Here is a 115,343-nt window from a genome sequence, read left to right on the forward strand (position 1 = left end):
AGGCGGCGTTGGCGCCGAAGGGTTATCTGACCGGAGCCGAGTGGGACTGGGCGACGCCGTACCAGCAACTCGTGTCGGGTGCGCTGGCCGGCACGGCGCAGCCGAATCTGCTGCGCGGTGGCCTGAAAGAAGGCTACGTGAAGATGTCGCCGTACGGTTCAAAGGTGACGCCGGCCGCGAAGCAGAACGCAGACTCGATCAAAAGCAACATGGTGGCCGGCAAGTTCGTGATCTTTAAAGGCCCGATGAAGGACAACAAGGGCGGCACGGCGATCGCGGCGGGCACCAGCTATCCGCAAACCGACTACACGCTGGAAAGCATGAATTATCTGGTGGCCGGAGTGGTCGGTCAGATCTGACCGGCGCGTATCGCGCCAGCCGAAGTGCCGAAGTGCCGAAGTGCCTGAGTCCGTCCACACCAAGGAGCCGTGATGCGTCCCAATGCCCTTGCCGCGAGAGCGATGCTGTCGCTGTTGCCCGCGCTGCCGACCGTGCTGGCCGTGCTCGGCACCTTGCTGTTGTTCTCGCTGTTCCTGCTCGTGCAGGGACAGCCGGCGCTCGATGCGATCGGGCTTATTTTCGAAGGCGCGTTCGGCTCCTCGTTCGCGTGGCAAAGCACGTTGCTGCGCGCGTCGCCGCTCATGTTCACCGCGTTGTGCGTGGCGTTGCCCGCGCAGGTCGGCCTGATCGTGATCGGCGGCGAGGGCGCGCTCGCGTTGGGCGGCATGTGCGCGGCCATCGTTCCGCAGATGCTGCCCGCCGGCACGCCGTGGCTGATTGGCTCGCCGTTGATGGCGATTGCCGGCATGCTCGCCGGCGGCGTGTGGATCGGCGCGGTGGGCGCGTTGCGGCAGTGGCGCGGCGTCAACGAGACGATCAGCAGTCTGCTGATGTCGTATATCGCCATCGCGCTGTTCAAGTTTCTGGTGGAAGGCCCGCTGCGCGATCCGGCCAGTCTGAACAAACCGTCGACCTATCCGGTGCCCGACGCGTTATCGATTGGCTCGATTCCCGGTCTCGAGACGCATTGGGGACTGGTATGGGGCGTACTCGCCTGCATCGCGGCGTGGGTGTTCGTGAAGTTCAGCACCAAGGGGTTTGCGATGCGCGTGGTCGGCGGCAGCAATCGCGCGGCGCGGCTGGTCGGTCTGCCGGTCAACCGGCTCGCGCTGATTGCCTGCGTGCTCGGCGGCGCGGCGGCGGGTCTTGCCGGCATGTTCGAAGTCGCGGCGGTGCAGGGCAGCGCGAATGCGTCGCTGCTGGCGGGCTACGGTTATGCGGGCATTCTGGTGGCGTTCGCCGCGCGCCAGAATCCGCTCGCGATCATCGCATGCGCGTTGATGATCGGCGGCATCGAGGCGAGCGGCAGTCTGCTGCAACGCCGGCTCGATCTGCCCGACGCCACCACGCTGGTGCTGCAAGGACTGCTGTTCGCCAATCTGCTCGCGTGGGAAGCGCTCGGCGGCCGTATCGCCGCATGGCGCGTGAAACTGCAGGCCGCCGCGCAGACCGGTCTTCCCGTGCAACTGGAGCAAACCCATGCCTGACATGCACTCACCCGTGGTGATTCTGCTGCTGTCGCTGTTCGCCGGTGCGATCCGCGTGAGCACGCCTTATCTGTTCGTGAGTCTCGGCGAGTGTCTGACCGAGAAGGGCGGGCGCGTGAATCTCGGACTCGAAGGCATTCTCGTGTCCGGCGCGATGAGCGGTTATGCCGGCGCGTATCTGACCGGCTCGCCGTGGGCCGGCGTGCTCGCGGCCGGTCTGGTGGGACTGTTGCTCGGCTGTCTGCATGGGCTGGTGTGTTCGCTGCCCCGCGTGTCCGACATCGCGTTCGGCATTGCGTTGATGCTGCTCGGCACCGGTCTCGCCTTCTATCTCGGCAAGCCGTTCATCGAACCGCAAGCGCCGATGTTGCCCGGCATCGATCTCGGCGCATGGAGTTCGTCGCCGCAATTGCATAACGCGCTGCGGATCAATCTGCTGTTCGTGATCGGCGTGGTGCTCGCCTTCGTATTGCAATGGGCGCTGCGCAATACGCGCTGGGGCATGATCTTGCGGCTGGTCGGCGATCATGCGGAGACGGCGCGCGCGATGGGTTATCCGCTCACGCGCGTGCGGATTGCGGCGACCGCGGTGGGCGGCGTGTTCGCGGGCGTGGGCGGGGCGTATCTGTCGCTCGTCTATCCGGGCAGCTGGAACGAAGGGCTGTCGAGCGGACAGGGCCTGATGGCCGTGGCGCTGGTGATCTTCGCGCGCTGGCAGCCGTTGCGCTGCTTATGGGCGGCGCTGCTGTTCGGCGCAGCGGGCGCGTTGGGGCCGGCATTGCAGGCGATCGGCGTGACGAGCGGCTACTACCTGTACAACGCCGCGCCCTATGTGTTGACGCTGGCGATCATGATCGTCAATTGCCGGCCGGATCGCACGCTCGCGGGGGCGCCCGGCGAGTTGAGCTTGACGCGGTGATCATGCGTTGCCTCCTTCACAATCGCATTCGACGAACCTAACCAGGATCTCTCCACCATGAACCGTTTTATCGAAGCCCGTCCGTACCCGTGGCCCTACGACGGCGACCTGCGTCCCGCCAACACCGCGCTCGTGATCATCGACATGCAGACGGATTTCTGCGGCCACGGCGGTTACGTCGACAAGATGGGCTACGACCTGTCCCTCACACGTGCACCGATCGAGCCGATCAGAAGCGTGCTTACGCCGATGCGCGAGCAGGGGTTCACGATCATCCACACGCGCGAGGGGCATCGTCCCGATCTGTCCGACCTGCCGGCCAACAAACGCTGGCGCAGCCGCCGCGCGGGCACGAACGGCGTCGGTATCGGCGACGACGGCCCCTGCGGCAAGATTCTCGTGCGCGGCGAGCCGGGCTGGGAAATCATCGACGAACTGGCGCCGCTGCCGGGCGAGATCGTCATCGACAAGCCGGGCAAAGGCTCGTTCTGCGCGACCGATCTCGAACTGATCCTGCGCACGCGCGGCATCGTCAATCTGATTCTGACCGGCATCACCACCGACGTCTGCGTGCACACGACCATGCGCGAAGCCAACGATCGCGGCTTCGAATGCACGGTGCTGGCCGACTGCTGCGGCGCGACCGATCCCGGCAATCACGATGCGGCGCTGCATATGATCACGATGCAAGGCGGCGTGTTCGGTGCGGTCTCCGATTCCGCCGCGTTGCTGCACGTGCTGGGCGGCTGACATCATGACCGCCCCCGCGCAAGCTCTCGGTGTGGAAGTGCTGAACGCGAGCAAGTCGTTCGGCGCGTTTCGCGCATTGGATGGCGTTTCCCTCAAGGTGCAGGCGGGTACGATACACGCGCTGCTGGGCGAGAACGGCGCGGGCAAGAGCACGCTCGTGAAGGGGCTGGTCGGTTACGGCGTGCTCGACGGCGGGCAGATCGTCGCCGATGGCCGGGAAGTCGGCATCGCCTCGCCGCGCGATGCACAGGCGCTCGGCATCGGCATGGTGTATCAGCACTTCACGCTGGCGTCGGGACTCTCGGTGGAAGAGAACCTGTTGCTCGCACGCGGGCGAATGCCGTGGAAAATCGACTGGAAAGCGGAGCGCGCCGCGCTGGCCGCGTTCATGCAGCGCATGCCGTTCCGCTTGCCGCTCGACGCCCCGGTCGCATCGCTCGCGGCCGGCGAGAAGCAGAAGCTCGAAATTCTCAAGCAACTGTATTTGCAGCAACGCTTTCTGATTCTGGACGAACCCACCTCGGTGCTGACACCGCAGGAAGCGGACGAAGTGCTCGGTCTGATGCGCGCGCTGACCACCCGGGGCGAACTGACCGTGCTGATGATCACGCACAAGTTTCGCGAGGTGATGGCCTATGCCGACGATGTGACCGTGTTGCGCAAGGGTCGTCAAGTGGGGTCGACGGCAGTATCGGCGACTAACCGCGACGAACTCGCCGCGTGGATGATGGGCACGGCGACGTCGGGCGGTTCGAAAGAAGTGGTGGCGGAGGACGTCGCGGCCGCTCCCGTGCTCGCCGCCGTGATGGTGCAGCGTCTCGCGCGCACACCGGTCGGCGAAGCGGCCCAGGTGCGGCTCGCGCTGCACGATCTCTCGGTCGAAGACGACCGCGGTCATACGGCCGTGAAGCATGTGACGCTCGCGGTACGTGCAGGCGAAATCCTCGGATTGGCGGGCGTTTCGGGCAACGGGCAGAAAGAACTCGTGGAAGCGCTGGTCGGCCAGCGTCGCGTGAAGGCGGGCACGATGCAGGTCGCGGGCGCGCCCTATCAGGCAACTCGCGAGCAGATGACGCAACGCCGCCTGTTCGCCATTCCCGAAGAGCCGTTGAAAAATGCCTGCGTCGCCGGCATGAGCGTCGCGCAGAATCTCGCGCTGCGCGACTTCGATCGTGCGCCGTTGCGGCGCGGCGGCTGGTGGCTCGACCGTGGCGCGATGCGGGCGCGCGCCGCGCAACTGATCGGCGAATTCAACGTGCGGCCGCCCGTACCCGAGCGCGCCATCGGCACGCTCTCGGGCGGTAACGTTCAGCGCGCGGTGCTGGCGCGCGAGCTGGGGCAACCGGTCGATGTGCTGATCGTCGCGAATCCGGTGTTCGGTCTGGACTTCGCGTCGGTGGCCGACATACATGCGCGTTTGATGGCCGCGCGCGAAGCCGGCGCCGCCGTGCTGCTGGTTAGCGAAGATCTGGACGAACTGCTGGAGCTCGCAGACCGTATCATGGTGATCGCAGAGGGTGAGCTGGTGTTCGAAACGCCCGCGGCGCAAGCGGACCGCACGGTGCTCGGCCAGCATATGGCCGGTCATGGCGACACCCACGCCGAGCCCGCCGCCCCTGTCGAGAAAATCAAGGAAGCTATCGGATGACCTCCCCGAAGACAACGAGCACGACCAGCACGACCAGCACGACGACCACGCTCACTGTCGATGCCCAGCCCGGCCCGTTCACCTACGAGCCTGCCCGCACCGCGCTGGTGGTGATCGACATGCAGCGCGATTTCATCGAACCAGGTGGTTTCGGCGAATCGCTCGGCAACGATGTGTCGCTGCTCGCGGAGATCGTGCCGACCGTAGCCGCGCTGCTTGCCTTCGCGCGCGAACAGGGCTGGCTGGTCGTGCATACGCGCGAATCGCATGCCGCCGATCTGAGCGACTGCCCGCCCGCCAAACGTCTGCGCGGCGCGCCGAATGCGCGGATCGGCGAACCCGGCCCGATGGGGCGCATTCTCGTGCGCGGCGAACCGGGCAACGAGATCATCGAGCCGCTTTTGCCGCTGGCCGGCGAGATCGTCATCGACAAACCAGGCAAGGGTGCGTTCTACGCGACGCGTCTGGGCGAAGAACTCGCGATGCGCGGTATTACGCGGCTGGTGTTCGCGGGCGTCACCACCGAGGTGTGCGTGCAGACCTCGATGCGTGAGGCCAACGACCGGGGCTACGACAGCCTGCTGATCGAAGATGCCACCGCGAGTTATTTTCCGGCGTTCAAACAGGCGACACTGGAGATGGTGCGCTCGCAAGGCGGCATCGTCGGGTGGACCGCGCCGCTTGCCGCGTTGACTGCTGCGCTGACCGCCACACAGACCGACTGACAACTTTTCACTTCATCCTTCATCGACGAGAGCAAGACCGTATGGAAGTCAATCAACCGGAAGTGGTCGCCGAGGTTCGAGCGGCGTTCGTCGAATATGAGCGGGCGCTGGTGGACAACGATATCGACGCCATGAACGCGCTGTTCTGGCACACGCCAGAAACGGTGCGCTACGGAATCGCGGAAATCCAGCACGGCGGCGAAGCAATCCGCGCGTGGCGCGCCAGTTGCGAGCCCGTACCGAAGTCGCGCACGCTGCATCGGACCGTGGTGACCACGTTCGGTGGCGACTACGCGACCGTCAGCACCGAATTCACCAGCGACGCCACCGCCTTGCTGGGTCGCCAGATGCAAACATGGGCGAAGCTCGACGGTGGCTGGAAAATCGTTGCGGCCCACGTGAGTCTGATCGCCACCCCGTGAAGCGCCGATAATAAGAAAAATTGGGATCAGGCAATATGAACGACGACCCGGCCAAGGTACTGGATAGCTCCGGCGATGATCCGGGCGATGCATCGAGCGATGCTGCCGGCGCCGCTGCCGGCAATACGCGCAGCGAGCCCGCACCCAGCGTGCCGGCCGCGGCCAATCCGCTCGCCGAGCAGGTGTATCAGCAACTCAAGAGCGACATTTTCAGCTTCCGTCTGTTTCCCGGCGACCGCTTCTCCGAAAACGGCATCGCGCAGCATTACGGCGTGTCGCGCACGCCGATGCGCGACGGGCTCTTCCGTCTGCAACGCGAGGGTTATCTGGAAGTGGGCTTCCGGCGCGGCTGGAAAGTCGCGCTCATCGACTTCGACCAGCTGGACCAGCTTTACGATTTGCGCATCGTGCTGGAAGCGGCGGCGATCGAGCGGATCGGCGCGGGGGGCGACACGGCGCAAGCCGCGCTCGATGCGTTGAAAGCCATCTGGTGCGTGGCGCCCGAGTTACGCGAGAGCGATCCGGTGAAAATGTTCGGCATGGACGAAGACTTTCACCGGCGACTCGTGGCCGCGACCGCCAACATGGAAATGCTGCGCGTGCATAACGAAGTGACCGAGCGCATCCGCATCGTGCGGCGGCTGGATTTTCTGAAGCCGCATCGCACCAGCGCGACCTACGACGAGCATTCGACCATGCTCAACCTGATCGAACGTCAGCGGCTCACCGAAGCGGGTATCCTGCTGCGCGCGCATATCACGCAGAGCAAGCTGGAGGTACGCAAGATCACGCTCTCCATGCTGTCCGCCGCGCGCGACAGCAAGCTGCCGTTCGTCTCGTAAAACCCGCGGTGTTGCGACGTTCTTACTCGTAAGAGAAGAACGAGCCGCCGAACTTGTCCATCTTGTCGAGCGCCATGCCGGAGCCGCGTACCACGCAGGTGAGCGGTCCTTCCGCGACGAACACCGGCAGCCCCGTTTCTTCCGCGAGCAGGCGGTCGAGATCGCGCAGCAGGGCGCCGCCGCCCGCCAGCATGATGCCGCGCTCGGCGATGTCCGCGCCGAGTTCCGGCGGCGTTTGCTCCAGCGCGATCTTCACGGCGGAGACGATCTGGTTCAGCGGATCGGTGAGCGCCTCGAGAATTTCGTTGCTCGACACCGTGAAGCTGCGCGGAATGCCTTCCGACATGTTGCGGCCTTTCACTTCCATCTCCTTGACTTCGGAGCCGGGGAAAGCGGAGCCGATCTGCTTCTTGATGGCCTCGGCCGTCTGTTCGCCGATCAGCATGCCGTAGTTGCGGCGAATGTAGTTGACGATGGCGTCGTCGAACTTGTCGCCGCCCACGCGCACCGAACCTTTGTAGACGATGCCGCCGAGCGAGATCACGCCCACTTCGGTCGTGCCGCCGCCGATGTCCACCACCATCGAACCGGTCGCGTCCGAAACCGGCAGGCCCGCGCCGGTGGCCGCGGCCATCGGCTCTTCGATCAGATAGACCTGCGAGGCGCCGGCGCTATGCGCGGCTTCCTTGATGGCGCGCCGCTCCACCTGGGTGGAACCGCACGGCACGCAGATGATGATGCGCGGCGACGGCGCGAACAGTCGCGACTCGTGCGCCATCTGGATGAAGCGCTTGATCATCTGCTGGGTGATGTTGAAATCGGCGATCACGCCGTCTTTCATCGGGCGGATCGCCTCGATATTGCCCGGCACCTTGCCGAGCATCTGTTTCGCTTCCTTACCGACGGCGAGGATGATTTTCTTGCCGTTGGGACCGCCTTCCTGGCGAATCGAAACCACCGACGGTTCATCCAGCACGATGCCTTTGCCGCGCATGTAAATCAGGGTGTTCGACGTGCCGAGGTCGATGGCGAGGTCGTTGGAAAAATAGCCGCGCAGAAAACCGAACATGCAAATTCCTGTCTCTCGGATGCCGGGCGCGTGAGCGCGCCGCTTGGGAACGCCGCACGAGGGCGGCGTAGGCGACCACGTGGCGGTCGAAGAGAGGCAAGGATAACAGTTTCGCGCTGCGGCTTACTTCGGCGGGTGCGGGCGCAGCGAATTCGACGACTGCCATTTGGCGCGTTCGCAGTTGGTCTTGACGCGGGCGGCGTAGTCGCCGGGCGAGGACAGACGCAGCGCGCGCATCTGGATGATGTCGTCGTTGCTGTGGTCCCAGCCGCCTTGCCAGTTGGCGTCGAAGGCGCTCGCGTCGGTCAGTACGTGGCGCAGTTGTTCCTTGTATTGGGCGGTCTGCTGGGCGGTGTTCCCACAGAACGCCTGCGCGAAATGCGCCTCCTGACCGGCGGCGAGGGCGGTGGCGTCGGCGCTGTCTGCGTCGGCGATGGCGAGCCGGGGCAATGCCGACAGGGCGAGAGAGAGTGCAAGCAGAATGGCGAACAGCGGCGATGCAGTGGTCTTTTTTCGATTTTTGTACACGATGGGCTCCAGGCGGTCCGTGACCTCGTCGCCTTCTGTTGCAGGAGTCGTGCCTGAAATCGTTCGCTCACCAGCTATACCGTGCGCCGAGCAGTCCGGCGATGCTCCGGTAACCGCCATTGCCGTATTGCAAGCCGACGTTGCCCCAGATTCGCCAGTGTTTCGCCACGTCCGCCTGCAAGCCGGCTTTCAGTTCCGCGCGGTCTTTCGGGCCGTCCTGTGAGACCACCCTCTGGTTGAAGGCGATGCTGTTGCCGCTCGTGTCATGCCACCAGTTGAGTTCGACGAAGGGCAGCCAGCCGGGCGTCGAGAGCGGCGTGGGCGCGCGCATCAGGCGCACGCCCAGGCGCGTGGCGAGGCCGTCGTTGTCTTCGCTATGGATGAGCGTGCCGTTGCTCTCGGTGTGGTCGTCGGCCTGGTAGCTCGAGTAGATCAGTTGCAATTGCGGTTCGAGCAGCCACGCGCCTTTCGTCGTCTGTGCCAGCGTGAAAGCCCAGCCGCCTTCCAGCGAGCCGGACCAGACCTGGCTCGTATAGCTTTCGCCGCTCAGGTCCTGGCCTTTGAGCGTGTTGTCGAAGTGCGCGTATTGCAGCCACGCGTCGACGTACGGTCCATCCGCGCCGCTCGCGTTGCCGTGCCACGTTGCATAGACGCCCGCGCCGACGCCGTTGATGCTGCCGCGTGCGCTCGCCGGATTGTCCCGGGCGCTGGCTTCCGTGGTCGCGGTGCCGTAGCCGGCCATCACGCCGACCTGCCAGAGCTGGTTGCCTGTTTTGTGCCGGTACACGTCGATGCCCGCTTGCACCAGCGCGGAATCGACCGACTGGTCGAGCCGGCCGCCGGCTGCGGCGCCGTCCGTGTGGCCACCCGCGGCGCGCGCCCAGACGGTCGGCGCGTCGCCATTGGCGCTCGCCGATGGCGCGCTGCCGGAAACGCCCGCGCGATCGTGCAGCGTTTGCACGAAGAGGCTTTGCGCCATCATCTGGTTGCCGAGATAGGCGCCGGGCTCGGGGCGCGGAGACTGGTCCGGCGACAGCGAACGCAAATACCAGTCGCCATCGCCCGGCGTGGCCACGCTGCCTTGATAGAGCTTGTATTCGTCGACGCCTGCCACCACGCGCGAATCGAGTGTGAACACGCCGTTCGATTGGCCATCGACTTCCACGATCTGAATACCGTTGCTCGTGCGGCCGCCGGTGCCACCGGCATTTTGTATTTTCACTGCGGTTTTTCCGGCGGTGTCGCCGTGCACGACGAGACGGTCGGTGGCCGACTGGTCGTCGCCCAGCGCGGTGCTCAAGGTCAGGCGGCCGTTGTTGCCGGTATAGGAGCCGGCTACCGTCAACGTGCTCGAAGGCGTCGGGCTCGCCATGCGAAGTTCGCCGCTGTTGATCAGCTGACCGCCTATGGTGAAACTGCCTGACGGCTGACCCGCGAACCCCGGTGCGGCATCGGCGACGGCCAGCAGGCCCTGGTTGACGACATCGCCTTTTACGCCGCCATAGCCGCCGAAGCTCGCGCCCGGCTGCACCGTCACGCGTGAGGTGCCGCTCAGCTGTGCGCCGTTGGCGAGAAGCAGCGCACCCGCGTTGACGGCCGTTGGGCCGGTATAGGGCTGGTTGTCCGACAGCACGACGCTGCCGCTGCCTTGCTGCACCAGCGTGCCGCCGCCGTCGATGACGCCGTTGTACGTGAGCGGCGCGCTGCGATCGAACACCAGCGCACCGTTGTTCGTGATGTTGCCCGCCACGCTGCCGGTCGCGCCGCCCGCGCCGAGTTGCAGCGTGCCGGCGCCGATCGTGGTCGACCCCGTATAGCTGTTGTCGGCGCTCAGGGTCAGCGTGTTCGCACCGGTTTTGATCAGACTGCCGCTACCGCTGATTTCGCCGTCGAGCCGGGTATCGACGGAGTTGTCGACACTCAGGGCCGCACTGCCGAGCGTGACATTGCCCGCGCCTGCGAGATTGCGCACATGCTGGTCGAAACCGTTGAGGTCGAAGCGCGCGCCCGCCGCGACCGTGACCTGCGAACTCGTTGCGACGATATCGCCGGTACCCGCGATGAGCGTGCCTGCGGCGATCGACGTTGCGCCGGTATAGCGATTCGCTTTGGACAGTTGCAAGCTGCCCGCGCCGGCTTTCGTCAGCGACTTGCCGTCCCAGCCCGTCGCGGGATTCGCCGCTTCGTCGATCAGCACCGCATCGAGGTCGAAGGAATCTGCTGCATCGCTCAGCGTGAATGTACCGTGCGCGGCTGGCGGCGAGCTCGTGTGCGCGGCATACCACGTGAGCCCGACCCCGACGTTGAAGTTTTGCGGCGTATAGAACGAGGTGACCGTCAGGTAATCCGTTTGAGCAGACACACCGCCGATGCGCACCGCCGAAAACGTGCCGTTCAGACCGCCTGGCGAAGTCGCGTGAATCTTGGTGTAGATGGCCGACGCGAGTTCCGCGACGCTCGCCGAATCCGGTGCGCTGTAGCCACCCAGATTGAAGGTTGCGCCCGCACCGATCGTGGCGGTGGCCGCGGAGATGACGGGCTCGACGCTGCCGGTCAGATCGACGAGCGAGCCGTTCATCGTGAAGCGGTCGCCCACGTTTAGCGTGGCCTGCGAGCCGAGCAGAAGCGCGGCGCCGGACGCGGTGCTGAACGTGCCGGTCGTGTTGAACGCACCGCTCTGCGCGAGCCGCAGCACGCCCGCGTTCACCGCGACGCTGCCTTGCGTGGAACCCGCAGCCGTCAGGCTGGCAACGCCGCTGCCGGTCTTGCTCAGACTGCCGATGCCCGATAAGGCGTTGGCGAGCGTACCGTTGCTCGCGAAGTCCAGTTGCAAAGCGCCCGCATTGGCGACGGCGCCCGATCCCAGCGCGTTGCCGTTGCTCGCCACTAGCGTGCCTGCCGCGATGTTGGTGCCGCCGCCGTAGCGGTTGACGCCGTTCAGCACGGTGGCCCCCGAACCTTGCTGGATGAGCGAGCCGCTTCCGCTCACCGTGCTGTTCAGCACTGCGATATCGCTGCGGTTCAAAGCGAGCGTGCCGTTATCGACGATGTCGCCGCTCACCATGCCGCTCGCCGCGCCTGCGCCGAGCGTGAGGCGTCCGCCGTCGGCGATGGTCGTGCCGCCGCCCGCGCTGTTCGAGATCGTGCCGCTCACGGTGAGTTGGCCGCCGATCGTCAGCGTGCTGGCCGAGGCGTTCGTCATGCTGACGTTGCCCCCGAGTGTCCAGTTGCTGCCGGGATCCACCGTCAGTTGCGCGTAGCCTCTGTCTTCGGTGGCGATGAAGTTGCCGTTCTCTACGCCGGTACCAGTCAGCGTGATGGTGTTGCCGACGCCGCCGCTGAGCATCACGTTGCCGGCGAAGCCGCTCAGCGTCGAACCCGTGCCGAGCGTCACGTGGTTGTTGAATCCGCCCAGGTAGATCGCGCTGGAAAGCTGGCTGCCTATCGATCCGTAGTTGAAGAGCGACGCGTTCTGGTTGAGTTCGACGCCGCTATTGACCGTGGCCTGAATCGTTCCGGTCGCGCTGTTGACGATGGTCACCGCCTCCCGGGTGGTCGACCGTATGCCCGAGCGAAAGCCGCTGATCGCGCCGTCGTTGTTGATCGTCGCGCTGCCAGCGTCGTGGCTGGTGCCGATCAGAATGCCGGTGCCTTGCGAGAGGTCGCCCAGTCCGGCTCTGATCGACGCGCCGGCATGATTGTTCACGGTCAGCGCGCCGATGGAGTTCATGAAGATGCCGTCCTGCGTCTCGCCGAGTCCGGTCGCGCCGGCAGGGTTGATCGAACCGAAATTATCGATCGTGCCGCTCGCGAGGCCCTCGTAGACAATCGCGTGACCTGTCTGCGCGATGATTTCACCCGCATTGAGCACGTTGCTCTGTGCGCCGAGCATGGCGACGCCCGAGGTCCGTCCGAGGATGCTGCCGGTGGCCTGATTGACCAGCGAGCCGCTAACGTCAAAGCGCAAGCCGACCGCAAAATTGTCCGTCGAACCGGTCACGACGCCGGCGTTGACGAACGTCGCCGGCGCAACGCCCTCGACGACGATTGCGCTTCCGCTCGTGACCGCGACCTTGCTGCCGCTCGGCAGCAGATAGTCGGTATCGGAAGAGAGGGTCTGTGATGTCGTACTCGAATCGACCACGGTGACGCCATGCGCAGTCGACGCGAGGCTGAGAAGAACCGCCGCATAGACAGGCCGCAATGCAAATCCGGGATACGGGCGACGGTCTGTCGCATTAGCGTGCCAATTCATAACCGGTCCTGTAGGCTATATCCCAATTGATATCAAGAAAATCGGCGCGATATTTTTATATAAATCGTTTAACCGGTTTCTGTTTCTGTAAAACGGAATGGAGTGTGGATCCGGTTCAGTGGTGGATACGCGTGACTTTGCCTGCCTTCGGAGCGGCGGATTGGAGATGCAGGTGCGGTGGGACTGATTCGGCGTTGAATCAATGTAGCAAACGATTCACGTCAATTCAAGGCGTTGTTTTAAATCGAATTAATTATCGTAAATTTATGATTGTTTGATTTGCTTAATTCTAAAGAGATTTAATGCCTGAATGCCGCCCGATCCGGGCCGCGAATACAGACATGGCCGCATCTCGCGGCCATGTCTGTTTCGAAACTTCGGCGGTGCTACGAGCGGTCGCGGCTACGCACCCGCGTCGCGCCGGTAATCACCGCCACGCCGAGCATGATCACCGCGACGATGGCAATGGTGTGCTGCGCGACGTGCATGGCCATCAAGCCCCACGACACACCGCCAATCAGAATGATCCAGCCGACCAGATAAATGATGAGGGTCATCGTTTTTTCTCCTTGTCGTTCTCGCAAAACTTCTACGGCTTGATCGAGTAGCAGGTTCCGCGCCCGGACGTGGCGCATGTCGCACGGTCACGCTGTCACGGATGCGGCGCATCGACGCTCGATCTGGACTGCGGAGCCGCGGTTACCTATTGTTTGCGTGGACCTGGACCACGCGGTTCGACTATTCCACTTTGCTACCGCGAGACGACATCATGCACGAGCCGCTTTCCCGCTGGCGACATCTGTGGCCGCATCGTGACAACGCGACGGCGATGGAGTCGGCTGCGCACGACATCTTGAGCGATTACTATCGCTGGCATGCGTCGCTACAAACAACGTCGCCCGGCCCGGCGTCGACCGATTCCTCATTACTGCAGCGGGCAATCGCGCTGCTCTCGGACTTGTCCGCGCGTTTGCAGCGGGACTCGACGCCATGGCCCGATCCCGCGTATCTCGCGCACATGAATGGTGACGTGCCGATCGCGGCGAGCCTCGCTTTTTTCGCGGCGTTGCTCTACAACCCGAACAACGTCACGGCGGAGACGTCGCTCGTGACCACGGAGCTGGAACATGAACTCAGCGATGACTTGTGCTCTCTGTTCGACTTCGATACCCGGCAGGGGTGGGCGCATCTGTGCTCGGGCGGCCACGCGGGCAATTACGAGGCGATGTGGATGGCGCGCAATCTCAAACAGATTCCGTTCGCGCTGGCAGAAGCGCCGGCCTGCCAGACGGCGATGCAGCAGGTTGCCACGCTCGAGCTTCATAACATGGCGCCGGCGAAGGTCGTGCAATTGTTGTGCAGTCTGGAGCCGGCTATACGGGACAGCGTGATGCACGAGGCGCGCACGCTGCCAACAACGGCGTCGTCACGCGAGCGCGGCGCGGTGTATGTCGCTGCACATCGTCATCCTGCTTGGGACAAATGCGCGGACCTGCTCGGTCTGCAACTGGTACCGGTTGTCGTCGATAGCACGAGGCGGATGGATACCGCGCGTCTGCGCGAACAGCTGTTGCGCGCAATCGGCGACGGTTCGCCGATTGTCGCCGTGGTCGCCACGACAGGCAGCAGCGGCGAGGGCAGCGTGGACGACATCGACGCGATTCTAGCCTTGCGGCAGGAGTGCCAGACACGCTTTGGCGCGTCGTTCTTTATTCATGCCGATGCGGCTTATGGCGGTTACTATCGCTGCCTATTGCGTTCGCAGAGCGGCGGGCCCGAATGCGATTCAAACGGCAACGAGCTTGCACCCGAAGTCGCCAAAGCACTGCGCGCGCTGACTCACGTCGACACGATCACCGTCGATCCTCATAAGAGCGGGTACGCGCCGTATCCGGCCGGCGCATTGGTGGTGCGCGACCGGCGATACGCCGACGCGATTGCCTGGCGCAGCCGCTATTTCAGCGAGACAAGGGGCGAGCGTAGGGGGTTCGGTGCGTACACACTCGAAGGTGCGCGTCCTGGTGCAGCGGTGGCGGCGGTGTGGACATTGCATCGATTGCTCGGCTTGCATCGGCAAGGCCTGGGAGCGTTGCTGGCCGATGGCGTTTATCTGGCCCGACGATTCCATCTCGCGTTGAACGAGGCGGCAACGTTCCCTATCGAAGGTGTGCTGCATCGTTTCGTCAGCTTGGCGATGCCCGATCTGGCGATGCTCAATTTCGCCGTGTTGCCGGTGGATGAGAACGCAACCGACGCCACCAACGCCGCGCGGATCAGCGAACTGAGCGAGCGGGTCATCGCGTTGGCGCCAGGTCCCGAAGCGCTACCCGATACACCATGGTTTTCGCGCAATCGGGTACCGGTCATGCATGTACTGGGGCAGCCAGTCGACTCGCGCACGACCACGGTCATACGCTGCTGTTTCCTGAAGCCCTACGCGCGCGATCAGGCCGATGCTTTCGTACTGCGTCTGATCGACCGTCTGCAGCAGCAACTCGCTACGCGTCGCGACAAAATCACACCGCCGTCTTCATGACCGTTTCCCGGCGTTGCCGCTCGCTAGTTGCAGGGACACGAGGCGCGCCAGCACGATGGCTGGGTAGAGTTGCCCGAGCAAGGCTTCGAGATTGGCCAGCGAACGCGCGACTGGCGCTACCGGCACGATGTCGCCATAGCCGACCGAGGTCAGCGAGACAAAACTGAAGTACACCCATGAGGAGTGGCCCGCTTGCGCTTGTTGCGGACCTACGCCCGAAAACGCACCCGAGAACGCACCCGCAAACGCGCCGGGCACGTAGAAGTCGATGAGTTGGTAAGCATCCGCACACACCGCGCCCGCCAGAATATAGATAACGATCGCGCCGCACACGCGGTCGCGGTCCACGTGTCCTGCGCCGAACACCTCGCGCCCGACCACCGCACCAAGCAGCGCCAGCGACAGCAGCGCGGCCTCATTGCGGATCGCGGAGGAGAGGCTGTCCGGCGAAAACCATCCCGCCACCCGCAACGCGATGGCGAGCAAGGCGACCACCAGCACCAGCGCGAAAGCCTTCGACCGGTCCGACGCGTTCACCACGCCGCTCAACAGTACGCCCGCGAGCAGCAGGTCCTGAATGATCCGGTCGGCGAACGTGTTCGACGTGAACAAGGCCGGCACGACGAACACCATGACGACCAGCAGCGCCAGCATGATATTCATGGATGGCGCACGTAGCGGTGCGACTACGCGCTGCCAATGTCGCAGCCAGGCGGGGGACGGGGTGCGGGTTTGCATGCGGTCTCGGGTTTGTCTAAGCCGCGAATCTGACCGGCATGCGCGGGTTATGTTTCCCAGTCCTTCGTCGATCGACAGCGTTATTGACCCACATCAAATCCGGCGCGATGGATCAGCCTTTCGGCAGCGTCGACTTGCTGCCGCGCCGCCGCGGCTTCGGTTCGACACCGACGCGTTCGTCTCGCGCGAGCACGAGCGCTGTCATGTCGTGCACGATGGTTTCGAAAGCAGGATCGTCCTGCGGCACATACAACCATTTTCCCAGCACCGGGTGAGGTCGCAACGCGGGCATGTCGTCGATCAGCGCGGCATGACGATCGCGCGACGTGCATATCAGCAGACCGTCCCACGGCGCACCGCGATCGGCGGCAATCAGGCACAGCAAACCGTCGAGATAAGCGGCATCACAGCCGAACATGCGCTTGTGGAGAAAACCTTCGTCGCGCTCGAACGCATCGAAAATCCAGATCAGGGAGTTGCGTATCGTCGCGGGCATGGGGTTGAACGGCGTGGGCCGGTGATGAGCGAAGGGTGGGACGAGTGGCGTGCTATTGCGCGCGTAAGGCGAATGAAAACGATGCGAGCGCGACGCCGAGTGGTTCGATAATTGCTGGTTAGCACAGTTGCGATCAATGGCAATGATAAAAACAGGAGACACGATGTTCAATGACGATGACTTCATGTCGGTGCGTCGCCGGCTCTTAAGGTCGGCGGGTGCACTCGCCGCGTTGTCTATTATGCCGGCGCGCTTTGCTTTCGCCGCGGACGGCCGCGGCAATGACGCAGCGAGCGCAGCAGGTGACGATATTACCGGTCAGCTTGCACGCTACATGGTCGCCGCGCGCAGCACGCCCTTACCGGATGGCGTCACGCTTGCCTGCAAGCATCGCATTCTGGACACATCCGGCGCGATGGTGTCGGGCTCGCGCATGCGGCCCGGCATGATGGCCACGCGATACGTGCGCGAACCCAGACCGCTTTTTACGGTGTGATAGTTGATTTAAGAACGAACACAGCGAATAGAAGGAGACAACTATGTCCGCCAACGACCGGCGTCAGTTTCTGAAAACCACCGCGGTGGGTGCTTTGGCATCGGCCGCTGCCAGCAGGTCGGTATTTGCACAGCCGGCGGATGCGACAGCTTCTGCTTCTGCTTCGGCTGCTGCCGCCGCCAGCAGTCCTTCGGCGCACCCGCCGAAAGTCACGCGCATTCTCGCCGAGTTCATCGTCAGGACCGGCTATCAGGATCTGCCCGCGCCCGCTCGCACGGAGGGCGTGCGGACATTGATGAACTGGGTCGGTGTCGCCGTGGGCGGTTCGCACGACGAGACGGTGAACCGCGCGGTCGCGGCGCTCACGCCATTCTCCGGGCCGCCGCAAGCGAATCTGCTGGGCCGCACCGAGCGCTTCGACATCATGAATGCAGCGTTTATCAATGGTGTCAGCAGTCATATTTTCGATTACGACGACACACATCTGAAGACCATCATTCATCCTGCCGGCCCCGTGGTGTCGGCCATTCTGGCGTATTCCCAATATCGCCCCGTGACGGGTCAAGACTTTCTGAATGCGCTGGTGCTCGGCGTGGAAACGGAATTGCGTATCGGCAATGCCGTGTACCCGAATCATTACGATGTCGGCTGGCATATTACGGGCACCTGTGGCGTGTTCGGTTCCGCCGCGGCAATCGGCAAACTGATGGGTCTCACGGTGGTGCAGATGGTGTGGGCGTTGGGCCTCGCCGCTTCGCAGCCGGTGGGTTTGCGCGAATCGTTCGGCTCGATGAACAAGAGCTTCAACCCCGGACGCGCCGCCGCCAACGGAATTTTCGCGGCACTGCTCGCGCAGCAGGATTACACGAGTTCGGACGGGATGATCGAAGCGAAGCGCGGGTGGGCGAATACCATCAGCACCAAGCAGGATTACCGCGAGATTACCGAGGGCCTCGGCTCGCATTACGAGTCGACGCTGAATACCTATAAGCCGTTTGCGTGCGGCATCGTGATTCACCCGGCTCTCGACGCGGCGATCCAGTTGCGCAATCAGTATCATCTGCAAGCGGATCAGATCGAACGGATCGACTTGCGCGTGCATCCGCTCGTGATCGAATTGACCGGCAAGAAGACGCCGCAAATCGGGCTCGAGGGGAAGTTCAGTATCTATCACGCGGTGGCGATTGCGGTCATCGACGGAGCGGCGGGCGAGAAGCAGTTCAGCGATGCGAAGGTACGCGATCCCCAAACGGTCGCGCTACGCGAGAAGGTGAACACCATCGTCGATCCATCGATCAAGCCGGAGCAGGTCGATATGACGATCACGCTGAAAGACGGCCGCAAGCTGCATAAATACATTCAGCACGCCATTGGCAGTACCGAAGTGCCGATGACCAATCAGCAACTGGACAAGAAGTTCTCCGATCTGGCCGAAGGGACTCTTTCGCCGGATCGAACCCGCAAGCTGATCGATATCTGCTGGCACGTCGAGCAACTGCAGAATGCCGCCGACATCGCACGCGCCGCGTTGCCGTCCTAGCGAGGCGGCGTTCAGTACAATCGGCGATTCGAAACATCCATACCGACACTCGACGCCTTTATGAAAACTTCGCTTCCGGTCGCGCTCGTCACGGGTTCGACTTCCGGTATTGGTGCCGCGATTGCCCGGCGACTCTCGTCGGATGGCTTCGCGCTCGTCCTGCATTCGCGCAATTCCGCGGAAGCGGGCCGCGCGTTAGCCGAAGAGCTCGGTTCCGCGGTCTACGTGCAAGCGGATCTTGCGGTGGACGCGGAGCGAGTCAGGCTGGTTCGCGAAGCCATTGCTGCGTGGGGAAGGCTCGACGTGTTGATCAATAACGCAGGCATTAGCCGGGTGATTCCTCATTCCGACCTGTCGGCGGTCACGCCGGAAATCTGGCAGACGTTGCACGAGGTCAACGTCGTGGCGCCGTTCCGGCTGGTGGCCGAAGCGGAGACCGCGCTGCGCGAGTCGGCTGCGCGAGGGCGGCCGGGCTGCGTGGTCAACGTGAGTTCGCATGCCGGGGTGCGGCCCAAGGGCGCGTCGATTCCGTATGCCGCCACCAAGGCCGCGTTGAACCACGTTACGCGTCTGCTTGCGCTTTCGTTGGCGCCGGAGATTCGCGTGAATGCCGTGGCGCCCGGTCTGGTCGACACGCCGCTCACGGCCGATTGGGTGCAGGCGCAACAACTGTGGAAAGAGCGCTCGCCGATGCGTCGCGCCGCTAGCCCGGAGGATATTGCGCAGGCGGTGTCGATGCTGGTCGCTTCGGATTATTTGACCGGAGAGATCCTGCTATCGGACGGCGGATTGAATCTCACGTAGCCCGCGGCAAGACACACGCGTGTTTTTCATTACCCGTCGATACATTTCTGAATGGCCGCGCCTAACTGCGCGACCAGAAACCGGCTGTCCGCCGATTCGATAGCAGGCGAGCCCAAGCCCGCGCGCAACACCGCGAAGCCCATCACGTACGACGTGAGCAAGGCGGCTCGGGCTGCGGTGTCGCGTCCTTTCAGCCGTTTTGCCAGCGGCTGGATAAAGTCCCGGTGCAAGGCCTCCGACAGAATCGGCGCCGCGGTGGGACTGCCCACCGAGCCCAGTAGAAACGCGAATTCGTCGAACGATGCCGTGTCGGTCGCCACGACAGGCCCGAGCAGATGACGCGCCACCCGCGCGCCTAATTTATCCAACGGTCCCTCGAAAGCCGGTTCGAGGCTGAATGCGCGGTCGGCAATGAGCCGGAATAGTGCTTCCTTTGAGCCGAATAGCCGCGGAATCATTGCGGGGTCCACCCCTGCGCATTGTGCGATCTCACGCACTCCGACCGTGTCGTAGCCCGCGCGTGTGAAAGCCAACGCAGCGGCATCCAGAATCTTTGCACGGGCCTGATCGGCAGACAGGCGAGCCCGTGGAACCGATTTATCAACACTCGTTGACATTAAGCTGCTCCGTTCGTATTATCAACACACGTTGATAATACAGGAGTTGTCATGGACGCCACTCATCACTTTGCATTCACAGGTCGCAAGATTCTTGTCACGGGTGCGACGAGCGGAATTGGACGCGCATGCGCCATTTATCTGGCTGGGTGCGGCGCCTATGTGATTGCGACCGGCAGAGACCGCACACGCTGCGAGGCGCTCGGGGCTGAACTCGGCGAGCGCGGCCTGCGTATGGTGGCCGATATGAGCAGCGAAACCGATATCGACCGCTTGATGAGTGAGATCGCGAGGCGGCATGGCAATCTCGATGGCGCGGTCATCAATGCAGGCGTGTCGCCGCATACGGAACTCGGCGCACTGGATCGCATGACGTACGACTCGGTGATGGACGTCAACGTCAAAGGCGCGGTATTCACGTTCGCCCGCGCGTTGCCGCTTCTCGCCGATGGTGCGTCCGTCGTATTCGTCGGCTCGGTGGCGGCGAACAAAGGTCAACCGGGCGACGCGCTGTATGCGGGTAGCAAAGGCTTCATTCGCTCGTTTGCGCGCAATCTGGGCACCTCGCCGGACTTGATGGCGCGCGGCATTCGCGTGAACGTCGAGTCGCCGGGGCCGATCGAGACGCCCATGACGGCGGCCGCTACAACCGACGTCGATATCCGCCGCTACGTCGAGAACATGATTCCGATGAACCGTTGGGGTCGGCCCGAGGAAGTCGCGAATTCGATTGCGTTTCTGTTGTCACCGGTATCGGGTTTCACGACCGGCGCGGATCTCGCCGTGGATGGCGGCATGTCGTTTGTTTGACGTGATTCATCCGGGCAGCAGGGTGATGCCATAGTGCGGTGCGGCCGCGCGCATGCGCGCAATGTCTTCGGGTCCAGGTGCGGTTGGGATGACCGGACCTTGCTGGGCATCGGCGCAGGCTTCGACGAAATCTTCGAACCCCGCCGGCGTACACACGACCAGATAGCGTGCCGCAGTCGTATCGTCCGTCGCAATGCGATGCGCGATGTCACGCGGCATGATCGCGGTTTCGCCCGCGTGCAACTGCACTTCCTGATCGCCGACAGTGAGATTGACGTGCCCTTCCAGAACCGTGATGGTTTCGTCTTCGCGTTCATGCACATGCAGTGGGGTCGCTTTGCCAGGCGGACTGAACATCTCCAGCATGCAAAACGCCCCCCCTGTGTCGTCTCCGGAGGTGAGGAGCCGGGCCCGTGCGCCGGCGAAGTTGTATTCCAGCGGCTTGTCGTTCAGGATCAATCCGTTCATGGTGCTACCTCTGTCATTGTGACGAGTATCGACTTGGGGTTCGAAGGGGCGAACGGATCGTGCTGCGCTGCGTCGATGAAAGCCCGGCCGGCCTCGAGTTTTGCCGCCACAGCGTGCGCGCGCTTCGTGTCGCCGGAAATGACGTACGCTTGAAACCGTAGACCGTATCGTTCGCTATTTCAACCGCATTGTCTTCGCCGCTGTGCGACAGAATGCAGAGCACGTGACCAAGAATTTCTTCGTGTGCGGCGGTCATGTCGTTCGACATGTTCGTGAATACGATCGGCTTCACGCAGTAGCCGCCCAGTCCCTCGGGATGCCCCGCGCCGCCGATAATGGGCGTCGCGTCTTCTTCCACACCGCGTCCTCGGCATCGTCGAGCATCAGTGTGGCCCGATACGCCGCGAAAGAAGACGCGATGAGGTTGCCACGAAACCCGGTGGTCCATCCTTCGAATGTCTTAAGCTACGGCTGATTACGCGAACCAGGCGGCGCGTCTGCCGCTTTTAATCCTCTAATTGTCAAACGAGCCATGAACACTCGGCAAAACCTTCAGTTGGCGCAGAACTTCCTCGCGAAACTCGGCAGCGGGGCGAGTGCCGCCGACATCGCGGCACTGTGCTCTGCGGACCTGGAGTGGTCCATTCCCGGCGACGACGGGGCGTTGCCGTGGGTCGGACACAAGGTCGGGCGCGAAGCCATGCACGACTTCATTCGCGACACCGCGACCATGATCGAGCGAGAGAGCCTCGAGATTCACGACCTGCTCGCGAGCGAAGAGCGCGCGGTGATTCTCGGTCACCTGAAGACGAGAATCGTCGCGACGGGCAAACTCATCGACGGTGCGTTTGCGATCGTTCTCAAGTTCCGCGAAGGGAAGATTGCGAGCTTCACGATGCTCGAGGACAGCTTCGCCGTTTCGGCGGCGGCGCGTTGAGTTCCGATGGCGTCGGCATCGAAGTGCTTCAGGTTGGCTGATTGCCGACTACTTCGAGCCGTACTCAACGCTCTGACGCCATCACACCGCGGTAGCCCTGTCCAGTGTACGGATTAAAGTCATCGTTTCCCAAGCTCTCGTAACATGTAGCCCACATCGCTCATTACGAGGTCGCCATGTCGGTCAGTTCAAGTACTGCCTCTTCTCCATCCCAAACACCCGCCGACACGGCGCTTGCCGCCCGTGTCGATGCGGTATTGTTCCGCGCGATCGAAGCGCAGCGACTGGTCGGCGCGGTCGTGCTGATCGCGCGCGACGGCCAACTCGTCTATCGCCGGGCTGCGGGTTTGGCGGACCGGGAGTCGCAAACGCCGATGAGCGAAGACACGCATTTCAGGCTTGCCTCGGTGAGCAAGCCGATCGTCTCCACCGCTGCAATGGTGCTCGTCGCGCAAGGCAAACTGTCGCTCGAGGACGACGTCACGCGCTGGCTGCCCGACTTCCGTCCCGCTCTGGCCGACGGTACCGTGCCGGCTATCACGGTGCGTCATCTGCTCACGCATACGGCCGGTCTTGCTTATCGTTTCGCGGAGGCCGACGCGAATGGTCCGTATGCACGCGCGGGCATATCGGACGGACTCGACGGCGCGACCCTCACGCTCGCCGAAAACGTCCGCCGCATCGCGAGCGTGCCGTTGCTCTATGCGCCGGGTACAGACTGGCGCTATTCGGTCGCGATCGACGTGACCGGTGCACTAATCGAAGCGGTATCCGGAAAGCCGCTAGGCAATGCGCTCGATGAACTCGTCCTCGGTCCGCTCGGCACACGCAGCCTCGGGTTTGTTGCAAAAGATCCTTCACGGCTCGCGACGCCCTACGTGAACGACACGCCGCAACCGCATCGTCTCGCCGAGAACGAGACCGTTCCTATTCTCGAAGGCGCGGTCGGTGTCACGTACTCGCCAAAACGCGCGTTCGATGCGGCGGCGTTTCCATCGGGTGGAGCAGGGATGATCGGTACCGCGGGCGACGTGTTGCATCTGCTTGAGACGTTGCGCGCAGGCGGCGGTGAACTGTTGCCCGCCGCGCTCGTCGAGGAGATGGCGCGCGTGCAGACCGGTAACACGGTTCTGCCGGACCGGCCGGGGCTCGGTTTCGGCATTGGCTTCGCGGTATTGCGCGATCCTGCAGCGGCGGCGTCGCCGGAGTCGCCCGGCACGTGGCGCTGGGGCGGCGTGTATGGCCATTCGTGGTTCGTCGACCGCGCACGCGGACTGAGCGTCGTCTCGTTGTCGAATACGCTTTATGAAGGGATGAACGGCCAGTACACGGTCGATCTGCGCGACGCGGTTTATGGTGCGCAGTGAAGTGCAGGGCAGTGCCGAGACTGCCGCATAGTTCGTACAGATAGCTCTCCTTTAATCGCGACCGCCGTCCGGCGGTTGCACCTCATCGCTCGAAATTCGCAAAACGCGTTCAGTTAAGACGCTCCGATTCGCTCTGAGCGAGCGGATTTTTTCCCCACGTCGCCTGATGTCGGGGGAATACTCTTATTTCCGATCGACCCTACTCCTGCACGTCATTCTTGCCGACAGACAGCCAATGACTTCCCTGGCTAGCTGAACGGTCGCCGCGCACGTGGACACGTGCGCAACGACCGGGCATCGACCACCTCGACCGTCTGACGCATCGCCTGACCCGGCGCTCCGGGCTCATCTCTCAATCGAACAACATTTGCGCGAGCCGGCTCATGTCGGCCCGCTATCTCATCATGATTCGACGACGTCAATTTCTCGGTTGTCTGACCGCCCTCAGCGGAAGCGTCGTTCTGAGTGCCTGCGGCGGCGGTGGCGGCGGGGACGGCAGCGGCAGCTCGCAAGCCGGCAATTCCGCGAGCGATCCGGCGACGGCATCGGGTACGGGCACGAGCGGCGGCGCCGGTACGGCGACCACCGCGTCGGCGACCAGCACGGCTTCAACGGGCACCACATCGACGAGCAATCCGGCAACCACGGTCAACGGATCTTCGCCTGCGTTATCGGGCAGCACGTCGTCCGATCCGGCATCGTCTTCGGGAACCTCGTCGTCCGGCTCATCGTCCTCTAACACCGGCTCGTCTTCGTCCGACTCAAGCTCCGGCAGTACCAGCAATTCCGGCTCCAGCGGAAGCAACGACTCGACGACGACCGAACCAGACTCGGGATCGTCGAACCCCACCTCCAACGCATCCGCGGACGGCACGACCATTCCGCCGGCCAGCAGCATCGTCGACAATCAGAACGCGACGTGGACGCTCTCGAACGCGTCGGTGTACAAGAACGGCAGCCCCGCCGGCACGACATCGAACGTGTCGCTCATTCTGTGGATTGGCGGCGTCGTCTATCACGAAACTTCGGGCAGCCAGTTTTATCAATGGAGCGGCACGGGCTGGGTCTGGTGTAACGATCCGCGCCTCGGCGGTACATCCGCCGACGGCACGATGATCCCGCCCGCGTCGTACCTGATCGACAAAGCCGGTGCGCTATGGACGCTCGCGAATGGCGTCGTGTATCGCAACAACAGCGTGGTGGGCACGCTGACGAATGGGGCACTGCTGCTGTGGTACGGCGGCAAGTTCTGGTGTAAGACGACGGCCGGGCAGTTCTATGTCTGCGCCGATCTCGATCAATGGCGGCCATGCAACGATCCGCGCCTCGTCTTGCCCGCGACGGCCGGTACTTTCCACGGTGTGAACGGCCACTACGACTACCTGTACACGCCCGCGCAACTCGTGTCGATCATGACGAACATGGGCTGCTCGACGTATCGGGTCGGTTGCACGGACGACGCCGTGCAACTGAACGCGGTCGTTGCGTTGGCGCGAGCGTTCCAGCCGGCCGGACTCAAACTGCTGGTGCTCGTGAACCTCGGACTCTACGACACCAACGGCATGCTCTTCGCCAGCGAGTCGGCAGCTTATACGCGTGGCGTCAGTTGCGCGCGGACCGTCGCGGCCGCATTGGCGCCCTATGGCGTGACGATGTACGAATGCGGTAACGAACTCACTCGCGACAGCGCGATCATCCTCGACTCGACGAATGCCGGCACCAAGGCAGTCGATTTCAACAACACGAACTGGCCGTTGATGCGCGGCGTGATGCGCGGCATGATTGCCGGCGTCAAGGCAGCGCAACCCACGGCGAAATGCGGCATTAACTTTTGCGTGGCGGATGTCGGTGCAAGCGACGCGCTATGGGACGGCTCGCAGCCCGACGGCACGAGCGGCTATCCCACTGTGCGGTGGGACCTGACGACGTGGCATAACTACGAGGTGTATGGCGATCTCTTCGATATCGGCATCGACGGAGCCGGGCCGGGTTTCGACTTGCCGACTTATTGCAATGCACGTTATGGCGTGCCGTTCCTGATTACGGAGTGGAACACGGGACCGGAACAAACCGGCGCCTATCGCGCGAGTTATATCAGTTCGCATCTGCTGGAGTACTACCAGGCGAGAAAGACGAAGAACATCCAGTCGGCGATGTACTACGTGCTCGATAGCGGCGACACCACCTACGGGCTGATGATCAACGGTACGCCGGTAACGCTGCCTTATAACGCGTTCAGGAGTTTTATCGCGAGCCATCCGGATACCTGACGTCGGCCATCTGGCGCGAGAGGGACGTGACGGTGGGTTATCATCACGCCGTCGTCGAGTGACTCGATCCCTACGGTGTGCCGATATGAACTATCCGGTCTTGTTGCGAGTGAGTTGTCTGCTGATCGGCATGGCCGCTTCGCAGGTCTACGCGGACCCTTTGCGCGTCAATCGCGGTCACGATCCGTTCTTGCCTATTTCCAAAGCCATTGCTGACTGCCCGGCGCCGTTAGGGCCGCTGGAGACAGAACAGGAATGGCTGGACGACAGCCATTACCGGATCGAGCGCGGCAATAGCTGCTGGATAGAAGGGCGTTGCCGTTTGTCGAATGCTTACCTGTACGACGCGGAAATCGCCGATGCCGTGCCGCGGCGGCTCGCCAGCATCAACCTGGCGACTCACTGGCGGGAGCAGACGACGTTGTGGCTGACGTTGCAGCGGCGTTTTATTTACGTGGAAGGGTGTGTGGCGCCTGGTTTCGATAAGAAGACTTTCCTGGATGAACTGGCGAAAACCGCCGACGTCGATCGCGTGATCGACAACACGACGAACGACCCGCACGCGGCGCAGGTTCCTTATAGAACATTGGCGAATCCGGATAAGAAGGCCAATGCCCAGCAGGAATAGCGCCTGAGTTCTTTATCTGACCGGCTGGAAATCGGATAGCGCGAAATTGCCAGCGAAGTAAGCATGCATCGGGCCGTATAGGCAGAATACGAACCGCCTGCGTTATATCTGTTCCTATGAGTAGGGTAGCCGATGGAATAGCGATTGATCGGCTTCGCTACCGGATGGCGCGCGAGGAGATCATGCTTGGTCAGCGATCTCTGTTGGATCTCTCTCCTCCTGACCTGGTCAGGCCGTACCAAGCACTGATCCTGCAGTTCTTCACATCTCTATTGCACTGACCTGTCTAGGGTATCCGGTGCGTCGCCTTATCGAATCTTCTCATGTTTAATCCATTTACGGCGTCTCTCTGACATGCAGGTAAGTATTGTCCTACGTGTCAAAATGAAATTGACGATTTTTTGTTGCAGTTTGTGGATAACCGTTCCACTTTTAGGAATTGTCGGATAGCGGGAGAATGGAAATCCATTGAGAGTTGTCACGCTTTTTTCAAAAAAATAGAAGGAGAGAAAATGAAAGCGTGGAAGTTTTGCAGTCGACTCCCTGTCGTTATTGGGCGCCTAATCGTTGCAACAAATTTTCTGATGTCGGGAACTTGTATTCATGCAGCGACAGAAGACCAATGTATGCACCTGTACCGAAAGTCTTTGGGTGTTCCCGGTACTCCAGAGTGTGCGATTCAGACCGGTGGCACTATGCCAGAAAACGACGGACCGGACGATCCCTACAACTCGCTGAATTACTATAATTGCGGAACCTGGATAACCGACTATTGCCTTGGAGCGACAGGTGGGACGTCTCCCGATGCTACGTGTCCTATCAACGATCCTGTATTCGCCGCCAGCGGCGTCGTTACTACAAGCAGCAATGACTTTGTCAGCGGTGATGAACTTCCCATGACGTTCACCCGCACCTACCGATCCGTGCCTTACCCGCTAAACACTCAAGCAATGGGAGCAAACTGGGTACATAACTGGCAGAGAAAGCTAGACATCGTCGGCGATGGAGATAGCGTAGCAAAGGTCAATGCTTATCGGGCGAATGGAGAACCATTAACTTTCACCTTGATAAACGGCAAGTGGCGCACTGCGGTTTTCAGCGGTTTGGACCTTGCCCGATTTGGCGGTGGATGGTCGCTCAAGGATCTTGTCGGCGAAACGGTGGAGAACTATTCAGCGCAAGGCATTTTACTTTCCGAGACAACCAAGACTGGATTCGTCCGGGCCTTGACCTACGACGGGCAGGGACGTATTGCATCGATTACCCAACATGGTCCAGGAACCAAGGCGACCTACGACCTTACCATTCGGTTCGAATATGAACAGAGTGGTCGCCTTGGAAGACTGATCGATCCTTCAGGAGGCATCACACAGTACAAGTACGGCTTGTGGGGTAATCTTGTTTCCGTGACCTGGCCTGACGGCAGTATGCGCCAGTATGAGTACACCGACGCATATTCGAAGCGCGCATTGACTGGCATGGTCGACGAAGCCGGCTTGCGCATTTCAACGTGGACATACGATACACAGGGACGAGCGATTTCCGTTAGCCACCCGGATTCCGCGGAAAACGTGCAATTCTCATATGGTCGAGGGGAGACCGTCGTGACTGGGAGAGATGGTGCCAGAACACTATTTTTCCTCACGGCCAAGAACGCGGTTTTTCCATCAGGAAGCAGTGGTTCCATCTCCAACGAATTAACGTGGGATTCATCGGGCAAACTCTTAAGTACTAGCGCTTCGACGCGAGAAGCTACCTACGCATATGACGATTCCGGTCGCCCCTTAAAAGCTACCGTTAAGACGTCGTCTGGGGTCTCGGTTACTTCAGTGCAATACGCGGATGCTACGAGCCTTCACCCGGCGTTCGTTGCATTGCCGGGAAAGTTCCTGTCATTCGTTTACGACATCAATGGCAACGTCTCGGGCTATAGCGAGAGGATAACCAAAGATCCGACTGGCGAAGCTGGTTTTAACGCTGTTTGGGACGGGCGGCAACAACGAACCGTCGGCGCTCGATATGATCAGTTTAACCGAATGATCGAGGCAGTCATCTTTGAAAACAATGTTAAGACCGCCGACTGGGTGTACGTCTACGATTTCACGGGAAATCTGAATACTGCTCAAAACATCGTCTCTCATTGGCTCTTTGGTGACCAGGACCGAGACGCCGCACACCGCGTCATCTGGCAGACCGGCAACTTTCGTGAGGCACGTATTGCATATGACCTCAGAGGACGAGCGACGCAGTTTATATATGATGAACAGGCGATTCCTGCAACTGGCCGGCCGCGCCGTGTGCTGACTGTCGATTACCGGTACTCATCCGACGGAAAACTATCTTCCCGGAATGCTGTCGTCGCAACAAATGGCGGACCAGCGATCGCCATCAGCAGCGACGACACGAACAGGTGGCTTGACAATTACGAGGCGGGTATCGACCCTGTGGGCCCCTCTCCCGGTCAGCTCGGGTGGACTACGCTGTTGACATCCGACTCTCAGCCTCGCATGGGGACCTTGTGTATTGGATGTGGCTATATTCAGGCTCACCCGGCATGGTCTTTCTTCCTAAAAGACCTTTATATCAGTGCACGGAGTGGAATGCCTGTTGCGGATAGTCCCGTGGAGTTCCAGGTTGCCGCACAGAGCCAGTTGCCGTTTCCGGTGCTGACACCGAACCTGTCGCAACGAAACGCGCTATATGCAAAGCTATTTGCACCTGATACGGTACAGCCGTCGGGTTTTATAAAATGCAAAGACGAGTCTGACTGCGACGCCGTGAGGACAGCATGTCGGATAAAGTGCTCGAATGCCGCGCTGCCGAGCGGCAATGATGGATTCAGATTCTGGAATTGCGTCAATGACTGTGCCGAACTCAGGGGGTGCCCGAGAATTTAACCGATACCTCACTCACTATCGTCACAGATCAAACAGTCAGGAGCAGATCCCATGATTCACAACAAAGCAGTAGCACTCGACGTCAGCACCCGCATGCTCGATATCAACCGTGCAATGGACGAAGCAATCTCAGTGGTGCAGGCGCAGTGTTCATCCGAAGAACTGGAGAACTTCAAACTCGCCATGGGCGAGATCATGTACATGGTCTTCGATAAAGCGCTCATCCCGATCTACAAGGAACACCCCGACCTGGTTCCCGAGGGCCAGCGGGTCAGTGGCGTTACCGACTAACCGGCAAACGCATCGAAACACCCTCAAATCCCCGGCCGCAACGTAATCGAAAACGTGAGGGGCGTGCGGCCCGACTCATCCAATGGCATTGGGTCGGAGCGCTTGACTGCATCGAGTGCGGCCGCGTCCCACGCGCTGTCGCCACTCGACTGAACGATTCTCGCCGACAGCAGGTTCCCGTGAGACGAGCACTCGACCTTGACCACTGTCTCGAGTCCGTCCTTCCTACCGGTCCAGACGAGGTTCGAGCGGATGCGTTGCCGCACGAGTTCCGCGTAGTCGAATAGCTTGGGTTGTGACGTAAAAGGCGTCGGGGTCATGAGCCGCTTCAGGCCGGCCAGCATGACGGCGGCGCTGCTTCTTTGATTGTCCAGTTCGCCGAGCACCGCCCAATCGCGCAGCGGTTGCGGCGTATTGTCGAAAGCATGCCGGTAGAAGCGTGCCGCTTTGCACCACGCCGTACGAGAAAGCTCCGAAGAACGTCCCCTCATCAGCAAGCCCAGGTCTTCCGTTTGGGCAGGGTCGCGCTTCAGTGCGTCGGCGATCGACCTTGCGACGGCAAGTTGACCCTGCAACTGCTGACCTGCGGTAACGGACGGCACCGGCGTGGTCTGAGCCGATTGCTTGAACAGATCGAAGATAGCCTGCAGTTGCGCCTTCAATTGTTCATCTGTCTCGGACCCCAGTAAAGCATAGCGCGATGCGATGACTTGAAGATTCTTAACGCCGTCGCAGTCGTCTGGTGCGTTGTCCAACGCACGGGTGGTCATGGCCGTCAATTGTTCCCGGTCTTCAGTCGAGATTCTTGCCATGCCATCCAGCATGCCAACCACTCGCGACCAGATATTCAAAGGTTTCCTGCCCGCGTCGGCGTCGATAGCAAAGAAGTTCGCGATGTCCGGATCGGACACCAGCTTTTTGGCCCAGTCATCGAGAATCTTCGCCTGGGACGAACCGGGAACGATGCCCAGTCTGGCAAGTGCCGCCTGATCGACTGGTTTGCCGAACTCGAATGGAAGCGCCGTGCTGGGGAACGGCGTGCCGGGGAACGGCATATTGATAGCACTCGGTGCGACAGACGCGCGACTGCCCGCCGCCGCCATAACATTGTTGGACGCCGCGGCGAGGGTTTGATCCGTCGGCGTGGCATTAATATGAATGTGCGCGAGACTGAAAGCGAAGTTGGTTTCGACCGGAACGAGCTTCCCGTCGGCGCCGTACGACGGTTTGCATTCGGCGCGCCGCGATGCCTGCGCGGCGATATTATCGACAGTCGCGCTGCCTGAGGATTGCTCCACTACCGCATCGCTAATCTGGCCGCGCGTATCGATGGATACTCGCACGATCACGTCGGGACGCCTTGCATGATCCAGCGCGCTATCCACCGATTGCAGATCGACGGCCGACAAGCCGTAGCGACATGAGATGTTCTGCACCGGTACATAAGCAGGCGTGAGCGTGTCGCCCGATGTTTCGCTAGCGCTCGACGTAGTGGCGCCGGCAATGCAAACGAGCAGCAGAATAAGCTTCACTGCATGAGTACCAGACAGCGAATTGCTGCTTTGAAACGAGACCATTCTTTTCATTTTTCTAACAGGTTCTTATCAATGTTCTGTTAATCGAAAGCACCCCGGCCCGATTTTGCCAGGTAGTATAGTCTCGCGAGCACGCTCGCAACAGATGAGCTTTTCAAAGGAATCAGAATGCGTCACCACGAACCTATCGACGGTTTCGGACAGACCCTGTGGGACGACATTCGCTTCATACTCCGCTTCTGGCGTTGCCGTCGCAGAAATGTTCTCTGGCGCAAGCCCTCTGCCGCCGAACAACAGGTATTCGACGCGCATCCCATCATCGGCCGCTTTGGCGACCTGACCGAATTCGTTGCCGAGGTAGACAATCAACGTTGGCTAGTGCGCGAACGGCTCTGGTGGGGTTGGCCCGATGCGCCGCGCCACGCATTCTTCGTTCTCGACGGCGAGCGTATTGTCGTCGCAACCGACTTCAATGTATGGCCTTCGCCCTGGCGCCCACATCCCGACCAGTTCGAGGCGAACCATGCGCATGCCGATCCCTCTGAAAATCAATAGGCCGATCCATCCTGGCCGATCCCATCCATTTCTTGCCTGATCCTGCTGCGTCGCTACGTAACGGCCATGCGTCGCTGTACCATGCGTCAATCAATCGAAGAGGGCTCCATGTCCACCGCCTTGATCGAATGCGTTAAACGCTATACCGAACGACAAACCGAACAACGCGTCGCGCAAACCGGTCCGTTCATGACCGCCATCGACGGCATGGCCGTGCTGCGTTCTGACCACAAAAAGAACCCGTCCCATCTGATCATGCGGCCGGCCCTATGTGTCGTCGTGCAGGGCGCCAAGTGGTCGACTTTCGGCGACCGTCGCTACGACTATCGGGCGGGCCAGGCGCTGGTGGTCAGCGTCGAAATGCCGGCCTTCAGCCGCGTCGTGCAGGCAAGTCCCGCCGAGCCGTTCCTCGCGGTCGTGATCGAATTCGACGTAGCTGCCATGCGTGACGTCATGGCCTCACTCGACGCGCCGCTCAAATCGCAGACGACGCCGGGCCGCGGCGTGTTCGTCGCGGACTTCGAGGGCCCTTTGAGCGACTGCGTGCTGCGTCTCATGCGTCTGCTCGATACCCCCGAGGCCATCCCCATCGTCGCGCCGCTAATCCGCAAGGAGATGTGCTACTGGTTATTGAGCGGCCCGCAAGGTCACGAGGTTGCGCGCGTCGTGCTGGGCAGCGGCCACGTACAGCGCGTGGTGAGTGCGATTCATACCTTGCGCGATCAGTTCACGCAGACCGTCCGTATCGAAGAACTCGCTGCCGTCGCGCAAATGAGTCCGTCGGCGTTTCACAAGCAGTTCAAGGCGCTGACGTCGATGACGCCGCTGCAATACCAGAAGCAGATGCGCCTGCTCGAAGCGCGCCACATGATGGCGGCGGGCGACGCCAACGCCGAGGTGGCGGCGTATCAGGTGGGTTACGAGAGTCCGTCGCAGTTCAGCCGCGAATACGCGCGCATGTTCGGCGCGCCGCCGAAACGGGACATCGCGACATTGAAGGCTGGCTAAGCCGCAAAACCAGACCGTCTGGCATGATTCGATCATACCGAGATAGACAGACGATAAAAACCAGCCAATTATCAGCGAAAAAGATCGATTCTAGAATGCTCCCACACCTCAAGGAGCATCGTCATGAAACTCGAATCGAACGGTATTGGCATCAACGTCAGGGAGCAGGGCGCGGCCAATCTGGCGCTGGTGTTCCTGCATTACTGGGGCGGCTCGTCGCGCACATGGGACGGCGTGACCGGAGAACTCGCCGGCAATTTTCGCAGCATCGCGATCGATCAGCGCGGCTGGGGCGACTCGGACGCGCCGTCGCAAGGCTACACGCTCGCCGACCTCGCCGACGACGCCCAAGGCGTGATAGACACTCTCCATTTGAATAACTACGTCGTGGTCGGCCACTCGATGGGCGGCAAAGTCGCGCAATTGCTCGCCTCGCGGCGTCCGCGCGGGCTTGCCGGCGTCGTGCTGGTGGCGCCATCGCCGCCATCGCCGACTTTGCTCCCCGACGAGCAACGCGCTGCGATGACCAGCGCATACGACTCGCGCGAATCGATCGAATTCGTGCTGGACAACGTCCTCACCGCGAACCGGCTCGATCCGGCGCTGCGCGAGCAGGTGATCGCCGACAGTCTGCGCGGCGCACCGGCCGCCAAAGTGGCATGGCCCAACGCGATCATGCGCGAGGATATCGTCGCCGACGTCGCGCGCATCGATGTGCCGGTCGCGGTGATAGCAGGCGCGCGCGATCAGGTCGATCTGCTCGTGCGCCTGCAGGCGGAACTGCTGCCGCGTATCGCCGGCGCGCAACTGCATGTCGTGCCGGACACCGGCCACCTGTCGCCACTCGAAGCGCCGCGAGCGCTGGCCGCGATCATCCGCTCGTTCGTGGCCGGGCTCGCGGCCGGCGCGTAGTCGTCGCGCGCGGTGCGTCGAGCCGATCCCACGGCGGATCGTCGCCAAATGCCGTCGTCAGATGGTCGAGGAAGTGGCGTACTTTGAGCGGCATCTGGCGCGCGCTCGGAAACACCGCCTGGATCGTCAGCTCCGACGCGTGGTAAGCCGGCAGCAACGTGACCAGCTTGCCGAGCGCGATCTGTTCGCCGAACACGAACGTCGGACCGTAAGCGACACCCGCACCGGCAAGCGCGGCGGCGAGCAGCATCTGCGTGTTGTTGGCGGCCAGGCGACATGGGCCGTCGATCACATGCGCGCGCTGCTGCTCGTCGACCAGCGTCCAGTCGCCGGCCGATACGGCTTCGCTGAACGTCAGCCGCTCTGCGCGGCGCAGGTCGTCGGGCGTCTGCGGCGTGCCGTGCCGTTCCAGATAAGCCGGCGACGCGCACACCACCATCCGGCAGGGCGCGAGCCGCCGCGCGACCAGACCCGAATCCCGCAGACGACCAATGCGGACCGCGAGATCCACGCCGGTTTCCAGCAGATCGACATACCGGTCGCTCAGCGAGACTTCGATGTTCACGAGCGGATGGGCGTCCAGATACCGCGCGACCACGCCGCCCAGATGCATCGCGCCGAAGGTCACCGGCGCGGCGATCCGCAGGACGCCGCGCGCGCTGCCGTGCGCGTCGGCGGCTTCGCGCGTGGCCTCGTCGTAGGCGTCGAGAATCTGCTTGCAACGCTGGTAGTAGTTCTGCCCGATATCCGTCAGGCTGAGCCGGCGCGTGGTGCGCTGTAGCAGCCGGACATTCAGTTCCGCTTCGATCGCACTGACGTATTTGCCGGCCATCGCCGGTGAGAGGCCGAAGCGGCGCGCGGCGGCCGCGAGACTGCCTTCGTCGACGGCGGCGACGAACACGCCCAGCGCGGTCAGACGGTCCATGGGAACACTCGCGACATCTGAATGGAGAACGGGTTCATCGACCTGCGCCGCTCGCCCCGGCGCCATAGCCGAGTCTCGCACTGACCGCCTGCGCTTCCAGCCGCACCGCAGCCGCAATCCGCCCGTCGATGGACGAATCGAACCCGCCGGTCGCGCCCAGTGCCGTGAGCGCGCCGCACAGCCGGCCGTTGAAATCGAATAGCGGCGCGGCCACGGCACTGATGCCGGTCAAGTTGGTGTCTTTGACCACCGCGCAGCGTGCGGCCTGTACTTCGAGACGAAGCTGTCCGAGCGGATCCGCGGCGTCGAGCGTGGCGCGCTGATCGGTGGAAGCCTGCGCGAGTTCGTCGGCGGCAATCGCCCGAACGCGCGATTCGTCCAGCAGCCCGAGAAACACACGTCCGGTCGCCGACCACAGCACCGACATTACCGAGCCCACGCGCACGTTCACCGTCACCGGCAAACCGGGTTCCTCGAAGCGCACGATGGTCGGCCCACGGTTGCCCATCACGGCGACGAAGCAGGTGACTTCCAGGCTCTCCCGGAGCCGGACCAGCGATGCTTCGGCTTCGCGCACCGGATCGACGAGGCGCATTGCCGCCAGGCCAATGGCGAGGCATTCCGTGCCCAGCACGTAGAGTTGCGTCGACGGCTCCTGCGCGATCAGCGCTTCTTCCATCAGACTGACCAGATAGCGATGCACCTTGGCCGGACTTTCGTCGACATAGGCGGCGAGCGCCGTGAGCGACGCGCGTCCGCCCAACGCCGCGAGCCCTTTAAGCAGCACCACCGCGGTGGTCGCCGACTGCACCCGCTGACGGCGTTCGCGCTCGGGCAAAGCGGCGTCAGCGGAGCCGACGGCGTCACTCGAGTCGCCGTCGGCTACCTTGAAATCCGGAGTTTTTTTCATGGCTGCATTCTAACGGGGCACGCTTCCCGGGCCGAGCACCGCGTAAACACCAGGCTTACGATTACGCAATGCGTACTATAGTTACGCAAATGGAATTGCAGCAGGAGACGACGATGAACGAGACGATGACGACGGGCCGCAGCGGCGGCTGTCCCTTCAACCACGGTGCAGCCGCGGCCGTGCCGAGCAGCGCGGTCACGCCGACCGGCTGCCCGGTCAGCCATAACGCCGCCGCCTTCGACCCGTTCGAAGACGGCTATCAGCAGGACCCGCCGGACTACGTGCGCTGGGCGCGCGACCAGGAGCCGGTGTTCTACAGCCCGAAACTCGGCTACTGGGTGGTCACCCGTTACGACGACATCAAGGCGATCTTCCGCGACAACATCACGTTCAGCCCGTCGATCGCGCTCGAAAAAATCACCCCGACCGGCCCCGAGGCCAACGCGGTACTCGCGTCCTACGGCTTCGCGCTGAACCGCACGCTGGTGAACGAGGACGAACCGGCGCACATGCCGCGCCGCCGCGCGCTGATGGACCCGTTCACGCCCGAGGAACTGCTGCATCACGAACCGATGGTGCGCAAGCTGGCCCGCGAATACGTGGACCGTTTCATCGACGACGGCCACGCGGACCTGGTCGATCAGATGTTGTGGGAAGTGCCGCTTACGGTCGCGCTGCATTTTCTCGGCGTGCCGGAAGAGGACATGGACACGCTGCGCGAATACTCGATCGCGCACACCGTTAACACGTGGGGCCGCCCGAAACCCGAAGAGCAGGTCGCCGTCGCGCACGCAGTCGGCAAGTTCTGGACGTTCGCCGGCAAGGTGCTCGACAAGATGCGCCAGAATCCGGACGCGCCGGGCTGGATGCAGTACGGCCTGCGCAAGCAGAAAGAACTGCCGGAGGTGGTCACCGACTCCTATCTGCATTCGATGATGATGGCCGGCATCGTCGCCGCGCACGAAACCACCGCGAACGCCACGGCGAACGCGATGAAGCTGCTGCTCGAACACCCGCAGGCCTGGCGCGACATCTGCGACGACCCGAGCCTGATTCCGAACGCGGTCGAGGAATGTTTGCGGCACAACGGCTCGGTGGCGGCATGGCGGCGTCTCGCCACGCGCGACGTGACGGTGGGCGGCATCGCGATTCCTCAGGGTTCCAAACTGTTGATCGTCACGTCGTCGGCGAATCACGACGAACGGCAATTCGCCGACGCCGATCTGTTCGACATTCGCCGCGAGAACGCGAGCGACCAGTTGACCTTCGGCTACGGCTCGCATCAATGCATGGGCAAGAACCTCGCGCGCATGGAGATGCAGATTTTCCTCGAGGAATTTACGCGCCGTCTGCCGCACATGAAGCTCACGCCGCAGCGCTTTTCGTATGTGCCGAACACGTCGTTCCGCGGACCGGAGCACGTGCTGGTGGAATGGGACCCGGCGCTGAATCCCGAGCGTCACGATAAAGCCGTGCTGGAGCCGCGCGCGGCAGTGCGGGTCGGCGAGCCGTCCGCGCACGCGCTCAGCCGGCCGGTCGTGGTCAGCGCACTGACGCGTGAGACCGGAGAGATCGTGCGGGTTAGCCTGGCCTCGCCGGACGGCCGCGCGTTGCCGCGCTGGACCGCCGGTTCGCATATCGACGTCGAATGTGGAACGACCGGCATCTCGCGGCAGTATTCGCTGTGCGGTGACCCGGAACAATGCGGCGTGTTCGAGATCGCGGTGCTCAGGGAGAAGGACAGCCGCGGCGGTTCCGCGTGGCTGCACGAGCACCTGGAAGTCGGCGCGCAGTTGCGCATTCGTGGACCGCGCAACCACTTCCGGCTCGACGAAACGGCGCGCCGGTTGATCCTGATTGCCGGCGGTATCGGCATCACGCCGATCAGCGCGATGGCGCGGCGCGCGCAGGCATTGGGGATCGACTACGAAGTGCATTTCAGCGGCAGCACTCGCGCGGCCATGGCCTTGCTGCCGGAGTTGACCGCGCTGCACGGCGCGCGTCTGCGGGTGTTCGTATCGGAAGAGGGCACGCGCAACGACTTTCAGACGCTCGATGTCACCGAGGGCACGCAGGTGTACGCGTGCGGACCGGCGCGCATGCTCGACGCGTTGCAGGAAGTGAGCGCGGCGTGGCCCGACGACGCGTTGAAGGTCGAGCATTTCGAATCGCAACTCGGCGCGCTCGATCCGGCGAACGAGCACGCGTTCGAAGCGGAGTTGAAGGATTCGGGACTGGTCGTGATGGTGCCCGCCGGCCAGACACTGCTGGCCGCGCTACGCCGCGCGAACGTGGACGTGCAGAGCGACTGCGAAGAAGGTCTGTGCGGATCGTGCGAAGTGCGCGTGCTCGCGGGCGAGGTCGATCACCGGGATGTCGTGCTGACCAAAGGCGAGCGTCAGGCCAATAACCGCATGATGACCTGCTGCTCGCGCGCCGTCGGTGAGCGGCTGGTGCTGGAGCTTTAAGCGGCCCCGAGCGCTCAGACTGCGCACCGGCGCACCGGCGCACCGGCGCACCGGCGCACAGTTGCACCGGCAGCGCGTTCATTGATCCGCATCGACCGAGCAGGCGACGTCCTTCTGCGCTTCCAGCACGCGCAGCCGCTCGCGCAGCGCCGCGCCGACCGATTCGTAAGCGCCGCTGCCGAGCGTCACGCGCAGCGCCGGATGCGCTGCATCGGCCGCGGCGATCATCGCATCGACGGTCTTGCCCGCGTCGCCGCGAATCTTGAAGGTGTTGGTCGCCACCATGCGCCGGACTTCCCCTGCGGGCGTGTCGTCGTACTCGGGCATCGGCGTCGCATGATCGAGCCCGGTCGCGAATTTCGTGGCCGTCGGCCCCGGTTCCACGATCACGAAGTCGATGCCGAACGGCGCGACCTCTTTCGCGACCGATTCCACGAAGCCTTCGATGCCCCATTTGGTCGCGTGATACAGGCTGAAGTTGGGGTACGCGATCTGTCCGCCTTCGGACGACACCTGCACGATGCGTCCGCCGCCCTGGCGGCGCAGATGCAGCAGCGCCGCGCGAATCAGCTGGATCGAACCGGTAAGATTGGTCGCGATCTGCCGCTCGATTTGCGAGTCGCTCAGTTCTTCGGCCGCGCCGAACAGGCCATACGCGGCGTTGCTTACCACCACGTCGATCCGTCCCATCCGCTCGAAAGCCTGCGCGACGGCTGCGTGCACCTGACGCGTATCGGCGACATCCAGCGTCGCCTGGGACAGGCGCTCGCCGTAGCGTTGCTGCAGATCGTCGAGCGGCCCCGTTTTGCGCAGCGTGGCGACGACGCGATCGCCGCGTTCGAGGAGTTTTTCGACGAGCAGGCGGCCGAGGCCACTCGAAGTACCGGTAATCAGCCAGGTTTTGGTCATGGTGAGTCTCCTGTGGAAAACGTGAAACCGATTCTAGAGACACATGATTCGTGCGATAAGCCGCTATAGTTGGCATGCTTCCGTGAAAAATCCCCACCAATGACCAGACCGACGCTCGCCGACCTCAGTGCGTTTTCCGCCATCGCAACGCATCGCAGCTTTCGGCTTGCGGCCGACGCGCTAGGCGTATCGCGCTCGTCGCTGAGTCACACGATGCTCGCGCTGGAGCGCGGTCTGGGCGTGCGCCTGCTCAACCGGACCACTCGCAGCGTGGCGCCCACCGAAGCCGGGGAAGCTTTGCTGGCGCGGCTCGGACCGGTGCTGCGCGACCTCGACGAGGCGCTCGACTCGCTCGCCGACGCCGGCGGCGAGCCCGGCGGCACGCTGCGTATCAACGCCAACGAGAGCGCCGCGCGCCTGCTGTTGCGCAGCGCAGTGCCGACGTTTCTTGCGCGATTTCCGGGTATGGCGCTGGAATTGATCGCGGAAGGGCGACTGGTGGATATCGTCGAGCAGGGTTTCGATGCGGGCGTGCGGCTCGGCGAATCGATTCCGCGCGACATGGTGGCCGTGCCGATCACCGGCGATCTGCGTTTCGTCGTGGTTGCGGCGCCGTCCTATCTGGCGGAGCGCGAGCCGCCGCGCACGCCCGACGATCTGCAGACGCATCGCTGTATTCGCCAACGGCTGCCGAGCGGCAAGCGCTACCGCTGGGAGTTTCGCCAGCATCGCCAGGAAGTGGCGATCGACGTGCCGGGCGCGCTCACCCTCGATCACAACGGTTTGATGGTCGAGGCCGCCGCCGACGGCATGGGTTTGGCCTACGTGCCGGAGTCCACGGCGCGCGCCTGGCTGGACGACGGCCGTCTGGTGCTGGTGCTGGAAAACTGGTGCCCGTCGATTCCCGGCCTGTCGCTGTACTATCCGGGCCACCGGCACGTGCCGGCGGGCTTGCGGGCGTTCATCGACGTGTTGAAAGAGACGCGCGGCGAACTGGCGGGCGGGGCGCATAACCCGGAATACACCGAAGCCGCCGAAGCCGCCGGAGCCGCTACCCCAGCATCCCCTGCACCCGATTGACGATCGCCTCGACGCTGAACGGTTTGGTGATCATCTGCATGCCGGGGTCGAGCAGGCCGCCGTGCGACGAGGCGAGATCGGTGTAACCGGTCATGAACAGCACCCGCAGGTCGGGGCGCTGGGCGCGCACCGCGTCGACGATCTGGCGGCCGTTCATCCCCGGCAGCCCGACGTCCGAGATCAGCAGATCGAAATGTGTGCTCGATTGCAGCAGCCTGAGGCCCGACGGGCCGTCGTGCGCGTGGAACACCTTGTATTTGAGTTCGGTCAGCAGGTCGACTAGCAACTGCCTGACCGACGCGTCGTCCTCCACCACGAGGATGGTCGCGTTCGAATGCGCGTCGCCGAGACCCAGGTGCTGTGTCGCCACGCGATCCGCGGCGGGTGCCTGCTCGCCATCTTTTTCCGGCAGATACAGGCTCACGGTCGTGCCGACGCCGGCCTGACTGGCGAGCGTCGCGAATCCGCCCGACTGGCCCGCGAAGCCGTACACCATCGACAGCCCGAGGCCCGTGCCCTGGCCGAGCGGCTTGGTGGTGAAGAACGGCTCGAACGCCTGCCGCACGACGTCGGGCGGCATGCCCGAACCGGTGTCAGTTACCGCGATGCGCACGTAGCGTCCGGGCAATACGTCGCGCTGCGTGGCCGCATATTGTTCGTCGACGTCCTCGCGGGAGGTGGCGATGCGCAGCGTGCCGCCCGCAGGCATCGCGTCGCGCGCGTTGATCGACAGGTTGAGGAGCGCGCTTTCGAGCTGGTTCGCGTCGCAGCGGGTCGTGCAGGGCTCGGAATCCAGCGCGAGTTCGATGCCGATCGATTCGCCCATGGTCCGGCGCAGCAGGTCTTCGAGCGCGCCGACCAGATGGTTCACGTCCACTACATTAGGATCGAGCGGCTGACGGCGTGAAAACGCCAGCAGCCGCTGGGTCAGGCCGGCGGCGCGATGCGCGGACGACATCGCCATGTCGATATAGCGTTCCAGCGATTCGGTGCGATTCAGCGTGACCAGCCGGCGGATCAGTTCCAGCGGGCCCGTGATGCCTTGCAGCAGATTATTGAAATCGTGCGCGATGCCGCCGGTCAACTGGCCGACGGCCTCCATTTTCTGGCTTTGCCGCAGTTGCTCTTCGAGTCGCCGCTGGCTGCTCATATCGACGCCGACGCCGGTGCGCCGCACCGGCTTGCCGTTGTCGTCGAAATAAGTGTGGCCGCGCGACAACACCCAGCGAATCGAGCCGTCCGGATGATCGATCCGGTACTCCAGTTCGAGGTCGCCGCTGCGCACGAGGCCGCCGGACATGGTGGCGACCAGCGCCGCGCGGTCGTCGGCGTGGACGTTGGCAAGAAAGCCGGTGCGCGGGATGCCGGCGAGACCGGCAACCGGGTCGATGCCGTACAGATCGGAGATAGCCTCGTCGCAGAAGAACCGGTCGGTCGCGACGTCGTAGGTCCACACGCCCACGCCGCTTACCGCCGACAACGCCAGCCGGGCGAAGTCCAGCGAGTCTTTCAGCGCCAGTTCATGTTCGCGCTGCTGGGTGATGTCGCGCGCCACGCAGAACAGGCGGTCTTCGAACGGCTCGGCGCGCCAGCTCAGCAGCCGGTAGTCGCCGCCGCGCGTGCAATAGCGGTTTTCGAAATTGAGGGTGCTTCGGCCGGCAGCCAGTTGCGCGACCTCCGCGCGGGTCTTGTCGCGATCGTCCGGGTGTTCCAGCCATTCGGAGGTGCGCCCGACGATATCGCTGTCGTCCCAGCCCAGAATGCCGGACCAGGCAGGATTGACGGCGAGCCAGACGCCTTGCAGATCGGCGATACCCAGCATGTCGTGACTGACTTGCCAGAATAGATCGCGCTCCTGCATCGGGTTTTTGTTGGGGGGCAATGCTGAATTCATACCGATAAAGTGTTCGGGCCGCGACATGGCCGGTCGGCCAGAAGCGCCATGTTGCTGTAAGCATGGCGTCGTGGCAATCACCGATGGTGAGTCGGCGAACACTTTTTGCCCGGTTGACGACGCATTTCGCGAAATTCCGCCCACCTGACAACTTCCCCTTCATTGCCCGGGCGCCTGCCACCCTCCACCCACGGCCCGCGCGAGCGCAACGGACGCCTGCAAGCGCGCGAGGCGCAACTGGACCGTTTCGTCCTCGGCATCGAACGCGGTGCGTTGCGCGTCCAGCACGACCAGCAGCGTCTCCGCGCCAGCCTGGTAGCGGCTCTGCGCGAGGCCGATCGCGCGCTGCGCTTCGTCCAGCGCTTCGCGCTGCGCGGCATATTGCGCGTCAGCGCCAGCGCCTGCATTCAGCGAGCGTTCGGTGTCGCCGAACGCGGCGACGATCGCCTGCCGGTAAGTGGCCAGCAATTCTTCCCGTTGCGCAACCGCCAGATCGCGGCCGGCAGCCAGCGCGCCGCCTGCGAAGATCGGCGCCGTCAGGCCTGCCGCGACGCTGTACAGCGAGTTGTCGAACAGCGTGCGCACCCGGTCGCCGCCGACGCCCACGCTGCCTGTCAGCGTGAGCGATGGGAGCATCGCGGCACGGGCGGCGGCAATATCGGCGTCGGCCGCTTTCAACTGCGCTTCGGCGCGCGCCAGATCGGGCCGCTGCGTGAGCAGCGCCGACGGGATGCCGGCGCTGAACGACGGCAGGCGCACGGCATCGAGCGACGCGGCGCTCAGCGTATCGCGTGACACGGTGCTGCCCGTGAGCGTGGCGAGTTGCACGTCGGTGTCGTTGATCTGCTGGTCGAGCGCGGCGATCTGGCGTCGCTGCGTGGCGACCAGACCGCGTTGCTGCGCGACGTCGAGGCGCGTCCCGGCGCCCGCGCGATATTGCGATTCGACCAGCCGCAGAATGTCGGCCGCCGTTTGCAGATTGCGGCGGGCGAGCGCCGCGCGTTCGCGCAGCGCGACGGTCTGCAACCATGTGTTCGTGACGTCGGCGCTGAGCGTGAGCCGCACCGTGTCGCGGTCGAAGCCCGCGGCTTCGTTGCGCGCGACTGCCGCATCGCGCAGCGCGCGATTGCGGCCCCAGAAGTCGAGTTCATAGCTCGCCGCGAGCCCGAGGTCGAACGCGCTGCCGGCAGTCTGCGAATCGTCGACCAGGATGCCGCCCTGACGGCCGGCATCGGCGAAACCGCTCAGCGACGGCCACAGCGGCGCACCCGCCACGCGGCTGCTCGCCTGCGCTTGCCGCACGCGCGCGACGGCTGCGGCCAGGTCGCCGTTGCGCGAGAGCGCGTCGTCGACGGTAGCGTCCAGTTCGAGGTTGCCGAACTGCATCCACCATTGCGGACCGACGGTCTCACGGACGGTCTCATTGCCGGACTCACTGCCGGTCTGATGGCCGGTCTGATCGCCGGAAGAAGGCGGCGCGTAGTGCCATCCACCCGGAATCGCGACATCGGGATGAACGGGCGCGGGCATGAGACTGCACCCGGTCAGCGCCAATAAAACCAGCGCACTCGCGAGCACAGCCGGGCTCGCCATACGGGACGCCAGGCGGTGCGATTGTTTAGCCCACCGCTCGCGCCAGACCGCTGTTTTTTCGCCTGCCAGATCGATTGTCGATTTCATCCGCTTACTCGCTCACCAGCGCGGCCACCGGGTCGAGGCGCGCGGCCTTGCGCGCCGGCATGAAGCCGAACACGACGCCCGTCAGCAGCGCGCAGCCGAACGCGACCAGAATCGCGCGCGCCGAAAACACCGCCGGCACGTCGGCGGCGATCAGCACCGCGCCGACGATCACCGCGACCGCGACGCCGAGCAATCCGCCGATGCCCGACACCAGCGCCGCCTCGGTCAGAAACTGCCGCAAGATATCGCGCTGCCGCGCGCCGGTCGCCATCCGGATGCCGATCTCGCGGGTCCGCTCGCGCACCGTCATCAGCATGATGTTCATCACGCCGATGCCGCCCACCAGTAAGGAAATCGCGGCAATCAGGCCGAGCACCAGCGTCAGCATGTCCTGGGTCTCCGTCTGCGTCTTCACGGAAGCCGCGCGGTTGTACACCTGGAAATCGCGCAGGTGATGGCTTTTTTCGAGCACGCGGCTAATGTCGTCGACCGTCCGGTCAGCCAGGTCCAGCCGGTCGATCAAAACCGATATCCACGACAGCGTCGTGCGGCCGAGCACCCGGCGGCTGCCGGTGGAGAAGGGCGTGAGCACCACGTCGTCGTCGTCGGCGTCGCCCGAGGTCGCGCCTTTTTCCGCGAGTTCGCCGATCACCTGGAACGGCACGTTGTCGACCAGCACGTAGCGCCCCACCGGGTCGGTGTCGCCGAACAGCTTTTCGCGCACGCGTTTGCCGAGCAGCACGACGGTCGCGAGCGAGCGCTCGTCGGCGTCGTCGAAGAAAATGCCGCGCACGGTCTGCCAGTTCAGCACGCTTTGCGCTTGCGGCGTGACCGCCCAGAGCGAAGTCTGCACATCCACGTTGCCGTGGCGCAGCGTAATCCGGCCTTCCAGAAACGGCATGGCCGCGCTCACATTGGGCACGTCGCGCAGCAGCGCGGCGTCGTCTTCCGACAGCGTGCCGCCGGGTCCGCGCGGATTGACGCCGCCGGGCGTCACATACAGCCGGTTGGTGCCGAAACTGGCCATCTTCGCGATGACGGCGCGCTCGGTGCCCGCGCCGATCGCCAGCATCACGATGACCGACGCCACGCCGATGATGATGCCGAGCAGCGTCAGCAAGGTACGCGCGCGGTTCAGTCGCAGCACACGCCACGCGGCGCGCGTCGCTTCGTGGACATCGGCGAGCAGGGACTCGCGCCGCGCCACGCCGTCGGCCATCGCCGCCATGAACGCGGGGCCGTCGAGCGACGGCGGCGCGCGGCGTGCTGGCGCCGGGGTGTCCGGCACGTCCGCCCCATGCGCCACATTCGCCCCATGCGCCACGTCCGCCCCATGCTCCACGTCCGCCCCATGCGCCACATTCGCCACGTCCGCCCCACGCGCCCCGTGCGCCGCATCCGCTACTTCCGCCCTGTCCGCCACATCCGCCACATCCGCCACATCCGCCACATCCGCCACATCCGCCACATCCGCCACATCCGCCACATCCGCCACATCCGCCACATCCGCCGCGACGTCGTTCAGAGCGCGGTTCGCCGTATCGCCGACGATTTGCCCGTCGCGTATCTCGACGACCCGGTCCGCGCGCGCGGCCACCTCGCGGTCATGCGTGATCAGGATGACGGTGTGGCCGGCGGCGGCCAGTTCTTCGAGCAGCAGCATGACTTCGGCGCCACTTTTCGAGTCGAGCGCGCCGGTCGGTTCGTCGGCGAGCAGGATGTGGCCGCCGTTCATCAGCGCGCGCGCAATCGACACGCGCTGCTGCTGGCCGCCCGACAGTTGCGAGGGCCGGTGTTCGAGCCGCTCGGCGAGGCCGAGCCGGGTCAGCAGCGCGCTCGCCCGCTGCGCACGCGCTTCGCTGCCGACGCCCGCATAGATGGCGGGGACCTCGACGTTTTCGCGCGCGGTGTCGGTGGCGATCAGGTGATAGCCCTGGAACACGAAACCGAACGCTTCGCGGCGCAGCCACGCGAGCTCGTCCGCGCTGCAATGGGCGATGTCCTTGCCGGCGAACCGGTACGAACCCGCCGACGGCCGGTCGAGGCAGCCGAGCAGATGCATCAGCGTCGATTTGCCCGAGCCCGACGCGCCGACGATCGCCACGAACTCGCCCGCTTCGATGGAGAGCGTGACGCCGCGCAGCACTTCGACTTCGGGAGGCTGGGCGCGATCGGCGCCGGCGTTGCCAGGGCCACGGCCACGGCCGTTGCCACGACCGCGTTGCGCCGCGCCGCCGTACGAACGCCGGATGCCGCTCAGTTCAATCAACGGCACGGTGGCGGCGTTGCGTGCGCCTGCGGCTTCGTCCGGGAGGGCGCTCACCACTCGAAGCGCCCGTCGATGGCGCGCACGCGCTTGACACCGGTGACGAGCAGATCGCCTTGCTGCAGACCCGACAGCACCTGCGCATGCAGGCGGTCGTGCACGCCGGTGCGCACCTGGCGTTCGACGACCCGGCCGTCCACCAGCACGCGCGCGCGGTACGTGCCGGCGCTCGCGCCGGCCACCGGCGTCAGCGAGGCGAGCGGCACGCTCAGCACCCGCTGCGCTGCATCGATCACGAAGAACACCTGTGCGCTCATCTGCGGCATGAGTTGCGCATCGCGATTTGCGACATCGAACAACGCGGTGTAGAGCACGACCTTGCTCGCGGCGGGCGCGCCGCTTTGCGTTCCGTTCTGCGAGCTTTCTCCGCTCGGCGCCGGGTTGGGCGGCGCCGGCAGAATCTGCGCGACATGGCTGGTCCAGCGTCGTTCGTCGCTGCCGAGCGTCGTGAAATAGACCGGCATGCCGCGCTTCACGCGCAGCACATCGGCTTCGGAAACCTGCGTCCACACCGTCATCGTCGACAGATCGGCGATGCGCATGATGATCGGCGTCTGATACGTCGAGTTCAGCGTTTGTCCTTCGCGTGCGTCGAGCGTGACCACGGTGCCGGCCATCGGCGCGTAAATGCGCGTGTAGCCGAGTTGCGCGGTGTCGCCCTTGAGCGTCGATTGCGCGCCGCTGATCTGCGCGCGCAGATTGTCGAGCGAGGCCAGCGCGCCGCGCAGCGTGGCGTCGGCCGATTGCAGATCCTGCTCGCGCGTAGAGCCGTCCGCCATCATGCGTTGCTGGCGCCGCAACTGCTCGCGAGCGTAGTCGCGCTGCGCGAATTCGCCGGCCAGTTGCGCGCGCAGACTTTCGAGCGACGCGCGGTCGACGTCGACCTTCGCCTGCTGCACGCTCGGGTCGATCTCCACGAGCAACTGCCCTTTGCTGACCGCGTCGCCGGGCCGCACATGAATCCGGCGGATTTCCCCGGACGCCTGCGCGCCGATATCGACGTAGCTATGCGGCTGCAAGGTACCGAGCGCGGTGACGCTCGACTCGATATCGCCGCGCGCGACCGGCACGGTCTCGACCCGCTCGATGGTGCGCAGCAGCGTTGCCCACAGCGCCACGAGAATCAGCAGCACGACGACGATGAAACCGGCGGTGCGGGAGGAAGGGATGAAGGGTCGTCTCATTGATCGTCTGGCAGGCCGTCGGCGTTCGCCTTTTTATAGGAGGGTCCGTCTGGCGGCGACGGATGCTGCGCTTGGGGGGACTTAGGGCATCGGCAGGGTGCGCGTTGGCCACGTTGGCCGCGGTGGGCGGCGATCGCTTCGAGCGGGGAAATCGTGAAGAAGGGAGGGCGGAGCAGCGTTCGGAAGCGGTGATTTCATCATCGGCGGAATCGTTGCGGGAGCACGGAATCATGGGGGAATTTCCGTTTAAATGCAAATCGTTCGCATTTATGTCGCAGGCCGGCGCGGCCTTGCCAGCCAGCGCGCCGACGGGCTTTGAAGGCCGTTCGACAGGATTTTGCGGCCGAGGCGTCGCTTGACAAAGCCGAACTCAGCCAGCAGAGTAGCGCTTCCAAACAGCAATGATTCTCATTTCGAGCATGCCACTGCGAGCCGCGGAACGGGAGTCATCAGCGCGATTTTCACTACCGCGGCCGGTCAGGCTGCATCGGAGCGTTCGATGAGTTGGGGCGACGAAGACACGAATTTTCACGTGGTGATCAACGACGAAGAACAGTACTCGATCTGGCCGGATTACAAGGCGATTCCGGCGGGTTGGCGCGAAGCCGGCAAATCGGGCAAGAAAGCCGACTGTCTCGCTTGGATCGACGAGGTCTGGACCGACATGCGCCCCTTGAGCCTGCGTCAGGCGATGGCGGCAGACGCGGCGCGTGGCACCGACGCCGCCGCGCCGGCAGGCCCGGCAGTCTGAGCGATGAGCGACGCAGTCGCACCCGCCGCCGTGCATTCCGTCGCGTTGCCGCCCGTGCAACTGTTCTGTCTGGCGCACGCAGGCGGCACGTCGATGCTGTATCGCCGCTGGGCACAGCATCTGCCGCGCAGCGTGGAGGTCGTGGCGCTGGAACTGCCGGGACACGGCACGCGCCGCGCGCTACCGGCAAGCACCACATGGCCGGCGTTGATCGACGAGGTCATCGCGCAGTTCGACGCGCGGCGCGATGCCACGGTGCCCTTCGCGGTGTTCGGTCACAGCATGGGCGCGCTGGTCGGACTCGAACTGCTACATGCGCTCAGGCATCGCGCAACGGATGCGTCGCAGTCGGCCGTCTGGTTCGGCGCATCGGCTGCGGTTGCGCCTTCGTGCCGGATCCGCGAAACGCACTGGCTCGGCTGCACGCATGAGCAGATGGTGGCCAAGCTGCGCTCTCTCGGCGGCACGCCGGAAGCCCTGCTTGCGGATCGCGATTTCATCGACTTTCTGTTGCCGACCTTGCGCGCCGATTTCCATCTGTGCGGCACGTATGGCGACACCGCAGGCGCCACCGCAGGCGCCACCCGACGCGCGCCGCTCGATTGCCCGATCGACGTGTTCCTGGGCCGCGACGACGCCGCCACTGCCCGCGCCGACGACGTCGCGCGCTGGCGCGACGAAACCCGCGGCACTTTCCAGCAGCACCGTTTCGACGGCGCTCACTTCTATCTCGACGATGCGCCCGGCCCCGTGCTCGCACGCGTCGCGAGTTCTCTTGCGGACGCGCTGGTGCAGCAACGAGGCGCACCAGCGCGTCTACGGACAGGCGAAGCATGGACGCAATGAACGCAATCGCCGCCATCACCAGCGGCAGGGACACGGCGCTCACCGAGCACGTGATCGAGCAGAACGGCACCCGCGTGCTGGTGCTGAGTCCTGCGAGCGGCGACGCGACGCTGCCGCCGTCCGCGTATCTCGCGCCGTTGCGCGAGCGCGTCGAGTCGGCCAAAGCCGTGTTCGGCGGCGTGTTGCTGCGCGGTTTCGCCCCATTGAGCGCGACCGGCTTCAACGAGTTCGCGACGAGCTTCGGCAAGCCTTTGCTCACTTACGAGTTCGGCTCCACGCCGCGCAGCCGCATCGAGAAAGGCGTGTATTCGTCGACCGAATATCCCGCGGACCAGTGGATCGACCAGCACAACGAACAGTCGTACACGCTCAAATGGCCGGGCACGATCTGGTTCTACTGCGATATCGCCGCGACCGAAGGCGGCGCGACGCCGGTCGCCGATAGCCGGCTCGTCTACCAGCGCCTCGACCCGGCCTTGCGGCGGCTGTTCGCGCAACGCCAGGTGATGTACGTGCGCAATTACGGCAACGGGCTCGATCTGCCGTGGGAACAGGTGTTCGGCACCGAAGCGCGCGACGAGGTCGAGCAGTACTGCCGCGCGCACCGGATCGACTACGAATGGCTAGACGACGGCGAAGCGCTGCGTACGCGCCAGGTATGCCAGTCGGAGCTACGTCATCCGTTGACCGGCGAGACGGTCTGGTTCAACCAGGCGCATCTGTTCCACATGTCGAGCCTGCCGCCGGCGGTGCAGGAGAGTCTGCTCGAGGTGGTCGACGAAGACCGTCTGCCGCGCAACACGCTGTTCGGCGACGGCACGCCGATCGACGTTGCCATGCTCGACGAAATCCGCGCGGTTTATCGAGAAACCCTGCTGTCGTTCCCGTGGCAAGCCGCCGATACGCTGGTGCTCGACAACCTGTCCATGTCGCATGGCCGCGCGCCGTATGCGGGCAAACGCCGCGTGCTGGTCGCCATGAGCGGCTGAGCGTCCGGCGCACGCGGGCTGCGTTCTGAAATCCGTTGCCTGCCGCGCGCCGACGCAAACCGTACGGCCCGTCGCGCCGTTTCCTGCCTCGCGACCCGCGGCCAGCCTGGCTGCCGCGACCCCTCCCGAATCAAGAGCCCCATGACCCAGATTGCGAGCGAAGTGTCGAACGAACTGTTGTCCATTTCGACGGCGTACGTGGCGTTGCCGCCCGACAAGCGCGAGGCGTTTCGCGGACGCGTGAAGCAGAGCGGTATCGACGCGGCGCGTCTGCCCGTGGTGCCGTTTCCGGGCGGCGAGCGACGCTTCGCGCTGTCGCATGCTCAGGAGCGCCTGTGGTTTCTGTGGCGTCTGGACCCGTCGAGCGCAGCGTACAACGTGACCGGCGCGGTGCGCCTGCGCGGCCGCCTCGACGTGACGGCGTTGCGCTCGGCGCTCGATCGCGTCGTCGATGCGCACGAAAGTCTGCGCCAGCGGTTCGACGAAGTGGACGGCGTGCCGTTCCAGACTACCGGTCCGCGTCAATACGGCTGGGACACGTTCGAGCTTGCGTCGACCAATGGCCTAGATGTGCTGCTTGCCAGCCGCTCGGCGCTGCCGTTCGATCTCGAAGGCGGTCCGCTGCTGCGCGTCGCGCTGATCGCGCTCGGTCCTAACGATCACGTGCTGCATATTGCCGTGCATCACATTGTCTCCGATGGCCTGTCGATCGAAGTGTTCGTGTCGCAATTCGCGGCGGCGTATCGGGCGGCGGTTGCCTTGGCAGCCGGCGCGGAACCTCGAACAGCAGGCGCGACACCGGCGGCGACCTCCGCGCTGCAATACGGCGACTACGCGCAATGGCAGCGCGAATGGTTCGACGAAGACACCCTCGCACGCCAGCTCGACTACTGGCGCGGCAGGCTCGGCGGCGATCATCCGGTGCTCGAACTGCCGCACCGGCGCACGCGCAACGGCATGCGCAGCGGCGCGGGTGCGCGCATCGCACGCGTTCTGCCCGTGACCTTGCAGGCTGCGCTCGCGCGTCTGTCGCTGGCCGCCGACGCAACCCCGTTCATGACGCTGCTGGCCGCTTACGACGTGCTGCTCGCGCGCTACAGCGGCCAGTCCGATATCCGCGTCGGCGTGCCGGTGGCCGGCCGCGACCGGCCGGAAGTCGCGCGCACCATCGGCTTTTTCGTCAACACGCTGGTGATCCGCACGGAGTTCGCGGGCGTCGCGCGCTTTAAGCACCTGCTCGCGCAAGTACGCGAGCGCGTGCTCGAAGCGCAAGGTCACGCCGATCTGCCGTTCACCAAACTCGTCGAAGCGTTGCAGCCGCAGCGCAGCTTCGGTCATACGCCGCTGTTCCAGGCGATGTTCAACTATCTCGGCGCGGATCGCGAGACGCTGCAATTGCCGGGTCTCGATGTGTCGAACCACGAGGTGGACACGCAAACCGCGCGTTTCGACCTGGTGCTGGAAGCCCGCGACCGAGCGCAGGGCCTCGAAGTCGCGCTGACGTACGCGGAGGACCTGTTCGACGGCGCGATGATCGGCCAGATGCTCGATCACTACGTGAGCCTGCTCGAACAGATCGCGGCGCAGCCCGACGTGCCGCTCGGCGCGCTGCAACTCAACCGCGATATTCCCGCGCTGCCGCCCGAAAAAGCCTTCCAGCCGGTGCCGACGCGTTTCGCCGATAGCGTCGCCCGTCGACCGTACGCGCTGGCCGTGCATTGCGAAGGCGAACGCGCGACCTATAAGCAACTGGACGACTGGGCCGCCCTGATCGCGCGGCGCCTCGCGCACGCGGGCGTGCGCGCGGACGAGCGGGTCGGCATCTGCATGACGCGGTCAATCGGCATGGTTGCGGCACTGCTCGGCACGCTGCGTTCGCCGGGCGCGTTCGTGCCGCTCGACCCGGCGTATCCCGCCGATCGCCTCGCGATGATGATGGACGACGCCGGTGTGCGCGTCGTGCTGACCGACGCCTCGACGCTCGCGCAGTGCGGCGAACTGTTCGAGGGGCGCGTGGCGCTCGACGTGGGGGCGGCGGATGGTCAGACAGACGAGCCGGTTGGGATCGAAGAGACGAAGCCGCATCCTGCACAACTGGCTTACGTGATCTACACGTCGGGTTCCACGGGACGTCCGAAAGGCGTCGCGATCAGTCATGGCGCGTTTGCCGCGCATCTCGACGACTTCATCGACGCGCATGGCATCGGTGCCGACGACACCGTGCTGCAATCGTCGACGATCAACTTCGACGTCGCGCTGCACGAACTGCTGCCCGCGCTGCTGCGCGGCGGCAAGGTCGAAATGCGCGGCGCCGAGCCGTGGGACATCGACACCACGAGCCGTCACCTGATCGACGCGCGCGTGACGTTTTCCCGTTTGCCGACCGCTTACTGGCAGCAGTGGCTGCGCTCGCCGCCCGCCGCCGCTTCGCTGTCAGCACTGAGGCAGATCACCGTGGGCGGCGAAGGCCTGCCGGGCGATGCGCTCGCGCAATGGCGCGACGGTCCGCTCGGTCATATCGGCCTCGCCAATCTGTACGGACCGACCGAAACCACCGTCGCCTGCATGTTCCGCGCGACCACCGCCGACGACACGTCGCAGCCGATCGTCTCCATCGGCACGCCGTACGGTTCGCGCACGGCGCGGGTGCTCGACCGCGACGGCAACGACGCGCCGGTCGGCGCACTCGGCGAGTTGTGCATCGGCGGCCATACGCTCGCGCGCGGCTATCTGGACCGGCCTGCGCTGACCGCCGAACGCTTCGTGCCCGATCCGTCGGGCACGGGCGCGCGTCTTTATCGGACCGGCGACCTGTGCCGGCGCCGCGCGGACGGCGCCATCGATTTTCTCGGCCGGCTCGATCAGCAGATCAAGCTGCGCGGCTTCCGTATCGAACCGGGTGAAATCGAAGCGGCGCTGCGTCGTCAGACGGGCGTGGCGAGCGCGGTCGTCGTGCTGACCAGCGACCTTGGCGCGCCGCGGCTGGTGGCGTACGTGGTCGGCAAGGACGCGGCCGCGCTCGACGATCTCGCGCTGCAGCGCGTGCTCGCCCAGGAGCTGCCCGCGCATATGGTGCCGTCCGCGATTGCGGTGCTCGATAAGCTGCCGGTGATGCAGAACGGCAAGGTCGATCGCGCGGCGTTGCCCGCTATCGGCGCGGCGGTGGACAGCGAACGTATCGCGCCGCGTAACGACGCCGAACGCATCGTGCTCGCGCTGTGGTCGTCGGTGCTGGGTCGCGACGACCTGAGCGTGGACGACGATTTCTTTGCCGTCGGCGGCGATTCCATCCTGAGTCTGCAACTGATCGCCCGGGCGCGCGCGCAAGGCTGGCTCGTGACGCCGCGCCAGGTGTTCGAGCAACCGAGCATCGCACGCCTCGCCGCGGTGATGGTGCCGCTGGACGCCGTCGAAGACGTCGCCGAAATTCGCGACGTATTGCCGCTCACGCCGATTCAGGCGTGGTTTTTCACACGCTATCCGGAAGGCGAAGCGCACTGGAATCAGTCGGTGCTGCTCGACGTGCGCGGCGAACTCGACACCGATGCGCTGGAGCGTGCACTCGCGGCGGTGGTTCGACGTCACGATGCGTTGCGGTTGCGGTTTGAACGGCTTGGCGACGGTCATGGCGAAGGCTGGCGGCAGCAGGTGCTGGCCGAGGTTCCGGCGGGCTTGTGTTCGAGCGTTAGCTTGCCGCAGAACTGGACAGATGCATTACGAGCCGAAGGGCAGCGCGCCCAGCGGCAACTGGACCCGGAATCCGGCCGGCTTTTGAGAGCGGTCTACTTCCGTTTGCCTGCAGCAGCCGATGGCGCGTCGCATGGCCGCTTGCTGCTGGTCGTCCATCACCTCGCCGTGGATGGCGTGTCGTGGCGCATTCTGCTCGGCGATCTGCAAGCCGCGTATGCCGCGACGCGCGAAGGCCGCGCGCCCACGCTCGATGCGGCGCTGCCGTGGAGCGCATGGGTCGTCGCGCAACGTGAGGCGATCACGGAAAACAGGCTCGCGCTAGCTTTGCCGGCGTGGCAGGACATGCTACGGGAAGCGGCGCAAAGCTCGCAGCCGGTGTTGAAACCTGCGATCGGCACCACGGCGACCAGCCGCGTGCTCGACTGGCGGCTCGACGCGGCCGCGACCGATGCGTTGCGCCGCGCGGCGCCGCGTGCATATCGGCTCGGCATCGACGAACTGCTGCTGGCCGCGCTCACGCGCGCGGTCGCGAGCACGTTCGGCGGCTCGGGTGCGCTGCTCGCGCTGGAAGGGCATGGCCGCGGGCAGGATATCGATTCGAGCCGCACGGTCGGCTGGTTCACGACGCGTTACCCGGTGTGGCTGAGTGCCTCGCAGGACGATGCAAGCACGCTGATCGCCACCAAGGAACGCTTGCGCAACCTGCCGGACGACGGCGCGTCGTGGGGCTGGCTCCATGCCTGCGGCGACGATGCCGCACGGTCGGCGCTCGCCGCGTTGCCCGCGCCGCGCATCAGCTTCAACTATCTCGGTCAGTTCGATCAGAGCCTGGCCGTCGACGGCCCGTTCGGTTTCGCGTCGGAAGACGCGGGCAACCCGCAACCGGATGACGAAGCACTGGTGTATCCGCTGGATCTGAACGGGATGATCGTCGGCGGCTGCCTGTCGCTCGGCTGGCGATACGATCCGGCGGTCTTGCCGCACGCGCGCGTCGAAGCGTTGATGCAGGCCTTCGACCGCGAAGTCGCGCGGCTCGTCGCGCATTGCGCGGCGGCCGTGCCGCGTGCCAGCGCCGCCGACTTTCCGCTGGCGCGTTTGACGCAGTCCGAGTTCGAAGCGCTCGGCGTGAACGTAGCCGATATCGAGGACGTGTATCCTGCCACGCCGCTGCAACAAGGCTTGCTGTTCCACAGTCTGCTGAAGCCGGATGCGTACGTGAACCGCAAACGCCTGACCTTGCACGGCGCGCTCGATATCGACGCGATGCGCTCGGCGTGGCGCACGGTGGTCGAGCGTCACGCGGTGTTGCGCACGCGCTTTGTGCGCGCGCACGGCGGGGGGATGCTGCAGGTCGTGCACAAGCGCGTGCCGGAGCCGTTCTCGGTGACCGACTGGCGTACCCGCGACGACTACGAACAAGCCTTCACGCATTGGTTCGACAAGCGCGCCGCCGCGCGTATCGATCTGAACGCCGCGCCGTTGATGCACGCGACGCTGTTCCGCCGGCCGGATGGCGCGCACGATCTCGCGTGGGTCAATCACCATGCGCTGTCGGATGGCTGGAGCCAGGCGCAACTGCTCGGCGAATTGACCCGCGCTTACGTCGCGGCGAGTCGTGGCGAGACGCCTGCGCTCGACGCGGTCGTGCCGTATCGGCGCTACCTCGAATGGCTCGACGCACAACCCGATTCCGCCGACTGGTGGCGCGCGCAACTCGCGCGGGTGGACCGCCCGGCTTTGCTCGCCGATGGCGTCGCGGCACAGACAGCGAGTCAGGCAGCTACACAATCAGCTACACAGCCAGCTACACAGCCAGCCTCCCGCGCCCACGACAACGAAAGCCGTTTCGACCACCGCGCCGACACGCTCGCTGCACCGCTGAGCCGTGCGTTGACGCAAGCCGCGCAGCGGCACGGCGTGACGCTGAATACGCTGATCCAGGCCGCGTGGGCGATCGTGCTGGCGCGTCATGCGAACCGCCGCCAGGCCGCATTCGGCGTGACGGTGGCGGGGCGGCCGGCGGCGTTGCCGGGGGCATCGGCGATGCAGGGTTTGTTCATCAACAGCTTGCCGCTGTGGGTGGACGTGCCCGCGGACCGGCCGCTCGGCGACTGGCTGCGCGCGCTGCAGGCGCACAACGTCGCACTGCGGCAGGCCGAGCACACGCCGCTGTCGTCTATCCAGCAATGGGCGGGCGCGAGTTTCGGCGCATTGTTCGATTCGCTGCTGGTGTTCGAAAACTATCCCGTCGATCCGGCCTTGAGCGATGGCTCGCTCGGCCTGACGGTCGCCACGTCGGCCTCGTTCGAACGCACGCACTATCCGTTGACGCTTGGCGTGTTGCCGGGCGAGCGGATCGCTCTGGAGTGGAGTTGGGATACCGCGCGTCTCGACGCGCCGGGTGTCGCGGCGCTGGCCGCAGCCTATGTCGAAGTGCTCGAGCGTCTGGCCGACAGCGCGTCGACGACCCGTCTGGCGACGCTGCGCGTCGAAGGCCGCCAGGGCATCGAAGGCACGGCAAGTCAGCCGGACCGGCGGCACGCCTATCGTTCGGTGACAGCGCGCTTCGAAGCCGCCGCGCAGTTGCGCCCCGATGCGCGCGCGGTGCGTTGCGGCGACGCAACCTTGAGCTATCGCGAGCTGGATGCATGGTCGGCGCGTATCGCTCGGCGTCTCATCGACGCCGGTGTGCGCGACGACCTGCCGGTCGGCGTGTGCATCGAGCGCTCTCCCGCATTGATCGCGGCGCTGCTCGGCGTGATGCGGGCTGGCGGCGCGTATGTCCCGCTCGATCCCGCCTATCCGCGCGAGCGGCTGCGCGACATGATCGACGACGCGCGGCTGAATACCGTGCTGACGGATTCATCGACGGATGCCGCACATTCGGCATGGCTCGCCGAAGCCGCGTGCGAAAGCGTGCGGGTCGATTCGACCGATGCCGTCGCTGATAACGACGCCATCGGCGGACACAACCTGCGCGCCGGGCAGCTGGCCTACATCATCTACACCTCGGGTTCGACCGGCCGGCCGAAGGGCGTCGCCATCACGCATGGCGCGCTGAGTCTGCATCTGGACGACTTCATCGCCGACAACCGGCTGAACGCGGACGACTGCGTGCTGCAATTCACGACGGTCAACTTCGACACCTCGGTCGAGCAGATCTTCGCTACGCTGGCGGTCGGCGCCGCGATCGAGATGCGCGGTCCGACGCTCTGGAGCGGCGCCGAATTGAGCCGCGTGCTGGTGGAGCGCGGCGTCACTGTCGCCGATTTTCCGACGGGTTACTGGAAGCAGTGGATGCGTCAGCTCGACGCGCCGCTTCCGGGGCTCGTCCTGCGCCGCGTGATGGTGGCCGGCGAAGCATTGCCGGGCAACGCCATCGCGCAGTGGTTCGACGGGCCGCTCGCGGCCGTGCCGTTCGTCAATAACTACGGGCCGACCGAGACGGCGATTACCGCATCCGCGCAACCCATCCGGCGCGACCATGCCGGTTGCGTCGCCGCGCCGATCGGCGGACCGCGAGCGTCGCGCGTCTACCGGATTCTCGATCTCGATGGGGAGCCCGCGCCGCAGCATGGTATCGGCGAGTTGTGCATCGGCGGCGAAGCGCTGGCGCGCGGCTATTACGGACGTCCGTCGCAGAGCGCCGAGCGCTTCGTGCCCGATCCGTCCGGTGCGCCGGGTGCGCGCCTGTATCGCACCGGCGACCTGTGTCGCTGGCTGCCGGACGGCAGCGTCGCGTACGTCGGACGGCTCGACGAGCAGGTGAAGGTGCGGGGCTTGCGCATCGAGCTGGGCGAGATCGAAAGCGTGTTGTGTGCGCAACCGGAGGTCGCCGAAGCGGTCGCCATCGTGCGCGGCGAGCAGGATGCGAAGCGTCTGTTCGCGTACGTAGTGCCGTCGTCGCGCGAGGTCGAGGCGGGCCTCGCCGATCGCTTGGGCGATGCGCTCGCGCGGGTCTTGCCGGCGTATATGGTGCCCTCGGCGATCGCGGTGCTCGACGTGCTGCCGACCTTGCCGAACGGCAAACTCGATCGCAAGGCGCTGCCGGTGCTCGACGCCGACAGCGCCGATTATCTGGCGCCGCGCACGCCGCTCGAAACCACGCTCGCGCAAATCTGGGAGTCGGTGCTGGGCGTGGAACGCGTCGGCGCCAGCGACGATTTCTTCGCGCTCGGCGGTCACTCGCTGCTCGCGCTGCAAGTCGCCGCGCGGCTGCAACGCGCGCTCGGCCGTGAGGTGCCGTTGCGTACCTTGTTCGATCAACCTGTGCTGGGTTCGCTTGCAGCAGCGCTCGAAGCAGCCGGGGCGCAAGAGGAAGGGTCACCGCGCAATCTTCCGGCGGTGCGGCGCCTGGGTCGCAGCGAAGCGCGGCCGACTCATGGACAGGAACGGCTGTGGTTCCTGTGGCGCCTCGCGCCGGACAATGCGGCGTATCACCTGTCTCTGGCGGTACGGATCGACGGTGCGCTCGATGCGCGCGCGCTGCGCGCGGCGCTCGACGACATCGTCGCGCGGCATCAGATGCTGCATACGCGTTTCGAAGAACGCGACGGCCAGCCGTGGCTGGTGGTGGACCCTTCGGTGCGCGCAAGCTGGCGCGAAGCCGCTTTCCGCGATGCCGGCGACGCGGGGCTCGCCACCTGGCTGCGCGACGGCGCCGCGCAAGCGTTCGACCTGGCGCGCGGGCCGCTGTTGCGCGCGCAACTGGCGGGGCTCGACGACGGCTCGCATGTGTTCGCGCTGGCCATCCATCACATTGCCGCCGATGGCTGGTCGCTGAATATCCTGATCGACGAGCTGATGTCGGCCTACGAGGCGCGTCGCGCCGGTCGTGCCGCGGACTTCGCCGCGCTACCGGTGCAGTACGCCGATTACGCGGTCTGGCAGCGCGACACGCTCGACGCCGAACGCCTCGCACGACAACTCGACTACTGGCGCACGCGGCTCGGCGACGAGCAACCGGTGCTCGAACTCCCCGCCGACCGTCCGCGCCCGACGCCGCGCAGCGCGGCGGGCGCTCAGGTGGAAGCCGGATTCGAGCCGCCGCTGGTCGATGCGCTGCAGGCGTTCGCGCGGCGTCACGACGCGACGCTGTTCATGACCTTGCTGGCGGCATTCCATGCGCTGTTGCATCGCTATGGCGGTCAGCGGGACATTCGCATCGGCATTCCGATGTCGGGTCGCGAACGGCTCGAAGTCGAACCGCTAATCGGCTTCTTCGTGAATACGGCCGTGATCCGCACGGAGCTGTCCGGCGCGGTGCAGTTCGACGCGTTGCTCGATCAGGTGAAGCAGCGCGTGCTCGAAGCGCAGGCGAATCAGGACGTGCCGTTCGCGCAGATCGTCGATGCGGTGCAGCCGGTGCGGGCCGCGAATCACACGCCGCTGTTCCAGGCGATGTTCAATCTCGACGTGCAGAACACGCGAGGGCGTAGTCCCGGCGAGCGGGCCGGTTCGCCGTTGCGGCTTGAACCGCTTGGCGGACAGCGCACGGCCGCGCAGTTCGATCTGACGCTCGGCGTGTCGATTGCGGAGCGGGTCGGTATGTCGTTCAGCTACGCCACGGATATTTTCGATCGTGCGACGGTCGAGCGTTTGATGGCCGACTATCTCGCGCTGCTGAAGCAAGTGGTGGTCAACGCTCGCAGCGAGAAAGCAAGGCCGCTGCATCTGCGAGATTTCGTGCTCGATGCGCCCGCTGTTGCGCAACGCGGTGCGGATCGCGATGCGGCGCTCGAGTTCGTGCCCGTTGCCGCGCGTATCGCCGCGCAGGCTGCCTTGTCGCCCGATGCGAGTGCCGTTCGCTGTGACGGCATGGCGCTGGGCTATGCCGAACTCGACGCCCGCGCGACGCGCCTCGCGCAACGGCTCGTCTTGCGTGGTGTGGGTCCCGAAACGCGGGTCGGCGTGTGCACGTCGCGCTCGCCGTCGATGCTGGTCGCCGTGCTGGCCACGTTGAAAGCAGGCGCCGCGTATGTACCGCTCGATCCCGCGTACCCGGCCGCGCATCTCGCCGGGATGATCGAGGACGCGGGGCTCGCCTGCACACTGGTCGATCCGGCGGGGCGTGAACGGCTGGAAGGATTGGAGCAGCAGGAACTCGCCCAGACCTTCGTCGACATCGACGTGTTGCAGCACGACGGCGATACGGCGTTGGTCCAGCTTCCCGCTCTCGTTCACGCCGATCAACTCGCCTACGTGATCTACACATCGGGATCGACGGGCAAGCCGAAGGGCGTCGGCGTGTCGCACGGCGCGCTCGGGCGTTTTCTCGACAGCATGCAGGCACGGCTCGCGCTGACGCCCGACGATGTCTGGCTCGCCGTGACGACCTTGTCTTTCGATATCGCCGCGCTCGAGCTTTACCTGCCGCTGTTGACCGGCGCCACCATCGAACTCGCGCCGCGCGAGACGGTGATCGACGGCCGGCGTCTCGCCGAACTCGCTACACGTTCGCGCGCCACCGTGATGCAGGCCACGCCGATGGGTTGGCGCGTGCTGCTCGACGGCGGCTGGAAAGGGCAAGACCAACCGCGTAGGTCGAACCAGAGCAGCAGCGCCCGCTTCGTCGCCCTGAGCGGCGGCGAAGCGCTGCCACCGGATCTCGCGGCTGCCTTGCAGCATCACGGCGCCCAACTCTGGAACCTGTACGGCCCGACCGAAACGACGATCTGGTCGAGCGCCGCCAGGCTGGATGGCGCGGGCGTACCCATTACGCTCGGTGCGCCGCTCGATCATACGTCGCTGCTGGTCATCGACGCCGACGGCAACCCGGTGCCCGAGAACGGCATCGGCGAGCTATGCATCGGCGGGGCCAATCTGGCGCGCGGCTATCTCGGACGCGCCGGGCTTACCGCGGATCGCTTCATCCCCGATCCGTCCGGTGCGCCGGGGGCACGTTTGTATCGCACGGGCGACCTGTGCCGGGTGCGGCGCGGCGGCCGGCTCGATTACCTCGGCCGCGCGGATCAGCAGGTGAAGCTGCGGGGTTTCCGTATTGAACTCGGCGAAACGGAAGCCGCGCTGCTGACACTCGACGGCGTCAGCGCCGCCGCCTGTCAGATTCAGGGCGAGGGCACGAGTCGCCGGCTCATTGGCTTCGTGGTCGGCGCGGCCGAGCCTGCGGGGTTGCGTGCGCTGCTCGCGTCGCGACTGCCCGCACAACAGGTGCCCGCGCAGATCGTGCGGCTCGACGCGTTGCCGCTGACGTCGAACGGCAAGCTGAACCGCAACGCGTTGCCAGCGGTAACGGCAGGTTTCACCGACGCTTACTCCGCGCCGTCCGGCCCGACCCAGACCTTGCTGTGCGACGTATGGGCGGACGTGCTCGGCATCGAACGAGTGGGCGCCGACGACGACTTCTTCGCGCTCGGCGGCAATTCGCTCGCGGCCGTGCGGGTCGCTGCGCGCGTGGGCGAAGGGCTTGGCCGCAAGATCGAACTGGCGCTGCTGTTCACGCATCCGCGTCTTGCCGATCTGGCCGCGCAACTGGACGAGACGGCGTCATCCGGTGACGGCGGCGCGGACCCCTTCGCCGCGTTGCAGGATTTGATGGACTCGCTGTAATCGCCGGATAACTGGAATCGACGAACGTGACGGACACCACCCATTCCAAGCAGCAGACGCGCCCGCGCAACGACGGCTTGCGTCTCGCGCAGCAATACGCGGCGTTGCCCGAAGACCGGCGCGCGCTGTTTCGCGCGCGCGCGCATGCCCAGGGACTGGATACCGCGGCGCTGCCCGCCGTGCCGCTCGAACCGCGTCCCGAACGCTTCCCGCTGCTGCCGGCGCAGGAGCGCCTGTGGTTTCTGTGGCGTCTCGATCCGGCGCATGCCGGCTATCACATCGCGCATACGCTGCGGCTCACCGGCGCGCTGGACGTGCCTCGCCTGCGGCGCGCGATCGACGCTTTGCTGATGCGGCATGAAGCATTGCGTTTGCGTTTCGATGCAGGCGACGGCGTGCCCACGCAATATGCAGTGCGCGAAGCGGCTTATGGATTCGTGCAGCGGGATCTTTCAGCCGAGGCCGATTCTTCTAGGCTGACCGCTGAGTTGCAGGCCTTCGCCAACGCACCGTTCGATCTGGAAAACGGTCCGATCGTGCGGGTCGGTCTGTTCGACACCGCCGCCGATTGCCGCGTGCTGCAGATCGTCGTGCATCACATCGTCGCCGATGCGTGGTCGATGGACGTGCTGTTCCGCGATCTGCTCGCGCTGTATCGCGGTGAGGACCTGCCCGCATTGCCGGTGCAGTTCGCCGACCTCGCGCTGTGGCAACGCGAATGGGTCGCGCTCGACACGTTCGACCGGCAGATCGCGCATTGGCGCGAGCGGCTCGACGGCGCGCCTCGCGCGATCACGCTGCCACGCGACGTGCCACCCAAAGCAACCCGTTCGCACGATGGCGGCCGCGTGCGGCTCAGTCTGCCCGCGACGTTCGCGCAACCGCTGCGCGAGATTGCGCGCCGCGAGCGCACCACGCTCTTCACGCTGCTGCTGGCCGCGTTCGACGTGCTGCTGTACCGCTACTCGGGACAGCGCACGGTGGTGGTCGGCGTGCCGTCGGCCGGCCGCGAGCGGCGCGAGAGCGAAGCGCTCATCGGCTTTTTCGTCAACACGCTGATCGTGCGTGCGGACCTCGACGGCGCCGCGCCGTTCGACGCGCTGCTGCGCGCGCTGCACGAGCGCGTGCTCGACGCGCAGGCCAACCGCGACGTACCGTTCGCGCAACTCGTGAAGGCGCTCGATATCGAGCGCAACCCGGACAGCTCGCCGCTGTTTCAGGTGATGTTCGATCTCGCCGTCGATACGCACGACACGCGCACCGGACACGCCGCGGATGGGCTGCTGGCGGAGTCCATCGTCGATGTCGCGACCACCGCGCGCTTCGATCTCGCGCTGAACGCGCGGGATCGCGGCGCGGATCAAACGGTGGATTTCGCGCTGACTTATGCCTGCGACCGTTTCGTCGAAGCGACCGTACAACGCATGCTCGCCGATTACATCGCGTTGCTGGAGCAGATTGCCGCGCAGCCCGAGCGGCGTGTCGGAGATTTGACCGCTTACCGGAACGCGCCGCTGGAAGGTGAGGGCGGGATGCAGCCGGGTCGCGAGCCTGCTGCGGCGTTCGCCGCCGCGCATGAGCGCATCGCTGCCCGCGCGCGACTCTGTCCGACGCGTGTGGCCTTGCGCTGCGAAGGCGCCTCGCTAAGTTACGCGGAACTCGACAACTGGTCCGACGCCATCGCCCATGCGTTGCGCGGCGACGGACTCGCCCCCGGTGAACGCGTCGGCCTGTTGCTCGAACGCTCGCTTGCCCTGCCTGCTGCGCTGCTAGGCGTGCTGAAAGCGGGCGGCGCGTTCGTGCCGCTGGACCCGGAATACCCAGAAGCGCGTCTACGCGCGATGATCGGCGATGCGGGCGTGACGCGAGTCGTCGTGGACGATACGACGCGCGAGCAATGGCGCGACATGCTGACGCCGTTGCGGGCGTTTTCCGCACACGCGGCGCGAGCGGTAGATCACGAAGCGGCCCGCGTTAACGACACCCATTGGCCGGTCCAACCCGACGCGCTCGCCTATGTGATCTACACATCCGGTTCGACCGGCACGCCGAAAGGCGTCGCCATCTCACACCGCTCGCTCGCGCTGCATCTCGACGACTTTCTGCACGATCATCGCATCGTCGAGACCGACGTCGTGCTGCAATCGTCCACGGTCAATTTCGATGTCGCGTTGCATGAACTGCTGCCCGCGCTGATCGCGGGCGGCCGGGTGGCGATGCGCGGGCCGCGTGCGTGGGAACTGGACACGCTGAACCGGACGCTGATCGACGAACGCGTGACCTTCGCGCGGATTCCGACGGCGTTGTGGCAGCAGTGGCGCATTGCGCTGCCGCCGGCCGCCGAGATCGCCCTGCGGCAGATCACCGTGGGCGGCGAAGGCTTGCCCGGCGACGCGTTGCAGCGCTGGTACGAGGGTCCGCTCGCGCATGTCGCCGTCGACAATCTGTATGGGCCGACCGAAACGACGGTGGCCGCGCTGCATCATCCGGTGACGCGCGACGATGTGAATCACGCGATCGTCGCAATCGGCCGGTGTTATCCGTCGCGCCATGCGTATGTCGCCGATCTCGACGGCAACCGCGCGCCGGATGGGGCACTCGGCGAGTTGTGCATCGGCGGGGCGACGCTCGCACGCGGTTATCTCGGACGCGCCGGGCTGACCGCCGAACGCTTCGTGCCCGATCCGTACGGCGCGCCCGGATCGCGCGTGTATCGCAGCGGCGACTTGTGCCGCGCCCGGCCGGACGGCACGATCGATTTTTTGGGGCGGCTCGACCAGCAGGTCAAACTGCGCGGCCATCGTATCGAACTAGGCGAGATCGAAGTCGCGTTGCGGCGCATCGAAGGCGTGCGCGAAGCCATTGTCGAATTGCGCGGCGACGGCGCACACAAACGCCTGATCGCCTACTTCACCGGCGACGCTGCTCCGGCGGCGGTACGCGATGCGCTGGCCGGCACGCTGCCGGCGTCGCATGTGCCGTCCGTCTGCGTCGCGCTCGCCGTGCTGCCGACCTTACCGAACGGCAAACTCGACCGCCGCGCGTTGCCCGAACCCGACGACCTCGCGGACAGCGTCGCGACGCCGCCCGAAGGGCCGCTCGAAACCGCGTTGCTGGCCGTCTGGCAGACCGTGCTGGGACGCGACGAAGTGGGCGTCACGGACAATTTCTTCGCGCTCGGCGGCGATTCGATCTCGAGTCTGCGAGTGATCGCGCAGGCGCGCGCGGTGGGGTGGATCGTGAGCGCGCGCCAGGTGTTCGAGCATCCGACCGTGCGCGCGCTCGCGCGGGTCGCGCGAGCGGTCGATAAAGACGACGCCAGGGCGGCCGAGATTTCCGGCCCGCTCGATGCGCCGCTTGCGCCGATGCAGCAGTGGTTTTTCGAGCGCTTTGCACACGCGCCGTCGCGCTGGAATCAGGCGGTGTTGTTGCGCAGCGCGGAAACGCTCGATGCCGACGCATTGCAAGCTGCGCTGGCCGTACTGCTCGACGCACACGACGCACTGCGTGCGCGCTTCCGGCGCGATCCGCAAAACGGTGCGTGGACGCAGACCATCTTGCCCGCGTCGCCCGCGCTTGCCGCCGGTCTGCTGCACGTGGAAGACCTGCGCGGGTCGCGCGACCCCGCAGCCGCGATCGAAGCGCTTGCGGAGCGCATCCACGACAGCCTGAATCTCGCCGATGGACCGTTGCTGCGCGCCGCGTGTATGGCGACGCCGGATGGTTCGCGTCTGCTGCTGGTAATTCACCATCTCGTGGTGGACGGCGTGTCGTGGCGGATCCTGCTCGACGATCTGATGAACGCGTATGAAGCGGCGTGTCGGCCGGGCGCAAAAGCGGCGCTGGTGAAGCCTGCTACACAATGGGCCGACTGGACCCGTCAACTCGCGGACTACGCGAATCTGCCCGAGCATCTGGGCGAGATGGCGTGGTGGCAAAAGCATCTCGGGCAGGCGCGGGCGCTACCCGTGGCCGCCAGTGCGCCCGCTGGGAGCGAGTCGCGGCATCGTGACTGGAGCCTCGACGCAGCGGCCACGCGCCGTCTCACCGACGCCGGTTGGCGGATCGACGAGGTGTTGCTGGCCGCGTTGACGCACGCCTGCGCGGAGCATTTGCCGGCAGTGCCAGTCATTGTCGAAATGGAAGGGCACGGTCGTGGCGAACAGGTCGCCGGTGTCGATCTGAGCCGCACGGTCGGCTGGTTCACCACGCAATACCCGCTGCGCTTTGCGGCACTCGCCGATCCCGAAGCAACGCGCCGCGCGATTGCGCGCACGCTGCGCTCGGTGCCCGCCGACGGCCTTCACTACAATCTGCTGCGCTACGCCGGTTCGGCTTCGACGCGCGAGGCGCTGGGTGCGCTGAGCGGCGCCACGATCGGCTTCAATTATCTGGGCCGCTTCGAAGAGCGCTTGAGCGAAGGCCGCTTCAGTTTCGCGCCCGAGCATAGCGGTCATGGCACGAGCGGCAGCGTGGCGAGCGGACCGCGGCATCTGCTGGACCTGAACGGACTGATCGCAGACGGTTCCCTGAAAGTGGACTGGAGCGCGGCGGCGGAGGTCATCGACGCAGCGCTACTGGAACGGCTCGTCATGTCGTTCGACGCGTATTTGCGGGGGTTCGCGGAGCGTGCGGTCACGGAAAAGAGCGAGAACGAGCCGCCTCTACGCGCAACGATGCCGCTCTTCGCCGGCCTGACCGCGAACGTGTCCGCAGCCACCGACCAGCCGACCGCTCATCCCGCGTTCGACGTCTGGCGGCAGCGCTTCTACACCGAAGCCAGACTATGTTCCAGCGACGACCCGACGTTGCAACCACTCAACGCGAGCGGCGCGCCGCTAACGCTGTTCTGCTTCTATCCGGGCTTCGGCATGATCGGCGAATACCGGTTTCTGGCGGCCGCGCTACAAGGCGTCGCATCGGTGATTGCGCTACGCTCGCCGGGCTTCGTGGATAATGCGGACGCCGCGAGCGCGGACCCGTCGTCGTTCGAAACACTCGCGGATGCATGCGCCGAACGGCTTCTGCATGTGCAACCCGCCGGGCCGTTCAGGCTGCTCGGCTGGTCGCTGGGCGGCAGGCTGGCGGTCGCCGTGGCGGCGGTGCTGCGCGCTCGCGGTCACGCGGTCGATTTTCTCGGGCTGCTCGATACGGCCACCCGCACCGGCGAGTTGCCCGAAGCGGCCGACGTGGACGAAGGACTGTCCGCCTGGCTCGACGCGCAAGCCGACGGCGAACGTCTGCGTGCGCTATTCGATCGCACGGCGGAACTGGATGGGCTGCATTACCGTCTGCGAGTCGCCCACGAGTTGCCGCATGTCGATGTGCCGCTGACGTTCTGGCGCGCGGCGCGCGACACGTCGGCCGCACGCGAACGCGACTGGCGACCGGTCACGAGCGGCAGCTTCGAGGAGATCGGGATCGACGCCACGCATAGCGGCATCGTGCTGCATCCGGCGTTGCACGAGAGCGTGACGCGCCGCTTGCGCGCGCTGGTTGAGCAAAACGGACAGCACGCAGCACGTAGCGAATGAACCTCACTATTTGATAAGGCCACGTTTCGTCATGCAGGCATCCGGCGACCAGTCACTTTATTCGTTGAGCAACGTCGATTTTGCAATCGGCGACAAGCAGTTGCTGCAGGGCATCACACTCGAGATTCCCGCGGGCCAGGTGGTCGGCCTGATCGGCCATAACGGCTCGGGGAAGACGTCGCTGATGCGCCTGCTCGCGCGTCTGCATCAGCCGACGGGCGGCACGATCCATTTCGACGGCGAGCCGCTCGCGAGCTGGCCGCATCGCCGCTTCGCGCAGCAGGTCGCGCATCTGCCGCAATACACGCCGGCCACCGACGGTCTGCTGGTGCGCGAACTGGTCGCGCTGGGCCGCTATCCCTGGCATGGCGCGCTCGGCCGCTTCACCGCAGACGACCACGAGCGCGTGAACGAAGCGATGGCCTGGACCGACGTCGCCCATTACGCGGATCGTCCGGTCGACAGCCTGTCGGGCGGCGAGCGTCAGCGCGTCTGGCTGGCGATGCTGATCGCGCAGAACAGCCGCTGCGTGCTGCTCGACGAACCGACCTCGGCACTCGACATCAGCCATCAACTGGAAGTGCTCGGGCTCGTGCGCAAGCTGTGCGACGAGCGCGGCATGACCGCGATCGTGGTGCTGCACGACGTCAACATGGCGACGCGTTTCTGTACGCAACTGGTGTCCTTGCGCGGCGGCAAGCTGCTCATGCAGACAGACCCGGCGGAAACCATGCGCTCCGACAACCTCGAAGCCATCTACGGCGTGCCGATGGGCGTGCTGACCGATACGGTGAGCGGCCATCTGATCGGATTCCCGCGATGATCGAGCGGTTCGGTTTGCCGCGCCGCGAGGTGGATGTGGCGCGGCGGCGCTGGTTGGCGCGTGGTGGCGCGCTTGGGCTGGCTGCTGCACTGGGCGGCGGCGGTGGCTTGGGCGCATCTGGCGAGGCGAGCGCACAGCCGGTCCCGGCTTCGAAACCAGGCGCGCCGCATCGCGTGATTACGATGAACTGGGAACTCACCGAGACGCTTCTCGCGCTCGGTGTCGCACCGGTCGGTACGTCGTTGCCCGACTGGTATCGCAGCACGATCGTCGAACCGCCGCTGCCTGCTGGTGTCGCCGATATCGGTTTGCTGTATCAGCCGAATTTCGACGTGCTGCGCATGCTGCATCCCGATCTGTTCATCATCACGCCGGGGCATGCGCCTGCCAGATCGTCGCTGGAACGACTCGCGCCGACCATTACGCTCGGTGCTTATATGCAGAGCCCAACGCCATATCAGGCGCTGTGCGCAGAGACCGTCGAACTCGCCGCTCGGTTGCAACGCCCGGCGCGGGCAAACGATCTGATCGACGCTACCGCGCGCACGACGGAATCGGTGCGCGCGCAACTTGCCGTGCGTGCAGATCTGACGGCGAAGCCGGTGATCGTCGGCGATCTGGTCGACGACCGGCATCTGCGGGTCTACGCACGCGGCAGTCTGTTCGACGAGATGCTGACGAAGCTCGGCGTGAGCAATGCGGCGAATCCGCGTGGCGGGTCAGGCGACCCGGGCAAAGGCAACGGCATATGGGCGACTCAATCCGGTTTCGCGCTGGTGCCGTTGCAACGTCTTGCCGACGTTCAGCAGGCGAGCCTGTTGCATGTCGGCCCGATCGCGCCGGAGATACGCTCGGCGCTACGACGCAACGCGATCTGGCAGGCGTTGCCCGCGGTTCGCGAGCAACGTGTGACGAGCTTGCCGGTTATCGCACCGTACGGCGGCCTGGTGTCGATGCAACGCTTCGCGCGTGCGGTCGTCGCGGCGCTGGACAAGATTGTCAAAGGAGGCGGCGGTGTTGCGTAATCCGACCGCGGATTCCCGCGCCGACACGCCGCGCGATTTCCGTTTTCTGCTGGTGGGCGCGCTCGCGATCGTCGCGCTCGGGTTATCGATCAGCGGTATTCATGGCGAACTGAACGGCGCGTCGTTCTGGTCCACGCTGTTCGCGCCGGACCGCAGCGATCTGCATCAGGTACTGGTGCGCGACAGCCTGCTGCCGCGCGTCGTCATGACGCTGTTGTGCGGCAGCGCGCTCGGTCTGGCCGGCACGCTCGCGCAACAGGTGCTGCGCAATCCGCTCGCGGAGCCGATGACGCTCGGCATTTTTCCCGGCGCGTATCTCGCGCTGATGGTGGCCGAACTGTGGGCGCCGTCGCTGCTCGCGGGTGGCCGCACGGCGGTGGCGCTGGCGGGCGGGGCGCTGGCGATGGGCTGCGTGTTCGGCCTCGCGTGGCGGCAACGCATGTCGTCGCTCGCGGTGATTCTGTCCGGGATGATCGTCAACATGTACTGCGGTGCGATTGCGCTCGCCATCACCATGTCGCATTTCGATCTGTTGCGCGGGCTGATGATCTGGGGCGGCGGGGCGCTCGACCAGACCGGCTGGCAGGAAAGCCGGCAAGTGCTGTGGGGCGTGCTGGCCTGTCTGGTGGCGACGGTGTTGCTGCGGCGTCCGCTCGGCGTGTTCGAAGCCGGCGATTCGACCGTGCAGGGTCTCGGCATCGCGCTGCAGCGCACACGTTTCGCCGCGCTGCTGATCGCCGTCGTGCTGACCGCCTGCGTGGTGTCGGCGGTCGGCGTGATCGGTTTCGTCGGGCTCGCCGCGCCGACGCTCGCGCGCCTCGCCGGCGCGCGGCGTCTCAGGCAACGGCTGGTCTGGGCGCCCGCGCTCGGCGCGGTCCTGCTATGGGCCACCGATGAAATCGTCCGCGTGATCGCGTCGGGCGAACTGTTTTCCGCGCATCTGATTCCGACCGGCACCGTCACCTCGCTGCTCGGCGTCCCGCTGCTGCTGGTGTTGCTGCCACGTCTTCGCACGCAGCCCGATCTGCACTCGGCGGCGGTGGCGCAGGCGGTGCCGGTGCGTCTGCGGCGGCGTTTGCCGTGGGCGCTGGTGGCGCTCGTGGTGGTGCTGGCTTTGTGCTTCGGCGTATCGCGCGGACTCGACGGCTGGGCGATCGTCGATCGCGCAAGCCTCGACGCGCTCATGTTCTGGCGCCTGCCGCATACCGTCGCGGCGCTGGCCGCCGGCGTGCTGCTGGCGATCGCCGGCACGCTTATCCAGCGCGTGACCGCCAATCCTATGGCGAGTCCCGATCTGATCGGCGTGAGTTCGGGCGGTGCGCTCGGCATCGTAGCGGTGCTGTTTCTCGGCTTGACGCCATCGCCGGCGGCGTTGTTCGTGGGCTGCCTCGGCGGGGCGATGGTTACGCTCGCGCTGTTGTTATGGCTCGGCGCGCGTGCGTCGTTCGCGCCTGAGCGCTTCCTGCTGATCGGCGTCGCGGTCAGCGCGCTGTTCCAGGCGATCGTCAGCGCGTTGCTGGCGAGCGGCGATTCGCGGGCCGGTCTGCTGATGAACTTCGTGGTCGGCTCGACTTATTACGTTCAGCCGCCTGCCGCTTACGCAGCGGGTGCGATCGCGCTAATCGCGCTGGTGCTCGGACCGCTAATGTCGCGCTGGCTCGAAACGCTCGGCCTCGGCCCGGCGATGGCGGGAAGCCTCGGCGTCCCGGTGGTGCGCGCGCGGGTCGGCATTCTGGTGCTGGCGTCGGTGCTGACCGCCGCGTCCACGCTGATTGTCGGACCGCTTTCGTTCGTCGGATTGATCGCCCCGCATGTCGCGCGTTATTCCGGCGCGCGCCGGCCGGGTACGCAGATGATCGTCGCGGCGATTTTCGGCGCCTTGCTGATGGGTTTCGCCGAATGGCTGGGCCGTCAGTTGATGTTCCCCGAAGAGATGCCCGCGGGACTCGTCGCCACGCTCATAGGCGGCCCTTATCTGATCGTGCTCACGCTACGCAAAAGCGTCTCCTCGACGTAAAACGCTGCGGCAAATCGCCTTTTTGTGGCAAATCGGCCATGCAACCGCCGATTTGCATCCGGTCCGTTGCAAATGCGAATCATTATCGGTTACTATCCGTTTCGAGATAAATGGCAGCCCGTTGAAGCGCGAAGTTTTTAATGGATTCGCCCGTGTATTTGAAAGCGACTTAATGCTTTCAAATCACTGTCTCGATACGGCGGAATGTCATGCCGTATTAGTCCGATGACGACCTGGACGGTCACCCGATCAATAAAACAGGCACGCCCGTTTATATTCAGATCATTTGAAATAATCGGGTTTGTGGCTTTACGCGGAACTGCGTCGATCACGATGAAAATAAGCAAAGACCTGAGCCGCCGCGCGCGGCATGACACCATCTTCGCCGCCAGACCGGGGCTCACGCCGATTACGCTCGCTCTGCTCGCGATCTGGGCCGGCCCGGCGCTTGCCCAGGAAAGCACGGGCACGAATAACGGCACCAGCGGCAGCGCCACCAGCACGAGCACACCCGGCACGACCACGAACGCCGCGCCGAACAGTTCGCTGAAGCCCGTGATCGTGACGGCTGCGCCGGATGCGACGACCGAAGGCAGCGGCTCTTACGCGGGACGCACGGCCACCATCGCCGGTCGCACGGAACAGCCGATCAAGGAGATTCCGAATTCGGTTTCCGTGCTCACGCGCCAACGCATGGACGACCAGAATCTGACGACCATTCAGGACGCGTTGAAATACGTCACCGGCGTCGAGTCGATCGATTACGGCGACGGCACCGCCTACTTCAAGGCGCGCGGCAACATGCTCGGCGTGGAATTCGACGGCGTGTCGATCGTCGGCGGTCTGCAATATTTGCAGCAGTTCGATCTCGCCATGTACGACCGCATCGAAGTGATCCGCGGACCGTCGGGCGTGATGGACGGCGCAGGCGAGCCGGGCGGTACCGTGAACCTGGTGCGCAAGCGTCCGCAGGACCAGTTCCATGTGTCGACGGAAACGCAGGTCGGTTCGTACGGCAGCGTGCGTCAGATGATCGACGTCACGGGGCCGCTGAACAAGGACGGTTCGCTGCGCGGCCGTGCGGTGCTGGTGGGCAGCGACGGTCTGCAATCGGTCGACGGTACGCGCAAGAAGGAAGTGATGGCGTATGGCGCGCTCGACTACGATTTCGATCCGCGCACGACGCTGTCGTTGTCGGCGGGTTATCAGATCAATCCGATCTCGGGCCTCGACTACGGCGCGGCCGGTGTCGTCAATAACGACCAGACGGCACTGATCGGCCGGGTGCCGAGTTCGTACACGCAGAACTTCAGTCCGAGCTGGAATTACGCTTATACCTCGCTGCAGGAAGCCAACGCGAATCTCGTGCATAAGTTCGAGAACGGCTGGAAGTCGCAAACCACGGTGTTCTACCGCCACGAGTTAAGCACCGCGGACTATGCGTACGCCGGTCCTTACTCGACGCAGAACGGCCTGACTTATTACGGCGATCAGCGTCAACGCAACACGTACGACTGGTTCGGCGCGGACACCAACGTGTCGGGTCCGGTCCGCGCATTCGGTCAGACGCACACCTTCACGATCGGCGCGAATTACTCGTTGATGTCGTCGACGGCCGAGTCGGGTTACGTGGCGCTCAACGGTCCGTTAGATGGCGAAACCTACAGCCTGTACGATCCGAACTCGGTGCCGAAGGTGGACGTGCCGTTCACGTACGGCGCGAACAATCGCACCGAGCAGTACGGGGTCTACGCGCAGGGCCGTATCCATCTGACGACGCCGCTGCAACTGGTGCTCGGCGTGCGTGAAGCGTTCTACCAGCAAACTTCGCAGACGATCATTCCGACGGCGTCCGACTGGAGCACGGTGGCGCAACTGAACCATCGCTTCCTGCCGTCCGCGGGGCTCGTGTACGACCTCAGTTCGGCGATGACCGCGTATGCGAGTTATTCGAAATTCCTGAGTGCGCAGACGGAGACGACCTACACCGGCGCGGGTATTCAACCGCGCACGGGCGATCAGTTCGAAGTGGGTTTGAAGACCAGCTTCCTGAACAACCGCTTGCAGACCACCGCGGCCGTGTTCCATATCAACGACAACCATCGTGCCGTCACCGACCCGGATCATCCGACCGGCGACATCGCGGGCGGCAAGTCGACCGACGAAGGGTTCGAGCTGGAGATTACCGGCCAGCCGTTGCCGAACTGGAACGTCTATGCGGGCTACACGTACCTGAACGTCAACTACGAGAACGACGCGCCGGATCTGACCGACGGCACGGATCCGAAGCATCTGTTCAAGCTGTGGACCAGCTACAGGTTTACGCAAGGCATGATGAACGGCGTGACGATCGGCGGCGGCATGCTCGCCCAAACAGCGATTACGCGCGGCGTGCAGCAGGGCGGTTATGCGATCTTCAACGCGCAGGCCGGGTATCGCTTTAACAAGCACGTAGAAGCGACGCTGCAGTTGAACAACATCTTCAATCGCGGTTATTACATCCGTCCGCCTGGCGAGTTCTACAGCGTGTTCGGTGATTCCCGCAACGTGATGCTGACCGTTCGATCGGACTTCTGATCCGGGCTTTGCGCAGTCGAACTGCGCGAAGCGACATCCCGCTCAACCCCGCCCGGGTCGATGTTCTTGATGGAACCTCGGCCAAGGCGGGGTTTTGTCATTTATAACGCATCGATTGAGCGTTTTCCCAACGCGATCGACGCGCTTCTCGCATGAACTGAAACAGTTAAAAACTTGACAAGCATGCAGTAGGAGCATTAATTTGTCGGAATGCAAACCATTCTCATTTGTATTTCAGAATTCTGACAGCCGTGTCTCAGAGCGTTCGTTGGCGGCTTCACGAGTCACGACGTTCGTCCAGCGCCGAAGCGTGCAGCGGTCTTATCCGCTTCGACGCTTGCCGGTATCCACGCGGTGCCCTGGCCGGTCGGGCCGCACCGCACTTCATCGAGTCAGCCGCAGGAATTTTTCGCCATGACGCAAGCAACGCCTTTACTGTTCGATTTCGCGCCGTTCGTCGGCCACAGTGAACGCTATGTCGACCTCATCAAGCAGTTTGCTGCTGCACAGGCATTCCGCAGCGCCGAAGTCAGCGAGCTGGTGCTCGACGACGACTACCATCGTCGACCGTTGCGTCCCGAGGACTTCGAGTTCCTGAAGTTCGCCAAGCCGGTGCGCACGCACAACGTGAGCCGTCTGCCGTCGCTGGCCGCGAACCGCACCTTGCTGTCTATTTACGAACTCGGCGTCGCGCGTTTGCCGCGTACGATGGACCGAGTGGAGTGGGCCCGTTTCGGCGATTTCTATCGCGACGACGTGCAGGTGCAGGGCGCGCAGATTGCGCCGTTCCTCGAAGCGTATGCATTCGAATATCTGGTGCAGGACACCGCTCAGGACACCGCGCAAACGCTCGACGCGCTGGCTACGGCAGCGCGTCTTTCGAACCTCGTCGAAGCCGAATCCGCTTTCTGGGATCAAACGTTTGCGCGTCTGCTGCGCAACGACTATCTCGAGGAAGGCCTGCGTTTCATCATGGTCCAGCGTTGGGCACTCGCGCCTTCGAAGCGTCATGCGTTGACGCGTGCCGCGGCGAGCGGCCTGTTCGACATGCTGCCCGCGGCGCTGCGGCCGGCGCTCGACGGCGGCGAAGCCAACGCGGCGCTGTACGAGCGGGTCGCCGCATCGTGCGGCGTGACGCGTCAGCAGCACGCGTACTGGCAGTTCTATCTGCCGACCAGTCTGGCGAAGTGCAACCTGCTGTATGCGCTCGCACGGCGGCCGGATCGCGCGTTCGGGCTGGTAGGCGCCGCGTTCGCCGCCGAGGCGGAGTGGCTCGCGTTCAGCGCCGCGCTGGAACGCGCTTGCGCGCATCTGAAACCCGCGGGACGTCCGGCTAACGATGCGCAGAGCCGCCAGGCCGCACTCGTGGCGCGCTTCGCGCAGGCGCTGCAATCCATCGGCGATATTCATGGCACGAATGCCTATGCGCAGACCGTGCAGGGCCTCGCCGCCGCGGAGCGTCTTTGCGAACGCGCGCGCTGGGATCTCGGCGAACAGTTGCTCTGGCTTTCGTCGATTCGCCGTTACGTGGCGTTCGCGCATCGCATCAGCACGCGCATCGACGCCGAGTGTCCGGACATCGATCGCGAGACCTTCGTCGAGCCGCTCGAGATGTGCTCGACCACGCACGTGCACAACGATCACCGCCTGGTGACGATTCAGGAAGGCGAGATGCTGTTCTGGGGCAACGTCGGCATGCAACTCAAGATGAACGTCGGCGACATGGTGTTGATTCCCGATGGCCGTCTGCACGGCTCGACGGTGCTGTCGGGCGAATGCACCTATCACCAGCCGATCATTCCCGACGACTGGGTTCAGGCACTCGTCGCCGAACTCGATGCGCAGGCTCCGGCCTGACGCTTCTTCATGAACCGCACGATGCCTGGGCGTCGTGTCGCGTTCCGCGGCGGAGCGCCCGGCACAGGGCGCCTGCCATTCCCCCGCAAGCCGCTTTCACTGGTCCGCCGCGCGCCCGCGTGGCCCGGTACGTTCGTCGCATGACGCGAGCGAACGTGTGACGAACGAGGATATCGACGATGCGAACAAATGATGGAACGGTGCACGACGGGCGAGGCGCCGCGAACCCGCAGACCACGGAGCTCACGGCATTCACGCCAGCTGCGCCCGCTCCCGAAGGCTTCGATGCAGGCGACTGGAAAAGCCGCGTGATCGCCGGCCGCGCGAGCGGCGCTGACGCGCGGCCGCCCGCGTGGCTCGACGCGTCGTACGAGAGCTTGCGCACGCAGGTGATGCACCCGGACTATCCGTGTTTCTTCGGCACGATGGCCGAGAAACGTGGCGAGATGTTCTATTCGTACGTGAACGGCAAGGACATCGGCGATCTCGCCGCGACCATGCAGACCTTCGCGGAACTGGTCTCGCTGCCGCAATACCGCAAGAACAACATCGCCGTGTTCTTCGAGCCCGATGAAGTCGCGCTGCCGCACGACGCGTATCAGGCGCTGTTCTGGCAGATTCTCCAGCATCTCCACGATGTCGATCCCGATCCGCAGGCGGACGCGCAACCCGATCCGTCGAGCGAGGACTGGGAGTTTTCTTTCGCGGGCGTGGAGACCTTCGTCGTCTGCGCGTGCCCGTCGTTCCGCGCGCGCCATAGCCGCAATCTGGGGCCCGGCATGGTGCTGCTGTTCCAGCCGCGCAGTGTGTTCGTCGACACCATCACGAACAAGGTGATCGGTCGCGAGGCGCGCAATCAGGTGCGAAAACGGCTGGAAACATGGGATGAAATCGGTGCGCACCCGGACCTCGGTTTCTTCGGCGATCCGGGCAATCTCGAATGGAAGCAGTACTTTCTCGACGATGCGAACGTCGCCGCGGAAGACCGGTGTCCGTTCCTGAAGCGGAAGAAGATGGCGGCGCAAGCGGTTGTTGCGCCTGCAACAAGCGCGACGAACCGGCCTGCTCGCGAGGTCGGGCATGCGCAAGAAAGTCGCGAGGCATGGTGGCATCAGAAGCCGGCTTCATCGCCCGCTCATTCGCTCAGCCCGCGTCCCACGCGGCCGGCCGCCGAACGCCGCTTCGCGCCGCAAGGCGAGCGCGCATTGCGCAAGTACGAAGACGAGTGACGTGGCGTTCGTGGACGGCGTGCGACTACGTGGCAAAGCTGTCGCAACTATGGGCGAAGCGTAATCGGATGGAACGAAGCGGGCATTTGCTGGCATTGAGAGCAGCCCGGAAGTCGCGCTCAGGCGGGACGACGCAGACGAGATGGTGAAATGGCTGAAAACATGATTGAGCAGTTGCGCTCGCTGGCGACATTGCGTGGGGCGGACACCGCGCTGGTGACGCTCGATGCGTCCGGCGACACGCGCTACGACTACGCGGAGCTGGACCGCCGTGCGAGCGCGCTGGCGACTTTACTCAGGCGCGCAGGGACAAATCCGTTGCGCGACCAGGCGACGCAGCACGCGACGCAACCCGGCGCACGCGTCCTGCTGATGATGGACAGCGGCATCGACTACGTCGCCGCGTTCTTCGGCTGTCTGTATGCGGGTGCGATCGCCGTACCGGCCTATCCGCCCGAGTCGTTGCGCGGACAACATCTGGCGCGTCTTCAGTCGATCTCCGCCGATGCCGACGCCGCGTTCCTCGTCACGACCCGCGCGCTGGCCGACAAGCTCGGCGACGCGTTCGACGCGATCGCCCCGCAAGCCACGATCATCACGATGGACACGCTCGATGTGTCCGACGACCCGGCTTTCGAAGCGTATCGCGCCGCGCCTGCGGACGTTGCATTCCTGCAATACACGTCGGGTTCGACCTCGACGCCCAAGGGTGTGATGGTGACGCACGGCAGCTTGTGGGCTAACGAAGCGGCGATTCGCGAAGGCCTCGGTGTAACGCCCGCGGACACCTTCGTCAGCTGGTTGCCGCTGTATCACGACATGGGGTTGATCGGCACGTTGTCGCAGCCGGTGTTCAGCGGCATCCCGCTGGTGCTGATGGCACCGCAGTATTTTCTGGAGCGTCCGGTGCGCTGGCTCGAAGCGATCGCGCGGTATCGCGGCACGATTTCGGGCGGCCCGGACTTTGCCTATCGCCTGTGCGCCGAGCGTGTCAGCGACGAACAACGCGCGGCGCTCGATCTGTCGAGCTGGCGCGTCGCGTTCTCCGGTTCCGAGCCGGTGCGTAAGGCTACGCTCGATGCATTCGTCGAACGCTTCGCGCCTGCCCGTTTTGCAGCCACTGCGCTTTTCCCCTGCTACGGTCTTGCCGAGGCGACGCTCTACGTGAGCGGCATGGCATCGGGCGAGGGCGTGCGTGCGCCGTCGTTTTCATCCGCGGAACTGGCGAGCGGTCGCGCAAGTGCGGCGACGCAAGCAACGCTGGCCACCGCGCTGGTTTCCTGCGGGAAACCGGCTAGCGGTCATACGGTCGCCATCGTCGACGCGGCGAGCGGGGTGCCGCTCGAAGCAGGACGGATCGGCGAGATTCGCGTAAGCGGTCCGAGCGTAGCCGCCGGTTACTGGCGCAATGCAAACGCAAGCGCCGCGACCTTCGTCGAGGCGGACGGTGCAGTGTGGCTGCGTACCGGCGATCTCGGTTTCCTGCACGATGGCGAGTTATATGTCGCGGGACGCAGCAAGGATCTGCTGATCGTGCGCGGCCGGAATCTGTATCCGCAAGATATCGAGTCGGCTGTCGAGCACGACGTCGAACTCGTTCGACGCGGACGTGTGGCCGCGTTTGCGGTCGAGATAGCGGGGCAGGAAGGCATTGGCATCGCGGCCGAAGTGTCGCGCAACGTGCGCAAACTGGTTGCGCCCGAAGCGATTGCGGCGGCGCTGTCCGAGGCGGTCGCGCTCGGCTGCGGCGAACCCGCGAGCGCAGTCGTGCTGCTCGAACCGGGCGGCTTGCCGAAGACATCGAGCGGAAAAGTGCAGCGCGCCGCGTGTGCGCTGGGCTGGCAGCAACGCTCGCTCGATGCCTATGCGTATTTCGCACAGGGACGTCGCGTCGATGAAGCGGACACGGTGCGTGCGCCCGCTTCGCTCGCGCCGCTCACCGATATCGAACAGGGACTCGCCACGTTCTGGCGCGATGCTTTATCGATCGATATGCCCGCTGGCCCCGATGACAATTTCTTCGCGCACGGCGGCAATTCGCTCGCAGCCGTGCAGGTCGCGTCTGCGGTTCGCACGCACTGGTCGATCGACTATACGCCGCGCGATGTTTTCTCAGCGCCGGCGCTACGTGACGCCGCGGCTTGCGTGCAGACACGGCTCGAAAACGGTTCGACCCAACCGGCACCCGAGCCGGTCCGCTTGCCGGACGCGCTGCGTCTTACTTCGCGCGCCTCGGACGAACAACGCGGCTTATGGCTGACATGGGCTCACGATCCGGCGAGCGCGGCGTACAACATGAGCGGCGAGTTGACCTTGCGCGGCGACCTGGACATTGCTGCGCTTCAGCACGCGTTCGCCAGCGTCGTGCGAGATCACGAAATTTTGCGCGCACGCTTCGAACTCGACGATGAAGGTGAGCCTTTGCAGGTGATCGACGAGACGCTTTCGATTTCACTGGACCAGTCCCGCCTCGATACGCTTGCACCCGCAGAGCGGAGCGAGGCGCTCGATGCGTTGTCCGCACGCGTCGCGCACGAGCCGTTCGATCTCGAACACGGGCCGCTGATTCGCGCGCATCTAATCAGCCTGGGCGGTCATGAGCATCGCTTGCTGCTGGCTTCGCATCACATTGTCGCGGATGGCTGGTCCGTCAACGTGTTGCTGGCTTCGTTGGCGAGTGCGTATCACGCAGCAACCGGGCAGCGCACGCCGACAACCGACGAACCACGTCCGCTGCAGGTAGCCGACTATGTCGCATGGCAACGCGCGATGCTCGCCGAGCCGGCGCACGCAAGTCGCCTTGCGCACGATCTCGATTACTGGCGCGCGCAACTCGCCGCCGATGGCGACCCGGCGAAGGCAGCCAGGCTTTTCCCCACGTCGTCCGCGTCCAGCGCTGCGCAGCCTGGTCGTCAACGGAGTCACCGGTTTGCGCTCGACATCGATATCGCCGCGCGCCTGCGAAGCTTTGCCGGCGAACGGCGCGCGTCGCTGTTCATGGCGGTGCTCGCGGTATTCAACGTTACGCTGCAGCGTCTGAGCGGCAAGGACGACATTCGCGTTGGCGCCCCGGTCTCGCAGCGCAACCATCCGGCGGCGAGCGACATGGTCGGTTATCTGATCAACATGCAGGTGTTGCGCACGCAGATGACGCAGCATCGCGATTTCGCCGCGCTGGTCGATGCGGCGCGCGACACCGTGCTGGCCGCTCACGAGCATCGCGACGTGCCGTTCGACCGGCTCGTCAGCGCGTTGCTGCCGAACCGCACGAAAGCCGGCGATGCGCTGTTCCAGGTCAAGCTGACCGAACAGCGTCCGTTCGTCGCCGAGGGTTTCGCGCCGCTCGATGCCACGTTGCGCGTGTTGCTGAACGACACCCCGCATTTCGACCTCGCCGTCGACTTTACCGATACCGGTGCGCAGATCGATTTTCTGATTGCCTACGACGATGCGGTGTTTAGCGCCGGGTTGATCGGGCGATTCGCGGATCTGTTCGCGTCGCTCGCCGAACGTCTCGTCGATGCGCCGGACTTGCCGTTGCAGTCTCACGCGCTTCAACTCGACAATGCCTGCGGTTCGAAGCGCGACGTGCTGACTCTATGGAACGCCAGCGTCGAGACTCACCCGCAACGTATCGCGTTGCGCGACGGCGAACGCAGCGTAACCTTCGCCGAACTCGACCACGCGGCCAACGCGCTCGCTACGCAACTCGTCGCGCTTCAGGCGACGCGTGAAGCGCGCGTCGCCGTGCTGGCCGATCGTTCGATCGAACACGTGCTGGGTTTGCTCGCCGCGTTGAAAGCGGGCGCGACCTGGGTGCCGCTCGATCCGCAAGCGCCGCTTGCGCGTGTAAGCGCCCAACTCGTCGACTGCGGCGCGCGTGTGTTGCTACATGCCGCGCCGTTACCTCCTGAACTCGCGACGGCCCAAACGACTCAGCTCGCTCTGCGCTATACGCCGGAGGTGATTCGAGAGCTTGCGTCTGCGAATGTCGTGCGAGCGCCGCATCCGCAACAAGCGGCTTACATGATCTACACGTCCGGTTCGACGGGCGAGCCGAAGGGTGTGATCGTCACGCACGGCGCACTCGCGAACTACGTGCAAGGCATGCTGGCAACGCTGAACGTTGCGCCCGATGCGTCGTTCGCAATGGTCTCGACGCCGGCTGCCGACCTCGGACACACCGTGCTGTTCGGCGCATTGTGCTCGGCTCGCACGCTGCATCTGCTCGCGCCCGATCTCGCGTTCAACCCGGACCGTTTTGCCCATTACATTGCCACGCAGCAAGTGGGCGTGCTGAAAATCGTGCCGAGTCACCTCGGCGCGTTGCTGTCGGCGGCAGAACCGCGCGACGTGTTGCCGAAGCATGCGCTGATCGTCGGTGGCGAAGCGACCCCGGCCGCCTTGCTCGACCGTCTGCGCGCGCTCGCGCCGGCATGCCGTATTTTTAACCACTACGGTCCGACCGAAACTACGGTCGGCGTCGCGATGCACGAACTGGACGCGACGTTCGAGGCCGGCCGGGATCTGCCGCTCGGGCGCGCTTTGCCGAATATCCGGTTGCATCTGCTCGATGCACGTTTGGAGCCGGTCGAACCCGGTGAGCCCGGCGAGTTGTACGTGGGCGGAGCGAGCATCGCGCGCGGCTATCACGGACGGGCGGGGCAGAGTGCCGAGCGCTTCGTGCCCGATCCATTCACACCGGCCGCGCGTTTGTATTGCACCGGCGATCGTGCCCGACTCGGTGCGGACGGTCTGCTCGAGTATCTGGGTCGCGCGGACGATCAGATCAAGATTCGCGGATATCGCGTCGAACCCGCCGAAGTCGAACGCGTGCTGCGGCGGCTCGATGGTGTACGCGATGCCGCCGTGCTGGCGCATGAGGTGGCGTCGGGCAAACGGCTCGCCGCCTTCGTCATCGGCGACGTGGCAATCGGGCGGTTGAGGGAGCATGCGTCGGCATGGCTGCCGGATTACATGGTGCCCGCCGATATCGTCGTGCTCGATACGATGCCGTTGAACGCAAACGGCAAAATCGACCGCGCGGCGCTTCGGGTGAAGCTGGCGGCGCATCTCGAACATGCGGTGCTTCCCGATGTGGACCAAGGGGCGGATGAAAACGACGATCCGCCGCGTGGTCCCGTGGAAAACGCGCTCGCGCAAATCTGGTCCGACGTAATCGGCGTGCCGCTGCAACGAATCGGCCGCTCGCAGAATTTCTTCGAAGTGGGCGGCGATTCGATTCTCGGTCTCAAGGTGGTGGCGAAAGCACGCAAGGCGAAGCTGTCGATCACGCCGAAGCAGTTGTTCCAACGCCTGACGCTCGCGGAACTCGCAGAGCGCGCCGCGCCGGCTGCTGCGGCGTCTGTTGAAGCCAATGTGCAGAACGCTATTCCACGTTTGAAAGATTCCGTGCGGAGCCGCAGCCTCGCTTCGTATGCCCAGCAGCGTTTGTGGTTCATGTGGCAACTGTCGCCGCAAAGCAGCGCTTATCACGTGGCGGGCGGGTTGTGGTTGACGGGTCCGGTCGATGCAACGGCATGGCGAACGAGCTTCGAAGCGGTCGTCGCGCGTCATGAAGTGTTGCGCACGCGCTTCGTTGCTAACGATGCGGGTCAGGGGCAGGTCGAACAGTGGATCGATGCCGATACGCGGCTCGACTGGCGCGAAGCGACCTTGCCTTCAACCGACATCGACGACACGGCCCGTCGATTCGCGAGCGAACCGTTCGATCTTGCAAGCGGTCCGTTGTTGCGTGCAGCTTTGTATCGCGGCGATTCGGCTGCGCACGAAGGCCGCAGCCTGCTCGTCCTCGCGATGCATCACATCGTGTCGGACGGCTGGTCGATCCAGGTGCTGCTCGAAGAACTGGTCGCGCATTACCGCGCCACTGTGCTTAACGAGCCCAACAGGCTAACGCCGCTCGGCGTCCAATACGCGGACTACGCCGCGTGGCAACGCGAATGGCTCGAAGCCGGAGAGAAAGAGAAGCAACTGGCGTACTGGAAAGAAGCACTCGGCAATTCGCACCCGGTGCTCGCGTTGCCCACTGATGCGCCACGTCAGGCAAACGCGTCGTATCACGCGGCTAGGCATCGCGTGACGCTGTCCGCGACGTTGTCGCGAGCCGTGAAGTCGCGCGCGCAAAGTAGTTCGGCGACGCCGTTCATGGTGCTGCTCGCCGCATTTCAGGCGCTGCTGTATCGCTACACCGGTCAGGACGATATCCGTGTCGGCGTCCCGGTGGCGAATCGTCATCGTGTGGAAACCGAGCCGTTGATCGGCTTCTTCGTCAACACGCAGGTACTCCGCGCGCAGATAAACGGCAGCGTCACGCTCGCCGCCTTGCTCGAACAAACCCGTCAGGCCACGCTCGGCGCACAGGCGCATCAGGATTTACCGTTCGACGTGCTGGTCGACGCATTGCGTCCGGAGCGCAGTCTCAGCCACACGCCGCTGTTCCAGGTAATGTTCAACCATCAGCGCAACGATTGGCGGGTGCTCGAACAACTGCCGGGTTTGTCGATCGAACCGTACCGTTTGCCTGCACCGATGGCGCAGTTCGAATTGCTGCTCGATACGCGCGAAGAAGCCGACGGCGCGATGTCGATGGAATTGACCTATGCCCGCGAACTGTTCGGCGAAGCGCTGATCGAGCGTTTTGCGCGGCATTATCAGCGCATGCTGGCCGCGTTCGCCGGCGCGGCAGAGGCGCCGCTCGAACAGCGTATCGACGAGATCGCGCTGGTGGACGAAACCGAAGCTGCGACCCTGTCGCGGTGGAGTGTCAACCCGACACGCTACGAAGCGTGCGAGCCAGTGTTCCATGCTTTCGAACGCCACGCGGCGCAGTATCCCGACGACATCGCGCTGCTGTTCGGCGACCTCGCGATGAGCTACGGCGAACTCAACGACCGCGCCAACCGTCTCGCGCACTGGTTGCGCGCGCAAGGTGCCGGTGTCGAATCGCGTGTCGGTATCGCGGCGCTGCGCTCGTTCGATCTGGTGATCGCGCTCTACGCAATCGTCAAGGCAGGCGCCGCGTATGTGCCGCTCGATCCGTCGTATCCCGCCGAACGGCTCGCGTACATGATCGGCGATAGCGGTCTGGATCTGCTGCTGAGCCAGCGCGGTGTCGCGTTGCCGAACGTGGACGGCGTGCGCCGCGTCGAACTCGACGCGATCGATACCGCCGGATATAGCGCGGAAAATCCCGCCGTCGCGCTGCACGGCGCGAATCTCGCGTATGTCATCTATACGTCGGGTTCGACCGGACGCCCGAAAGGCGTCGGCAACCGTCACGATGGACTGTGGAACCGTCTCGAATGGATGCAGCGCGAGTACGAGCTGCGCCGCGCCGAAACCGTGCTGCAGAAAACCCCGTTCAGTTTCGACGTATCGGTGTGGGAGTTTTTCTGGCCGCTAAGAGTCGGCGCGCGGCTCGCTATTGCCGCGCCGGACGAGCATCGCGATCCGGCACGCCTTGCCGCGACGATTCGACGGCACGGCGTCAGTACGCTGCATTTCGTGCCGTCGATGCTGCAGGCTTTTGTCGCGAGCGGGGCGGCAGGGTCTTGTGGCAAGACGCTGACGCGCATCGTATGCAGCGGTGAGGCATTGCCCGCCGATCTGGGCGAACGGGTCCGCGAAACGCTGCCCGGCGTCGCGCTGCATAACCTGTACGGTCCGACCGAAGCGGCCATCGACGTGACCGCGTGGACCTGTATCGACGAACCGGGTCGCCCGGTGCCGATCGGCCGGCCGATTGCGGCAACCCAAACATGGGTGCTAGACGCGCACATGGCGCCGGTGCCGCCGGGCGTGCCGGGCGAACTGTATCTCGGCGGCGAGGGATTGGCGCGCGGCTATCTCGGGCGAGCCGGTTTGACAGCGGATCGCTTCGTACCGAATCCGTTTGCGGCGGACGCGGCGGACGATGCACGCCGCTGCGCACGCCGCTGCACACGCTTATACCGAACCGGCGATCTGGTGCGTTGGCGCGAGGACGGCGCGCTCGACTATCTGGGCCGTCTCGATCATCAGGTGAAGATTCGCGGCTTTCGTATCGAGCTGGGCGAGATCGAAGCCGCCCTCAGCGCGCAAGCCGGCGTACGAGAGGCGGTCGTGGTCGCGCGCGACTCGCGCCTGATCGCCTACGTCAGCGGCGACCTGAGCGCCGACCTGAGCGCCGCCGCACCCGACCCCGCTTCGTTGCGCACGCAACTCGCGCGGCAGTTGCCGGACTACATGGTGCCGTGGCGGATCGTGCCGCTCGCCGCGCTGCCGTTGAACGCGAACGGCAAGGTCGATCGTGCCGCACTGCCGGTGCCGGATGCGGCCGGTGCGGATCGCGAGGTGCCGTGGGAAGCGCCGCATGACGGCGTGGAGCAGGAACTGGCGACACTGTGGACCGCGTTGCTGGAGGTGGAGCGCGTCGGGCGCCATGACGATTTCTTCGTTCTGGGCGGTCATTCGCTGCTGGCCGTGCGCCTGAACGCGCGCATCGGTCTGGAGCTGAACGCCAGTCTGCCGCTCGCGACATTGTTCGAGGTGCCGACGCTGGCCGCCCAGGCCGAGGTCATCGCGCAGTCACGCAATGCGCGTCCCTCGGACGACGCGCTGCATAGCCTGGATCTCTTTATGGACACGCTTTGAGCATGGTTATGGAAAAGGACGCGGCGCGACGCATTGCCGAGCGCTTCATCGGCTTGACGCCGGAAAAGCGCCAGTTGTTCTGGCAGAAGATGAGCGAGCAGGGCGTCAGTCCGGCACAATTACCCATTCTCGCTCGCGAGCGGCCGGCGGCGCAGGGTGTCGCCGCGTCTTATGCGCAGCAGCGTTTGTGGTTCATGTGGCAACTGTCGCCGCAAAGCAGCGCTTATCACGTGGCGGGCGGGTTGTGGTTGACGGGTTCGGTCGATGCAACGGCATGGCGAACGAGCTTCGAAGCGATCGTCGCGCGTCATGAAGTGTTGCGCACGCGCTTCGTTGCTAACGATGCGGGTCAGGGGCAGGTCGAACAGTGGATCGATGCGGATACGCGGCTCGACTGGCGCGAAGCGAATTTGCCTTCAACCGACATTGACGACACGGCCCGTCGATTCGCGAGCGAACCGTTCGATCTTGCAAGCGGTCCGTTGTTGCGTGCAGGTTTGTATCGCGGCGATTCGGCTGCGCACGAAGGCTGCAGCCTGCTCGTCCTCGCGATGCATCACATCGTGTCGGACGGCTGGTCGATCCAGGTGTTGCTCGAAGAACTGGTCGCGCATTACCGCGCCAACGTGCTTAACGAGCCCAACAAGCTCACGCCGCTCGGCGTCCAATACGCGGACTACGCCGCGTGGCAACGCGAATGGCTCGAAGCCGGAGAGAAAGAGAAGCAACTGACGTACTGGAAAGAAGCACTCGGCAATTCGCATCCGGTGCTCCCGTTGCCCACCGATGCGCCACGTCAGGCAAACGCGTCGTATCACGCGGCCCGGCATCGCGTGACGCTGTCCGCGACCTTGTCGCGAGCCGTGAAGTCTCGCGCGCAAAGTAGTTCGGCGACGCCGTTCATGGTGCTGCTCGCCGCATTTCAGGCGCTGCTGTATCGCTACACCGGTCAGGACGATATCCGTATCGGCGTCCCGGTGGCGAATCGTCATCGTGTGGAAACCGAGCCGTTGATCGGCTTCTTCGTCAACACGCAGGTGCTCCGCGCGCAGTTAAGCGGTGGTGTCACGCTCGCCGCCTTGCTCGAACAAACCCGTCAGGCCACGCTCGGCGCACAGGCGCATCAGGATTTACCGTTCGACGTGCTGGTCGACGCGTTGCGTCCGGAGCGCAGTCTCAGCCACACGCCGCTGTTCCAGGTGATGTTCAACCATCAGCGCGACGACTGGCGGGTCGTGGACACGCTGCCTGGCATCACGGCGCAACGCTACGAACTGCCGGACGAATCGGCGTTGTTCGAGCTGACCCTGAACATCGTCGAACGTGCCGATGGTGCGATGGATGCCGAATTGATCTACGCTGCCGAGCTATTCGACGCGGCGGCGATCGGCAGAATCAGCCGTCATTACGGCACGTTGCTGCAGGCGCTAGTGGACGATCCGTCGCAGCGCATCGGCGATGTCGATTTGCTCGATGCCACGGAATGGCAGCAACTGCGCGAATGGAGTGAAGGAGATACCGCTGCTGCAGCGGCGTCTGCAGGTCTCCTCGTTCACCAGCAGATCGCTGCCTTCGCCGACACCACGCCCGATGCCGTGGCCGTGCTTTGCGGCGACCGTCGTCTCACTTATGCCGAGCTGAATGCGCGTGCGAACCGCCTGGCTGCGCGTCTGATCCGCGAAGGCGTCCGGGCGGAAGCACGCGTCGGCCTCGCCGTATCGCGCTCGCTCGACATGGCGGTCTCCGTGCTGGCGATCCTGAAAGCGGGTGGCGCGTATGTGCCGCTGGATCCGGCTTATCCGGCCGATCGCCTCGCTTATATGATCGAAGACAGCGGTCTTGGTCTGCTGCTCGCCGACGCGATCTCCGCAGAAGGGTTGCCGCCGCTCGATACCACCCGCGTGCTGTTGCTCGACTCGCTCGATCTACACGAACCCGACGAAAGCAGCGTGAATGCCGAGCCCACGCTTCACGCCGCGAACCTGGCCTATGTCGTCTATACCTCCGGTTCGACCGGACGGCCCAAGGGTGTCGCCGTCGCGCATGGAGCGCTCGCCGGACATTGCGAAGCCATTGGCGCGCGATATGGCATCGACGCCAGCGACCGCAGCCTGCATTTCGCGTCGATCAGTTTCGACGCCGCCGCCGAGCAATGGCTCATGCCCCTCACGCACGGCGCGTCGGTCCTGTTGCGCGACGACGAAGTGTGGTCGGCCGAGCGTCTCGCCGACGAAATTCGCACGCACGGCGTGACGATGCTCGACCTGCCGCCCGCTTACGTCGACGCCTTCGCGCGCGAAACCGCGACGGGGGCAGTCAGTGTGCGGACCTGCATCGTCGGCGGCGAAGCGTGGTCGAAAGCCGGTTTCGAAGCCGTGCGGACCCAGCTTGCCCCACAGCGGATTTTCAACGCCTACGGTCCGTCGGAAGCGGTCATCACGCCCACCGTCTGGCGGGCCGACACCGATTTCGAGGGCGCGTATGCGCCGATCGGCCGACCAGTCGGCGCGCGCCGCGCGTGGGTGCTCGACGCGCGCATGAACCCGTTGCCGGCCGGCGTGCCGGGCGAACTGTATCTCGGCGGCGCTGCGCTCTCGCGCGGCTATCTGGGCCGGGCCGGCCTCAGCGCAGCGAGCTTCGTGCCCGATCCGTTCGCGAGCGAGCCTGGCGCGCGGCTTTATCGCACGGGCGACCTGGTGCGCTGGCGCGCGGACGGTCAGCTCGCTTACCTCGGCCGCCTCGATCAACAGGTGAAGGTGCGCGGTTTCCGGATCGAACCCGGTGAGGTCGAAGCCCGGTTGCGCGCGCAACCGGGTGTCGGCGATGCGGTGGTCGTCGCGCTCGACGGACCCGGCGGCATTCGTCTGGTTGCGTATGCAACGGCGCTGACAGGATGGACCCTCGACCCGGCGAGCTTGCGCACACAACTCGCCGCTACGTTGCCGGATTACATGGTGCCGGGCGCGCTGGTCGTACTCGACGCGCTGCCCACGACGCCGAACGGCAAAGTCGACCGACGTGCATTGCCCGCGCCCGACGTGCTCGCACCGACTTCGACGGAACAGCCGCAAGGCGCTGTCGAAACCCGACTCGCGGCTATCTGGGCGCAGTTGCTGCGGCGCGAAACGATCGGCCGTCACGAGAATTTTTTCGAACTCGGCGGCGATTCGATCATGAGCTTGCAGATCGTCGCCCGCGCGCGCCGCGCCGGCCTCGGTCTGAGCGCGCGGCAGATCTTCGAACAGCAGACGATCGCGCAACTCGCGACGGTCGCGGTGCCGCTCGACGAAGCATCGGATGCAGCCGCTCCAGTAGACACGGCGATCGACATGCAGGCGCCGGTGCCGCTGCTGCCGATTCAGGCATGGTTCTTTAGCGAGCCGATCGCGCAGCGCGATCACTGGAATCAGTCGGTGCTGTTGCAACTGGATGCCGCGCCCAACCTCGCCGTCCTGGAGCAGGCGTTGGCGGCCGTGATCGCGCATCACGACGCGTTGCGTTTGCGCTTCGTGCGAAAGAATTCTGGTTCGCAGGAACACGCGAGCGGTTGGTCGCAACGTTACGCGCCAGTAGATGTCACGCCATATCTAACACATGAAACCGGCGTACCCATCGATGCCATCGACGCACGTTGCGATGTCGTGCAGCGCGGCCTCGATATCGAAAACGGACCGCTGATCCGCGCGCTCGCGCTCGGCATCGACGATGGAAGCTGGCGTCTGTTTATCGCGATTCATCACCTCGTGGTCGATACCGTGTCGTGGCGCATTTTGATCGACGATCTGCAGCGTGTGTATAGAGACATGACTGCCGGCAAACCCTGGAGTTTGCCCGCGCCCACAACGTCTTATCAAAGCTTCGGCCGCCAGTTGCAGGCCGCCGTGAGCCAGCCAGGCTTGGCGGGCGACCTCGCGTACTGGCAGGCGCTCGCGGACGTGACCGCGCAGTTGCCGCCACGCGACAAGGTGGGTTCGTCGAACGCGCCACCCAGGCGACCTGTCCGTGCGACGCTGCAATTCGACCGCGCGATCACGCGACGGCTGCAACAGGACGCGTCGCTCGCCTATCGCACGCAACTGGCCGACCTGCTACTGCTGGCGACCGGCCGCGCGCTTTGCGCTTTTGCAGGCTTCGAAGAACTGCGGATCGATCTCGAAGGGCATGGACGCGAAACGTATTTCGGCGCGGCGGATCTGAGCCGCACGGTAGGCTGGTTCACGAGCGTCTACCCGTTCCGGCTCGCGCCGACCGGCGAGACCGGCGCGGCGCTCAAGCGCGTGAAAGAGGCGCGCCGCGCCGTGCCGCTTAACGGCATGAGCTTCGGCATGTTGAAGTATCTCGGCTCGCCGGATCAGCGTGCGGCGCTCGCCCACGTCGGCGATGCGGACGTGTTGTTCAACTATCTCGGTCAGTTCGAAGAGACGCATGTCGACCCGAGCGCGCCCGCCTGGCGCCTCGCGACGGAAACCAGCGGCCGCACGATTAGCGAACTCAACCGCAGCAGCCACGCGCTCGAAGTGTCCGCACAAGTCGGCGACGGCGAACTGTCGATCACGCTGCTGCATCCGCACGGCGACCGCTACGATGCCGCGACGCTGAACTCGCTGGCCGACGCGCTGCGCACCGAACTGCTGGCGGCGCTGGCTCACTGTGAGAGCGGCGTGTCCGGTCTGACGCCTTCGGACGTGCCGCTCGCCGCGCTCGATCAGACTCGCCTCGACAGTTTGCCGATTCCGGCCGCCGATATCGCCGACCTGTATCCGCTTTCGCCGATGCAAACCGGCATCGTGTTTCATAGCCTGCTAGGTCGCCAGCCCGGCGCCTATGTCAACCAGTTGCGCGTGGATATCGACCACGTCGATGACGCGCGCTTTGAAGCGGCATGGGTGGCCGCAGCCGCGCGGCACGACATTCTGCGCACCGGATTCCTCGCATTCGACGATGCGCCGCGCCAGTGGGTCGCGCGCCGGATCGACACACCGTTCGAAGTCATCGACTGGCGCGATGATCCATCGACGCAGGCCGTCCCGCTGGAAGAGCGCCTCGCGCGCTTCGCGGCAGCGCAGGTCGCGCGAGGTTTCGATCTCGCGCATCCGCCGCTGTGGCGCGTCGCGTTACTGCGCACGGGGCCGACGCGTCATCACTTCGTGTGGACGTTTCATCACGCGTTGCTCGACGGCTGGAGCGCGGCGCAATTGCTCGCCGAAGTGCTGGCGTCTTACGAAGGACGGCCGGTCGATGCGTCACCGGGACGCTATCGTCATTTCATCGCCTGGCTCGGCGAGCGTTCACGCGACGCCGGCGAAACATGGTGGCGCGAGCAGACCTCCGCGCTCGAAGCACCGACCTTGCTCGCGCAGGCGTTGCCCGGCGCGTTGAACCCGCGAGGCGTCGAGATATCGCACACGACGACGCACGGCAGCCAGACCCTGGTTTGGGACGCGCCACGTTCCGAAGCGCTAGGCCGTTTCGCGAGGACGCAACGGGTGACGCTGAACACGCTGGTTCAGGCCGCGTGGCTCCTGCTGCTGCAGCGATATACCGGGCAGCGCGCAGTGAGTTTCGGCGCAACCGTGGCGGGCCGTCCCGAATCGCTGCCGGGCGCCGAGCGCACGCTCGGCCTGTTCATCAACACTATTCCGGTGATCGGCGCGCCAGACCCGGCGATGACGGTCGCGACCTGGCTGGAACACATTCAGGGCCAAGGGGTGGCGGCTCGCGAGCATGAACACGTCGCGCTCTACGACATCCAGCGTTGGGCAGGCGTGGACGGCGGGCAGGCGTTGTTCGACAGCATCGTGGTGTTCGAGAACTATCCCGTCGACGATATGCTTCGCGCCGCCGGCTCGCGCGAGTTGCAATTCTCCGGCTTGCATAACGAGGACCGGACGAGTTATCCGCTGACCCTGTCGGTGACGCAAGCGCAGGGCGCCGTCACGGCATTCCAGATCGAATTCGCCTACGCGTGCGATATCTTCAGTGGGCCGCAGATCGAACGGCTCGCCGCGCAACTGTCTGTTCTGCTCGACGCGTTCGTGGCGGATGCGAACGCGCGATTGGGCGCGATCGACATGCTGCCGGCCAGGGAGCGCGCGCAACTCGAACGCTGGGGCGCTGGGCCAGCAGTGCCTCGACTGCCGCCGGTGCATCGACGGATCGCGCAGCAGGCCGCACGACGGCCCGACGCCCAGGCGCTGGTACTCGACGATCGGTCGATCGATTACCGTACCCTGGAGCGCCGCGCCAATCAGGTCGCGCACGCGGTGCGCGCGGCGGGTGCGGGGCCGGAAGCCCGCATCGGCGTGGCGATAGAGCGCTCGCTGGAGATGATCGTGGCGATTCTCGGCGTGCTCAAAGCGGGTGGTGCATATGTGCCGCTCGATCCGTCTTATCCGGCGGAGCGGCTTGCTTTCATGATCGAAGACAGCGGGATTGCGCTTGCGTTGACAGCCATTACGCCCGACACGTCGGGCGTGCCCAGCGATGCGTTGAGCCGACTCGGCGTACGCACGCTCGACGTGCACGAAATCGTCGGCAGCGACATGCTCGACGCTGCTGAGCCAGACACAGACGTGCTGCCGGATCAACTGGCTTATGTGATCTATACGTCCGGTTCGACTGGCCGTCCCAAAGGCGTCGGCATCACGCACGATGCGTTGGCCCGGCACACGGAGGTGTCCATCGGCCTGTTCGGTGTGCGCGCTGAAGATCGCGTGCTGCAATTTTCCACCTTTAATTTCGATGGATTCGTCGAGCAGGTGTTTCCCACGCTCGCAGTCGGTGCGACGCTGGTTGTGCGTGGCCCGGCGTTGTGGAGCAGCGAGGAGTTTCTCAGGCAGGTCGAGGCCGAACGCGTCACCGTCGCCGATCTGACCACCGCTTACTGGAATGCGTTGGCGCAGGATTTCGCGGCGCGCGGGAACGTAGGGGAGACCGCGGAGAGCCACGCAAAAGGCCCCGAGGTCCGCACCGCGTTGCGCAGCTTGCGCCGCGTGCATGCAGGCGGCGAAGCGATGCCCGCCGATGGTGTGCGGGCATGGCGCGCGGCCGGCCTCGCGCATGTTGCACTGGCCAACACCTATGGACCTAGCGAAGCGACCGTGACTGCGACCGCCTTCGACTGCACGCCGTATCTGCGCGAAAGCGCGGCCGTGCCGGCGCAGATTCCACTCGGCACACCGCTCGGCGGCCGCGAATTGCGGGTGCTCGACGCGCAACTCAATCCGGCGCCGTGCGGCGTAGCGGGGGAGTTGTGCATCGGCGGTGCGCTGCTTGCGCGCGGCTATCACGGTCGCGCCGGACTGAGCGCGGCGCGCTTCATCGCCGATCCGTTCAGCGCTACGCCGGGCGCGCGGCTGTACCGTACCGGCGACATCGTCCGCTGGAACGAGGACGGCACGCTTGCTTATCTCGGCCGCACGGATCATCAGGTGAAGGTGCGCGGTTTTCGTATCGAGCCCGGCGAAATCGAAGCGCTGCTCGCCCGGCAGCCGGGTGTGCGCGAGACGGCGGTGATCGCACGAGACGGTGCGGGAGGCATGCGCGTGCTCGCGTATGTCGCACCGATGGCGGGTGCTCGGCTCGATGCCCAGCGGCTGCGCACGAGTCTCGCGGCCACGTTGCCGGACTACATGGTGCCGTCGGCGCTCGTCGTGCTCGACGCGTTGCCGCTGAATCCGAGCGGCAAGATCGATCGTCAGGCATTGCCTGCGCCGGCGGAGTCAGCGTCCGGCTTGCTCGCCGATCCAGCAGAATTGCCGCAAGGCGGGATCGAAAGCGCACTCGCGGCAATCTGGTCCGAGGTGCTCGACGTAAAGGTAGTGGGCCGCCGCGACCGGTTCTTCGAACTGGGCGGGCATTCGCTGGCGGCCATGCAGGTGCAGTCGGCGATCCGCTCGCGCATGGGCATCGACGCGCCGCTTGCCGACCTGATGCGCAACCAGCCCTTGCACGAACTGGCCGCCATGCTCGACGGCCTGCGCCGCCCGGCCAGCGACGATGCCGCGCTGGCAGATGCAATGCGCGATATCCTTGCCCAGCTTTGAGGGCGAATTTGCGATTTTCATGCTTCGCTTTTACGATAACGCTCCCCACAGACCATCCGCGTGCGCGCGGATGCACGGCCCGAAACGCTGCAGCCATCGCGCCATGAGGCCAGTCCCTACAAGAGGATTCACATGTCCCTGTTATTGAGTCAGATCCGCCAGTCGCGCTGGATTCTGTTGCTGGCGCTGGTGATCAGCATCGTCGGCGGCTTGGCGAATGCCGGGCTCGTCGCGATCATCAACCAGGCGCTGGGCGCAAGCGCGGCGCATCTGCCCACGCTCGGCTGGCAATTCCTGCTGCTCGCGCTGGCGGTGCTGGTGACGCGCACGCTGTCTCAAACCATCTTCGTGCAGCTTGGGCAGCGCACCAAGGCCGAGTTGCGGATGAAGACCATCCGCAGCGTTACCGACGCGTCGTATCAGAGTCTCGAACGGCAAGGCGCGGCGCGCGCGTTGACCGTGTTGACGCAGGATCTCGATACCATCGTGGTGTTTTTTCTGAATCTGCCCGCGCTGGCGATGAACGGCTCGATCGTGATCGGCTGTCTCGCGTATCTCGGCTATCTGTCCTGGCAGGTGCTGGTGTTCGCGATCGTGACCGTGGTGATCGGCTCGCTCGGTTTTCATTTCGCCAATACCCGCGCAATGTTCCATCTGCGCAATTCGCGCCGGCGTGAAGACGATCTCGTGAAAGACTTCCGCGCGCTGTTCGACGGCGCGAAGGAATTGAAGCTGCACCGGCGCCGCAAGAACGCGTTCGTCGACGGTTCGATCGCGACGAACGTCGAGGCCGTGCGCGCGCAACGCACGCGCGGCTATGTGCTCTACACCGCGGCGGCTAGTTGGGGCAGCATGATCCTGCTGGCTTTCATCGGCTGCGTGCTGTTTCTGCTGACGCGCTTCCAGCCGGTGCAGGCCCACGTGCTGTCCGGCTACGCGGTCGTGTTCCTGTACATGATCATGCCGATCGAAGGATTGCTGTCGTCCATCCCGTCGCTCGGCTCGGCGAAGGTCGCGCTGGAGCGCATCAACCAGGTGAATCTCGATCTGCCGCGCGAGCAGGTCGACCCGGCGGATTCCGCGGCAGCGTTCGAGCGTATTGTGCTCGCCGGCGTCACGCATAGCTATTTCCGCGAGAAAGAGAACGAGGTCTTCACGCTCGGACCCGTGAACCTGGAATTCCGGCCGGGCGAACTCGTGTATCTGATCGGCGGTAACGGCAGCGGCAAGACCACGCTCGCGAAGATGATCGTCGGCTTGTATGCACCGGAAGGCGGGCAGATTCTGCTCAACGGCAAGCCGGTTGGCGAAGCGGAGCGCGATGCGTACCGGCAGCACTTTTCGGTCGTGTTCAACGACTTCTTTCTATTCGACGAACTGCATGGGCTCGAGATTGCCGGCCTCGATGCGCAGGCGCAGCAGTTCCTCGAACTGCTGCATCTCGAACACAAGGTCACGATTCGCGACGGCAAGTTTTCCACGACGGATCTGTCGCAAGGTCAGCGCAAGCGGCTCGCGCTGCTGGTCGCGTATCTGGAAGACCGGCCGTTCTATGTTTTCGACGAATGGGCCGCGGATCAGGATCCGACCTTCAAGGACGTGTTCTATCGCCGCCTGTTGCCGGACCTGAAAGCGAAGGGCAAGACCGTGCTGGTCATCACGCACGACGACCGGTATTTCTCGCTCGCGGACCGGTATATCAAGCTCGATTACGGTCAGGTGGTGGCCGTCGGCGATGGCCGCGAACTCGAGCAGCAGCCGTTCAACACGGCGGCCTGATTCTCCCGATACAGGAAGTAACCCATCTATGGCTGGTTCGAATCATCGTGGGCGCGCGCGCCGCATGGCGGGCGCGCTCGGCGCATTGGCATTGCTGGCGTTGGCCGCTTGCCGCAGCGCGCCGCTGCAGGGCGACGTGACGACGCCCTATAGCGTGACTATCCAGCGCACTCAGGACGGCGTGCCGCATATCAAGGGTGCCGACTGGGGCAGTCTGGGTTATGGCGTAGGCTTCGCGCAGGCGCAGGACACGTTGTGCACTTTGTCGGATGCGTTCATCACCTGGCGCGGCGAGCGCTCCGCGTTTTTTGGCGCGGATGCGCATCCGCCCGCGCAATCGACCTTCGGCCAGCCGCGCAATCTCGACGCGGATTTCTTCTTCCGCTCGGTAATCGACGATGCGGCGGTCGCGCGTTTCCGCGCTGCCCAGCCGGCGCGCGAGCAGTCGCTGGTGGCGGGTTATGCGGACGGCTACAACCGCTATATCGACGATCTGAAGGCCGGACGCTATCCGGGCGCGCACGCTGCGTGCGTGAACGAGCCGTGGGTCCGGCCTATTTCGGCGGACGACCTGTACCGACGCTTCGTCGCGGCTAACCTGGCGGGTGGGACGATGCCGTTTCTGGAGGGGGTGGCGAATGCGCAGCCGCCGCACGCGGATGGGGCTGGTGCGCCGCATGCCGCACTGAACGGCATGGATGCCGCCAAATTCGCCGATGCCACACGCGCGCCTTCCGGCGTCGATCCGCTGGCGTTCGGCGGGCATGCGGGCATCGGCAGCAATGCGCTCGCATTCGGCGCCGATTCGACTCACGACGGACACAGTATGCTGTTCGGCAACCCGCACTGGTTCTGGCAAGGCCCGGACCGTTTCTACCAGAGTCAACTGACGATTCCCGGGCAACTCGACGTGGCCGGCGCCGCGTTCCTCGGCGTTCCAATGGTGATGATCGGTTTCAACCACGACATTGCGTGGACGCACACGGTGTCGAGCGCGCGCCGCTTCGGCATATTCCAGCTGTCGCTGGTGCCCGGCGCGCCGACCCATTACCGTTACGACGGCCACGACGAAGCGATGCAGGCGGTGCCCGTCACGATCCAGGTGCGCGATCCGAAAACCGGCGCGCTGACTTCCGCGACGCGCACGCTGTATCGCACGCGCTTCGGACCGGTCGTGAACCTGGCGCGGCTTTCGCCCGCAATGGCCTGGACCGGTACGCAGGCGTTCGCGCTGTACGACATCAACGCGGACAACACGCAGACGTTCTCCAACTTCCTGAACTGGGATCAGGCGCGTTCGCTCGACGAATTCATCGCGATCCAGAAACGCTATGCGGCGATGCCTTGGGTCAACACCTTTGCGATCGGCCGTGACGATCCGAACGTCTGGTTCGGCGATATCGGCGCGGTGCCGGGTGTGACCGACGCGCGCGCCGCCGCGTGCACCACGCCGCTCGGCCGCGCCGCCGATGCGCGCCTGCCCGGCGTGCCGTTCGTCGACGGCTCGCGGGCGGACTGCAACTGGACCGCGGAGTCCTTGCCGGGCGCGGTGCGCGCCGGCCGCCTGCCCGCCGATGCGATGCCGAGCCTGCTGCGGCGCGACTACGTGGGGAATTTCAACGGCAGTTACTGGCTTACGCATCCGCAGACTCCGTTGACCGGTTTCGCGCAGGTGGTCGGGCAAACCGGCACGGTGCAAACGCTGCGTACGCGTCTCGGTCACGCGCTCGCCGGCGAACTGATGGCGACGCCGGGTGGCGTGCAGCGCGCGGCGCTGGAGCAGACGGTGCTGGCGAGCGGCTCGATGTCGGCGCGGCTCTTTCTGAAGCCGGTGCTGGGCGCGGTGTGTCCGGGCGAGCGGGCGGCGGGAACAGTGACGGTCGCCTCCGATCCGCTGGATCCGAAAGCGCTCGCGCAGCCGCAAAACGTCGATCTTGGACCGGCCTGCGCGGTGCTGCGCCGTTGGGACGGCACGGCCAATACCGACGCGCGCGGTGCGAACCTGTGGGACGAGTTCTGGAACCGGGCGTCGACGGTGCCGGCGGTGCAGCACTTCACGGTGCCGTTCGACCCGGCGCATCCGCTGAGCACGCCGGACGGTCTCGACACGGCCAATCCGGCCGTGGTGAGCGCGCTGGGCAATGCACTGGGCGCGGCGACGCTGGCGCTGCAACGCAACGGCTTTGCGCTGGATGCGACGCGTGGCGATCTGCTGCACGTGGGGCAGGGAGCGGAGCGCATTCCGCTGTACGGCGGATGTGACCGGCAGGGGTATTTCACGGTGGCGTGCGACATGCAGCCGTTGAATCGCGAGGGCTACGCGCTGGATCGCGATGCGCATGGCAACAGCTATCTGCAGGTGGTGAGCTTCGGCAGCGACGGGCCGCAGGCGGATACGCTGCTGTCGACGGGCGTATCGGACGATCCGGCTTCGCCGTATTACCGCGGAACGACGCGGGCTTATGCCGGGAAGCGGTGGACGCGGTTTCCGTTCACGGCGCAGGCGCTGGAGGCGGCGGGAGGGCCGGGGGCGGTGGTGTTGAGTGGGGTGAGGGGCGGGGTGCATTGACAGGGCGGACCGCCGCCCAGCATGCCGAAACCGCAGCAAGGTCGCATTGGGTATTGATACAAATCCTTGGTGTATAGCTTCTACACTCCAAGGTTTTGTATCATCAGCGGCAAGCCACCCACCACCCACACCCCTCACTCCAACCCGAACCCTCCCGTCCCCTTCTTCCGCGTACGCGACGACAACTGCGCGCCGGTCACGAAGTAGGCGTGCAGGCCGTGTGCGAAGCGATTCAGCTTCGTCACGATGCCATGGTTGGCACGCGTCAGCGCGTTATAGCCGAGCACCGCCGGAATCGCCACGAACAGTCCGCAGGCGGTCATGATCAGCGATTCGCCGACCGGGCCTGCCACGTGATCGATCGACGTCTGGCCCGCGGCGCCGATAGCCAGCAGCGCGTGATAAATCCCCCAGACCGTACCGAACAGTCCGACGAACGGCGCCGTACTGCCGATCGACGCAAGCACGGCTAAACCGCGTTGCAGATTCGCGACCGTGTCGTCCAGGGTGTCGCCCAGACAACGCGCGATCCAGTCGGACACGTTCAACCGGTCGTGCAGATGCGGTTGCGTAAGAAGGTGATGATCCGCCGCTTCCCGACCGGAAACAGCCAGCGCCGCGAAGGGGTTACGGGCCGCGACCGGAGCCGCCGCGTGGCCGCCCAGTTTGTCGAGCCCTTCGGCAAAATTATCCGAATGCCAGAAGAGTCGTTCCGCGCGGCGCGTCAATCTGCGCATTCGCATCACGTCCATCGCCTTGAGCACGATGACCGTCCAGGACAGCACCGACATGACCAGCAGCAGAAGCAGGATGCCGCGCGTGACGAAATCGCCCTGCGACCAGACGTTTTCCACACCGTAGTCTTGCATGGCAGTCTCTTCCTGATCGGGAACGAGACTCATCATACCGCCCCGGGTTTCAGGTTCCCGTGCTATCGAGCGCCTCGGTGGCCTGAGTCAGACCGGCCATGCTCGCGGCCTGCTGGTCCGATGCCGACACGATCGACGCCATGGTCGCAGCCATCTCCTTCACCGAGTCGACGACATTCGCGATGGTCTCGCCGGCATTGCCGACCAACGCCACGCCCTGATCGACCTGCGCCGCCGACTTGACGATCAGCGCCCGGATCTCCCGCGCGGCTTCGCCGCTGCGCGTGGCCAGACTGCGCACTTCGCTCGCCACCACGGCGAATCCTTTGCCGGATGCACCGGCACGGGCGGCTTCCACGGCCGCGTTCAACGCGAGGATGTTGGTCTGAAAAGCGATCGCGTCGATGATCGAAACGATCTCGCCGATGGCCCTGGAACTCGCGCTGATTTCCTCCATCGTGGTGACGACCTCGCTGACCGCTTCTCCGCCTTGCAAGGCTTTGGTCACGACCGTCTGCGCGACCTTGTCGGCGTCGCGCGCGAAGTCGGCGTTATCCACCAGCGCATTCGAGAGGCCGCCGATCGCGGAGCGCAGCGTTTGCGTCGCATCGATGCGCGAGGTGATATCGGTCGCGTACTTGACCACTTTGAACAGATCGCCGTTCTTGTCGCGAATCGGGTTGTAGCTCGCCTGAATCCACACGATGCGGCCCGCCTTGCCGATTCGCCGATAAACCCCGCTGTCGTATTCGCCACGGCCGAGCCGTTCCCAGAACGCGGCGTAGGCCGCGCCTTTGCGCTGCGCCGGTTCGACGAACATGCTGTGATGCTGGCCGACGATCTCGTCCTCGCGATAGCCCATCGCCTCGAGGAAATTGTCGTTGGCGGCGAGCACGGTGCCGTCCAGCGCGAACTCGATCACCGCCTGGGCGCGGTCGATCGCGTCGATCTGGCCGCGATAGTCGGCGTGCCGCCTCTCTTCTTCGGTGACGTCGGTCGCATACTTCACGACCCCCACGACGTGACCGGCACTGTTGACGACCGGGTTGTAGGTCGCCTGAATCCAGACCTCCTCGCCGTTCCTGCGCATCCGTTTGAAGACGCCGCGGTGAAACGTGCCTTGTCCCAGCACGCGCCAGAAGCCCGCGTATTCGGCGCTTTGTGCCGACTCGGCATCCACGAACATGCGGTGATGATTGCCGATGACTTCATCGGCGCTATAGCCGAACAGGTTCAGGAAGTTCTCGTTGGCGGACAGAATCTTGCCGTCGGTGGTGAATTCGATCACTGCGTGAGCGCGGTCGAGCGCGGCCAGGCGGCCGCCGTTGGCCATCGTGTTCCGGCAGGACAGTCCGAGACTTTCCAGAAATTTCAACATGTCGTTTCCAAAGGGATCGCTGGCATTCGAGGTTCTGCGTATTAACGGCGGCGTTCTGAAATTCTCCAGTACTTTTTTTGCGAAGCGGGCTAGTAGTTCTTAGGCTGTCGGCTGCGTGACCGAGCCGTCGAAGTACCGAAAGCGAGCACCGTTCGATAAAACAAAAGCGTTTCTTCGGAAATTTCAAGTTTTCGAAAGTGTTCACCCGGCTTATTCTGCAGGTTCTCCAGCGTCTGGAAGCTTGCAGACGCAACGGTCGCCGTCGAATCATCGAAAGGAGATTGCCATGCCCCTAGTCCGCATTTCGCTGCTCAAAGGCAGGTCGGCCGCGCAATTGCGCGCCATCGCCGACGGTGTTCACCAGGCGCTCGTCGAGTCCTACAACGTTCCGCTCAAGGACCGCTTCCAGATCATCGAGCAGCGCGAGTCCACGGAGATGATTTACGACCGCGACTATCTCGACATCGAGCGCACCGACGATGTTGTCTTCGTCCACATCGTCGCCGGGCGCTGGCGCGATACCGCGACGAAGCAGGCGCTTTACGCTGCCATTGCACAGAAACTATCGGCCGATCCGGGCCTGCGTCCGCAAGACGTGCAGGTCATCATCTCGTCCAACGACAAGGACGACTGGTCGTTCGGCAACGGGGTGGCGTCGTACATCCCGAACGCCGCGTAGGGCAGTGGAAACCAGTCGAGACCAGAAGGAACCGCGACCATGTTCATCAAGCAATATCGGATCGATTTGCCCGCCGACTACGACATGCAGATCATTCGCCGCCGTGTCGCCGGGAAAGGCGCGTCGTTCGACACGTTTGCCGGGCTCGGCCTCAAATGCTTTCTGATCCGCGAGAAGGGGAAGTTCGGCGCACGCAGCAATCAATATGCGCCCGTGTATTTGTGGCCGGATGTCGAGTCCATGTGGGGCTTTCTCGCCGGTCCCGCTTTTGGCGCCATCAAGGACGCGTTCGGCGTGCCACCGGTCGAGACCTGGCCAGGCTTCGCATTCGCGCGATCGAACCGGTTGAGCGACCCGGCGCTCATCGCGTCGGTAACGCGCGAGGACGAGACCTTGTCGCCGCACACCGATCTGGTCGATCTGCGAAGGCGTGAAACGGAACAGGCATCGGATCTGATCCACCGCACCGAAGGTCCGATAGCGCGAGCCGTGGGTCTCGATCCGCACGACTGGCGGCTGGTCCGTTTCGACTATTGGGAACAGCCGCAATCCGAACTGCCCGTTCACGCCGACAGTTACGAGGTGCTGCATGTGTCGGCCCCCGCGGTCGAAGACCTGCGTTAGGCCACAATGGCGGCTCTGACCATCCGCACCTGCTGCGGCATCTCATCGGAGTAATCGAACCATGACCGTGCGCACCAATCTCGACATGGACATTCTGCGGACGTTCGTCACCGGCTTCGAACTGGGTAGCTTCGCGCGCGCGGCCGACCGGCTTGGCCGCTCACAGTCCGCCGTGAGCACGCAGTTGCGCAAGCTCGAAGAACAGATCGGTCAGCCCCTCGTGCAGAAGTCGGGCAGGGGACTCGCGCTGACCACGGCAGGCGAAGGCTTGCTGAGCTACGCAAAACGCCTGCTGGAACTCAACGACGAGGCGGTGGATACCATCCGTGGCGCGGAACTCGAAGGCTGGGTGCGGCTCGGTCTGCCTCAGGATTTCGCGGACACGTTTCTGCCGGCGGTATTGGGACGCTTCGCCAAGGCGCATCCTCGCGTGCGCGTCGAGGTGCACGTGGACCGCAGCGCGCCATTGGTCGACAAAACGATGGCCGGCAAACTGGACATGGCGCTGGTATGGGGCGACGGCGGCGCCGCGCCTCACGCGGAACAGATCGCCGAACTGCCCATAGCGTGGATCGGCAGTCCCGACTGGGCCGGCCGGTACGACGCCGGATCGGAACCGTTGCCGCTGGTCGCTTTCGAGCCGCCGTGTTCGTTCCGTTCGGCCGGCGTGGCCGCGCTCGACGAAGCGGGCATTCCGTGGCGGCTCGTTTTCACGTCCCCGAGCCTGTCGGGTCTTTGGGCGGCGGCCGATGCGGGCCTCGGCATCACCGTGCGTACGACGATCAGTTTGCCGGGCACGCTGGTCGCGCTCGATGCCAATGCGCTCGGCTTGCCATCGTTGCCGGCCATACCGCTTGCGCTTCACCGCGCGGAGGCCGAGCCCCAAGCGGCGGTTGCGAAACTCACCGACATCGTGTTGAGCACGATACAGGACGAAATCAAAAACGCGCGGTGAGGGCCAGGTCGTTCCGGGCGCGACGAACGCGACCGACAACCGCGTTGCTAGTCGACGAGACGGCGCATCTGGGCGTGTAGTGGCGAAGTTCCATCGATGGAGCTTGCCATGATCGCCATGACTGCCGCGCGCCATCCCGGCCACTATCCGGCGACATGCCTGCGCGGTTCATCGCCGCTGCGGCACTCGCTGTCCTGACGCCGCGCGTGTCTGGCTAATTGCGCCGAACTTTAGGCCGATTAAGTAGATGCGCCACGACTCATCGCCATTCGATCTCTCGATTTGCCTGCCATAATCGCCGTGCATTTCATGGCGGCAGGACCGTTGCAATAACGCCGCGTGAAGTCACGGAATTTCTGCCTCCCGCAGGATCCCGAATCAATTCCAACAATAGCTGGAGGCTTCATGAACCACGTTCCGTCGGTGTCATGTGCGGCACATCGTGTGTACCGGACCGATGTGCATCACGCACGGCCTCTAGTGTTAATGCCTGTTTTTCTCGCGATTGTCTGTTGTTCCATCCCGCCTGACTCGCAAGCCGCCGGTCTGCTGCCAGCCGGCGGAAACTTCGTGGCAGGTGCCGGCTCGATAAAAGGCAGCGGCACGACCGTGACCATCACCCAGACCTCGGGGCGCGGCGTCGTCGACTGGAACAGTTTTTCGATCGGCGGCAATAACAGCGTCGTGTTCGCCAACGGCAACGGCGCCACGCTCAACCGGGTGACGGGCGGCTCGCCGTCGCTGCTTCTCGGTTCGCTCTCCGCAAGCGGCAGCGTCTACCTCGTCAACCCGCAAGGGGTACTCGTCGGACCGAGAGGCGTCATCGCCACGACCGGGCGCTTCGTCGCCTCGACGCTCGACGTGAGCAACGACACCGCCTTCATGAACGGCTCGCCGCTGACGCTCTCGGGCAACTCCAACGCTGGCGTCGTCAATCTCGGAACCATTTCATCGAGCGGCGGCGACGTTTTCCTGATCGCGCGAACCGCGGTCCTCAACGGGGGCACGGTCAGCGCGCCGAATGGGACGGCCGAACTGGCCGTCGCGCAACAAGTGCTGTTGCAGGATTCCTCGTCGGGTCAGCAGGTGTTCGTTCAGGCCGGCACGGGCGGAACCTTGATGACGAGCGGTGTCATCGAGGCGGCCCAGGTCAATCTGCAGGCGATGGACGGCAACATCTACGCGGTCGCCGCCAATCACGAGGCGATTCGCGCGACCGCCACCGCTACGCGCGACGGTCATGTCTGGCTGGTTGCGGGTCACGGCGAGTTACACCCGGGCGGCACGATCGACGCCGCCAACGGCACCGTCGATATGAGCGCGGATACGCTGACTTTCCCCGCGGCCGGCATGGCGGTCACGGCAAAGCAGTGGAATATCACGACCCCCGGTTTTACGGTCGACAGTAACGCCGCTCGCGCACTATCGGCGGGTCTTGGCAACGGCACATCGGTCGCCGTGCAAACCACGGGCAGCAGCACCCATAGCGGCGACATTACCGTGAATGCGGGAATTGGCTGGCAGGGCAACGCCTCGCTGACGCTCGCCGCATATCGCACGCTGACGGTCGGCGCCGGTGTCACCGTGAGCAATCAGGGCGGCGGCAATCTGACGTTGCGCGCGGATGCCGCGAGCCTCGACAACGGCGGCTCGATTGCCAGCCAGGGCGTGATCGACTGGTCGCGCAGCACCGGCATCGTCAATGCGCTCTACGACATGACCGGCACCTATAGCGCGGGAACGCTGCTCGCGAACGCGGCATGGGCGGCCGCACAGGGCAGCGGGCAAATCACGCAGATTACCGCGTACAAGCTGGTCAACAACGTCGTGGATCTGCAGAACGTCTCGCAGAATCTGGCCGGCAATTACGCGCTCGGCAAGGACGTGGACGCGAGCGGCGTGACGCTCTCGCCGCTCGGCAATCACACGACGCCGTTCACCGGCCAGTTCGACGGCATGTGGCACAAGGTGCTCAACGCGAACGTGCAGATCGCCGACTTCGGCGTGGATTATTCGTCGGGTCTCTTCGGCGTCGTGGGGCAAGCCGGCGTGTTGCGCGATGTCGGCGTGGAGAATGGTTCGGTCACCACGAGCTATTACGGTAGCGGCATTCTCGCCGGGGTCAACCTCGGGTTGATCGCCAACTCGTACACCACTGGCGTTGCCAGCGAGAACTCGCAGGAAGGCACCACCTTCGGCGGACTGGTCGGGCGCAACGAAGGCAGCATCGAGCGCTCGTGGAGCAGTGCGTCGGTATCGGGCTCGGACGCGAACGGAGGCCTCGTCGGCTACAACCTCGGTTCGATTACGCAGTCGTATGCGACGGGCAGCGTCAGCCCGATCTATTCGACGGGCTACGGGGGCGGACTGGTCGGCATCAATGACGGCAGCGTCAGCGAGTCGTTCGCCACTGGCGCGGTCCAAACGCGGTCGATGCCCACGCACGGCGTGATCGGTTTCGGCTCGGGCACGCTCGCGTCGAACGTCTACTGGAATACGGAAACGACCGGTCAGGCCATTAGCGGCGGCACGCTACCGCCAACCAACGGATTGACGACGGCCCAGATGAGCAACCCGGCCAGCTTCGTGGGTTACGACTTCAGCCCGACCGGCGTGTGGGCAATGACGTCGGACGCGACGCATCCGGTTCTGCGCTGGCAGCTTGAGCATTGAGCTGGCCGACGACGCGTATCTTGCAGGCCCCCCGGCAAGTGCGATGAAGCGCGTGGCGCACGCGTTGCATTGCGTGACGATCGCGCTATGTGTGACGGCTGGCGTGTATTCGTCGTCGTTGCGCGCGCAAGCTTATCGCGATGTCGCGCCACCGCCGGTTCCGCAGGCGCCGCGAAACGCGCCGATTGCGCCGGCGCCGGACACGCAGGCGCAATCGTCGGCAATCGCGGTCGCCGCGCTCAACGGGCTGATCTTCGAACCGGCCGGCGGGGCGGCCGCGACTGGCCCGCCTCGTTCACCCATCGTCGCCGACGGCTTGCCGCTACTCGACACCGCATTTCTCGGCGCCTTCGAAGCGGACCTCGGCAAGCCACTCAGCTTCGGTCGTCTCGCCGAAATCCGGCGCGCGGTGCTCGAGCGCTATCGTGCAGCGGGCCAACCGCTCGTGGATGTCTTCGTGCCGGAGCAGGACGTCAGCTCGGGCGTGGTGCGTATCGACGTGACGGAGTTCCGGCTCGGCCAGGTTCGCACACGCGGCAATCGCTATTTTGCCGATGCGCTGCTCAGGCGCGAGATGCCGCTCGAAGCGGGCGGACCGATCCTGCAAGCCGCCGTGTCGTCGGGACTGGCCGTGCTCAACGCCAATCCGTATCGAAGAGTCGACGCCGTCTTCGCCCCCGGTGAGGCGTCGAACACGACTGACGTCGTGCTCGAAACGCAAGACCGTCTGCCGTTACGCGTGAACGCGGGCTACGACAATGCCGGCGTGCGCGAGTTAGGCCGCGACCGCTTTTTCGCGGGCCTCGACTACGGCAACCTGTTCGGCCTCGACCAGCAGATTGCCTACCAGTTCACCGCCAGCAACGACTTCTTCAGCGGCAACCCCGAGATCGAAGGGCGCCCGGATCGCGCGCGCTTCATGGCGCACGCGCTGAACTACGTGGCGCCGCTACCGTGGGGCGACAGCTTCGAGTTATCGGGTGTGTACGCGCAAAGCACGCCACGTCTGCCCGACAGTTACGGGCAGACGGGCATCTCTGCGCAAATCAGTCCCCGCTACGACTGGCGGCTGCCGACGACAACCGATACGGCGCAACTGATCCAGTTCGGCTACGACTTCAAGCGCAGCAACAACGATCTCGAATTCGGCGGTTTTCAGGTGTTCAACTCGAACACGCATGTGCATCAATTTCTGTTGACCTACGACATCAGCAAGCCGACCGATGCCGGTACCGAACATGCGTCGGCCACACTCGTCGCGAGTCCGGGCCGGCTGGAAAGCGCGAACGACGACGCGGCGTTCAACGCGGCGCGGCAAGGTGCAACGCCGCGTTACGCGTATCTGCAACTGAACGGCCTGCGCGCGCTGTTGCTCGGCGGCGGCATCACGCTGAGCGTGCGTGGCGCGTTTCAATGGACCGCCAACACGTTGTTGCCGAGTGAGGAAATGGGGCTGGGTGGCGAGACCAGCGTGCGCGGCTACGCGCCTTATGTCGTGTTGGGCGATCGCGGCTGGAACCTGCAGACGGAATTGCGCTCGCCCGGTGTTGCGCTCGGAACGAGCAGTGCGCTAGTGCAACCGTTTGTCTTTTTCGATGCCGGGCACGTGTGGAACCGGATCGACCAGCCCGCCGAAATCAGTAACGGTTCGCTCGCGAGTATCGGTGCAGGCGTGCGCTTGCAATGGTCGCGCTTCGTCGATTTCCGCTGTACGTACGGCGTGCCGTTACGCGCGCCGACGCCGGGTGGATCGAAAGCGCCGATGGTGCTGCTGTACGTGTCGATCGGGAGTTGAGCGCGCCTGCAAACCAGCGAATCATTCGACCGAAATCTTCGCCTGAATGGTGCGTGCGGTTCCGCGGTGATACTGCACTTCGTAGGTGAAGACATCGGAGCCGTGGAACGCGCCGTCCGGCACATAGATCACCTGAATACCCGGACCCATGCGACCTTCGCAGTTCGTACCGCCGACGTAATTCGAGCCGAGCGGCGCGTCGCCGGGACGCAGATCGATATGACCGTGCGCCGGTGCGTCGGTCACGTCGATACGCGGCGGGGCGAGCGCCACGCAGGAGCCGTTCCATTCGGCGTGTGCGCGTATCAGGACTTCCTTATCGGCGAGTGTGTGGCGATGAACGATGTTCTGATCTTGCTGCTGCGAAACCGCGCTCGTGGCAATGACGCAGAACATGAAACCAGTCGAAAGGCGCGCGAAAGATAAGGGCATCGTGATGTCCAGTAAGCGGAACCGTTTGGGTTTGCGTTTGCGTTTGGGTTTGCGACACGCTGCATGATGGTGGACCCGCGCAGTACCGGCAAGCGATTTGTGTGCGCGGTCTCACACACGCTGAAACATCGATGCTAGACGGTGAACAGCTCGCTGCGCGCTGCGTCCATGATCATCGCGACGGCCGGATGACTGATGCGCCGCTCGATCGAAATCGCAAAGAACTCTTCGACGATCGGGTCGATCTGCCCGAGCATCGTCAGGCTGTGTTCCGCCTGCAACTGGTTTTCCAGCACCGTGGGCGCGAACAGCACGCCGCGGCCTTCGCGACCGAAGGCCATGGTCATTGCACCGTCGTCGAACTCGCCGACGACGCGCGGCGAGATGGCATGCGAAGCCAGCCAGTGATCCAGCTTGCGACGCACCGCCGATTCGGTGCCCGGCAGCAGCACGGGCAGTGTTGCGAGCGACAACGGAAATCGCTTCCTGCTGCCCTGCAAGAGCGACTTGGCACCGAAACAACTCAGCGTGGAACGGCCGAGCCGGTGATTGAACGCCTTGATGTTCACGTCGGCGGGAATCGGCGCGTCGGCGATAATCAGGTCGAGCCGATGCACGGCCAGTTGCGCGAGCAGCGCGTGCAGTTTGCCTTCGTGGCAAATCAGGCGCACCGAGGCGGCAGCGCTCAACGCCGGTTCGAGCAGTCGATACGCAATCGCTTTCGGCACCGAGTCCGCGATGCCGACGCGAAAGCGCGCCTGCGTCGCGGACTCGCTCTCGCGCCGCACCGCGCTTTCAAGCTCCGAGCCCAGCGAGAAGATTTCGTCGGCGTAATCGAGCGCGAGCCGGCCGGCGTCGGTGAGTTCCAGATTGCGGCCGTTCTTGCGGAACAGTTTTTTATCCAATGCTTCTTCGAGCAGTTTGATCTGCCCGCTCAGCGTTTGCGGCGAGATATGCAACTGCTCGCCGGCCCGCACGATGCCGCCTGCGCGCGCGGCCACCCAGAAATAATGCAGATGCTTGAAATTCACGAAGCCCTCCATGGATCGGGCGACGATACGGTTTTCTCGTAGTGTTGACAATAAAAATACGCATTTTCCGTCGATGAGGCTTCGGTTAGATTGAGGCCTCGTCCGCAGCGTAACGCGTGTTGACTTGCAGCGAAGTCGCGCAAGGCGGCCGGTTTCAGTACCCGGTCAACTTACTGTCCGTAATGTGGTGCACCCTTTACATCGAGCGGTGCGATCCGGGCAGTGTCCTGACTCATCCGAAGAGGTTCATATGTACTCGCAGATCATCGATCGACTCAGGCGTGCCGCCGGCACGCTGACGCGTGGCACGGCGGCGCTCGGTCTCGCCGGACTTCTGGCGCTGGGCGCCATGACCTCGAACGATGCCGAAGCGCGGCGCGTCGGCGGCGGTCAAAGTCTCGGCCGGCAATCGCAGAGCGCGACGCCGAACGGCGCCGCCCAGCGCGGTCAGCAGGCCCAACCCGCCCAGCAGGCAGCGCAAGCGCCGGGCGCTGCCGCACCGCGTAACCGCTGGATGGGGCCGCTCGCCGGCCTCGCCGCGGGTCTCGGCATCGCGGCTTTGCTATCGTCGTTCGGTCTGGGTGAGGGGCTCGCGCAGATGCTCTCGAACGCCATGCTGATCGGCCTCGTGGTATTTGCCGGTGTGATGCTGTTCCGGTTTATCGCCAATCGCCGCCGTCCCGATCTGGCGTATGGGCACGGCGCGATCAATCGTTCGCAACAGGGCGGTTCGCCGTTTTCGAATCATCCGCTGCAGCAGCAACAGGCAGAGCGGACAGCAACGGCACGGGACGGATCGGGTAAGGCATGGGGCTTGCGCGGCTGGGCAAGTGGCGCAGCCAGCGCGGCCGGCGCGGCCGGCGTGACTAACGCATCGCAACTCGGGGCCGGCGTGGATCAGGAGCGTTTCCTCGCCTCGTCGCGCGCCATGTTTCTGCGACTTCAGAACGCATGGGACCGCAGCGATCAGGGCGACCTGTTCGAACTGACGACACCGGAGATGTTCGCACGCCTCAAGCAGGATCTGGAAAGCCGGGGCCGTGCGCTAAGCCAGACCGAAGTCACGCAACTCGAAGCCGAGGTGCTGGGCAGCGAAGTCCAGGGTAGCGAAACGCTGGTCAGTGTGCGCTTTCATGGCCGGATGCGGGAAGACGATGCACCGATGGCCGAGCCGTTCGAAGAAGTCTGGAACCTGGTGCGGCCCACTCACGGCGACATGCCGTGGCAACTGGCCGGCATCCAGCAGATAGCAAGCTGAAAGCGAAGCGGGCTCATATCCTTATGAGCTTTGCTTGGTTGCCCTGCGTCTGCCCGCGCGTTAACGTCGATGGATCGCTTCCTGCCGATCCGGACCATCACGCGCGGGCGGGACGCCGGTCAACCCATTTCGCTGGACCTCCATGAAGAGACGTAGCGGGCATCTGCGCCTCGGCGCATTCCTTTATCCCTCCGGACACCACATCGCCGCGTGGCGGCACCCGCAGTCGCAAGCCGACGCCGGCGTGCAGTTTCGCCACTACGTGAAGCTCGCGCAGACTGCCGAAGCAGCTAAATTCGACCTCGTGTTTCTCGCCGACGGCGTCGGCACACGCGGCGACGACGTCGAGTTTCTAAGCCGCACCGCGCATAGCTACGTGGCGCAGTTCGAACCCATCACCCTGTTATCGGCACTTGCCGCCGTGACCGAACGTATCGGCCTCGTCGGGACCGCTTCGACGAGTTTCAACGAGCCGTATCACATCGCCCGCAAATTCGCGTCGCTCGATCACATCAGCGGCGGCCGCGCCGGTTGGAATCTGGTGACCTCGTCGAGCGAACACGAGGCGAAGAACTTCAATCGCGACCAGCATTTCGATCACGCCGAGCGCTACCAGCGCGCCGAAGAGTTCGCCGACGTCACCGCCGGACTCTGGGACAGCTGGGAAGACGACGCCTTCGTGCGCGACAAGCAGGAAGGGCGTTTCTTCCATCCCGACAAGCGTCATGTGCTCGATCACAAAGGCCGCTTCTTCCAGGTGAAAGGACCGCTGAACGTGCCGCGTTCGCCGCAAGGGCATCCGGTAGTCGTGCAGGCAGGCTCGTCCGAAGCCGGTCGCGAGCTGGCCGCGAAAACCGCCGAAGTCATTTTCACCGCGCAGCAAACGCTGCAGGACGCCGTCGATTTCTACGCCGACGTGAAAGGCCGCATGCAGGCCTACGACCGCCAGCCGGACGATCTCAAGATCATGCCCGGCGTGTTCCCGATCGTCGGCCGCAGCGAAAGCGAAGCGCGCGAGAAATTCGAGGAACTGCAGTCGCTGGTCGATCCGAAAGTCGGCCTCGCGCTGGTATCGGGACTGACGGGCGGATTCGATCTGTCCGGCTATCCACTCGACGGACCCATTCCGCCGCTGCCCGAAACGAATGCCAGCAAGAGCCGCCAGGTGCTGACGCTAGATCTCGCGCGACGCGAGAATCTGACCATACGTCAGCTGTATTTGCGCATTGCGGGCGCGCGCGGGCATTGGCAACTCGTCGGCACGGCCGAGCAGATCGTCGATCAACTCGAAGAGCGTTTCGTCAATTACGGCGCCGACGGCTTCAACGTCATGCCGCCGGTACTGCCGACCGGATTGAACGATTTCATCGAACTGGTGCTGCCCGAATTGCGGCGGCGCGGACTGTTCCGCGAAGAATACGAAGGCGGCACGTTGCGCGAGAACCTCGGACTGCGCCGGCCTGCGCATCGCGTCCACACCGTCGGGTACCGCCCCTGACCGTGCGCGAGCAGCAGAAGCGAAGCACGCTTAAACTGATCCATCTCTTCTCCGATGGAACCGCTCATGTCACGTCAGCTTCGCCTCGGCGCTTTCATGCGTCCTACCACGATCCACACCGGCGCCTGGCGTTTTCCGGGTGCCTACCCCGACGCCAACTTCAACTTCAAGCACCTGAAGCATTTCGCGCAGACGCTCGAGCGCGGCCGTTTCGACGCGTTCTTCATGGCCGACCATCTCGCGGTGCTCAACATGCCGCTCGATGCGCTCAAGCATAGTCACACGGTCACTTCGTTCGAACCGCTGACCTTGCTGTCGGCGCTCGCGACCGTCACCGAGCGGATCGGTCTGGTGGCCACCGCCTCCACGACGTTCGAAACGCCTTATCACGTGGCGCGGCGTTTCGCGTCGCTCGATCATCTGAGCGGCGGCCGCGCCGGCTGGAACATCGTGACGACGTCGAATCCCGACGCCGCGCTCAACTTCGGTCTCGACGAACACGTCGAGCACGACGAGCGTTATCGCCGCGCGAGAGAGTTCTTCGACATCGTGACGGGCCTTTGGGATAGCTGGGCCGACGACGCTTTCGTGCGCGACACCGAAAGCGGCACGTACTTCGACCCGGACAAGCTGCATGTGCTGGATTACAGGAGCGACAACTTCTCGGTGCGCGGTCCGCTGAACATCGCGCGTCCGGTGCAGGGCTGGCCGGTGATCGTGCAGGCGGGCTCGTCGGAATCCGGGCGACAGGTCGCGGCCGAAACCGCCGAGGTCGTGTTCACCGCGCAAACCACGCTGGACGACGGCAAGCGTTTTTATGCCGACGTCAAAGGCCGCATGGAAAAGCTGGGCCGTGCGCGCGATCACATGAAAATCCTGCCCGCCGCGTTCGTCGTGGTCGGCGACACGGTGGACGAGGCCCGCGAAACGCGCGCGAAACTCGACACCTACGTGCATTACGAAAGCGGTCTGGCTTCGCTGTCGATCGCATTGGGTCACGACGTGTCGAAGCTCGACCCCGACGCACCGCTGCCGGACATTCCCGAGACCAACGCGAGCCGCACGTCGCGGCAACGCGTCGTGGAATGGGCGCAGCGCGACGGCTTGACAGTGCGGCAACTGGCGCAGCGTATCGGTGGCTATTCCGGACTCGAGATGGTCGGCACCGCTTCGACGATTGCCGATCAGATGGAGCAGTGGCTGGTGGAGGAGGGCTCGGACGGCTTCAACGTGATGTTCCCGTATCTGCCGGGCGGCCTCGACGATTTCGTCGACAAGGTCATTCCCGAGTTGCAGCGTCGCGGGCTTTTCCGGCGTGAATACGAAGGCACGACGCTGCGCGAAAACCTCGGACTGCCGCGGCCGGAGAACCGCTTCTTCCCCCGGCCGGCATGAGCGACTCAGGCGTCGGTACGACGCTGCAGAACATGCGCGAACAGCAGGCCGTCGTCCGACTCGGCCGAGGTCGCGCGTAACGGCGCACCGTGCGTGGCAGGGGCGCTCGCCGGCTTGTCGGCGCTCGCAGCAGCCGGCGTTGCGGCAGCCGGTTTCGTTTCATGCGCGCTGCTGGTCGCCGTTTGACTCTTCGCATTGGGCGTCGCTTGAGAAGGACGATTCACGCGATCGATCGCCCCGCTGAGCGCGCGCACCAGTTCGCGCGGCAGACCATCGGCAAGCTCGTACACGACCGACTTGGCTTGCCGCGTCGCGCTCAACAGATTGGCATCGCGCAATATCCCGAGATGCTGCGACAGGTTCGGCTGACGCAGGCTCAACGTCGCCTCGATTTCGGACACTGCACACGGACCGTCGAGCAGCAGCAGCGCGATCGCCAGCCGGCTAGGATGGCTGACGATGCGCAAACCGTTGGCCACGGCAATAAGCTCCGGCTTGTCGATATCGACGCTCATCAGCGTGCTCCCCGGCGTGGGCTGCTCGATTTTGGCGCGGCGGCCGGTTGGCTTTCGCGCGTCTGGTAGTACCAGTCGGCAACATTCTCTTCGGCGAGTCGCGCCGACGCGTCGCCGATGGTTTTCGGCGGCGGCACCACGCAGGGCAGTCCCGGCTGCCAGTCGGCCGGCGCGTAGAGATTTTCCTGCCACGTCATGCGCACGGCCTGGAACAGACGGAACGCTTCTTCCACGGAGCGCCCGGTCGAGATTGGATACCAGCTAATCGCCTTGATGATCCCGTCGGGATCGATCAGAAACATGCCGCGCACCGTGCTCGACGAAATCGCCTTGGGCGGCAGCATGCCGTACGCCCTGGCGACCGCCATCGACGGGTCTTCGACCACCGGGAACGGAATGTCGATCTGGAAGCGGTCCTGAATGCTGCGCAGCCAAGCGAGGTGCGAATACAGTCCGTCGATGGAGAGCGCCAGCAACTCGCAATCCAGTTCCTTGAAGCGCTGCGCGTGGCGCGCGAATGCGATCAGCTCGCTCGTACAGACCGGCGTGAAATCGGCGGGATGCGAAAAGAACAGCAGCCACTTGCCGCGATACGACGCCGACGAAATCATGCCCATCGTGGAGCGCGCCTCGAAGTCCGGCGCTGCCTCGTAAAGAAACGGTGGCCTGACGGGACGGTTGTCTTCTCCGATGCTATCCATTCGAATTCTCTGTGATGGCGTCTAAGCCTTGATTGCAGAATAACGAAAGCGTTTTTCGTTCGTTGACTTGCGAAACTCGGAAATTGATACTTGGTTAATCACGACGCATCAGGCGATTCCCTTCTGCCGACCGTCGCCAATCTAATCATAGTTATCGTTTTTCGCAAGTAATATGCCTAACTCTTTGCCGCCGGCCTCGACTTCGCCGGCACTCGTGGTGCCTCCGCTCACGCCGTTCGATGCAGCGCTCAACGTGGACCGCACGGCGCTCGCTTCGCATATCGACTACGTGATCGACGTGTGCCAGGCGACCATGATCGTTGCCGCCGGCGTCGAGGCGCAGGAATACCACTACCTCCCGTTCGACGAGCGCAAGGCGCTGATTCGCGACACGATCGCCGCGGTCGATAACCGCGTGCCGGTGGTGGTGGGCGTCTCGCATCCGTCGTATCGCAGCGCGATCGAACTCGGCCAGCTCGCCGCGTCGCTCGGCGCCGAAGCCATCCAGCTGCTCGCGCCGTTGCGGCCGTTCGGCGGGGTGCCCGGCACCGCGGAACTGGTGCGCTATTTCGAATTGATCGGCAACGAAACGGGCCTGCCCGTGATGCTGTATCTGAACCCGGGCCCCGGCGCCGATCTCGGCCCGGATGCGACCGTCGAACTGGCGAAGCTCGATCGCGTGAAGTACGTGAAAGAGAGCTCGCGCGATCTGACGCGCGTCGGCCGGCTGATCGAACAGATCGACAAGGCCGGTCACGCACAGTACCTGACCACCGCGCAAATGCTGCTGATCACGCTCCAACTCGGCGGCAGCGGCGCGACGATGCCCGCACCGGTTGCCGAGATCGGCGGCAAGATCATCGCGGCCTTCGCGGCCGGCAACGCACCGGAAGCGGCGCGTCTGCAACAGCAACTCTCGTTGTTCCCCGCACGCTGGATGCACCGCGGCCTGATGCCGACCATGAAGGCCGCGCTGCAGGCGCTCGGGCGCGGCATCGGCGAACCGTATCCGCCGTTCGGCACGTTCACCGCGGACGAGGCTGCCCAGCTCGCCGTGTATCTGCAATCCACCGACCTCAGCCACGTAGCCCACCACCATGCTTGAAATCAAACGTATTTCCATCGACGAAGCCGCCATCCTGATCGAAGGCGCGCGCCGCAAATCGAACGAACTCGGCATTCCGATGTGTACGGCGGTGACCGACGAGTCGGGCCATCTGCTGAGTTTCGAGCGCATGGACGGCGGCAAGATCAGCAGCATCAGCATCGCCATCGACAAGGCCTTCACCGGCGCGGTCGCACGCAAAGGCACCCACGTCTACAACCAGTTGTGCCAGCCGGGCAAGGGCACGTTCGGCATTCACGTGACGAACGGCGGTCACTTCAGCATCATCGGCGGCGGCTTGCCGGTGACGGTGGACGGCGTGATCGTCGGCGGCGTGGGCGTGAGTTCGGGCACGGCCGACGAAGACCTGGTGGTTGCGCAGGCGGCCCTCGCTTACTTCTACGAGAAGACCGGCTTTGCCGAATGAGCGCGTGCGGTTTCCGATGATTTCTTCTTTTTTCAGGTAACCCGGCCATGTCAACCGATCACGTTGATCGAGCTGAGTCACGCGCGTCACCAGCGTTGCGCGGTCCGCTCGACTTTCCGGACAGCCCGCTTTCGCAGGCGGCGCGTCAGCCGCTGATGCTCGGTCTGTTTCTGCCGACGCAAACCGGCGGCTTCTCGCAATCCACCTATCCGCGCGACACGGACTGGTCCTTCGATTACAACCGCAAGCTCGCGCTGCGCGCCGAACAGCACGGTTTCGAATTCGTATTCGGCTTGCAGCAGTGGGTGCCGAAGGGCGGCTTCGGCGGGCAGTCGCATTACCGCGAAAATTTTCTCGATCCGTTCATCTCGACGGTCGCGCTCGGCGCACAAACCACGCGTCTGATCACGATTTCGACAGTGCATATTCTGTACGGCAACCTGCATCCGCTGCATCTCGCGCGCTTCGCGGCCACCGCCGATCACATTGCGGGCGGCAAGTTCGGCCTGAATATCGTGACCGGCTACGACGCCTCCGAGCCGCTGATGTTCGGCATGAAGCGCATTGCGCACGACGAGCGCTACGAGCGCGCCGACGAGTTCGCGTCGGTCATGGAAGCGTTGTGGGACGGTAGCGACAACGTCACGCACGAAGGCCGTTTCTATCAACTGGAAGGTGCATACGTATCGCCGCGGCCGAAATACGGCCGGCCGATCATGGTCTCGGCAAGCGCTTCGCAGGCCGGCTTCGATTACGCGGCAAAACACTCGGATATCGTCTTCACGTCGAGTCCGGCGGGTGCGATTTTCGAGCGCGCGATCGAGGCCTTGCCCCAGCACGTCGCGAAGATTCGCGCGCCTTACGAAGGAACCGGCCGTTCGCCGAAGGTGATCATTTTCCCGATGATCGTCTGCAAGCCGACGCGCGAAGAAGCGTTTGCGTATCGCGATGCGATCGCCGCCCAGGCCGATCTGGAATCGATTCGCGCCTACACCGCGCGTCACAGCGGCGGCGATGCGCAAGGCTGGAAAGAGCACGTGCCCGCGGATCGCGTGCTCGGCGGTCAC

At 64.6% G+C, this 115,343-nt stretch carries 73 protein-coding genes (2 of these 73 only partly in view); 50 read left to right on the top strand and 23 right to left on the bottom strand.

Going from position 1 to position 115,343, the window contains the following annotated elements:
- From FQ746_RS11610 to FQ746_RS11645, 8 genes are all read left to right on the top strand, one after another.
- Nucleotides 1-359 carry the 3' end of a BMP family ABC transporter substrate-binding protein gene (locus FQ746_RS11610; RefSeq protein ID WP_144109493.1) on the top strand. Its footprint begins 739 nt before the window's first position, so 359 of the gene's 1,098 nt are visible here — the last part of the coding sequence; the start codon falls outside the window, past its left edge; it ends in the stop codon at nt 357-359.
- Nucleotides 360-431: 72 nt separating this feature from the next.
- Entirely contained in the window at nt 432-1,547 is a 1,116-nt protein-coding gene (locus FQ746_RS11615) for an ABC transporter permease (protein WP_144109494.1), read from the top strand.
- The gene (locus FQ746_RS11620; RefSeq protein ID WP_144109495.1) at nt 1,540-2,466 is read left to right on the top strand and encodes an ABC transporter permease; all 927 of its coding nucleotides are present in this window, start codon (nt 1,540-1,542) and stop codon (nt 2,464-2,466) included. The genes FQ746_RS11615 and FQ746_RS11620 overlap by 8 nt, the downstream gene beginning before the upstream one ends.
- A 57-nt stretch (nt 2,467-2,523) precedes the next feature.
- Nucleotides 2,524-3,216 carry a cysteine hydrolase family protein gene (locus tag FQ746_RS11625; RefSeq protein WP_144109496.1) on the top strand — a complete coding sequence of 231 codons (693 nt, stop codon included), beginning with the start codon at nt 2,524-2,526 and terminating at the stop codon, nt 3,214-3,216.
- A 4-nt stretch (nt 3,217-3,220) separates the two neighbouring features.
- Nucleotides 3,221-4,864, top strand: coding sequence for an ABC transporter ATP-binding protein (locus FQ746_RS11630; RefSeq protein WP_144109497.1), 1,644 nt, complete (start codon nt 3,221-3,223; stop codon nt 4,862-4,864).
- Nucleotides 4,861-5,589 carry a cysteine hydrolase family protein gene (locus FQ746_RS11635; RefSeq protein ID WP_144109498.1) on the top strand — a complete coding sequence of 243 codons (729 nt, stop codon included), beginning with the start codon at nt 4,861-4,863 and terminating at the stop codon, nt 5,587-5,589. The genes FQ746_RS11630 and FQ746_RS11635 overlap by 4 nt, the downstream gene beginning before the upstream one ends.
- 41 nt (nt 5,590-5,630) lie before the next feature.
- On the top strand, nt 5,631-6,011 hold the full coding sequence (gene hpxZ, locus FQ746_RS11640; RefSeq protein ID WP_144109499.1) for an oxalurate catabolism protein HpxZ: 381 nt from the start codon (nt 5,631-5,633) through the stop codon (nt 6,009-6,011).
- A gap of 35 nt (nt 6,012-6,046) precedes the next feature.
- The gene (locus tag FQ746_RS11645) at nt 6,047-6,853 is read left to right on the top strand and encodes a GntR family transcriptional regulator (RefSeq protein WP_144109500.1); all 807 of its coding nucleotides are present in this window, start codon (nt 6,047-6,049) and stop codon (nt 6,851-6,853) included.
- Between the two features lie 22 nt (nt 6,854-6,875).
- Here the strand turns inward: FQ746_RS11645 and FQ746_RS11650 are convergent, their stop codons facing one another.
- The 4 genes from FQ746_RS11650 to FQ746_RS34775 form a co-directional block, all read right to left on the bottom strand.
- Nucleotides 6,876-7,922: a rod shape-determining protein gene (locus FQ746_RS11650; RefSeq protein ID WP_144109501.1), complete on the bottom strand. Its 1,047-nt coding sequence runs from the start codon at nt 7,920-7,922 to the stop codon at nt 6,876-6,878.
- Between the two features lie 123 nt (nt 7,923-8,045).
- Nucleotides 8,046-8,450, bottom strand: a complete 405-nt coding sequence (locus tag FQ746_RS11655; protein WP_186310702.1) for a hypothetical protein — start codon at nt 8,448-8,450, stop codon at nt 8,046-8,048.
- A gap of 67 nt (nt 8,451-8,517) precedes the next feature.
- The gene (locus FQ746_RS11660) at nt 8,518-12,705 is read right to left on the bottom strand and encodes an autotransporter outer membrane beta-barrel domain-containing protein (protein WP_144109503.1); all 4,188 of its coding nucleotides are present in this window, start codon (nt 12,703-12,705) and stop codon (nt 8,518-8,520) included.
- A 386-nt stretch (nt 12,706-13,091) separates the two neighbouring features.
- The gene (locus FQ746_RS34775; protein WP_186310703.1) at nt 13,092-13,262 is read right to left on the bottom strand and encodes a hypothetical protein; all 171 of its coding nucleotides are present in this window, start codon (nt 13,260-13,262) and stop codon (nt 13,092-13,094) included.
- Between the two features lie 212 nt (nt 13,263-13,474).
- On the opposite strand from FQ746_RS34775, the gene FQ746_RS11665 reads away from it, so the two are divergent.
- Complete coding sequence (locus FQ746_RS11665; RefSeq protein WP_186310704.1) at nt 13,475-15,241, top strand: pyridoxal phosphate-dependent decarboxylase family protein; 1,767 nt, start codon at nt 13,475-13,477, stop codon at nt 15,239-15,241.
- On the opposite strand, the gene FQ746_RS11670 is transcribed toward FQ746_RS11665, so the two are convergent.
- Both FQ746_RS11670 and FQ746_RS11675 read right to left on the bottom strand, forming a co-directional pair.
- Nucleotides 15,236-15,904, bottom strand: a complete 669-nt coding sequence (locus tag FQ746_RS11670; RefSeq protein ID WP_260853986.1) for a potassium channel family protein — start codon at nt 15,902-15,904, stop codon at nt 15,236-15,238. The genes FQ746_RS11665 and FQ746_RS11670 overlap by 6 nt on opposite strands.
- A 187-nt stretch (nt 15,905-16,091) precedes the next feature.
- A complete protein-coding gene (locus tag FQ746_RS11675) occupies nt 16,092-16,475 on the bottom strand; it encodes a hypothetical protein (RefSeq protein WP_144109506.1) in 384 nt (127 codons plus the stop codon).
- 163 nt (nt 16,476-16,638) lie between these two features.
- Between FQ746_RS11675 and FQ746_RS11680 the strand changes: the two genes are divergently transcribed.
- From FQ746_RS11680 to FQ746_RS11690, 3 genes are read left to right on the top strand one after another with little or no spacing between them, the layout of a single operon-like run.
- Entirely contained in the window at nt 16,639-16,971 is a 333-nt protein-coding gene (locus FQ746_RS11680; RefSeq protein ID WP_144109507.1) for an MmgE/PrpD family protein, read from the top strand.
- Between the two features lie 43 nt (nt 16,972-17,014).
- Nucleotides 17,015-18,511 carry an MmgE/PrpD family protein gene (locus tag FQ746_RS11685; protein WP_144109508.1) on the top strand — a complete coding sequence of 499 codons (1,497 nt, stop codon included), beginning with the start codon at nt 17,015-17,017 and terminating at the stop codon, nt 18,509-18,511.
- Nucleotides 18,512-18,571: 60 nt separating this feature from the next.
- The gene (locus FQ746_RS11690; protein WP_144109509.1) at nt 18,572-19,315 is read left to right on the top strand and encodes an SDR family NAD(P)-dependent oxidoreductase; all 744 of its coding nucleotides are present in this window, start codon (nt 18,572-18,574) and stop codon (nt 19,313-19,315) included.
- A 29-nt stretch (nt 19,316-19,344) separates the two neighbouring features.
- On the opposite strand, the gene FQ746_RS11695 is transcribed toward FQ746_RS11690, so the two are convergent.
- On the bottom strand, nt 19,345-19,932 hold the full coding sequence (locus FQ746_RS11695; protein WP_144109510.1) for a TetR/AcrR family transcriptional regulator: 588 nt from the start codon (nt 19,930-19,932) through the stop codon (nt 19,345-19,347).
- A 51-nt stretch (nt 19,933-19,983) separates the two neighbouring features.
- On the opposite strand from FQ746_RS11695, the gene FQ746_RS11700 reads away from it, so the two are divergent.
- The gene (locus FQ746_RS11700; protein ID WP_144109511.1) at nt 19,984-20,742 is read left to right on the top strand and encodes an SDR family NAD(P)-dependent oxidoreductase; all 759 of its coding nucleotides are present in this window, start codon (nt 19,984-19,986) and stop codon (nt 20,740-20,742) included.
- A gap of 6 nt (nt 20,743-20,748) precedes the next feature.
- Here FQ746_RS11700 and FQ746_RS11705 read toward each other — a convergent pair whose 3' ends face one another.
- Both FQ746_RS11705 and FQ746_RS11710 read right to left on the bottom strand, forming a co-directional pair.
- Complete coding sequence (locus tag FQ746_RS11705; protein WP_144109512.1) at nt 20,749-21,210, bottom strand: cupin domain-containing protein; 462 nt, start codon at nt 21,208-21,210, stop codon at nt 20,749-20,751.
- A 13-nt stretch (nt 21,211-21,223) separates the two neighbouring features.
- Nucleotides 21,224-21,568 (bottom strand): aldehyde dehydrogenase family protein, encoded by a 345-nt coding sequence (locus tag FQ746_RS11710; protein ID WP_222105865.1) that lies wholly within the window; start codon nt 21,566-21,568, stop codon nt 21,224-21,226.
- Nucleotides 21,569-21,742: 174 nt separating this feature from the next.
- Between FQ746_RS11710 and FQ746_RS11715 the strand changes: the two genes are divergently transcribed.
- The 6 genes from FQ746_RS11715 to FQ746_RS11740 all read left to right on the top strand — a co-directional run bounded on the left by FQ746_RS11715 (nt 21,743) and on the right by FQ746_RS11740 (nt 29,600).
- Entirely contained in the window at nt 21,743-22,147 is a 405-nt protein-coding gene (locus FQ746_RS11715; RefSeq protein ID WP_144109514.1) for a nuclear transport factor 2 family protein, read from the top strand.
- Between the two features lie 176 nt (nt 22,148-22,323).
- Nucleotides 22,324-23,514 carry a serine hydrolase domain-containing protein gene (locus FQ746_RS11720; RefSeq protein ID WP_144109515.1) on the top strand — a complete coding sequence of 397 codons (1,191 nt, stop codon included), beginning with the start codon at nt 22,324-22,326 and terminating at the stop codon, nt 23,512-23,514.
- Between the two features lie 404 nt (nt 23,515-23,918).
- Nucleotides 23,919-25,784, top strand: a complete 1,866-nt coding sequence (locus tag FQ746_RS11725; protein WP_260854001.1) for a hypothetical protein — start codon at nt 23,919-23,921, stop codon at nt 25,782-25,784.
- Nucleotides 25,785-25,914: 130 nt separating this feature from the next.
- Nucleotides 25,915-26,412, top strand: coding sequence for a hypothetical protein (locus tag FQ746_RS11730; protein ID WP_409932397.1), 498 nt, complete (start codon nt 25,915-25,917; stop codon nt 26,410-26,412).
- A 695-nt stretch (nt 26,413-27,107) separates the two neighbouring features.
- Nucleotides 27,108-29,309 (top strand): DUF6531 domain-containing protein, encoded by a 2,202-nt coding sequence (locus tag FQ746_RS11735; protein WP_186310705.1) that lies wholly within the window; start codon nt 27,108-27,110, stop codon nt 29,307-29,309.
- 51 nt (nt 29,310-29,360) lie between these two features.
- Nucleotides 29,361-29,600, top strand: coding sequence for a hypothetical protein (locus FQ746_RS11740; protein WP_144109518.1), 240 nt, complete (start codon nt 29,361-29,363; stop codon nt 29,598-29,600).
- A gap of 23 nt (nt 29,601-29,623) precedes the next feature.
- Here FQ746_RS11740 and FQ746_RS11745 read toward each other — a convergent pair whose 3' ends face one another.
- Complete coding sequence (locus FQ746_RS11745; protein ID WP_186310706.1) at nt 29,624-31,132, bottom strand: TonB family protein; 1,509 nt, start codon at nt 31,130-31,132, stop codon at nt 29,624-29,626.
- 171 nt (nt 31,133-31,303) lie between these two features.
- Here FQ746_RS11745 and FQ746_RS11750 point away from each other — a divergent pair, with 171 nt between their 5' ends.
- The 3 genes from FQ746_RS11750 (at nt 31,304) to FQ746_RS11760 (ending at nt 33,610) form a co-directional block, all read left to right on the top strand.
- Nucleotides 31,304-31,690, top strand: a complete 387-nt coding sequence (locus FQ746_RS11750) for a hypothetical protein (RefSeq protein WP_144109520.1) — start codon at nt 31,304-31,306, stop codon at nt 31,688-31,690.
- Between the two features lie 108 nt (nt 31,691-31,798).
- Nucleotides 31,799-32,698 (top strand): AraC family transcriptional regulator, encoded by a 900-nt coding sequence (locus FQ746_RS11755; protein WP_144109521.1) that lies wholly within the window; start codon nt 31,799-31,801, stop codon nt 32,696-32,698.
- Nucleotides 32,699-32,821: 123 nt separating this feature from the next.
- On the top strand, nt 32,822-33,610 hold the full coding sequence (locus FQ746_RS11760) for an alpha/beta fold hydrolase (protein ID WP_144109522.1): 789 nt from the start codon (nt 32,822-32,824) through the stop codon (nt 33,608-33,610).
- On the opposite strand, the gene FQ746_RS11765 is transcribed toward FQ746_RS11760, so the two are convergent.
- Together FQ746_RS11765 and FQ746_RS11770 are read right to left on the bottom strand one after the other, a co-directional pair.
- Nucleotides 33,570-34,535, bottom strand: coding sequence for a LysR family transcriptional regulator (locus FQ746_RS11765; RefSeq protein ID WP_144109523.1), 966 nt, complete (start codon nt 34,533-34,535; stop codon nt 33,570-33,572). The genes FQ746_RS11760 and FQ746_RS11765 overlap by 41 nt on opposite strands.
- 34 nt (nt 34,536-34,569) lie before the next feature.
- The gene (locus FQ746_RS11770) at nt 34,570-35,445 is read right to left on the bottom strand and encodes an IclR family transcriptional regulator (protein ID WP_144109524.1); all 876 of its coding nucleotides are present in this window, start codon (nt 35,443-35,445) and stop codon (nt 34,570-34,572) included.
- 113 nt (nt 35,446-35,558) lie between these two features.
- Here FQ746_RS11770 and FQ746_RS11775 point away from each other — a divergent pair, with 113 nt between their 5' ends.
- Nucleotides 35,559-37,913 carry a cytochrome P450/oxidoreductase gene (locus FQ746_RS11775; protein WP_144109661.1) on the top strand — a complete coding sequence of 785 codons (2,355 nt, stop codon included), beginning with the start codon at nt 35,559-35,561 and terminating at the stop codon, nt 37,911-37,913.
- 78 nt (nt 37,914-37,991) lie between these two features.
- On the opposite strand, the gene FQ746_RS11780 is transcribed toward FQ746_RS11775, so the two are convergent.
- Nucleotides 37,992-38,822, bottom strand: coding sequence for an SDR family oxidoreductase (locus FQ746_RS11780; protein ID WP_144109525.1), 831 nt, complete (start codon nt 38,820-38,822; stop codon nt 37,992-37,994).
- 99 nt (nt 38,823-38,921) lie between these two features.
- Between FQ746_RS11780 and FQ746_RS11785 the strand changes: the two genes are divergently transcribed.
- Nucleotides 38,922-39,902, top strand: coding sequence for a LysR family transcriptional regulator (locus tag FQ746_RS11785; RefSeq protein WP_144109526.1), 981 nt, complete (start codon nt 38,922-38,924; stop codon nt 39,900-39,902).
- Here the strand turns inward: FQ746_RS11785 and FQ746_RS11790 are convergent.
- The 4 genes from FQ746_RS11790 to FQ746_RS11805 all read right to left on the bottom strand — a co-directional run bounded on the left by FQ746_RS11790 (nt 39,874) and on the right by FQ746_RS11805 (nt 46,986).
- Entirely contained in the window at nt 39,874-41,784 is a 1,911-nt protein-coding gene (locus tag FQ746_RS11790; protein ID WP_186310707.1) for a PAS domain-containing sensor histidine kinase, read from the bottom strand. The two genes, FQ746_RS11785 and FQ746_RS11790, sit on opposite strands and share 29 nt — an antisense overlap.
- 171 nt (nt 41,785-41,955) lie before the next feature.
- Nucleotides 41,956-43,389, bottom strand: a complete 1,434-nt coding sequence (locus FQ746_RS11795; protein WP_186310708.1) for an efflux transporter outer membrane subunit — start codon at nt 43,387-43,389, stop codon at nt 41,956-41,958.
- 91 nt (nt 43,390-43,480) lie between these two features.
- Nucleotides 43,481-45,799, bottom strand: a complete 2,319-nt coding sequence (locus FQ746_RS35510) for a MacB family efflux pump subunit (RefSeq protein WP_313955573.1) — start codon at nt 45,797-45,799, stop codon at nt 43,481-43,483.
- Nucleotides 45,796-46,986, bottom strand: a complete 1,191-nt coding sequence (locus FQ746_RS11805; RefSeq protein ID WP_144109530.1) for an efflux RND transporter periplasmic adaptor subunit — start codon at nt 46,984-46,986, stop codon at nt 45,796-45,798. The genes FQ746_RS35510 and FQ746_RS11805 overlap by 4 nt, the downstream gene beginning before the upstream one ends.
- Nucleotides 46,987-47,485: 499 nt before the next feature.
- Between FQ746_RS11805 and FQ746_RS11810 the strand changes: the two genes are divergently transcribed.
- The 15 genes from FQ746_RS11810 to FQ746_RS11880 all read left to right on the top strand — a co-directional run bounded on the left by FQ746_RS11810 (nt 47,486) and on the right by FQ746_RS11880 (nt 96,941).
- A complete protein-coding gene (locus tag FQ746_RS11810) occupies nt 47,486-47,737 on the top strand; it encodes an MbtH family protein (protein ID WP_144109531.1) in 252 nt (83 codons plus the stop codon).
- 3 nt (nt 47,738-47,740) lie between these two features.
- Complete coding sequence (locus FQ746_RS11815) at nt 47,741-48,583, top strand: thioesterase II family protein (RefSeq protein ID WP_144109532.1); 843 nt, start codon at nt 47,741-47,743, stop codon at nt 48,581-48,583.
- The gene (locus FQ746_RS11820) at nt 48,571-49,572 is read left to right on the top strand and encodes a TauD/TfdA family dioxygenase (protein WP_260853987.1); all 1,002 of its coding nucleotides are present in this window, start codon (nt 48,571-48,573) and stop codon (nt 49,570-49,572) included. Before FQ746_RS11815 ends, FQ746_RS11820 begins: the two co-directional genes overlap by 13 nt.
- Nucleotides 49,573-49,713: 141 nt before the next feature.
- Complete coding sequence (locus FQ746_RS11825) at nt 49,714-60,831, top strand: non-ribosomal peptide synthetase (RefSeq protein ID WP_144109533.1); 11,118 nt, start codon at nt 49,714-49,716, stop codon at nt 60,829-60,831.
- Between the two features lie 26 nt (nt 60,832-60,857).
- Nucleotides 60,858-66,365, top strand: coding sequence for a non-ribosomal peptide synthetase (locus FQ746_RS11830; RefSeq protein ID WP_144109534.1), 5,508 nt, complete (start codon nt 60,858-60,860; stop codon nt 66,363-66,365).
- Between the two features lie 31 nt (nt 66,366-66,396).
- Nucleotides 66,397-67,188: an ABC transporter ATP-binding protein gene (locus FQ746_RS11835; protein ID WP_144109535.1), complete on the top strand. Its 792-nt coding sequence runs from the start codon at nt 66,397-66,399 to the stop codon at nt 67,186-67,188.
- The gene (locus tag FQ746_RS11840; RefSeq protein WP_144109536.1) at nt 67,185-68,213 is read left to right on the top strand and encodes an ABC transporter substrate-binding protein; all 1,029 of its coding nucleotides are present in this window, start codon (nt 67,185-67,187) and stop codon (nt 68,211-68,213) included. The genes FQ746_RS11835 and FQ746_RS11840 overlap by 4 nt, the downstream gene beginning before the upstream one ends.
- Nucleotides 68,203-70,230 (top strand): Fe(3+)-hydroxamate ABC transporter permease FhuB, encoded by a 2,028-nt coding sequence (fhuB, locus tag FQ746_RS11845; protein WP_260853988.1) that lies wholly within the window; start codon nt 68,203-68,205, stop codon nt 70,228-70,230. Before FQ746_RS11840 ends, fhuB begins: the two co-directional genes overlap by 11 nt.
- A 333-nt stretch (nt 70,231-70,563) precedes the next feature.
- On the top strand, nt 70,564-72,807 hold the full coding sequence (locus FQ746_RS11850) for a TonB-dependent siderophore receptor (protein WP_144109537.1): 2,244 nt from the start codon (nt 70,564-70,566) through the stop codon (nt 72,805-72,807).
- A 414-nt stretch (nt 72,808-73,221) separates the two neighbouring features.
- On the top strand, nt 73,222-74,664 hold the full coding sequence (locus tag FQ746_RS11855) for a peptide synthetase (protein ID WP_144109538.1): 1,443 nt from the start codon (nt 73,222-73,224) through the stop codon (nt 74,662-74,664).
- A 179-nt stretch (nt 74,665-74,843) separates the two neighbouring features.
- Nucleotides 74,844-75,893 carry a YqcI/YcgG family protein gene (locus tag FQ746_RS11860; protein ID WP_260853989.1) on the top strand — a complete coding sequence of 350 codons (1,050 nt, stop codon included), beginning with the start codon at nt 74,844-74,846 and terminating at the stop codon, nt 75,891-75,893.
- 150 nt (nt 75,894-76,043) lie between these two features.
- On the top strand, nt 76,044-84,548 hold the full coding sequence (locus FQ746_RS11865) for a non-ribosomal peptide synthetase (RefSeq protein WP_144109539.1): 8,505 nt from the start codon (nt 76,044-76,046) through the stop codon (nt 84,546-84,548).
- Nucleotides 84,549-84,550: 2 nt separating this feature from the next.
- Entirely contained in the window at nt 84,551-92,593 is an 8,043-nt protein-coding gene (locus FQ746_RS11870) for a non-ribosomal peptide synthetase (RefSeq protein WP_260853990.1), read from the top strand.
- 132 nt (nt 92,594-92,725) lie between these two features.
- The gene (locus tag FQ746_RS11875) at nt 92,726-94,372 is read left to right on the top strand and encodes a cyclic peptide export ABC transporter (RefSeq protein ID WP_144109540.1); all 1,647 of its coding nucleotides are present in this window, start codon (nt 92,726-92,728) and stop codon (nt 94,370-94,372) included.
- A 28-nt stretch (nt 94,373-94,400) separates the two neighbouring features.
- Nucleotides 94,401-96,941: a penicillin acylase family protein gene (locus FQ746_RS11880; RefSeq protein ID WP_144109541.1), complete on the top strand. Its 2,541-nt coding sequence runs from the start codon at nt 94,401-94,403 to the stop codon at nt 96,939-96,941.
- A gap of 134 nt (nt 96,942-97,075) precedes the next feature.
- Here the strand turns inward: FQ746_RS11880 and FQ746_RS11885 are convergent, their stop codons facing one another.
- Together FQ746_RS11885 and FQ746_RS11890 are read right to left on the bottom strand one after the other, a co-directional pair.
- Complete coding sequence (locus FQ746_RS11885) at nt 97,076-97,810, bottom strand: MotA/TolQ/ExbB proton channel family protein (RefSeq protein WP_144109542.1); 735 nt, start codon at nt 97,808-97,810, stop codon at nt 97,076-97,078.
- Nucleotides 97,811-97,859: 49 nt separating this feature from the next.
- On the bottom strand, nt 97,860-99,188 hold the full coding sequence (locus tag FQ746_RS11890; RefSeq protein ID WP_260853991.1) for a methyl-accepting chemotaxis protein: 1,329 nt from the start codon (nt 99,186-99,188) through the stop codon (nt 97,860-97,862).
- A gap of 286 nt (nt 99,189-99,474) precedes the next feature.
- On the opposite strand from FQ746_RS11890, the gene FQ746_RS11895 reads away from it, so the two are divergent.
- The 5 genes from FQ746_RS11895 (at nt 99,475) to FQ746_RS11915 (ending at nt 105,914) form a co-directional block, all read left to right on the top strand.
- Nucleotides 99,475-99,867 (top strand): tautomerase family protein, encoded by a 393-nt coding sequence (locus FQ746_RS11895; protein ID WP_144109543.1) that lies wholly within the window; start codon nt 99,475-99,477, stop codon nt 99,865-99,867.
- Between the two features lie 39 nt (nt 99,868-99,906).
- On the top strand, nt 99,907-100,491 hold the full coding sequence (locus FQ746_RS11900; protein ID WP_144109544.1) for a DUF4865 family protein: 585 nt from the start codon (nt 99,907-99,909) through the stop codon (nt 100,489-100,491).
- 61 nt (nt 100,492-100,552) lie between these two features.
- Nucleotides 100,553-101,446 carry a LysR substrate-binding domain-containing protein gene (locus FQ746_RS11905; protein ID WP_144109545.1) on the top strand — a complete coding sequence of 298 codons (894 nt, stop codon included), beginning with the start codon at nt 100,553-100,555 and terminating at the stop codon, nt 101,444-101,446.
- Between the two features lie 486 nt (nt 101,447-101,932).
- Nucleotides 101,933-104,119, top strand: a complete 2,187-nt coding sequence (locus FQ746_RS11910; protein WP_260854004.1) for a beta strand repeat-containing protein — start codon at nt 101,933-101,935, stop codon at nt 104,117-104,119.
- A 43-nt stretch (nt 104,120-104,162) separates the two neighbouring features.
- Nucleotides 104,163-105,914, top strand: a complete 1,752-nt coding sequence (locus FQ746_RS11915; RefSeq protein ID WP_144109547.1) for a ShlB/FhaC/HecB family hemolysin secretion/activation protein — start codon at nt 104,163-104,165, stop codon at nt 105,912-105,914.
- A 21-nt stretch (nt 105,915-105,935) separates the two neighbouring features.
- Here FQ746_RS11915 and FQ746_RS11920 read toward each other — a convergent pair whose 3' ends face one another.
- Nucleotides 105,936-106,346 carry a hypothetical protein gene (locus tag FQ746_RS11920; RefSeq protein ID WP_144109548.1) on the bottom strand — a complete coding sequence of 137 codons (411 nt, stop codon included), beginning with the start codon at nt 106,344-106,346 and terminating at the stop codon, nt 105,936-105,938.
- Nucleotides 106,347-106,480: 134 nt separating this feature from the next.
- A complete protein-coding gene (gene nhaR, locus FQ746_RS11925; RefSeq protein ID WP_144109549.1) occupies nt 106,481-107,377 on the bottom strand; it encodes a transcriptional activator NhaR in 897 nt (298 codons plus the stop codon).
- A gap of 250 nt (nt 107,378-107,627) precedes the next feature.
- Here nhaR and FQ746_RS11930 point away from each other — a divergent pair, with 250 nt between their 5' ends.
- The 3 genes from FQ746_RS11930 to FQ746_RS11940 all read left to right on the top strand — a co-directional run bounded on the left by FQ746_RS11930 (nt 107,628) and on the right by FQ746_RS11940 (nt 111,528).
- Complete coding sequence (locus FQ746_RS11930; RefSeq protein ID WP_144109550.1) at nt 107,628-108,635, top strand: Tim44 domain-containing protein; 1,008 nt, start codon at nt 107,628-107,630, stop codon at nt 108,633-108,635.
- Between the two features lie 142 nt (nt 108,636-108,777).
- The gene (locus FQ746_RS11935) at nt 108,778-110,133 is read left to right on the top strand and encodes an LLM class flavin-dependent oxidoreductase (protein WP_144109551.1); all 1,356 of its coding nucleotides are present in this window, start codon (nt 108,778-108,780) and stop codon (nt 110,131-110,133) included.
- A gap of 66 nt (nt 110,134-110,199) precedes the next feature.
- Nucleotides 110,200-111,528: an LLM class flavin-dependent oxidoreductase gene (locus FQ746_RS11940; RefSeq protein WP_144109552.1), complete on the top strand. Its 1,329-nt coding sequence runs from the start codon at nt 110,200-110,202 to the stop codon at nt 111,526-111,528.
- Nucleotides 111,529-111,533: 5 nt separating this feature from the next.
- Here FQ746_RS11940 and FQ746_RS11945 read toward each other — a convergent pair whose 3' ends face one another.
- Nucleotides 111,534-112,043, bottom strand: a complete 510-nt coding sequence (locus tag FQ746_RS11945; RefSeq protein ID WP_144109553.1) for an ArsR/SmtB family transcription factor — start codon at nt 112,041-112,043, stop codon at nt 111,534-111,536.
- Nucleotides 112,043-112,744 (bottom strand): peroxiredoxin, encoded by a 702-nt coding sequence (locus FQ746_RS11950; protein ID WP_144109554.1) that lies wholly within the window; start codon nt 112,742-112,744, stop codon nt 112,043-112,045. Before FQ746_RS11950 ends, FQ746_RS11945 begins: the two co-directional genes overlap by 1 nt.
- 172 nt (nt 112,745-112,916) lie before the next feature.
- On the opposite strand from FQ746_RS11950, the gene FQ746_RS11955 reads away from it, so the two are divergent.
- The 3 genes in view from FQ746_RS11955 to FQ746_RS11965 are tightly spaced (at most 47 nt apart) and all read left to right on the top strand, a layout consistent with a single transcriptional unit that may run on beyond the window.
- Nucleotides 112,917-113,849 (top strand): dihydrodipicolinate synthase family protein, encoded by a 933-nt coding sequence (locus FQ746_RS11955; protein ID WP_144109555.1) that lies wholly within the window; start codon nt 112,917-112,919, stop codon nt 113,847-113,849.
- Complete coding sequence (locus tag FQ746_RS11960) at nt 113,842-114,276, top strand: GlcG/HbpS family heme-binding protein (RefSeq protein WP_144109556.1); 435 nt, start codon at nt 113,842-113,844, stop codon at nt 114,274-114,276. Before FQ746_RS11955 ends, FQ746_RS11960 begins: the two co-directional genes overlap by 8 nt.
- Nucleotides 114,277-114,323: 47 nt before the next feature.
- Nucleotides 114,324-115,343: the 5' portion of an LLM class flavin-dependent oxidoreductase gene (locus FQ746_RS11965; RefSeq protein WP_144109557.1), read on the top strand. The gene runs 174 nt beyond the window's last position; 1,020 of the gene's 1,194 nt are visible here — the first part of the coding sequence; the start codon lies at nt 114,324-114,326; its stop codon lies beyond the right edge, outside the window.

The organism is Paraburkholderia sp. BCC1886, from assembly GCF_900996245.1.
Classification (GTDB): Bacteria; Pseudomonadota; Gammaproteobacteria; order Burkholderiales; family Burkholderiaceae; genus Paraburkholderia.

What these genes read in the sequence shown, in the direction of transcription:
- FQ746_RS11615 (WP_144109494.1), top strand. Translation starts at nt 432, where the DNA reads ATGCGTCCCAATGCCCTTGCCGCGAGAGCGATGCTGTCGCTGTTGCCC.
- FQ746_RS11620 (WP_144109495.1), top strand. Translation starts at nt 1,540, where the DNA reads ATGCCTGACATGCACTCACCCGTGGTGATTCTGCTGCTGTCGCTGTTC.
- FQ746_RS11625 (WP_144109496.1), top strand. Translation starts at nt 2,524, where the DNA reads ATGAACCGTTTTATCGAAGCCCGTCCGTACCCGTGGCCCTACGACGGC.
- FQ746_RS11630 (WP_144109497.1), top strand. Translation starts at nt 3,221, where the DNA reads ATGACCGCCCCCGCGCAAGCTCTCGGTGTGGAAGTGCTGAACGCGAGC.
- FQ746_RS11635 (WP_144109498.1), top strand. Translation starts at nt 4,861, where the DNA reads ATGACCTCCCCGAAGACAACGAGCACGACCAGCACGACCAGCACGACG.
- hpxZ (WP_144109499.1), top strand. Translation starts at nt 5,631, where the DNA reads ATGGAAGTCAATCAACCGGAAGTGGTCGCCGAGGTTCGAGCGGCGTTC.
- FQ746_RS11645 (WP_144109500.1), top strand. Translation starts at nt 6,047, where the DNA reads ATGAACGACGACCCGGCCAAGGTACTGGATAGCTCCGGCGATGATCCG.
- FQ746_RS11650 (WP_144109501.1), bottom strand. Translation starts at nt 7,922, where the DNA reads ATGTTCGGTTTTCTGCGCGGCTATTTTTCCAACGACCTCGCCATCGAC.
- FQ746_RS11660 (WP_144109503.1), bottom strand. Translation starts at nt 12,705, where the DNA reads ATGAATTGGCACGCTAATGCGACAGACCGTCGCCCGTATCCCGGATTT.
- FQ746_RS34775 (WP_186310703.1), bottom strand. Translation starts at nt 13,262, where the DNA reads ATGACCCTCATCATTTATCTGGTCGGCTGGATCATTCTGATTGGCGGT.
- FQ746_RS11665 (WP_186310704.1), top strand. Translation starts at nt 13,475, where the DNA reads ATGCACGAGCCGCTTTCCCGCTGGCGACATCTGTGGCCGCATCGTGAC.
- FQ746_RS11670 (WP_260853986.1), bottom strand. Translation starts at nt 15,904, where the DNA reads ATGAATATCATGCTGGCGCTGCTGGTCGTCATGGTGTTCGTCGTGCCG.
- FQ746_RS11675 (WP_144109506.1), bottom strand. Translation starts at nt 16,475, where the DNA reads ATGCCCGCGACGATACGCAACTCCCTGATCTGGATTTTCGATGCGTTC.
- FQ746_RS11680 (WP_144109507.1), top strand. Translation starts at nt 16,639, where the DNA reads ATGTTCAATGACGATGACTTCATGTCGGTGCGTCGCCGGCTCTTAAGG.
- FQ746_RS11685 (WP_144109508.1), top strand. Translation starts at nt 17,015, where the DNA reads ATGTCCGCCAACGACCGGCGTCAGTTTCTGAAAACCACCGCGGTGGGT.
- FQ746_RS11690 (WP_144109509.1), top strand. Translation starts at nt 18,572, where the DNA reads ATGAAAACTTCGCTTCCGGTCGCGCTCGTCACGGGTTCGACTTCCGGT.
- FQ746_RS11695 (WP_144109510.1), bottom strand. Translation starts at nt 19,932, where the DNA reads ATGTCAACGAGTGTTGATAAATCGGTTCCACGGGCTCGCCTGTCTGCC.
- FQ746_RS11700 (WP_144109511.1), top strand. Translation starts at nt 19,984, where the DNA reads ATGGACGCCACTCATCACTTTGCATTCACAGGTCGCAAGATTCTTGTC.
- FQ746_RS11705 (WP_144109512.1), bottom strand. Translation starts at nt 21,210, where the DNA reads ATGAACGGATTGATCCTGAACGACAAGCCGCTGGAATACAACTTCGCC.
- FQ746_RS11715 (WP_144109514.1), top strand. Translation starts at nt 21,743, where the DNA reads ATGAACACTCGGCAAAACCTTCAGTTGGCGCAGAACTTCCTCGCGAAA.
- FQ746_RS11720 (WP_144109515.1), top strand. Translation starts at nt 22,324, where the DNA reads ATGTCGGTCAGTTCAAGTACTGCCTCTTCTCCATCCCAAACACCCGCC.
- FQ746_RS11725 (WP_260854001.1), top strand. Translation starts at nt 23,919, where the DNA reads ATGATTCGACGACGTCAATTTCTCGGTTGTCTGACCGCCCTCAGCGGA.
- FQ746_RS11730 (WP_409932397.1), top strand. Translation starts at nt 25,915, where the DNA reads ATGGCCGCTTCGCAGGTCTACGCGGACCCTTTGCGCGTCAATCGCGGT.
- FQ746_RS11735 (WP_186310705.1), top strand. Translation starts at nt 27,108, where the DNA reads ATGCCAGAAAACGACGGACCGGACGATCCCTACAACTCGCTGAATTAC.
- FQ746_RS11740 (WP_144109518.1), top strand. Translation starts at nt 29,361, where the DNA reads ATGATTCACAACAAAGCAGTAGCACTCGACGTCAGCACCCGCATGCTC.
- FQ746_RS11750 (WP_144109520.1), top strand. Translation starts at nt 31,304, where the DNA reads ATGCGTCACCACGAACCTATCGACGGTTTCGGACAGACCCTGTGGGAC.
- FQ746_RS11755 (WP_144109521.1), top strand. Translation starts at nt 31,799, where the DNA reads ATGTCCACCGCCTTGATCGAATGCGTTAAACGCTATACCGAACGACAA.
- FQ746_RS11760 (WP_144109522.1), top strand. Translation starts at nt 32,822, where the DNA reads ATGAAACTCGAATCGAACGGTATTGGCATCAACGTCAGGGAGCAGGGC.
- FQ746_RS11765 (WP_144109523.1), bottom strand. Translation starts at nt 34,535, where the DNA reads ATGGACCGTCTGACCGCGCTGGGCGTGTTCGTCGCCGCCGTCGACGAA.
- FQ746_RS11770 (WP_144109524.1), bottom strand. Translation starts at nt 35,445, where the DNA reads ATGAAAAAAACTCCGGATTTCAAGGTAGCCGACGGCGACTCGAGTGAC.
- FQ746_RS11775 (WP_144109661.1), top strand. Translation starts at nt 35,559, where the DNA reads ATGAACGAGACGATGACGACGGGCCGCAGCGGCGGCTGTCCCTTCAAC.
- FQ746_RS11780 (WP_144109525.1), bottom strand. Translation starts at nt 38,822, where the DNA reads ATGACCAAAACCTGGCTGATTACCGGTACTTCGAGTGGCCTCGGCCGC.
- FQ746_RS11785 (WP_144109526.1), top strand. Translation starts at nt 38,922, where the DNA reads ATGACCAGACCGACGCTCGCCGACCTCAGTGCGTTTTCCGCCATCGCA.
- FQ746_RS11795 (WP_186310708.1), bottom strand. Translation starts at nt 43,389, where the DNA reads ATGGCGAGCCCGGCTGTGCTCGCGAGTGCGCTGGTTTTATTGGCGCTG.
- FQ746_RS11805 (WP_144109530.1), bottom strand. Translation starts at nt 46,986, where the DNA reads ATGAGACGACCCTTCATCCCTTCCTCCCGCACCGCCGGTTTCATCGTC.
- FQ746_RS11810 (WP_144109531.1), top strand. Translation starts at nt 47,486, where the DNA reads ATGAGTTGGGGCGACGAAGACACGAATTTTCACGTGGTGATCAACGAC.
- FQ746_RS11815 (WP_144109532.1), top strand. Translation starts at nt 47,741, where the DNA reads ATGAGCGACGCAGTCGCACCCGCCGCCGTGCATTCCGTCGCGTTGCCG.
- FQ746_RS11820 (WP_260853987.1), top strand. Translation starts at nt 48,571, where the DNA reads ATGGACGCAATGAACGCAATCGCCGCCATCACCAGCGGCAGGGACACG.
- FQ746_RS11825 (WP_144109533.1), top strand. Translation starts at nt 49,714, where the DNA reads ATGACCCAGATTGCGAGCGAAGTGTCGAACGAACTGTTGTCCATTTCG.
- FQ746_RS11835 (WP_144109535.1), top strand. Translation starts at nt 66,397, where the DNA reads ATGCAGGCATCCGGCGACCAGTCACTTTATTCGTTGAGCAACGTCGAT.
- FQ746_RS11840 (WP_144109536.1), top strand. Translation starts at nt 67,185, where the DNA reads ATGATCGAGCGGTTCGGTTTGCCGCGCCGCGAGGTGGATGTGGCGCGG.
- FQ746_RS11850 (WP_144109537.1), top strand. Translation starts at nt 70,564, where the DNA reads ATGAAAATAAGCAAAGACCTGAGCCGCCGCGCGCGGCATGACACCATC.
- FQ746_RS11855 (WP_144109538.1), top strand. Translation starts at nt 73,222, where the DNA reads ATGACGCAAGCAACGCCTTTACTGTTCGATTTCGCGCCGTTCGTCGGC.
- FQ746_RS11860 (WP_260853989.1), top strand. Translation starts at nt 74,844, where the DNA reads ATGCGAACAAATGATGGAACGGTGCACGACGGGCGAGGCGCCGCGAAC.
- FQ746_RS11865 (WP_144109539.1), top strand. Translation starts at nt 76,044, where the DNA reads ATGGCTGAAAACATGATTGAGCAGTTGCGCTCGCTGGCGACATTGCGT.
- FQ746_RS11870 (WP_260853990.1), top strand. Translation starts at nt 84,551, where the DNA reads ATGGTTATGGAAAAGGACGCGGCGCGACGCATTGCCGAGCGCTTCATC.
- FQ746_RS11875 (WP_144109540.1), top strand. Translation starts at nt 92,726, where the DNA reads ATGTCCCTGTTATTGAGTCAGATCCGCCAGTCGCGCTGGATTCTGTTG.
- FQ746_RS11880 (WP_144109541.1), top strand. Translation starts at nt 94,401, where the DNA reads ATGGCTGGTTCGAATCATCGTGGGCGCGCGCGCCGCATGGCGGGCGCG.
- FQ746_RS11885 (WP_144109542.1), bottom strand. Translation starts at nt 97,810, where the DNA reads ATGCAAGACTACGGTGTGGAAAACGTCTGGTCGCAGGGCGATTTCGTC.
- FQ746_RS11890 (WP_260853991.1), bottom strand. Translation starts at nt 99,188, where the DNA reads ATGTTGAAATTTCTGGAAAGTCTCGGACTGTCCTGCCGGAACACGATG.
- FQ746_RS11895 (WP_144109543.1), top strand. Translation starts at nt 99,475, where the DNA reads ATGCCCCTAGTCCGCATTTCGCTGCTCAAAGGCAGGTCGGCCGCGCAA.
- FQ746_RS11900 (WP_144109544.1), top strand. Translation starts at nt 99,907, where the DNA reads ATGTTCATCAAGCAATATCGGATCGATTTGCCCGCCGACTACGACATG.
- FQ746_RS11905 (WP_144109545.1), top strand. Translation starts at nt 100,553, where the DNA reads ATGACCGTGCGCACCAATCTCGACATGGACATTCTGCGGACGTTCGTC.
- FQ746_RS11910 (WP_260854004.1), top strand. Translation starts at nt 101,933, where the DNA reads ATGCCTGTTTTTCTCGCGATTGTCTGTTGTTCCATCCCGCCTGACTCG.
- FQ746_RS11915 (WP_144109547.1), top strand. Translation starts at nt 104,163, where the DNA reads ATGAAGCGCGTGGCGCACGCGTTGCATTGCGTGACGATCGCGCTATGT.
- FQ746_RS11920 (WP_144109548.1), bottom strand. Translation starts at nt 106,346, where the DNA reads ATGCCCTTATCTTTCGCGCGCCTTTCGACTGGTTTCATGTTCTGCGTC.
- FQ746_RS11930 (WP_144109550.1), top strand. Translation starts at nt 107,628, where the DNA reads ATGTACTCGCAGATCATCGATCGACTCAGGCGTGCCGCCGGCACGCTG.
- FQ746_RS11935 (WP_144109551.1), top strand. Translation starts at nt 108,778, where the DNA reads ATGAAGAGACGTAGCGGGCATCTGCGCCTCGGCGCATTCCTTTATCCC.
- FQ746_RS11940 (WP_144109552.1), top strand. Translation starts at nt 110,200, where the DNA reads ATGTCACGTCAGCTTCGCCTCGGCGCTTTCATGCGTCCTACCACGATC.
- FQ746_RS11945 (WP_144109553.1), bottom strand. Translation starts at nt 112,043, where the DNA reads ATGAGCGTCGATATCGACAAGCCGGAGCTTATTGCCGTGGCCAACGGT.
- FQ746_RS11950 (WP_144109554.1), bottom strand. Translation starts at nt 112,744, where the DNA reads ATGGATAGCATCGGAGAAGACAACCGTCCCGTCAGGCCACCGTTTCTT.
- FQ746_RS11955 (WP_144109555.1), top strand. Translation starts at nt 112,917, where the DNA reads ATGCCTAACTCTTTGCCGCCGGCCTCGACTTCGCCGGCACTCGTGGTG.
- FQ746_RS11960 (WP_144109556.1), top strand. Translation starts at nt 113,842, where the DNA reads ATGCTTGAAATCAAACGTATTTCCATCGACGAAGCCGCCATCCTGATC.